The sequence below is a fragment of the Streptosporangium sp. NPDC000239 genome (assembly GCF_040300765.1).
GTDB lineage: Bacteria > Actinomycetota > Actinomycetes > Streptosporangiales > Streptosporangiaceae > Streptosporangium.
In genome coordinates this window covers 1-114,378 of the sequence record NZ_JBEPEI010000016.1, presented here as the reverse complement: position 1 = coordinate 114,378, position 114,378 = coordinate 1, and the positions used below count along the sequence as shown (strand labels likewise).

Sequence of the window (114,378 nt, the reverse complement as noted above, 5' to 3'; positions counted from 1 at the left end):
CTGCACGTCACGCTCGATGCGCTGGATCGGGACCGAGGTGTAGACGGAGGAGCCGCCACTGGCGGTGTTGAGGATGTCCACCGCCTCCTTGGCCCGCCGGCAGACCGCCCCCAGGTCGAGCCGGACACGGGCCCGCTCCTCAAGCGTCCACGGCTCGCCGGTCGGCCCCTTGGTGTCCACCAGGCGGGCCGCGCGGAAGGCGTGGAACTCGGCCTCGTCGATCTTCGTGACGGCCTCGGCGACCTGGAGGTGGGTGAGCGGGGCGTCCTTCTGGCTGTCGTAGTTCGTGTAGCTGATCTTCCGGCCGGGCAGGCGCTCGAAGAAGGCGTCCCTGGCGGCCCTGGCCAGGCCCAGCGCCGTGGCGCCGACGGTGGTGCAGGCGGTCGGCATGAACGGCGCGCGGAAGATCGGGGAGTCGGCGTTCAGCTTCGAGGAGATCCGGCCCTGGAGCACCGGCCCCATGGCCAGCACCCGCTCCTGGGGGATGAACAGGTCATGGGCGACGGTGGTGACGCTGCCCGAGCCGCGCAGCCCCGAGGTGTGCCAGTCGTCGATGATCCGCAGGTCGGGCAGCGGGATCGCGACCATGATCGGTTCGTAGCCGCCGTCGGCGGTGGCCAGGACCGCGGCGTTGGTGTTCCAGTGGCTCTGCTGCGAGCCGGTGTTGAACGACCACTTGCCGTTGAGCACCACACCGTCCTCGACGGGTACGGCGACCGCCGTCGGGCTCAGGATGCCGCTGACCCGGACGTCGGGGGTCGAGAAGACCTCGTCCTGCACCTCGTCGGGGAACAGCCCGACCATCCAGGTGCTGATCGCCCAGACCGCGACGGTCCAGGAGTGCGAGCCGTCCCCCCTGGCCAGTTCGGCGAGCACCTCGACCACGGTGCCCATGTCGGACTCGTAGCCGCCGTACCTGGTGGGGACGCGCATCTTCAGGATGCCCGCCTCGGTCAGCGCCTCGATCGACTCCTCGGGCAGACGCCTGTTCTCCTCGGCCCACAGGGCGTTCTTCTGGAGCAGGGGCACCAGTTCGGACGCCCGGCGGACGAGCTCCTCCCTCGACGGCGCCTCGGTGATTTCCATCGGTCCTCCTCGGGAAAAATGCGGCAGGTTTCGGTGCACGTTGACCCTGACAGTCGCATTCACCGTGACGCATCTCCCTGATTGCCCACCTCCCACACCGTTCGCACGAGAGAACAAACGCCGCAACCAGGAAGATGCCTTTTCGGGGAACGGCCCGCATCATTGGCTTCGAGTTTGTTTTCCCCGCGATTCCGGCCATCCCGGGAAAACCTCTGCCACGGGGTCGCGCGCGGAATCATCCGCCAAGGGACCACCCAGAGATGAGGGAGCACGCCGGATGAGGATCGTCATCGACGCGTGGCTGCACTACTACAAGACCCCGCGTTTCCTGGACAGCACCAGGGACGCGATCAGAGGCTTCAACGAGGCGCACCCCGGATACGAGGTCAGGCTGCACGAGCACGACTACGTGCGGATGCCCCTGGAGATCGCCCGCGCGGTCGAACGGGGCGTCATCCCCACTCTTGGCCAGTACTACTCGACGTCGAGCCAGGTCGCCTTCGACATGGTGCGCAACGACGGCTCACCGCTGTACACCTCGGTCGCCGACGCCATCGGAGGCCGTACGGAGATCCTCGGGGAGCCGGTCGTCGACCACGACGTGCTCTCCCACGCCCGCCACTACTTCACCGCCCCCGACGGGCGCACCGGCCTGTCCCCGCTGTCCTCGACGACCCTGCTGTACGCCAACATGACGCTCCTTGAGGCGGCGGGCATCACCGAGGTGCCGCGGACCTGGGCGGGGATCGACGCCGCCTGCCGGGCCCTGGCCAAGCTGCCCGACCCGCCCGCGCACGCGATCACCTGGTGCAACCACGGCTGGATGTTCATGCAGGCCGTCGCCGCGCAGGGCGGCCACCTCGTCAACCGGGACAACGGCAGGGCGGGCGTCGCCGACACCGCCCACCTCGACTCCGAGGAGATGATGGCCTTCGTCGACTGGTGGCGGCGCCTGCACCGGGACGGCCACTACCACTACACCGGCACCCGGATGGACTGGGTCGGCAGCTTCGGGGTGTTCGCCGAACAGCAGGTGGCCTTCATGTTCACCTCCTCGGTCGACGCGCCCCGGCTGGTGCAGGTCGGAAAGGACCGGGGGTTCGTCGTCAGGGCGAGCCGCCTGCCGTACAACGACGACGTGCCCTACGTGGGCAACGTGCTCGGCGGGGACGGGATCTTCCTGGCCGACGGCCTCGACGAGGAGGTCAGGGACGGCGCGCTGGCCTTCCTGCAGTACCTCAACAACCCGGCCAACGCGATCGACAGGCACCGGCGCACCAACTACATGCCGATCACCTACTCCGCGGTCGAACTCCTCCAGGAGCAGGGCTGGTTCGAGGAGAACCCGCACCGGAAGGTGGCCGTCGACCAGCTCGAAGGCTCGGACGACTCGCCCGCGGCACTGGGCGCCCTGGTGGGGGAGCTGCCCAGGCTCCAGGACGTGATGACCTACGCCATGCACGACGTACTGCTGTCCGGCGCCGACCCGGTCGCCCGTTTCGCCCAGGCCAACGCCGAGGGGCAGCGGCTCATCGACGACTACAACGCGCACCGGGGACCGGGCAGGGACCCCGGCAGCTACCGCGTGCACTGACTTCTGACGACCGGAGGGAACACCGTGAGGTTCGGCTTGGGACTGCCGCAGAGCAGCGGCTTCGACCTGCGCTTCGACGTCGCGAGGATCGCGAGGGGAGCGGAGAGCGCCGGTTACTCCAGCCTCTGGGTCTACGAACGGGTGCTCTTCCCGCTCGAACCGGCCGAGGGCATGAACGGCGTGCCGGGGCTGCCGTGGATCGACCACTACCGGGAGTGCGCGGACGCGCTGACCGTCCTCACCCTCGCCGCCGCGGTGACCGACACCGTACGGCTCGGCACCGGCGTCCTGGTGGCACCGCTGTACCGTTCGCTGCACCTGGCGCGGGCGCTGGCGACGCTGGACCGGGCCAGCGGGGGGCGGGTGGTCGCCGGGTTCGGCAGCGGCTGGTCCTCCGACGAGTACCGGGGGATGGAGGCCGACTTCGCGGCGCGGGGCCGTACCCTCGACGAGACCCTCGACGCCTGCCGCGCCTTCTGGGGGCGTGATCCGGTCTCGTACCGGGACTCACGGCTCAGCGTCGAGGGCGCCCTGGTCGCCCCGAAACCGGCCGGGCGGATCCCGGTGCTGCTGGGCGGCCGTTCCGTCAGGGCCGTGGAGCGGGCCGCCCGCAAGGCCGACGGGTGGCTTCCCTCGGGGCTGCCCGCGCCCGTGGTCGCCGAGCTGTGGGACAGGATCAGGCAGCGGGCCGTGGAACACGGCAGGGACGCCGCCGCGCTGGAGCTCGTCCCCAGGGCCGCCGTCGTGCTGTCCGAGACGCCCGCTCCCGCCGGGCGCAGGCCGTTCCAGGGGTCGATCGGGCAGGTGGTCGAGGACGTGGCGGCGCTGGCGGAGGCCGGGGCGACCGAGATCCTGCTCGACCTGGTGCCCTCGGCGAAGGGCGGGGAGGAACTGCTCGACCGGGCCCTTGAGGTGTTCGAGGCGGTGACGGACGCCGGCTTCTGAGCCGTTCTCCTGACCGGGTTCCGGGGCGTTCTTCCCGGGGCCCGGTTTTTTCCGCGCCGGAGGTCAAAGAACGGTCCACGGCTCCGACCCACAGGTAGAGGGGCCCACAGGGGGCCGCACTGAGGAGGAGACATGTCCGCACAGAGCTTCGCCGGCATTCTGCTGGGTACGGCTGACGCCGAACGGCTTCGCGAGTGGTACGTCCAGGCGTTCAACCCCAGGACCGAGGGCCCCGCCCTGTTCTTCGGCGACGTCGCCCTGTTCTGCGACCAGCGTGAAGACGTCGCGGAGAAGAACTCAGAACCCGGCAGGCACATTCTCAACTTCAACGTCGAGAACGCCGTGGAGACCGCCGAGCGGCTCAACGGGCTGGGGGTGACGTGGCTGTCCGAGCTGAGCGAGAACGACCACGGGTGGATCGGCACGCTGGTCGACCCCGACGGCAACTACGTCCAGATCATGCAGCAGAAGTAACGCGGTGGACGTGGACCTCGGGCAGGGCGGGCCATGCGCGCCCGGCCCGAGGTCCCGCCGGCGGAGGCCCGGCGCGATGACGGCTCCGGCTCCGTGACGGCTCGGCTTTACGACGGCTCAGCTCTGTGACGGTACGGCGCGCCTGGGTCTGCGACGGCCTCCCCACGGCAGCCCGGAGGTCCGGTCGAGCCACCACTGGGCGATGCCGAGGTGCACGATGAAGGGCAGCCAGCCGATCAGCTCGAAGCACAGGTTCATGTTGGCGCCGGGGATGCTCGACACGTAGATCGCGATGGGCCTGCTGTAGATGTTCGTCAGCGACAGCGCGAAGCTGTAGGTCATCCAGCGGCGGTGTTCGGCCCACCGGTGCTTGCGTCCCATCCGGTAGCCGACGAGCGTGATGACCAGCCACAGGGCGGCCGTGATGTACAGGCCCGAGCTGCCGGGTTGTACGCCGCCGTCGCGGTCGTTGCGGATGCGCATCAGGACGATGGCGACGATCGAGGTGGGGACGGCGCCCGCGAAGACGAACAGCCGCCCGCTGATCCGGTGCACGGCCGGGTACCGTCTGCGGACCAACGGCCACACCTGCAGGCAGGCCGTGGCCATCGCGACGCTGGCGGTCACGATGTGGGTGACGACCAGCACGTAGTGCAGGGGGATGCTCTGGACCAGGTGCACGGTCGCGGTGCGCGGGTCCAGCCTGATGTAGGGGCCCCAGATGTAGGTCAGGAACACCCCGACCAGGATGACCAGCGGGATCATCCACGGCCTTCGCCACCACCGGGGCCTGGGCGAGATCCGCCTCGCCCGTTCGGTCAGCCTCCGGTCGAGCTCGGCCATCTCGTCCGGCGCGTCGCGGACGTCGAATGCCTTCTCCGGTGATTGCGTCACAGTCGACTCCCTCTCTGGAAGATCTCGGCGGGGGACGCGGACGGCGTTTTTCGGCCGGGGCGTGAATCCCTCCGAGGCCGTTCACGAATGCGCGCCGAAAAACGCCTCATCGGCGTTCGAACACGGCGTGGGAATGTCGCGCCTCGATGGTCCCACCGGGATCGGGACGGCGTTTCTCTGAAAATGCGGAGTTGTGTTCTCAGGAAACAGGTCGATTTCCGGGTCAGGGGCGGCGCAGGGCGGCCGCCGTGAGGGCGGCCAGGCAGACGAAGACGACGACGCCGATGGCGCCGACGGTGTTGAGCCCGGCGGTGAAGGCCTCCCGTGAGACGGCCAGCAGCCGGGCCGCGGGTTCCGCGGGCAGCCCCGAGGCCACCGAGACGGCCCCGGCGAGGGTCTCCCCGGCCTGTCCCGCCTGGTCACCGAGCCCGGCGGGCAGTGCGCCCGCGATGTGCGAGCGGTAGACGGCGGCGCCGACCGTGCCCATGAGGGCCATGCCGAGCGTCCCGCCGAAGTGCAGGCTGGTCTCGGAGATCGAGGCGGCCGAACCCGCCCGCCCTGGCGGCACGGAGCCGACGACCAGGCCCGTCCCCAGCGAGACCAGCGGGCCGTCGCCGAGCGCGATGACCGCGATGCCGAGTACGGCCAGGGCCAGCCCGCCGGGGCCACCGGAGCCGCCGGTCAGGGCGACGAGCGCGAACCCGGCGGCGGACAGCGCCAGGCCGCCCGCGATGGCCGTGCCCGGCCGCATCCTGCGGACCAGGGCGGGTGAGAGCACGGCTCCCGCGGCCAGCGCCAGGCCCATGGGCGCGTACCACAGGGCCGCCGTCGCCGGGGACAGGCCGAGCACCGACTGGAGGTACTGGCTGACCAGCAGCCCCGTCCCGGCGATCATCGCGCCGCCGAGCAGCATCGTCACCAGGACGACGCCGAAGGAGCGTTCGGCGAACAGCCGCAGGTCGAGCAGGGGACGCTCAAGGCTGAGCTGGCGCCGTACGAAGACGAACCCGAGGAGCAGGCCGGTGGCGAGCGCGGCGAGGGGTACGGCGGGCGCGGTGCCGTCGCCGACGGCCAGTTCCTTGACCCCGTAGACCAGGGGCAGCACGGTCGCCAGCGACAGGGCGACGCTGACGAGGTCGAGGCGCCCGGCGTCCGGGTTGCGGTACTCGGGCAGCAGGAGCGGCGCCAGCACCAGCAGCAGCGCCATGACGGGGACGCCGAGCAGGAAGACCGAACCCCACCAGAAGTGTTCGAGCAGGACGCCGCCGATGACGGGGCCGAGCGCGGCGCCGCCGAACTGGCAGGCGGCCCACAGCGAGATGGCCAGGCCACGCTGCCCGGCGTCGGCGAACATGTTGCTGATCAGGGCCAGGGTCGAGGGCATGAGGGTCGCGCCCGCGACGCCGAGCAGGGCGCGGGCGACGATGAGCATGCCGGGGCTGCCGGAGTAGGCGGCCAGTACGGAGGCCAGGCCGAAGGCGGCACCGCCGATGAGCAGCAGTCTCCTGCGGCCGACGCGGTCGCCGAGGGTGCCCATGGTGATGAGGAACCCGGCCAGGAGGAAGCCGTACACGTCGGCGATCCACAGCTGTTCGACACTGCTGGTCCCCAGGTCGGCGCTGAGGTGGGGCACCGCGAGGAACAGGACACCGATGTCCAGCGCGACCAGCAGGGTGGGCAGGGCCAGCACCGCGAGCCCGGTCCACTCCCTGCGTCCGGCCCTGGGCGGCGCCTCCTTCGTCGTCTCGTCATGCATGGGGGCTTGTCACTCCTCGTCCGGTCGGATGGCGGTTGGTGAGGACGGTGCCGAAGGCACCCCTCATGGACAGATCGGAGCCGGTTCGAGGATCTCGACGCCCTCCTTCGAGAGATTTGCCGGGTTCCGCGGCTGGATGACAAGAACGGGACGTCCGCTCCGACATGTCTACGGAACCGGCGCGAACGCTAGGAGCGAAGACGTGAAGTACCTGCTGGCGATCTACGAGAACCCCGGCGTCTGGAACGACCTGCCGGAACGGGTCCGTGCCGACGTGCACGAGGGCCGTCACCGGTTCGTCGAGGAGATCGGCGCCAGCGGGGAACTCCTCGGCAGGATCACGCTCGGGGACCTCTCGCACGGCGCCGTCGTCCAGGTCCGTGACGGACTGACCTGGGTCACCGGCGGCCTGCACGCCGAACGCGCCGACCACCTCGTCGGCTGCTACGTCGTGGAGTGCGAGAGCAGGGAACGCGCGCACGCCATCGCCGCGATGATCCCGGACACCGGGATCGAGGGACTGGGCATAGAGGTCCGGCCGATCGCCCTCTCGGTGGGCGCGGGTGTCTGAGAAACGCCTTTCCGCACCGCGCCAGAGCATCGGGAAAGGCGTGTTTCCGCTTCGGCGGGAGGTCTTTTCACGGGGGTCGGAAATCTTGGACGCGAGGCCGGGAGAACCCGGTCCCGTGGCCGGGAAAGGAATCGCGAACATCGAGGAAGGGCCCGTTTCCCGGGTCCTCGACCGGAGGTGGAACCGTGAACGTCCCTGAACTGCTGCCGGGAAAGGTGGTCCTGGTCGCCGGAGTCGGCCCCGGCCTCGGGCGGGAGCTGGCCGTACGGTGCGCCCGCGCGGGAGCGGACCTGGTGCTGGCCGCGCGCACCGCGTCCCGCCTTGAGGTGGTGGCCGACGAGGTCAAGCAACTCGGCCGCCGGGCGCTGGTCGTACCGGCCGACCTGACCGACGAGGCGGAGACCGAGAGCCTGGTGCTGGCGGCGCTTGAGACCTACGGGCGGGTGGACACGCTCATCCACAACGCCTTCGCCGCGCCGCGGCACCTGACGATGGTCGAGGTCGGCCTCGACGAGGTCCGCGAGGGGTTCGAGATCAACGTCTACGCGGCGTTGCGGCTGGTCAGGCTGCTCGCGCCGACGCTGGTCGAGAACCGGGGCTCCGTCGTGATGGTCAACTCCTCGGTCCTGCGGCACTCCATCGAGCGCTGCGGCTCCTACAAGATGGCCAAGGCCGGGCTGCTCGCGCTCGCCCAGATGCTCTCCACCGAACTCGGCCCGCAGGGGGTGCGCGTCAACAGCGTCGCCCCGGGGCCGATCCTGATCGACACGGTGAAGGCGTTCGTCGAGGAGATCGCCACCGCCCGCGGTGTCCCCCCGACGACGGTCTACGACGAGATGACGAGCTCGATCGACCGCCGCAGGCTCCAGGAGCCCGAGGAGGTGGCCGACGCGGTGATCTTCCTGGCCTCCGACATGGCCCGTGCGATCACCGGGCACTGCCTCGACGTCAACGGTGGCGAGTACCACAGCTGACCCTCCCGAACTCGTCGGCGCCGGGATGTCAAAACCCCGCTCCCGGCTCCGACCTCTCCATGGAAGACATCGAAAGCCCAATCGGAGGAGCGATTCATATGTCGAAGTTCATGCTGATCATGCACACCAGCCCCGCGGTCATGGAGAAGCTGTCCGAGGCCGAACTCAACGAGATCATGAGCGGTCACGGCACCTTCCAGGAGACGATCAAGGAGACCGGGGAGTTCGTCTCGACGCACGCGCTCGGTGACACGTCCAACAGCGCGGTGGTCAGCGTCGCCGACGGCACCACCGTCGTCAAGGAAGGCCCGGCCGTGGTGAGTGAGCTGGGCATCGGCGGTTACTACATCGTCGAGTGCGAGAGCAAGGACCGCGCCTACGAGGTCGCCGCGCTGATCCCGGACGCGAAGATCGACGGCCTGGCCGTCGAGGTCCGCCCGATCCTGTTCTCCGCAGGCGCCAACCTCTGAGCACCTGTCCGTGACCCGTTCCCACCCGGCTCGGGGCGGGTGGGAACGGGCTCACCTTCTGTCGGTGAAGCCGGTGCGGTAGGCCCATACGACCGCCTGGGTGCGGTCGCGCACGCGTAGTTTGTGCAGGATGTGTTTGATGTGGGTCTTCACGGTCTCCAGGGAGACGTGCATCGACCGGGCGATCTCGATGTTCGACAGGCCCTCGGCGAGGGCGCGCAGTACGTCGGCCTCGCGTTCGGTCAGCTGAGCCGCGAGGGCGGCGTCCCGGCCGCCGGTGCCGCGCCGGGCGGCGAGCGTCTCAAGCAGCCTGCGGGTCACCGAGGGCGCGACGAGCGCGTCCCCGCCCGCGACCGTGCGGATGCCCTCGACCACCTGCTCCGGGGTCGCCCGTTTGAGCAGGAAGCCGTCGGCCCCCGCCGCGATGGCGTCGTCCACGATCTCGTCGAGGTCGAAGGTGGTGAGCACCAGCACCCGGGGCCTCGGCCGGGGCCAGGAGGTGATCTCCCGGGTGGCGCGGACACCGTCGTGGCCGGGCATCCGCACGTCCATCAGCACGACGTCCGGCCTGCTCGCCCTGACCCCGTGTACGGCCTGCGTCCCGTTGGCCGCCTCTCCCACGACGACGATGTCCTTCTCGGCGCCGAGCAGGGCTCGCAGACCACCCCTGACCAGCGCGTCGTCGTCGGCGAGGAACACCTTGATCATGGCCGCGCCACCGGCAGGACCACCCGGACGCCGAAGCCGCCCGCGACGGGGCCCGCCTCCAGGTCGCCGCCCTCAAGCCGGGCCCGTTCCCGCATGCCGACCAGGCCGCGTCCCGGCACCGGCTCGGGGAAGCCGTCCCCCTCGTTGGTCACCTCAAGCAGCACCCGGTCCCCGGTCTGCGTCAGGTCGATCCGGATACGCCCACGGGAGGTGTGCCGCAGCGCGTTGGTCACCGCCTCCTGGGTGATCCGGTAGACCGCCCGCGCCCCGCTGGCCGGGAGCTCGACCTCGCCGGTGTTGAGTTCGACCTCCCGCCCGGCGGCGCGCACCCGCCCGGCGAGGTCGGCGAGGTCGGCCGTCGTGGGGTCGACGTTCGTGTGCCCCGAGCCGTCGGCGGCCGGGTCGAGGACGCGTAACAGACGGTCGAGTTCGTCGAGCGCGCCCCGGCCGAGGGTCTCGATGTGCCCGAGCGCCTCGTGGCCGAAGTCCGGGTTCTCCGCGAAGACCCGCCTGCCGACCCCGGCCTGCATGACCATCACGTTGACGGCGTGGCCGAGGGCGTCGTGCAGTTCCCCGGCCAGCCGGGCGCGTTCCTGGAGCAGGACCCGTTCGGCGAGCGCCACCCGCTCCCGCGCCTCGCTCACGGCCCGCGCCTCGGCCGCCGCGGCGTACGCGCGGCGGCTCAGCGCGGCGTCACCCCCGATGGTCGAGATCAGGAAGCACATGGTGATCCCCGACAGTTCGAGCGGGCTCACCTGGCCACGGTCGAACACCACGTACCCGAGGACCGCCAGCCCGCCGGACAGGGCGGCCACCAGCCTGTGCGGCCAGTCGCGGTACAGGGAGAAGCAGGTGAACAGCGCGATCCAGGCGGGCCACTGCACGACGGTCACCGCGTATCCCGCCGCCTCGTTGACGATCAGCAGCGCCGAGACGACGGCGACCACCGGCAGCGGGAAGACCTGGCGCCACAGCAGGGCCAGCGAGGCGGCCGTGATCAGGGCGAGCCCGGGAAGGTCGGCCTCCCGGTAGGGCGGCCCCGCGGCGGCCAGCAGGCTCGCGACGGCGGACCCGGCGGCCAGTGCTCCCGCCAGCCAGCGGTCGGCCCCGGCGGGCCGGGTACGGCGGAAGCCGCCGGTCAAACGCATGGCCCCATCTTTCCCCGAACACGGGCAAACGGGTCAACCGGTCTCCCTCTGATGAGGGAGACGCACTTCCCTCGGCAGGGGGGCGACCGCCGTACCGGGGCGAACCTACGTTGTGGACGGCCGTTACGGACGGTCGATCGACGATGGGGGCGTTCATGAGAAGAACAGTCGGACTGTGGTGGGTCGTCCTCACCGCGGTGGGAATCGCGGTGTACGCGCCGCTGCCGTACCTGACGGACACGCTGCGGCACCTCGCGCGGAGCGACGTCGGGATCGCGGCCACCTACGTCGATCAGCCGGGCTGGGCGCAGGCGGCCCTGTACGTGCACATCTGCTTCGGCGGCCTGGCGCTGCTGGTCTCACCCACCCAGTTCGTCGTACGGCTGCGCACCCGCTTTCCCGGGTTCCACCGGCTCTGCGGGCGGGTCGTGATCGTCGCCATGATCGTGGCCGGGGTGGCGGGACTGGTGATGGCTCCGGCCAACATGGCCGGTCCGGTGGGAACGGCGGGCTTCGGGACGCTGGCCGTACTGTGGACGACCTTCGCCGTGGCTGCCTACCGGGCGATCAGGCGCGGTGACGTCGCCGCGCACCGCCGCTGGGCGACACGGGCGTTCGCGCTGACGTACGCCGCGGTGATGCTCAGGGCGTGGCCGCTTGTCCTTGTTCCGCTCCAGACCGCGTTCGGCGTGGACGAGGTCACCGCCTTCGACCGCTCCTATCTGGTCGACTCCTTCCTGAGCTGGGTGCCGAACCTGCTGTTCGCCGAGGCCCTGCTGCGGCGGAACCGCGGACGCCGGGCCGTTCCTCAGGGGGCCGGTTCCTCGCGGGCCAGCCTGCGGATGACGGCCTCGGCCAGTTCGGCGGCGGAGACCACGCTGTCCAGGTCGACGTTGTCGGGGACGTCGGAGTCGAGGTGGTAGTGGGTGATGAGCTTGTCGTGGTCGAGCGAGACGATCGTGGCGACGGGGTACCCGTGCCGCCGGGGGACCTCGCTGTCGGTGCTGTTGCGCGAACGCAGTCCCCGCAGGAGCGGCACCCCGATGTCGCGCGCGCACTCCGCGACGAACCGGCGGAACGGCTCGGGGTAGTCGCGCATCAGCACGGGCCCCTCACCTTCGAGCAGGGCGAGCCTTCCCGAGCCGACGCTTTCGAGGTTGACGAAGCAGGTGCCGGGGCCGAGGTCGGGGAAGTGCCTGCGGGCGAACCCGCGGATGCCCTCCTGCAGGGCCTCCTCGGCACCGGCGGACAGCAGGACGACCCGCAGCCCGGAGACCGGCTCCCGCTGGAGCGCCCGCGCGACGCAGACCAGCGCGGCCACCCCGGAGAGGTTGTCGTTGGCCCCCGGTACGGCGGGCCTGCGGCCGATGTCGGCAAGGAACGCCAGGTTGGCCGCCGTGATCGCCGTTCCCAGGCCGCCGAGCCTGCGGTCGCCGCTCGCGGCGCCAACGGCGACCAGGGCCGGTCCCAGGATGACCGGCCACCAGGTCGGCGGGTTCTCCTTGGCGGCGGCGATGACGGCGGGGAAGTGGCGGGCGACCCAGCGGAGCACCCGCTGGTCGAAGATCACTCCCGACGGGGCGGCGTCGTGGTGGGCGAGGACGACCACCGTCCGGTTCGCCGTCGGGTCGCCGCCGTACGCCACGACGTTGTGGGCGCGCCGGTGGGGGAGCGCCACCCGGCGGAACCAGCGGGCGCCTCCCGCGACGTCGTCGGCGATGGCCGCCGACGCCGCCGCCGCGACCACCGCGGCGCCCCAGCGGGCCGCAGCCCTCCGCGCGCCGCCGTACGAGCCGCCGCCGTGCGGGGAGGGCCGCGTGCCGTACCGGGAGAGGAGCCCCGCGGCGAGTCCGGCGGCGCTGAGCAGGCCGATCGGCAGCGCGTAGGAGCTCGTCGCGCGCACCGGCTCGACACCGGCCCGGTAACCGAGGCCGCGTAGCCGTTCCGCGAGCGCGGCGGCCACCCGCTTCTCCCCGGGCGAGGTGGGAAGCCGGGCGATTCCGGCGTAGGCGCGGATCACCTCGTCGCAGGTCCGCCGTCGCCATCCGTCCGGTAACCGGTCAGCCGTCATGGCCCGTCTCACCCGTCTCTAGTTGTGCCACGTCAGGAGGTACTCCTGGAACCTCACATGGCGGAACTGGTAGACGGCGCCCACCCGGCGCAGGAGGCCGCGCCGGTGGGTGTCGTCCAGGAAGTCCATGAACCGCCACGGCACCCTGCCCAGCAGGGCGAGCCACGCCTTCGCCACCGCGTAGCGGCCCCACACCGACGTCGTCAGCCCCATGAGGTGGTCGGCGAGCGCGTACCCGAGCCCGAAGACCGTCGCCGGGAGCACGGCAGCCCGGACGCCGTAGGCGAACGTGTAGGCGATGCCCGTGGTGACGCCGATCGTGGTGAACAGCGTGAGGCTGCGGGCGAGGGCCGCGAGCCGTTCGGCGCGCCGGGTCGAGCGCGGGCTCAGCGCGAGGGTGACGTCGGTCGACACGTCCAGCCAGATGTTCAGCCCGTCGATCACCCCGAACGCGAGGCCGACCAGGATGCCGACGAGCACGCCGAACCACGACGCCGAGATCGCCCAGGCCGTCACCCCGACCCCGACGCCGGTGACACACCCGATGGCGACGTGGCGGACGAACGCCACGGCTCCCCGGCGGGAGGCGAACCTGACCTCGCTCGGCTCGGACCGGGTCGAGATGGTCAGGTATCCGTCGGCGAGGCCGACCGCGAGGCCGAGGCCGACCCCCTCGGCGACCGCCCGGTACAGGCCGCCCGTCTGGTAGACCACGAACCCCTGGACCAGCCCCGTCACCATGCCCAGGACGCGGCCCGCGCCCAGCGCCAGCCTCCGTTCGAGGGGCGTCTTCTCGTTCAGGCCGATGAGGGGGGTGAGGAGGCCGCCCCGCGCCCCGGACTCCCGCAGCCCGCGCAGCCAGGCGTTCATCGGCCCCTTCAGGATCCCCTCAAGGCTCCACCGTTCGGTACGGCGGTCGCCCGCCAGGAGGAGCACGGCGACGGCGAAGACGACGGCGGCGACGGGGCCGAAGACGAAGCCCACGACACACGCCCCGACGACGGCGGCCGGGGCGTGCACGACGGCCGCGGGGGCCGCGGTCTCCAGGTGCCACCACGCGATGTCCGGCCGGTCCCTGCCGCTCAGGTTGCGGGCCAGGAAGGTCAGCCAGACCTGGACGTCGCCGGCCTGCGGGCCACGCCGTTCGTCGGGGTAGGCGGCCCGGACGAGCTCGCCGAGCAGGTGCTCCTCGACCAGGCCGGCCGTGGCGAGACGCGGCTGGAGCAGGACCGCCGCGTCCCCCGGCCGGTCACCGTAGATCGCGCGCGCCAGCGTCACCATGAGCGGCGTGCGCAGCGCCGTGGCGACCGGCCCGTCGGGGTTGTCCCGCATCTCGGCGAACACCGGGTCCCAGCGGCGCACGCGGGGCCTGGCCGTCGCCCCCCTGAGGTACTCCTCGACCCTCGCGCAGCCGAGGGGCTGCAGCACGACGGCCGCCCCACGGGTGACGGCGTCGCCGGCCAGTACGGCGGCGCGGTACTCGTTCGTCCTGCTCGTCAGGACGATCTGACGGTCCCGTCCCAGCCAGCCGTTGACGTCGGTGATCGCCTGGGGCCGGGTGGGTTCGGCGAGTTCGTCCAGGCCGTCCAGGATCGGCAGGACCAGGTTGTCGTGCAACAGGCGCCTGGCGAGCTCCCGCGCGTCCCGGTGCCGGGGTGAGCCGAGCTGGTAGTTCGTCGCCAGCTGGTCGGCCAGCCACTCCTCCAGCGGGATCTCGGCCGGGTTCCACCTGTTCAGCGGGATCAGGACCGGGACGGGCCGCCCGGGCACGCGGCGTTCCAGCAGTTCGAGCAGGAGGGTCAGGGCCAGGACCGACTTGCCGGAGCCGAGCGGCCCGAGGATCACCAGCCGCCCGCCGGGCAGGCTCTCGAAGAAGTCGGCGACCTGGGCGAGGTCGCCGTCCAGGGGCACGTCGGCACGGGCGGCACGGGCAGCCCGCGCGTCCCCGGCCCTGGCGGCGGGCAGCGCGTAGATGGGGTCGGTGAGCTCCTCCTCCTTGGTCCAGCTGACGTTCAGCGGCCAGGGGTCGTTGAGCCTGCGCAGTGCCGCCTCCGCCTCCCACTGCTCACGCACCGCCACGGCCAGCTGGTCGGCGACCTTGAGCAGCGCGTCCGCCTCGGACTTCGGCGAGGAGCCACCGGCCCGAGGCCCGAAGAAGCGTTCAAGCTGGGACAGGAGCAGGCCGGCCGCCGCCGTGAGCACTCCCAGGACGGCGCCCCACCCGGCCGCCTGGTCCTGCCTGACGAAGAAGATCAACACTGAGATGAGGACGGCGGACCCGCACACCAGGGAGAAGACCGCTATGAAGATCCTTCTGGCCCACGATCGCCTTTTGGGGACCATTCCCACTCCTTGGCCGGCCCCGTACGGAATCTGCCGCTAATGGAATCAGGTGGCCAACCCTGATTCAAGGAGTTTTTCCCGTTCTGTCCTGGCCGGTCGTGGATTTGTGGCGGCCTTCCCGGGCGTGGTGGGGATTTCGCCTGGTCGGCGGGCGGGGTGGGTGTCTTTCCGCGGTGTCGCCGGGCCTGTGCGGGTTTCCACGTCCGGGGATTCGAGGCACCCGCTCCGGCGAGTGTCATTTTTCCCGATAATCCGGAAATATCGGGTTTTGTGGGAATGGTGGGACTTCTACTTCTCGTGGACCGTCAGAACCCCGGCGAGGTCGATGTCGCTTGAGCGACCGCCGAAACCGGACTCCGAGATCAGCCGGGCCCCGAGGACGGCGCTCCAGAAGGTGCGCGCCTCGACGGCGGCGGGACGGTCGACGACCCAGCCGTGGCGGTCGAGCACCACGGTGAGATAGCGCTCCGCCAGCCGGAACAGCAGGGTGAGGTTGTGCTGCGCCACCGGCCGCAGCTCGGGCCTGAGCCGCGTCGTCGACATCGCCTGCACGGCGACCGGTACGGCGGGCAGCGCCAGCGCGGTGCGGGCCATCGCCTCACGGAACGCCCTGGGCGTGCGCTGCCGGTGCCCGACCGGCTCCAGCCGTTCGGCGTCGCGGAGCAGCATCAGGAACGCCGCGTGGACGAACAGGGCGTCCTTGGACCCGAAGTAGTAGGTGATCTGGTTCGGGTGCGCGCCGGCCGCCGCCGCGATCTCGGCCACGCTCACCGAGCCGAAGGGGTGCTCGGCGAAGAGCGCCACGGCCTGGTCGAGAAGCTGCGCGCGGGTGCGGCGGCCCCGGCTCCGGGGAGGGTCGCTCGTGGGCATGCTGTATTTGTATGCGATACAACTATGCCGGAGCAAGCCGGAACATCGAGGGGATCAGCATGAGCGTTCAGGACGTCGTCGTCACCGGTCTCGGGGCGACCACGCCTCTCGGTGGGGACGTCGACTCACTGTGGGAGGGGCTCCTCGCCGGGCGCTCCGGCATCCGGCGGATCGACGACCTCGTGGCGCCCTTCGCCCACGCCGACGACCTGCCGGTGCGGATCGCCGCCCCGATGGCCGTCTCCCCCGACGAGGTGCTGCCCCGCGTCACGGCCCGGCGGATGGACCGCTGCCAGCAGGCCGTACTCGTCGCCGCGCGGCAGGCCTGGGCCGACGCCGCCATGCCCGAGGTCGATCCCGACCGTCTCGCGGTGGTGGTCGGCACCGGCATCGCGGGCATCGGCACCCTCCTGGAGCAGGACGACCTGATAGAGGAGAAGGGGCCCCAGCGGATCGCCCCGCTCGCCGTCCCCATGCTGATGCCGAACGGCCCGGCCGCCTGGATCAGCCTGGAGTACGGCGCCAGAGCCGGCGTGTACACACCCGTCTCCGCGTGCGCGTCGGGTGCCGAGGCCCTCGCGTTCGCCGCCAGGCTCATCCGGTCCGGCGAGGCCGACGTCGTCATCGCCGGTGGTACGGAGGCCGCCATCACGCCGTTGACCATCGCCGGTTTCGCCCAGGTTCGCACGCTGTCGAAGCGCAACGACGCCCCCGAGCGCGCCTCACGGCCGTTCGACGTCGACCGTGACGGCTTCGTGCTCGGCGAGGGCGCCGGTGTCATGGTCCTGGAGCGGGCGGACTTCGCGGCCGCGCGGGGCGCCCGCCCGATCGGCCGGTTGGCGGGCTTCGGCATCACCTCGGACGCCCATCACATCACCGGCCCCGACCCGACGGGCGCGGGCCAGACCCAGGCGATCCTCAGGGCCGTCTCCTCCGCCGGGCTCCGGCCGGAGGACGTCGACCACGTCAACTGCCACGCGACGTCCACCGTCGTGGGAGACGTGGGCGAGGCGGCCGCGATCCAGCGGGCGCTCGGGAACGACGTCGTCCTCACCGCGCCCAAGTCCAGCCTCGGCCACCTCGTCGGCGCGGCCGGTGCGGTCGAGGCCATCGTCACCCTGCTGTCGGTCGCCAACAGCGTCATCCCACCCACCCTCAACCTCGACAGCAAGGACCCCGAGGTCGAGCTTGAGGTCGTCAGCGGTGAGCCCCGCAAGCAGCACCTCGGCGCGGCGGTGTGCAACTCCTTCGGGTTCGGCGGCCAGAACGTCTCCCTGCTCTTCACCGCTCCCTGACCGGTCAGCGGACCCCGGCGCGCTGGGAGGCGGCGGCGTCGGGGCGCAGGTCGGCCAGGGTCAGCGGGTGCGCCGGGGGATCGGTCAGCAGCGCCGTACGGACGAGGCCCAGATCGGGGCCGTTGTGCAGGAGTTCGCCGGGCTCCATCAGCCGCCAGCCGGGGTTGTCGTCCATCCGCTCGCTGGCCACGACGAGCGCGGGCGCCCGCGACAGGTCGCCGGAGTGCACCCGGATGCGTCCGCCGGTTCCCGTGTGGTCGAGGTGCCGGTCGCCGTGCCTGCCGCCGGGGGCGCGTTCGAGCACGTACAACTCGTGGGTGTCCGGGTAGCGCAGCGCCCACAGCCCGCCGGGGGTGGCGAGGACGAGGTTGAGCGCGTACAGCGGCAGGTGTCCGGCGATCCACCGCACGGCCCGGCCGAGCCCGGCGGCCACGTCCCCGCCGTTCGCCCTGATCTCCTTGGTGACCAGGGCGAACACCCGTTCCGAGTCGGTCTCCCCCTTGACCAGTGAGCGCGCGTCGCCGAGGTGCTCGTCGAGCAGGTCGAGGCCCTCGACGACCCCGTTGTGCGCGAACAGCCGTCCGTCCTGCTCGAAGGGGTGGGTGTTGCGGACGTCGAGACCGCCGGTCGAGGCGAACCTGATGTGGGCCACGAAGGTGGCCGAGCGCACGGTCCTGGCCTCCTCGGCGAAGCGCCGGTCGGCGTAGGCGGCGACGGGCTCCTTGCGCACCTGCGGCTCGCCGTCCTCCTCGAAGTAGCCGAGACCGGTGCCGTCGGGGTCGCGGTGCCCCTGGACGCTGAGGCTGTCGGGGGCGTCGAGCAGCCAGAACGTGGCGCGGGCCCGTTGCGGCGCGCTGGTCATCCCGAACAGACGGCACATCCCGCCCCCCTTCTCTCAGGAGACCTTCCCCGGGCGTGGCAGATCTTGCCCGGTCGGCGGTGAAAGTCCAGGTGGGGAAGTGCCCTGGGTGGCGCAATCCGACCGTTATGCCATTTTCCCTACTCATTTAATAGGCTTTTCCTGTGAGACAGTCCGACGGCCGCGTGAGAGCGGCAACGGTGGCGTCCCGGAGCAGGGCCGACCGGGCCAGACAGGTGGCCGACCTGCTGCGGCGGGAGATCGTGCACGGCGGGTACGGCGCCGGGCGGCTCCCGCTCGAAGCCGCGCTCGCCCGCGAGTTCGGGACCTCGCGCAACGCCATCCGCGAGGCCCTGGACCTGCTGCGCGGTGAGGGGCTCGTCGAACGCTGCCCCGGCGTCGGCACCACGGTCGCCGCCGAGAAGTACCCCCACGACCTGCACCGGCTCCTCGGCCTCGCCGAGACCCTCCACGAGCACGGCCGGGTCACCAACGAGGTCCGCACGATGAGCCTCATCGCCCCGCCCGCCGCCGTCGGACGCAGGCTCGGCCTCGCCGCCGGGGAGCAGGTCGTCTACCTCGAACGGCTGCGCAGCCTCAACGGCCTGCCGCTCTCCCTCGACCTGACCTACCTCGTCCGCGACGTCGGCGAACCGCTGTTCGACGCCGACCTCGAAGGCAACGACATCTTCGTGCTGCTCGAACGCGTCACCGGCCAGCCCCTCGGTACGGCGGAGCTGACCATGGAGGCCGTCAACGCCGACGCCCACACCGCCGCCGTGCTCGACGCCCCACGCGGAGCCGCCCTGCTCATGATCGAGCGGCTCACCCACCTGTCGGACGGACGCCCCGTCGACCTGGAGTACGTCCGCTTCCGCGGGGACCGCCTGACCATGCGCGGCCACCTGCACCGCGGCCGGGAGGAGGACACATGCCCCTGATCAACCAGCGCGTCGAGGTCCCGGTGACCATCGACGAATCCCTGTGCATCGACGGCTGCACGCTCTGCGTCGAGGCCTGCCCGCTGGACTCCCTCGCCATCAGCGACGAGACCGGCAAGGCCTACATGTACGTCGACGAGTGCTGGTACTGCGGCCCCTGCGCCGCCCGCTGTCCCGTGGACGCGGTCACCATCAACATCCCCTACCTGCTGCGCTGAAGGACCTGACCGTCAGATGAGACCTCTCCGTACGGCGGCGCTGGCCGCCCTGACGCTCCTGCTCTCCGGCTGCTCGGTCGCCGGTGCCGGTGGCTCCGACGGCTCCGGCTCCTCCGGCTTCTCCGGGGACGGGAAGATCCACCTCGTCGTCGGCTACCAGTCGAAGACGATCAACACCGTGACCGCCGGGACGCTGCTGCGCTCGCTCGGCTACCTGGAGAAGAGGCTCGGCGACCGTTACACCGTCGAGTGGCAGGACCACGACACCGGCGCCCCGATCACCGCCAAGATGGTGGCCGGGAAGATCGACATCGGCTCGATGGGCGACTACCCGTTGCTGATCAACGCCTCCCGCACCCAGCAGACCCCCTCGGCCCGCACCGAACTGGTCTCCATCACCGGCTACAACCTGCGCGGCGCGCTCAACATGGTCGTCGTCGCCAAGGACTCGCCCGCCAGGACGCTGGCCGACCTCAAGGGAAGGAAGATCTCCGCGAGCGTCGGCTCCGCCGGGCACGGCACCCTGGTCCAGGCGCTGGAGAAGGCGGGCATCGACCCGGCGACCGGCGTGGAGACCGTCAACCAGCAACCCCCGGTCGGCGCCTCGGCGCTGGAGTCAGGCGGAGTCCAGGGCTACGCCCAGTTCGTCGCCTGGCCCGGCCTGCTGGTCTTCCAGGACAAGGCGCGCCTGCTCTACGACGGCGCAGCCCTGGACGTGCCGACCTTCCACGGCGTCGTGCTGCGCCAGGCCTACGCCAAGGAGCACCCCGAGGTCGTGGACGCCTTCCTCAAGGCGCAGCTCGACGCCACCCGCTACCTGCACGAACACCCGCTCCAGGCCGCGCTGACCGTGGCCGGCCAGACGGGACTTCCCCCCGAGGTCGTCTACCTCTACAACGGCCCCAACGGCATCTCCACCTTCGACGCCACCCTGAAGCCGCGACTCAGGGCCGCCCACGAGCACGACGTGCCCTACCTCAGACGCATCGGCGACGGCTTCTCCGGGGTGGACGTCACGACGTTCGTCAACGACACCTACCTCCGCAGGGCGTACGGCCCGGCCTACGAGACCGACCTCGCCTCGACCGTCAACCCCGCCGCGATCACCGGCACCGACCCCGTCTGCGACGTCCCCGTCAAGGACCCGGCGACCGCCTCCGAGCTGTGGCTGTCCGGCCAGGACACCACCCGGCCCGCCGCGACGCCCACCTGCCTGCTGCGGCAGATCGCTGGGGCGGGCACCGCGAAGGTCCGGGCCGCCTACGTCCCCGACACGGCCACCGGGACCCGCTGGTTCGCCGACCGGGCCGTCTGGGTCAGGGACCCCGACGGCGGGAGGAACGCCGAGTTCCTGCCCTTCACCACCGAGGACGGCGCCAGGGCCTACCGCGACGCCCACCCCGGCACCGAGGCCGTCACCTACGACGACGCCCTCAAGACCGTCCTCAGGGCGTCCCGGTGACCGGCCCCGCGCGTCAGAGCGTCCAGGACCGCCCGGTGACCCGCCCCGCCGTACGGCGCGGGCGTCCCCAGGGCCACCCGGCCGTGCGGTGGGCGACCAGGATCGGCTGCCTGCTGGTGGCGGCCGGGCTCTGGCAGGCGCTCACCGCGACCGACGCCCGCCTGTGGCTGAGGTTCGACCGGCTGCCGGGACCCGGTGAGGTCGCCGCGCGCTTCGCCACCCAGCTCACGACCCGGCTGTACTACCTCGACCTGCTGCAGAGCCTCATCCGCATCCTCACCGGCTTCGCGCTGGCCGCCGTCGCCGGGATCACCGTCGGCGTGCTGATCGCCCGCTCCCGCCGCGCGGGCGACGTGCTGCTGCCGCTCCTTGAGGCCGTACGGCCCATCCCCGCCATCGCCCTGGTGCCCATCGCGATCCTGCTGTTCCCCACCGACGAGCAGGGCATCGTGTTCATCACCTTCACCGCCGCCTTCTTCCCCGTCATGGTCAGCACCCGGCACGCCGTACGGGCGCTGCCCACGCTGTGGGAGGACGCGGTCAGGACGCTCGGCGGGAGCCGTCGCCACGTGCTGTGGAACGTCGTGCTGCCCGGCACCCTGCCCGGCGTCTTCGGCGGCCTCTCGGTCGGCATGGGGGTGGCGTGGATCTGCGTGATCTCCGCGGAGATGATCTCCGGTGAGTTCGGGGTCGGCTACCGGACCTGGCACGCCTACACGATCGTCGACTACCCCGGGGTGATCGTCGGGATGGTCACCATCGGCGCCCTGGGCTGGCTGACCTCATCCGTCGTCGAACTGGTCGGCAGACGCGTCACCCGCTGGCTGCCGCGTGGGGAAGGGAGCGGGACGTGACACTCACCAGCGGGATCACCGTGGGCGCGGGCCGTACCGGGCTTTCGTTCCGGCTCGACGGGGCCGGGTTCGGCTACGGCGGGACGGCCGTGCTGCGCGACGTCGCCCTCGACGTCGCGCCCGGCGAGGTCATGGTGGTCGTCGGGGCCTCGGGTTCGGGCAAGTCCACGCTGCTGCGGGCCCTTGCGGGGCTGCTGCCCGCCTGGGAGGGACGTGTCCTGGCCGGGGACGAACCGGTCACCGGCCCCGGCGCCGAGCGTGCCATGGTCTTCCAGGACGACGGCCTGCTGCCGTGGCGCACCGTACGGCGCAACGTCGAACTGCCGCTGGCCATCAGGGGAGTCCCCCGGCGGGAGCGGGCGCGGGCCGCCACCGAGTGGATCGAACGGGTCGGCCTGGCCGAGGCCGCGCAGCGGCTGCCCAGGGAGCTGTCCGGCGGCATGCGTCAGCGGGTGCAGCTGGCCCGCGCCCTGGTCGGCGCGCCGCGCGCGGTGCTGATGGACGAACCCTTCGGCGCCCTGGACGCCCAGACCAGGGCCGACATGCAACGCCTGCTGCTGGACGTGCTGCGCGACACCTCGGCGACGGTCGTCTTCGTCACCCACGACGTGGACGAGGCGCTGCTGCTGGCCGACCGCGTCGCGGTGCTCGGCCGTACCGGGGTCAAGACCGTCCTGGAGACGCGGGGCGGGCCCAGGGCGGCCCTGCGCGAACGCATCCTGAAGGAGCTGTAGTGGAGATTCCCCCGGTCACGGACCGTCTCGAACTGGTGTGCGAGGTGCTCGTCGTCGGCGGCGGCACCGCGGGCACGATGGCCGCGATCACCGCGGCCGAGCGCGGCGCCCGGGTGCTGCTGCTGGAGAAGGCCCACGTACGGCACAGCGGCGCCCTGGCCATGGGCATGGACGGGGTCAACAACGCCGTCATCCCCGGCAAGGCCACCCCCGAGGACTACGTCGCCGAGATCACCAGGGCCAACGACGGCATCGTCAACCAGCGGACCGTCCACCAGACCGCGACCCGTGGCCACGACATGGTCCGCAGGCTCGAAGGCTACGGCGTGAAGTTCGAGAAGGACGAGTACGGCGACTACGCCGTCCGCCGGGTGCACCGCTCGGGCAGCTACGTGCTGCCCATGCCCGAGGGCAAGGACGTCAAGAAGGTCCTCTACCGGGTGCTGCGCCGCCGCGACATCAGGGAGAGGGTCAGGATCGAGAACCGGGTCATGCCGGTGCGCGTCCTGACCGAGGGTGGCAGGGCGGTCGGCGTCGCCGGGTTCGACACCCGCAGCGGGAGGTTCGTCGTCGTACGGGCCGGGGCGGTCATCCTGGCCACCGGCGCCTGCGGGCGGCTCGGCCTGCCCGCCAGCGGCTACCTCTACGGCACCTACGAGAACCCGGCCAACGCCGGGGACGGCTACGCCATGGCCTACCACGCCGGGGCCGAGCTGAGCGGCATCGAGTGCTTCCAGATCAACCCGTTGATCAAGGACTACAACGGCCCCGCCTGCGCGTATGTGGCCAACCCGTTCGGCGGGTACCAGGTGAACGGGAAGGGCGACCGGTTCGTCGACTCCGACTACTGGTCGGGGCAGATGATGGCCGAGGTCGCCTCCGAGATCGACTCCGCCCGCGGCCCCATCTACCTCAAACTCACCCACCTGCCCGAAGAGAGCGTCTCGGCCCTGGAGACCATCCTGCACTCGACGGAACGACCGACCCGGGGCACCTTCCACGCCGGGCGGGGCCACGACTACCGCACCCACGACGTGGAGATGCACATCTCCGAGATCGGCCTGTGCGGCGGCCACTCCGCCTCCGGCGTCTGGGTGGACGAGAACGGCGCCACCACCGTCCCCGGCCTGTACGCCGCCGGAGACCTGGCGTGCGTCCCGCACAACTACATGATCGGCGCCTTCGTCTTCGGCGACCTCGCCGGGGCGCACGCCGCCGCCGGCCACCGGGTCCCCGCGACGCTCCCCGAGGACCAGGTCGCCGCCGCGCACGAACTCGTCTACCGGCCGCTGCGCAACCCCGAGGGGCCGCCGCAGCCGCAGGTGGAGTACAAGCTGCGCCGCTTCGTCAACGACTACGTCGCCCCGCCCAAGACCGGCGCCAAGCTGGAGATCGCGCTTGAGTCCTTCGAGCGGATGCGCCAGGAGATCGCCGCGATGGGCGCGCACACCCCGCACGAACTGATGCGCTGCGTCGAGGTGGACTTCATCCGCGACTGCGCCGAGATGGCCGCCCGTTCCTCCCTGGTGCGCACCGAGAGCCGCTGGGGCCTCTACCACGACCGCGCCGACCTGCCGGAACGCGACGACGAGGGCTGGCTGTTCCACCTGAACCTGCGCCGCCGGTCCGACGGCGCCATGGAGTTCGTCAAGCGTCCCGTCGAGCCGTACATCGTGCCCGTCGAGGAGTTCCAGCCGGTCCAGGCCGAGCCCGTGCTCATCGGCGCCCACACCAGCGCCCCGGTGCGCACGGCCGTGGAGACCCGCTCGGCCGGGACCGCCGTCGGCCGCTCGCCCCGCATCCTGGAACTGCACCGGCTCGCCGAGGAACAGCCACCGGTCGAACGGCTCACCCCCTACCTCGCCGACCCCGACCCCAAGGTGCGCCGGGCGGCCATCGCGGTGCTCACCGAGACCGTGCCCGACGGCGCCGGTCAGGCGCTGGTCGCCGCCCTGGCCGACGACCACGGCATGGTACGGCGGGCCGCCGCCAACGGCCTGCGGGAACTCGTCGAGGTGCTGCCCGCCGACGCCGCGCTCGGCGCGGGCCTGACCGCCCGGACGGACAGCCAGGACGCCGTGGTCAGGGCGAGCGCGCTGGACGTGCTGCGCGCCCTGCGGCTGGGGGACGCCGAGGTCTTCGCGGCCGGCATCCGGGACGCCGACCACCGGGTGCGCATCGAGGCGATCCGCGGCCTGGTCTCCCTCGACGCGTCCGGCCTGGTGGCCGAGGCGGCCGGAGACGCCTCCCGGGAGGTCCGTGTCCGGGTGGCCGTCGGCCTGGGCACCGTCGGCGAACCGTCCGCCGCCCTGGAGACGCTCGCCGACGACCCCGACCCGCTCGTCAGGGCCGCCGCCCTCGAATCGTCCGGCGCCACCGGCTCCCCCCTGACGGCGGCGGCCGTACGGGGGCTGGGGGACGCGGCCTGGCAGGTGCGGGTGGGGGCGGTCCGCTGCCTGGGCGCGTCCGACCCCGAGGTCGCGGTGCCCCTCCTCACCGAGGCCGCGACCGACCCCAATCTCGACGTGCGCAAGGCCGTCGTCCTCGCGCTGACCCCCTGGAGCGCGCGGCCGGAGGTGACCGAGGCGCTGCGGGCCGTACTGTCCGACCCGGACGCCGACGTCCGCGCCTACGCCCGCCGGGCCCTGCCCGCCTGACCGCCTGACCGCTCTCCGGGCCCTCGGCGAAGGGCCCGGACGGGGTGCTCCGGCTGTCTCACGGACGGAGCGGGGATCTGGGACCCGGGGTCCACGCGGGGAATTCACCGGGTTTCGACGACGGTCGGACCGGTGAAATGTGAGGCGTTCTCAGCGCATAGAACTTCTCGGCATTTCCGGAGGTGGTGGGTGCCGTACGACCGTGGTCTCTTCGGGTCGTGCGGCATTGTTCGGGTGTCAACAGGGCGGGGAGTGGGCGGTATTTTCCCGGCCGGGCGTCGTGTCGATTCGCGAACGGGACAGAAGTCCCTTTCACGGAGGGGGCGGGAGCATCGTCGCCACCGTCCGTGTGAATAAGCGGTTGACGGGAGGATCGAAGCGGCAGAGGTCGCGATTACCTGTCTGACAATAGTTGACAGTCACTCTTGAGGGTGACATATTGTTTTGCGATATCAACAGGGTGAATGTTTTACCAGGTCAATCTGTTCCGGTCGGCCCGTGTGGTCTTCATGTCTCGGGGAGTGGGGGGTCGTCTTTCGCAGCCCTGGGGCGCTGAAAGAGGGAACGGTCCGTGTCGGGCCGAAACGGGCTCCGGGCGGGGCGTTAACGGTCGTGTCGATATTCGTTCAGAACGTGTTCTTCCTCCGCCCGTCGTGCCGGAGGTTTCCGGGGTGTGCCGCTGACGGGGCCGGGTCGCCGTCTCCGTCGACCGGTCGGCGCCTCTGTGGCGGTATTCCATGAGAAGAGTGCGGCCGTCGGCGATTTATCGGCCGTGACGCCCGCGGAAACGAGATATCGGTAAAGCGGTGGTGGGGCATTCCTTCTTTCGGAGCGCGCGACACCGGAACGCGTGATCGGCGTGTCGGACGACCTGGTCCAGGAACGGAGAAAGGGCACCCTTCGCCGAGGGAGAAGAGAATTGGCTGTTCAGGCCGGAGAGACGTCGTCGTCAGACGGCGCCCACACGAGAGAGGGCTATCAGCCCGAGCTTTCCGCGGTTGAGACGGTCCCCGTCGGTTCGCTGCTTCCCGCTGACTCCCCACGGCGCCTCGGGGAGAACGCCCAGCACATACGCATGCTCTCCGGTACGGAGGACACGTTGCCTCCGGTGATCGTGCACCGGGAGACCATGCGGGTCATCGACGGGATGCACCGGCTACAGGCGGCGGTCGTACGCGGTGAGGAGACCATTCGTGTGCGGTTCTTCGAAGGCGACGAACACGACGCCTTCGTGGTGGCCGTCAAGGAGAACACGGCCCACGGCCTCCCGCTCTCCACGGGGGACCGCGTCGCGGCGGCGGCCCGTATCCTCCGCTCGCACCCGCACTGGTCGGACAGGGCGATAGCCAGGATCTCAGGCCTGTCCGCGCGGAAGGTGGCGGACATCCGCCGCACCGTACTCCCGCAGGACGCGCAGCCGAAGGCCCGGCTGGGGCGTGACGGCCGGACACGCCCGCTGGACGGCTCCGCCGGCCGGATGCGCGCCGCCGAACTGATCGTCAAGGAGCCGCAGGCCTCCCTGCGGAGGATCGCGCAGCAGGTGGGGATCTCACCGGGCACGGTGCGGGACGTCCGCGACCGGCTGCGACGCGGGGAGGATCCCCTGCCGAGGGCGCTGCGCCCGCGGGCGCCGGAGAGGACGCCGCCCGGGTCGCGCCGGCCTTCGGCGTCCGAACCCGGGCGCGACCAGCGCCGGAGGTCGCCCCTGAACATCCTGATGAAGGACCCCTCCCTCCGGTCCGCGGAACGCGGCCGGCACCTCCTCCGCCTGCTCAGCGCCAACGCCGCGCTCGCCCAGTCCTCGGAGTGGCTGGTCGGCGTCGTCCCGGAGTACTGCGTCGGCCTGGTCTGCCAGGTGGCCATGGAGAACGCCGCCGTGTGGGAGAGGTTCGCCGAGAACCTTCAGCGGCGGACGGTGCGGCCCAGACCCCGGGAAAGCTGACCGGACTCCCGCCGGTCCTGGGCGTGCCGGTCGAGGGGGACGCGTACGGGCTCCCGTAGGACGGCGCCCTCGGTTGTGCCCCCAACGGTGCCTTCGGTGGTGCTCTCGGCGGCGCGGCCCGCGCGGTGCCGGCGAACCGCGTCACGGTTGGCGCACCGCTGGGAGCAGTAACGCTGCCGCCCGGTACGGGAGGTGTCGGCGAAGACCGTGGCGCACTCGGCCACGGCGCACCGCCGGAGCCGGTGCATTCCCCGCCCGACCAGATGCAGCGCGGTGCCCACGGAGATGAGCGCGAACAGCACGGCGCCGAGCGACCGCTGGTCGTCGCGGTAGTGCAGGTGCCAGCCGCTGCCCGCGTGGTCGGTCAGCCGTGGGTAGGCGGCGGACCCGGCCAGCATGCGGTTGACCAGTTCGGCGCGTTCGTGCTCGTCGTCGGCGTCGACGACCTTCTCCCACGCGTCGAGTACGGCGTGGACGCGGTCCACGTCCTGCGGTGTGACCGGATGTTCCAGTACGAGTCCGGCGGCCTCGCAGCGGTCCGCGAGCTCCTCGGCGGTCGCCGGGCGCCGGTTGGCCAGATCCGCGGCGAGGTTCACGGCGTCTCCGCCGTAAGGGTTGAGGTGCATAAGACCATTACATCACCCTTGTCCGTATGACACATCACACCGGCGTGCGCCAGGCGTCCCAGGACGACATCGCCGAACTCGTCCGCCTGCGGGCGCTGCTGTTCGGGGACCTCGGCGGAGACTTCTTCAACCCCTCGTCGGCGGGCGACGAATGGCGGACGGCCCTCGCCGCGGTCCTGAAGGAGAAACTGACGCGGGACGACGCGCGCGTCCTCGTCGTGGACGGCCACGAAGGCCTCGCCGCCTGCGGCATCGGCACCGTCGAGCAGTGGTTTCCCGGCCCGCACTCGCGCAACGGCCGCATCGGACACGTGATCGGCGTCGTCACCGATCCGGCGTATCGCCGACGTGGCCACAGCCGCGCGATCATGCGGGGCCTGCTCGACTGGTTCAGGGAGAGCGACGCCGTCCGGGTCGACCTGTACGGCTCCCGCGAGGGCGAGCCGCTCTACCGGGAACTCGGCTTCTTCGACCATCCCGACCCCGCGCTGTGCTGGCGCCCGTGAGGGAGCGGTACCGGTGGGTCGTCCTCGGCGTCGCCACCTTCACCCAGGCCGCCTCAGGATTCTTCGTGCAGGGCATCGGGGCGATGGGCGTCCACCTGCAACGCGACCTCGGCCTGAGCACGGCCCAGCTCGGCCTGCTGCTCTCGGCGGCGCAACTGGCCCCCCTGGTCGGGCTGCTGGTCGCCGGGGAGCTGCTGGACCGCCACGACGAGCGCTGGGTCGTCGGGGTGGGCGCCTGCGTCGTCGCCGTGAGCCTGGGGGTGGGTGGCACGACGCGGACGTATGAGTCCCTGCTCCTCGTCCTGCTGGTCGTCGGCGCCGGATACAGCACCGTCCAGCCCGGTGGCAGCAAGTCGGTGGCGTCCTGGTTCGACACGTCCCAGCGGGGGCTGGCGATGGGAATCCGCCAGGCGGGCCTGCCGCTGGGCGGTGTGCTCGCCGCGGCCACGCTGCCCGCCCTCGCCGCCGAACTCGGTCTGCGGGCGGCTCTCACGGCCGGTGCGCTCGTCGCGCTGCTGGGCGCCGTCGCCTTCGTGGCCCTCTACCGCAGGCCGCCCGCGCGGCCCCTCCCCGGTCCTCCGGGCGGCTCGCTCGGATCGCGGTCACGGGCGCTCCGCGAACCGGCCATGGTGAGGACCGTTGTTTCCGGGATGAGCCTGGTCTCGGTGCACAGCGGGATCGGCGTCCTGACCGCGCTGTACCTCCACGAGGTGACGGCCCTCGAAGCGGGCCCGGCGGCCCTGGTCCTGGTGGCGGTCCAGGGTGCGGGGGTCGCCGGTCGCGTCTGCCTGGCGGCCTGGAGCGACCGAGGCCGATCCGGACGTCACACCTGCGTCCTGACCTGCGTGGCCGCCGTGACCGTGGGGATGTCGGCGCTGGCCACCCCGGTGGGGCGTTCGCCCGTGGCGGCCTGCCTGGTGTTCGTCTGGCTCGGCTTCTTCGGAATCGGCTGGTACGGCCCATGGGTCGCCCACGTGGCCGAAGCGGCTCCCCCGGGCAGGACGGGCTTCGTCCTCGGCGCGGCCATGGCCGCCAACCAGGTCGCCGTCGTCCTGGCGCCGCCCGCCCTCGGCCTGGTCAAGGACCTGACCGGCGGCTTCACGGCGCCCTGGCTGCTGCTGTCCGCGCTGACCGCCGTCACCCTGCCGGCCACGGCCTCCGGACGCCACCGGCCCCGACGGTACGGCCCGGCGGAAGCCGTACGAGAGCAGGACACGAACGAGGTCTCGGGTCACTGACGGTCTTTCTGGCGGCCGGAACCGGCGGATCCGGCCGGTGGTGAGCGCATGCCGGAGCGAGGAGGCCCGACGCGTCGCCGCACGCGTTCCAGGCGCATGGCCGGGACCGACTCGGCGACGGCGACGCCGGGCGCGACCTCCGTACATCAGCCGGCCCCTTGCCCGGCCTTCTCGGTCTTCCCGGCCTTCTCGGGGGCCAGCAGGTCGCGCAGCCGGGTGCACTCACGGACGAAACGGCTCCTGCCGCCCCGCGCCGCGTGGGACGAGACCTCCGGGATCTCACCCTTGGCCCCGGTCCAGGACGCCACGTCGGCGGTGAGGGCCACCAGCTCGGAGTGGACGACGGTCGGCCGTTCCCCCTTGCCCGGCAACAGCATCGGCGTCATGGTCCTGAGGATCTCCCAGACCTGCCTGTGCGCGCCCTGGTGGACGGCCTCGGTGAGGGCGGCCAGCACCGGACGGATCTCGAACCAGGCGCGGCGGATCAGATACGCCAGCTGACGGCCGACCGCCGCACCGGGCAGATCCCCCCTGGCCGCCATCCGCAGCAACGCCTGTACGGCCTCCGGGCGTTCGGCGGCCAGGAAGTAGGCCAGGACGAGCGCGGTCGCCTCCCCGGCGGGGCCGTCCGCCTGGGTCAGGGCCACGAGATGCGGCGGGTACACCCCCGGACGGTCCCACTGGTAGAGCAGGTGGGGCAGGTAGTTGACGGCGACGACCTCCCGGTGCGACGGCAGGATCGCGGGCCACCACTCCATGGCCTGGCCGTGCCCCTCCCGGTACCACCGCGACGGCTCGCCGAGCAGTTCGTCGACGAGGTCGTGCCCGGTCGGCTCGGCGCGCAGCACCGGTATCAGCCGGATGTTCGGGGAGCGCGTCAGCTCGTCGTCGTCGAAGACGCGCTCACGCGCGTTCCTGACGTATCCCCACTTCACGCCCGTCTCGGGGTCGGGCAGGCCGCCCCCGGCCAACCAGGCGGCGACGGCCTCCGCCGCCCGCGACCCGACCCGCGCGGCACGCTCCGCCGCCTCGGCGTGGCGCCCCCTCGGCAGCCGCAGCAACGCCTGCCACAGGTCGGCGGGCAGCGGTTCGACCCCCGCCGCCGCGCAGACCTCCAGCCGTTCGACCAGCACGTCGGGTGCGAGATGCCCGGTCATCGACGTGGGCGTCGCCAGCAGAACGGGCGGCAGCGCGCCCTTCCGCAGCGCGTCGTACAGCTCAGCGAACCGGCGCAGCAGGAACATGTGCGGCCCCGAGACGTTCCGGGGGTCGGGCAACCGGTTCCGCGTACGGTACTTCGCTGGGAGAAGGCTCAGGCCGAAGCGCGGTTCGGCCCGGTCCGGCGAAGGCATGAGCAGCCTCTGCGCGAAGATCCCGAGCTCCGCGACCCGGCGGAAGATCTCATCCCGCCAGTCCCTGGGCAGGAACTCGTCCTCGTCGGCGGCGGCGTGCGTCACCGAGAAGCCCGTACCGGCCAGGGGATCGACCGGTGCGGCCTCCGGCACCCCGGGGTCGCTCCCGGAGGCGACGACCTCCCTGGCGAGGGCGGTGATCCAGGAGGAGGCGTCGAGCCACGGTCCCGTCCCGTCGTCCAGGCGGGAGAAGGCCGCCAGCCGCTCGCGCAGGGCCGTACGGTCACCCCCGGCCTGCCTGACGAAGGCGGCCAGCCACCGCTCGCACTCCACCCAGCCGCCGTGGGGGTCGTCCAGCGAGGGGGCGGGGAAGGGGCCGGGCTCCTCGACGACGGGCAACGCCGCGGGGGCGAACGCCTCGGGCGTCTCCGCCCCCGCGATCTCGCCACCGAAAACCGCCGCCACCTGCGCGCCGAGGTCGGTGGGCAGCGACGGAACGGCGTCGGTGATCGTCGCGGCCCCGGCCCCGAACGCGGCGGCGCGCTTGACGGCGATCCGGGCCGCGCGCCGCTGCACCTGGTAGGAGGTGTGCGCGAACGCCGTGGCCAGCGCCGACGCCGTCTCCCCGGCCAGCGCGGGCGCCCGCCGTACCTCCTCGTCGAGCCAGCGCAGGCCCGCGTCGGCCAGCTTCACCTCGGGCCGGAAGACCAGCGCGTCGATCGCCTCGGCGACGTCGACCGCGTCGTGCGGGCCGGTACGGCGGACCTGAGCGAGCGCCAGCGTGGCGACCGCGCTGGGAGCGGTGGGCAACAGCCGCAGGTAGTCACGCGCCCGGGCGGCGGCCTCGTGCGGCTCCGGCGCGAGGAGTTCGTGCAACCGTACGAAGAACCGCAGGTCAACGGCGTCGCCACCCCGCAGGAAACGGCTCAGACAGCCGTCGAGGAACTCCTCACGTGAGACCTTCCCGGCCTTGAGGAACCACTGGATCCGGGCGAGCCACAGGGTGGGGGCGGGGGTCAGCCGCTCCTCTCGCAGGGCGCGGCCCACTCCCTCCGCCTCGAAGATCCGGGGAAGCAGCGTGTCCGTCAGCGGGTCGTCCTCAACCGTCCCGGCGGAGAGCCAGGCGAGCACGAGCGGGTCGTGCCTGGGCGGCTCGACGCCACACGTCCGCAGCAGCGCCAGCGCCAGCGGGATGACGTGGTCGTCCGCCGTACGAATCTTCCTGGCGAGCCGGACCGCCACGTCGGCCTGCCAGGCAGCGGGACGGGTGGCCAGCGTGCGGACCAGCTCTGCCGGGGGCGGCGCCGCCGCCCATCGAGGGGCGAACTCGCGGCGGGCCAGCCAGGCGACCGCCGCGGCGGGGCCCGAGATCGTGCCCGCGCCGACGATCCGCAGCGGCGTCCCGAACTCGGCGAGCCCGTCGCGCCCCGCCGAACGGGCGGCCGTCTGCGCGGAGGACCGCAACCAGGAGGGCCAGTCGTCCTCCGCGCCGTAGTCGGCCAGGAGGCGGGCCCGCCAGTCCTCACGGGTCTTCCGCTCGGCGTTCTCCCGCAGCTCCGCCAGGAGCTCCGGCAGCCGACGAGCCACTTCGACCCGCTCGGCCTCGGTCAGTACGGCCACGCGGTCCGTCAGCGCCTTGACCCTGCGCGCGACGACGAGGTCGCGTACCTCCTGCCAGGCGGTCACCGGGCCCCCTCCACGACGATCCTGGTGGTCCGCGCACACCCGGAGAAACCATGTCGGCGAGTCGGCGTGCGGCGCGTTCCCGGCGGTTCGGTCTCCCACGCGCTCGACACGACGCAGCCGGAGGCCGGCCGTTCCGGACGACCCTCAACCGGCTTGGGAGGCGCGGCGTAGCCGTACGCCCACGTCGCACTTGTCATGCGCGGGACATTAGGGATCGTCACCGACAAAACGTATGCACACGTGGAAGCCGTCCCCCCAAGGGCCCTTCTGCGCGCACGCGGGTGAGGCGTCGTGCGGCCCGGCCTCCTGGGACACCCGCGGGGTCCTCCCGCGCACGCGGGTTACGACGCCGAACGGGACGCCTGGGCCCCACCCGCGCGGACGCGGGCGGGGCCGTTGTCAGGTCCTATCGGGACGGTTCCCCGGCGGAGGCCACGCCCGGCACCGGGGCGTAGCCCGCGGTCCGGGTGGTGAAGGTCCCCCGGCCCCGGGTCCGGCCGCGCAGCCGGGTCGCGTATCCGAACACCTCGGCCAGCGGAACGGTCGCGGTGATCACCACCGTGTCCGTCCTCGCGCTCGTGTCCAGGATCCGGCCACGCCGTGCCGCCAGGTCGCCGAGCACCCCGCCCGCGGTTTCACCGGGCACGACGACCGTGACCTCGACCACCGGTTCCAGCAGCACCATCCGGCAGGCGCGCAGGGCCTCCCGCAGCGCGAGCCGCCCGGCCGCCCGGAACGCGAGCTCGGAGGAGTCCTTGGGGTGGGTGGCCCCGTCGGTCAGCGTGACCCGCAGACCCGTCACCGGATGACCGCCGAGAGGGCCGTCTGCCAGGGCGTCCCGGCAACCGGCCTCCACCGCCCGGACGTACTCCCGGGGAACCCGTCCACCGGTGACGGTCGAGTGGAACTCGAAACCGGCCTCCAGGGGACCCACGTCGAGGACGACGTGGGCGAACTGACCGGCGCCCCCGTCCTGCTTGACGTGCCGGTACAGCAGCCCGGACACCCCCGAGGCGACCGTCTCCCGGTGGGCGACCTGCGGCCGGCCCACACCGACCTCCAGCCCGTTGGCGCGACGGATCTTCTCGACCGCGACCTCCAGGTGCAGCTCGCCCATCCCGGAGAGCACCGTCTGACCGGTCTCGGCGTCGGTCCTGACGGTCAGCGAGGGATCCTCCTCGACCAGCCGCGCCAGAGCCGTCGCCAACCGGTCGGCGTCGCCGCCCCCGCGCGCCTCGACCGCGACGGAGACCACCGGGTCGGTCGCGGCCGGCGGTTCGAGGAGCAACGGAGCCGAGGGCGCGCACAGGGTGGTCCCGGTGCGGGACGTCTTCAACCCGACCACCGCGACGATGTCCCCGGCCACCGCCCGGTCCACCTCGGTGTGCCGGTCGGCCCGCACCCGCAGGATCCGGCCGATCCGCTCGGTGCGTCCCGTTCCCGCGTCCAGCACCGTGTCCCCCTTCCGTACCGTTCCCGAGTACACACGCACATACGTCAGCCGCCCGGTGGCGGTCGCGTTCACCTTGAACACCAGAGCGGAGAACGGCGCCGCCGGGTCGGCGGCGCGCTCCTGCGGCGAGCCGTCCTGGACGCCGCGTACCGCGGGCACGTCCAGCGGGGAGGGCAGGTAGGCCACGGCGGCGTCCAGCAGCGGCTCGATCCCCCGGTCGCGGTAGGCCGATCCGCACACCACCACGACGCCCTCACCGGTACGGGTCAGGTCGCGCAGCACGGTGGTGAGGGTCCGCGCGGAGACCGCCGACTCCGCGCAGAACTCCTCCAGCGCCACGGGATGCAGTTCGGCCACCGTCTCCTCCAGCAGCCGGCGACGCCGGAGCGCCTCCTCCAGCAGGGGTTCCGGCACCGGACCCTCCGTGAACGCGCCGTCGTCGTCCCAGAGCAACGCCCGCATCCGCGGCAGGTCCACCACCCCGGTGAAGGTGTCCTCCCGCCCGATCGGCAGCTGGACCACCAGCGGGGTCCCGTGCAGCCGGGCGCGGATCGACTCGACGGCCGTGTCGAGGTCGGCCCCGGCGCGGTCCAGCTTGTTGACGAAGGCGATCCGCGGCACCCCGTGCCGGTCGGCCCGCCGCCACACCGCCTCGCTCTGCGGTTCGACTCCCGCGACGCCGTCGAAGACCGCGATCGCGCCGTCGAGCACCCGCAGCGAGCGCTCCACCTCGTCGGAGAAGTCGACGTGGCCCGGGGTGTCGAGCAGGTTGATCCGGTGACCGTCCCAGACGCAGCTCACCGCCGCGGCGAAGATGGTGATCCCGCGATCGCGCTCCTGGGGGTCGAAGTCGGTGACGGTCGTCCCGTCGTGCACCTCGCCACGTTTGTGGGTGGTGCCGGTGACGTACAGGATCCGTTCGGTGACGGTGGTCTTCCCGGCGTCGACGTGGGCGAGGATGCCCAGGTTGCGGACGTTGTTCAACTGGTCGGTACGCACGGCCTACGGCCCTTCTCGGGGTCCGGACAGGACAGCGCGATCGCCTGACGAAACGGCCCGGGACCGGGCCATGGAGAGTCCTCGTGCGGGGTGACCGCATCGGGAGAGACCCGGCCGGCGACTTCGGCGCCGGACAGGGATCAGATGGTCGTCAGGAGGTCATCCGGTGTCAGCCGCGCAGCGGACACCGGGACGACGAAGACACCAGGATCACCTCGTGTCGTGACGGGGGGACGATCGCAGCGGTGCTGTGTCGCACGACTGGCCCCTCTCTCGTCACAACGCCCGGTGCGCCGTTCGTGGCGAGTGTATTGAAGCCGGTTCAGACGGAAAACCGGTTTTTCCTAGTAGGGCGTAGAGCATCCCGGTCCCGCGTCCGGCGATGCGCTCGGGGAGTGTCCCCGACGGATGCCGTCAAACCCTCCAGCCGGGCCGTACCAGCCCAGCTTCGTAGGCGGTGATGACGAGCTGGATGGACCGTCGATCGCCGACGGAACGTCGGGAACGTCGCGTTGAAGACCCTCGGAGGCCCGTTGCAACCGATGTTCCTGCGACTCGAACAACGACCCTCTTCTGGGAAAAGGCATCAGACGTCAGACATTGGGATTTGATTTTCGGATATATGAATATGGGCGCACCGAAAACCGTATTCTTCTATTGTTGATGATCGTTATACATTTCTGGGGTATGCATTGATGTTCTTCCCCCGGAGGTTGTTTCATGTTCTTTCGCCCATCCAGTACGGCTGGTGCGGGCGCCTCGGCGCATGCGCAGTACCGGGCGAAGTTCGCTGAGGGGCGGACCCGGCGGCTGGCGCTGCGGGCGGGGCTCGTGCTGGTGAGCGCGATCGCGGTGTGGTGGCTGTGGAACTGGCCGACGGCCCTGCTGGTCGCCGTTGTGGTCGGGACCGCCGACACGGCGTACCGCTGGCGTCGGCACGAGGCCGTACGAACCTGGCGCAAAGGGGCGATCGGCGAACGGCGTACCGCCAGGATGCTGCGTCCTCTGGGGCGGCACGGATACACCGTGCTCCACGACCGGGCCCTGCCCAGCGGCCGGGCCAACGTTGACCATCTGGTGATCGGGAAGACGGGCGTCTTCGTGGTGGACACCAAGAACTGGCACCGAGGAAAGCGGCTGGTCCGGCGCGGACGGTCGGTCAGGGTCGGCGGCGCCTCCGGCGGGCAGATCGTCAGGCCCGTGCTCTACGAGGCGGGGCGGGTGGCCGACACCCTTACCCGGGAACTTGGGCGTCGCGTCATCGTCGTCCCCGTAGTGGCCGTCCACGGAGCCGACATGCCGTTGCTGCGGGTGGCGAAGGCGTCCGGCGTGCCGCTGCTGCGCGCCTCTCAGGTGCGTGGCTGGATCACCAGGCAACCGGCGACACTGAGCGCGGCGGAAATCGCCGAAGTGAGCGCGACCGCCGAACGCCTGCTCCCGCCGTACATCACCTGACCTCCGCCCACAGAGACCTCAATCGGGCAGGTCGCACAGCCGGGTGTGGTCACGCCGTGAGTTCGAGGAAATCCCGGACGACGGGTGTGGAACGGTGTGGCTTCAGGCGTTTGCGGAGGTCGGTGATCGCTCCGGAGGGACGGGTCGAGTCCACGCCGCTGCTCTGCTCGAAGGCCTGCCGCGCAGCTGTACAAGCCTCTTCGATCTCGCCGAGGGCGAGGTGGGCTTCGGCGGCGCGGGTGAGGTAGAGGGCGTTGTCCCGGACGTAGCCGTCGGCGGAGTACTCCGCGGCGCGGGCGGCCTCGAAGAACCGCAACGCCTGCCGGGGGTCGCCCAGGTCGAGGGCGCACGATCCGGCGAGCATCTCGATCTCGCCCTCGGTCATCCAGTAGATCCACGGCGGATCGTCGTCGTGCGCCCCGCGTGCGAAGGTCTCGCGGGCCAGGGACAACTCGTGGGTGCAGGCGTTGCGGCCATGAGGGGTCTTGGACAGGGCACGGGCCGCCCGGGCGTGGAGCATCGAGCGGACCCGGGCAGTGGTACGGCGCTGCCCGGTCTGGTTCTGGGCGGCCTGGACGAGGCCGACGGCGTCCTGCGGGTTGCCGACGGAGTAGGTCTGAATCGCCATGAAGGACAGGACGTGCGCACCGGCCTCCGGGTCTCCGGCGGTGGCCGAAGCCCGCAACGCGGTGATGAAGTACTTCTGCGCCGCGGCCTGCCGGCCTGCGTCGAAATATTGCCAGCCGCAGATACGGGCGGCCTCCGAGACGGTCGTGAACAGACGGCGCCCCGTCTGGGAGGTGTAGGCCGCCCTGTCGGCCAAGGAACTGATCAGCTGGAACTCCGCGGTGGCGATCTGGCGGAGTTCGCCGCCACCAAGAACGTCGTCGAGGTGACGTAGGTCGTCGAGGCGTTGTTCCAGGCGGGTGACCATGTCGCCGGTGAGGGTTCGCCGCCCGGTTGGGGCGGTGGGCAGCTGGTCGAACGACTCGCTCCACTGCGTGACGATGCCACCCAGCGTCGCTCCGGTGGCTATCAGGAATCCTCGACGGTCCACGGATCCTCCCCGCCTGGAAGCGGCCATTGAAGCCACGGTACCTTCCCGGGTCCAGGGGGCGCCAAGGGCTGTTCGATCGTCGGGAAAGGTGAGCAGAAGCCAGTCAGGCCAACCGAGTTCGTGTACAGCCTGTTCGGCGATGCCGTGCAGGCTGGCGATGGCCAGTTGGGCGGTCGGTTCGGGCGCGCACACTCCTGATTCCCAGCGGGCGACCTTCTCTCTGCGAGTGGCCATGGCCCCGTAGCCGAGTTCGCGATGTCGCCGATCGAGCAGAGTCAGGTACTCGCTGGCGGACAGGCTCAGCTGGGCACGAAGTGCGGCCAGCGGGTGCCGGTAGGACTCACTTCCCATTGCGCGGCTCCTCACCACGACCCACCACGGCTGGTCCCTGCTCGTTCACCGTACTCGCTGAACGTCTTCCTCCGGGGCCATCGGCAACAGCCGGGCAACACCTTGTTCATAGCCAGGTACCGAGCGTGCTTGCTCTCATGGCGTTCACCGGGTTCGAACAGATGGTGAAGGGCGGGACGACGATGCGTGAGCGGCAGCCCCTGGTGTCGCTGGTGACCTCAGTTCGGGGGAACGCGCTCCGAGTGCGGGGTTTCCTGGCCGCGCTCGCCGAGCAGAGATTTCCCCTCGAACGGCTGGAGGTCGTGCTGGTCGACAACGACCCGCTCTGGCGGCAAGGCTCGGTGGACCTCGCCGCCTCCGGCAGCTGGCCCTTCCCCGTGCGAGTGGTCAGGGAGCCACGGGCCGGACTCAGCCGGGGACGCAACCGGGGCATCCTCACCGCGCGGGGACGCTTCGTCGCGTTCACCGATCCCGACGTCATCCCAGACCTTTACTGGCTCACCATCCTGGTCGACGCGGCCGAGGAGGAAGGAGCCTCGATCGTGGGCGGCCGTACGGAAACCGTCTATCCCGAAGGGAGCGTCGTGCCGCTGCGGGACGCCGCCGCTCTGCCGTTGCGTGAGTGCCACGGTCCGCCGGAGTGGCCACAGCAGCGCACCGGACACGGCTGGCCGTACTGGATCACCACGGCCAACATGCTCGTCGAACGCGCGGCCGCGTTGCAGGTCGGGCCCTTCCGGACCGACCTGGGACGACGCGGCCGACTGCCGCTGGACTGCGAGGACCTGGAATGGGTCGACCGCGCCGCCCAGCAAGGCCTGAAGGTGGTGATCGAGCCGGCTGCCGTCGTCACTCATCCCGTCGGCCGTGAACAGACCACCGCCCGCTGGTTCCTCATCCAGGGGATCTGCCACGGCGTCTGCGTGGCGCGGATGCACTCCAGCGTGCGCGTGCACCTCGCAGCGATCCAAGCGGACAGGCAGGCCCTGGCCCTGGCTTTCGAAGCCCTCGTCATGGGGTGGGGGTTCCTCGACCGCGCGAGCGCGGTGCGCGGTATGCGGGACCTGGTCCGCATCGGCGCCTACCACGCCGAACGTATTCGTCTTCTCCACCGATCCAAGGAGTGCTGACGTCATGAATCTCGTCACCGCGACCGGTCTGACCGGTGCCGACCAGCTCAACATGGAGCTCGTCGAACGTAAGGGGGCCGGACACCCTGACACACTCGCCGACGGTGTCGCCGAGGCGGTCTCCCGGCACTACAGCGCCTACTGTCTGGAGCACTTCGGTGCGATCCTGCACCACAACACCGACAAGACCGCCTTGCTCGGCGGAGCGGCCGAGGTCGGCTTCGGGCACGGGCGCCTCACCGAGCCGATCGTCGCCCTGGTCAACGGACGGCTCACCCCCGCCCTCGGCGACCACATCATCCCGGTCGAAGAGATCATCACCACCGCCACGACGGAATTCCTCGGTCGCGCCCTGCCGCTGTTGAACGCGGAGACCGATCTGGTCATCCGCTCCCGCATGTCACAGGCGTCCAGCCCCGGGGCCGTCACCGGGCCGACCGACGACCAGCAGGCGGGACGCCGGTTCTGGTTCGCGCCGCGCGGCCTGGAGGACCTTCCCGAGCTGAAGCGGATGTTCGCCAACGACACCTCCGCAGGTGTCGGGTACGCCCCGCTCGGTCTGGCCGAACAACTCGCGTTGACCATCGAGCCCCTGCTGACGTCCGCGGAGTTCACCACCGGGCACCCGCAGTTCGGGACGGACGTCAAGCTCATGATCGTACGCACCGGAGTACGGCTGAACATCACCGCGTGCGTCCCGCAGATTGCCGCGCACACCCCTGACCTGGACACCTACGTCGCCCACCGGAACCAGGCCAGAGAGCTGATCACCGACCTCGCCGCAGAACTGGCCCCCGACCACCAGGTGCACGTGGCCGTCAACACCCGGGACGACGACACTCGCCGCGAGCTGTACCTCACCGCGATCGGCTCCTCGATCGAGTCGGGAGACGAGGGCGTGGTCGGCCGTGGCAACCGCGCCAATGGACTGATCTCGATGTTGCGCCCGATGTCCATGGAGGGCGTCTCGGGCAAGAACTCCGTCTACCACGTCGGCAAGCTCTACAACCTGGCCGCACAGCGGGTCGCGGCGAAACTGCACGAGGAGACCGGCAGAACGTACGCGGTTGCCCTGGTCTCCCAGTCGGGGCGTGACCTTGAGGACCCCTGGCAGGTCCTGGTGCAGGCCTCCGGTGACGAACGCATCGATCCGGACCTGACCCGCAAGACGGTGACGGCCGTGATGGGCGACCTGGACGACATCCGTACCGCGCTGCTGGACGGCGCGCTCCCCACCGCGTGAAAGAGCGAACCCATGACTTCTCGTCCCACCCGACCTCCACTGGAGCCCTGCCTGAACCCGGCCACCGTCACCGGACTGGACCTGGAGGACTTCCTGTGCCTGGCCGCGGTGACCTCCTTCCACACCGTGGAACTGTCGATCCAGCGGGTCGTCGCCTACGGGCCGGAGAAGGTCGCCACGCTTCTGAGCGAACTCGGCCTGAGCGTGGCGGCAGCCAGCGGCATCATCCCCGCCGGACCGGTACTGCCCGCCCCACTGCTGCTCACCGATGACGCCTACGTCGCGACACTGGCCGACCTGCCCGAACGGCTCGCCGCGTTCCAGACGATCGGCTGCCGGGTCGCCACCGTACTGCTCAACCCGCGCACCGGCGACGATCCGCAGTCAGCTGGCGCGATCGCGGTGAAGCGGCTGCGAGGTCTGGCCGAGGTGGCCGCCCACTACGGAGTACGGCTGGCCGTCGAGGCCGTCGGAGTTCGCGCCGGTCTGGACCCCTGCCTGGAAGGGCCGCACGAGGTCGCCGCCACCCTGCCCCACCTGGCCGAACTCCTGGAGCGCGTCGGCCGCGACGACGTGGGTGTGTGCGTGGACTCCTTCCACTGGGCCGCCACCGGCGCCGACCCCGGACACCTGACCGGACTGGCGCCGTTGCGCATCGAGCATGTACAGATCGCCGACGTTCCGGCCGGTCTGTCGCCGGACCGGTGGACCGACGAGATGCGGCTGTTCCCCGGTGAGGGAGCCCTGGACTGGACGACGTTCACCGAGGCGCTCGCAGCCACGGAGTACGGCGGGCCGCTGTCGGTCGAGCTGTTCAACCCCGAGTTGCGGCTGCTGCCAGAAAGCGAGATCGCCACCCGCGCCTACGTGACGGCCCGAGCGATCGTGGACACCGCGTGAGTACGAGAACCGGTGAGAGCCGGAGATGGAAGCTGGCGATCGTGGGATGTGGTGGAGCGGCGTTCGGGATACACCTGCCGCTCCTCACCGCCCATCCGGCGTTCGAGGTGGTGGCCGTCGCCGACCGTGAGGTGAGCCGGGCCTGGGAGGCGGCACGTCGCTTCGCCGTACCGCACTTCGCCGCCGACGCGACCGAAGTGCTGGACGAGGCCGACATGCTTCTGGTTCTGACCGGCGTGCACGAACCGTTGGTCGAGCTGGCCCTGAAGCAGGGGAAACACGTCTTCACCGAGAAGCCCCTCAGCTTGGACGTCACACGTACCGAAGAGCTGCGTCGCCGAGCACTTCAGGCGGGACTGCTGCTGGAGGTAGGCGCGATGCGGGCCTACGACCCGTCTCTGCACACGCTGCTGGAGACGATTTCGGCAGGGAAGATCAACGGTGGCGTGCTCATCAAGGCCGACGGAGCCGATCAGACCACCAGAGCAGACTTCCTCCCGGCCGGCTTCACGCCGTACACCTTCGACGCCGATCCGGCGCCGCTCCTGCCGTCCGGACTGGACGGGCACCGGGCCCGAGTCCTGCAGGTACTGCTGTGGCAGGGGTATCACCAGCTCACCGCTCTGACGGTGATCTGTCCCAAGCTCACGGCACTCGCCTGCGTCACCACCCCCGGGGTGGGGACGCTCCACGCCCTCATCCATGGGGGTGGCGCCGTGTTCACCATGATCATCACCGGTGCATCGGCCGGGATCTACCGCGACGAGATCTACCTCGACGTCGGAGACCGGACGGAGACCCTCACGTTCGCCCCGCCGTACCTGGCGGGGCTGTCAGGGAGTGGAGAACGGCAGGCGCACCGGGTGTTCGCCTCGATGTGGGGTGGCATCGACGTCCGCCTGCGCCGCGCTCACGGTCTTCCCGTCCTCGGAGCCGAGCCTTCTTGGCAGCGGACGGACAGCGCCGAGCTGGCGGAGCGGGTCGAGCGGCTCGCCCTGGAGCTGGCCGTGCTCGCCTCCGTTTCGAATTGTGTAGAGAGGCGGCTCATCGTATGACACGACAGAGGCTCGGGACACAGCCGCGGGTGGGTCTGATCGGTGCGGGCCGGATCGCCCGCACCGGTCACCTGCCCGCCTACGCCGCCGGTGACGTCCCCCTGGTCGCCATATGCAGCAGCACCGGAACATCAGCCCGTGCTCTGGCCGCCACCTGGCCGGGTACTCCGCCGCGCGTCCACGCGAGCGCGACCGAGCTGGCCGCCGACCCGGACGTCGATCTCATCGACATCACGACTCCGCCGACCGGCCGCACAGAACTGATCGCCTCGCTGCTGCCGTACGGCAAGCCGCTCCTGGTCCAGAAACCTCTGGCCTACACCCTGGAGGAAGCCACCACGATCGTTGAGCAGGCGGCGATCGCAGGGGTGCCGATCGCGGTCAATCACAATCTGCGCTGGGCACCGCCCCAACGGGTGCTCACCGAGTGGATCACGGACGGTCGCCTTGGGGAGATCGTGCACCTGGCCCACGTGCACCACTTCGGCGAGGACGAACGCAGCTGGTACACCGATCACCCCGACTACCTGTTCGTCGATCACGGCCTTCACTACCTGGATCTGGTCCGGTGGCACACAGGGCGCGACCCGGTCGCCGTCACCGCTCGCACCGCCCGTGTCCCAGGGCAGAGCGCGCTCTGCCCACTGGCCTACACGGTCATGCTGCGGTTCGACGAGCCACCGCTGGTCGCTTCTCTGGCTTTGTACGACGCGACCCGTTCGGCGGCGGCGTGGGCGAGCAACTGGTTCGTCAACGGCACCAGAGCCGACGCCCATCTCACCTACACCACCGCGACCCTGCACACCGCCTCGGGGAAGACCATCTCGCGCACGCCTCCCGGCGAATGGGTGCCCGACGGGATCCTGACCGCCTACACCGCGTTCGCGGAGGCTCTCGCCGAGGACCGGCTCCCACCCCACCACGCCGGTGATCACCTTCGCACCCTGGCCCTGGCTCAAGCTGCGGCGATCTCAGCTCAGGCCGACGGAGCGTGGATCGACATCCCCGCCACCGAAGGAGACCAAACCCGATGCCTCTGACATTGGCCTTCGAAGGACCACCCGGTGCGGGCAAAACCAGCCTGCTCGCCGCTCTCGTCCCGAGGCTCGGCGACCGGTGCGTGTTCTTCTCCGAACCCAACGTCAAACTCGTCAGCGGTACGAAGGCTCCCGTCCACCCGGGCACCGCGGCTCACACCCTGTGGTATCTGCGATCGGAACGACTACGCTCCGCCGCCCTGTCGGCCTGTGCTGAGGAACACGACGTCGAAGCCGTACTGCTGGATCGCAACCACCTCGGCGTGTTGGCCTACTGCTTCGCCACCCGTCATCCCGACGCGTTCCCCTACGCCAAGGCCCTGGACTACCACCGACAGCACATCGCACCGGTGCTGCCCGCCGACATGCGCACGGTGATTCTCCAGGTCGGGGTGACCGACAGCCTGAACCGTCGCGGTGGACGCGTCTCCCATCCACGCTGGCAACAGTGGTACGAACCGGAGCTGCTGGAGCGGATGGACCTGTTCTACCGCGAACACGCGCCCGAACTCTGCCCTCGACCGCCACTGATCATCGACACCAGTTCACTCACCCCAGGGGCCATCCAGGAGATGGTGGCCGTCGAGCTGGCCTTGTCCGGGGTTTCGTCGGAGGGGTGGTCGGTAAGTTCCCGCCCGCTCATCGCCGACGCCTTCGCCATCGCCTACAACGCCGCAGGTGGAGCCGCTGTTCTCGGTAGCCCTGTCACCACGGCCTTCGCCTACAGGGGCGGGCTGATGCAGATGTTCCAGCTCGCCGCCCTGCACCAGGTCGGCGACCACACCTTCGTCTGGAATCCCCTCGGGTCCAGCCAGTTCACGGAGACAGGCTCATGAGCAGGAAGACACCGTGCGCGGTGGGCATCAACCTCGGGCACGATGGCGGCACCGCTCTGGTCACCCCCGATGTGATGATCGCGATCGGCGAGGAGCGCCTCAACCGCACCCGCTACAGTCCCGGCTGGCAGGCAACTTTGTTGTACTGTCTGCGCGCCGCCGGACTACGTCTCGACGACATCGATCTGGTCGTGATCAGCAACGTCGGCCGTACTCCGGCCGTCCCGTCCGATACCGGGCTGGCACACCTCGGCGTCGAGGAGGAGCGAATCCGCGTTCTCGACCACCACCTCTCCCACGCCTACACCGCCTACTGCCTGGGTCCGTACGACGTGGCCACCGTGCTGATCGCTGACGGCGCCGGCAACCACGCCGATACCGAGACCTTCTACCTGGCAGGCCCGGACGGCATCGAGCGACTCGGCGGCAACGACTCCAACCGGGGCCGCCACGGTGGGATCGGCGCTGCCTACGAGGCCTTCACCGAGCATCTCGGCTGGCACCCTCAGGAGGCAGGAAAGACCATGGCTCTGGCCGCCTACGGCGACCCGACCGCCTACCTCGCGCCGCTGTTCGACCTCCACGACACCCGCGTCTACGGACGGCTGGAGAGCACGCATGCCCGAGGCGTGGCCGCACTCGCCGCGACGACCGGTTTCGACTTCGGTCCGCCCGGCAGCCGGGGTGACCACCCGCGTGGCATCGACGCCGCGGCCTACCTCCAGGACCAGGTGGAGCAGGTACTGTGCGCGCTCATCCAGGCTGTCATCTCGGTCACCGGGGTGAGTGAGGTGTGCATGGCCGGTGGAGTCGCGCTCAACTGCGTCGCCAACGACAGGATTCGCCGCCTGCCCGAGGTGAGCGGCCTGTTCGTCCCGCCCCCGGCCTCTGACCGTGGCCAAGCTCTTGGCAACGCCCTGTACGGCCTGCACCAGCTCACCGGCGAACTACCTCGCCGCTCATTGACTGTGGATTCCTTCGGCCGTTTCTACTCCGGCGAGGAGATCGAGCTCGCGCTGAACCGTGATCCTCGCTCAGGGCTTGTCGAGCGCCGCTTCGTCCCCTTCACCTGGCGCCGGGAGAGCGACATCGCCACCTGCGCCGCGCAGATGCTCGCCGACGGACGTCTGGTCGGCTGGTTCCAGGGCGGTAGCGAACTCGGTCCTCGGGCGCTGGGCAACCGCTCGATTCTGGCCGACCCACGCGGCATCGCGGGCAGGGACGCGCTGAACGATCGGATCAAGCATCGCGAACCCTTCCGGCCGTTCGCCCCCGCCGTTCTCACCGCCGACGCCTCCCGTTGGTTCGACCTGGACGGTCCGTCCCCGTTCATGCTGCTCGCACCCGCCGTCCGCTACGGCGCCAGGAGCCGGATCCCCGGTGTGGTTCATGTTGACGGAACCGCCCGCGTTCAGACCGTCGACCCTGCGGCCTCTCCACGTTTCGCCGCGCTCATCGAACGCTTCGGGGCACTCACCGGCGTGCCCGTCGTGCTGAACACCAGCTTCAACGACCGTGAACCGATCGTGGAGACCCCGGCCGACGCGCTCGCGACATTCCAGGCGAGCGACCTGGACGCCTTGTGCCTGGGCGAATACCTGGTGGAGAAGCTCTGAAGGAGGATGGAGAGATGAGCACTCCGAGAATCCGAGAGGCCGCCCGCGCCGTCGTCCTGGACGAGAACGACCGTGTCCTGCTGCTCCGCTACGACGAGGGCGGCAAGGTTTTCTGGGCGACCCCCGGAGGAGCGCTCGACCCGGGAGAGGACTATCAGGCTGCCGTTCGCAGGGAACTCGGCGAGGAACTCGGCGTCGCAGATGTGGAGCTTGGCTCACAGATCGCCACCCGCAGCAAGGAGCACCTGGTTCAGGGAGAGACCGTTCGGCAGGTCGAGCGCTACTTCGTCGTCCGCCTCTCAGCCGACCATGTCGACCCTGCCCGCGCCACGCAGACCGACGGCATCCTGGCTTGGAAATGGTGGACGCTGGAGGATCTGAATGCCACCGACCAGACGGTCTACCCGGTAGAACTTACAAGGTTGATCGGCCATTTCCTTGCTGACGGTCCCTCGACCGGTTCTTCCAGGATGAGGCTCTGACGCTTGCACAGGCCTGTGCGCGTCCGTGGCCGCGCCCATTGCTCTATCTGCGGATCGCGCTTTCCGCTGTTTAAGAAAGGCTCTGTATAATGAGAGCGGCAAGATCGAAATTATTCATGATGTAGGTCATGAAGACGTCTTTGACGGCCATCAACAAAGTGACAGAAAAGGGCATGGTGAACCCGGTGTCCTTTACATCGAGGGATAGCTGTCGGCTTCTGTTGCCGCGTTCCTATCGTACTCGATGCTTTCTGTGGAGAGTGTTATCTGCACAAGGCGAAGGGTTCATGTCCAACTGACCGATTTTGGGTCTGCTATGGCTCGACTGGAACGATACAGGGGAGGTCCGCTTGCTTCAAGGCTGATCTGGTCTGCCCGGTGGGTCTGAGTGCCGGTTACGGCTGGTGCGGCCGAGTGGGTCTCTATGATTGCCGAATGGGGTTCCGGGTGGCCCTGCTTCGATGAATCTAGATGCCTTTGTAGACGTGGGGATATGTTACTGGCTTCACTCTGCCTGTTTCGTCTCTCTCGCGCGGGTGAGTGCGGATCCCATCTCATCGAGGATTCTTGCTTCCTGATGAATGTCGCCGATGCTACGAGTCAGATCGAGAGCTTTCTTGAAGAATCTTAGGGCGATTTCATGCTTTTTTGTGCTCCGGTATATTGTGCCGATGCTCCGAAGGGAAACAATTTCCTGATAGTGATCTGATATCTCGATCGATATGTTCGCGGCCTTCTGGTGATGGATGAGTGCCTCCCGGCTTCTTCCCATCCGCATATAACAACTTCCGATGTCGTTTAGGACGCCGGCTTCGTGCCCTCGGTCGCCGATTCTCTGGTACCCCTTGAAGGATTTTCGGTAGAATTCAAGGGCGTCTGTGTAACGCCCCATACCCTGGTAGGCGTTGGCAACGTTGTTGAGCCAGATTGCCTCGCTCTGCGGGCCCATGTGCGGGTCGAAGGAAGCCGCCTGCTGGTAGTGGCGTAGCGCTTTATCATAGTGACCGAGACTTATCTCGACGTCGCCAATGTTGTTCATCGTGACCTGCTGGCCACGCAGGTCAGCATCCTCCTGACACATGCCGAACGCTTCCCACAGACATTCGGCGGCCCAGAGATGGTTTCCTCGGTGACTGTGGATGAAAGCGATGTGGTTGAGGCTGTCTGCCTGGCCATGACGGTCCCCAATCGTTCTGCGCAGTGATAAAGCCTGATTGAAGTAGCCGAAGGCGACGTCGAACTCGGAGCGACGCCAGTGCACTAGGCCAATGTGGTCGAGTAAGTAGCTGACCGCCTTCTGGTCTGCTGCAGCTCGTTGGATCTCTAACGCCTCGGTTGCCAGATGAAGCGCCTCGTCGTATTGGCCGGTCTGCCACCTGGCCACGCTGAGGTCGGTCATGGCACAAGCCAGGCCTGGACGGTCATCCAGCTCGTGCCAGGTCACCATCGCCCGCTCATGGAGGGTGGCCCCCTCGGTCCAGTGTCCCCACAGGTCCAGGTGACGGCTGAGTACGTGTGCGAGTAGGGCGGCGTGTTTGGCCCATCCGTGGCTGGTGGCATGGTGGGCGACAAGGACCAGGTTGTTCAGTTCGGCTTCCAGCCAGGAGTGAGCCTGGTCGGTGTCGCTGAATTCGACCACCCTGGGCGACGAGCCAGGAACCTCGATCGGGTCGCGGGCGCGGTAGGGGTAGAGGAGTCGGTCCGCCGCGTCCGCTGTGAGGAGGTAGTGGTCGAAGGCTCGGCCGAGGACTTCGGTGCGGGACGCCTCCGGTTCGCGGTCCGACAGCAGAAGGGCGTACTCACGGATGAGATCGTGGAATCGGTAACGGCCCTTGCGGGGTTCGTCGATCAGATGGTGATCGACGAATTCGTCGAGGATCTCCTCGGCCTCGGCGAGGCTCGTGTCCAACAGTGCCGACGCGCTCTCGGGGGTGAGGTCTGCGCCGGGGTGCAGGCCGAGCCGCCAGAACGCCTGCTTCAGGCGTTCGTCAAGAGCGTGAAAGGACAGTTCGAAGGCAGCGGTGATCTCGCGGTTCCCAGCCTTGATGGCTGGAAGTCTTCGTCGAGTCCTGCTGAGCAGTTCCGCGATGTCGGCCGCGTCCCAGGCGGCCCTGTTCTTGAGCCGACTGCCGACCAGTTGAATCGCCAGGGGAAGGTGACCGCAGAGCCGTACGACCGAGGCGACTCCTTCTTCCTGGAAGGCACGCCCTGGACCGGCGACGCGACGCAGGAGTACGGCGCCGTCCTCGGGCGGCAGGACGTTCAGCGAGAGGGAGTGGACGTCGTCGAGTCCGGCAAGCCGCCGTCTGCTGGTGATCACGACGAGGCTACCGGGCCTCCCAGGAAGAAGGTCGCTGATCTGGTCGTGCCGGGCGGCGTTGTCGAGGAGGATGAGCACCTTGCGGCGGGCCAACTCGGCCCGCCACATCGCGGCCCGGCCGTCCAGACCGTTCGGCACGAGCTTGCCGGGAATGCCGAGATCTCGCAGGAGCCGGTCAAGGGCGGTCGCCGGGTCCATCGCGTCGTTCTGGGCGTCGTGGCCGTGCAGGTCGAGGTAGAGCTGCCCGTCCGGATAGTCGCCGGTGAGCCGGTGCGCCAGATGTACGGCCAGCGCCGTCTTGCCGACCCCGGCCATGCCGTCGATCGCCAGCACGGTGACCGTGTCCCGCCGGGCTTGGAAACCGACGAGTTGGTCCAGTTCCACGGTGCGGCCGGTGAAGGTCTGCTTGTCCCGGAGCAGGGTGTTCGGGGGCGCGTCTTTCCTGGGGGCTGAACCGGGGACCACATCGGGGGCCGGGCCCGAGGCCGCACCGGGAACCGAGCCGAGGGCACGACGAGGCGTGGGCGACAACGCGGGATCGCCTTTGAGAATGCGCAGGTGCAGTTCCTGGAGCGCCGGGCCGGGTTCCGTGCCGAGTTCGCGAATGAGTTCCTGACGCGCCCGGTTGTAGGCGTCGAGTGCCTCCGTCGGCCGCCCTTCGTGGCAGAGTTTCCGCATGTGAAGCTCGACGAGTTTCTCGCGGAACGGGAATTTGTTGACCAGCTCAACGAGTTCCGCGCTGTTGCCGGATTTTAGGCCGTGCTGAATTTCGAGTTCGATGCGTTCGACCCTGCTGTCGAGCAGTTCTGCTTCGATTTTCTCCCGGGTCCGGGCGGCCCACGTTCCCGACAGGCCTGTCAGTGCCTCTCCCCGGTGCAGCGCGTCCGCCTCGCGATAGAGGCGCAGGGCCTGTTCGGCGGTCTCGCTTTCCCTTGCCTGTGCGCGAAGCCTCTGGAACCGGTGGTAGTCGACGTTCTCCGGGTCGGTCTCAAGGAGGTAGCTTCCGGCATGTCGTCGCAGGCGAACGGTGCCGTTGAGGAAGCCTCTCAGCCGGGCGACGTGGCTGTACAGGCTGTCCTTGGCCTTGGCGGGCGGGGCGTCGCCCCACACCCTGTGGACGAGCGACTCCACGGTTACCGGTCTTCCCGGAGTCATGAGGAGGATGGCCAGAACGAGACGTGCTTTGGCCTGTCCCAGGTCGTGGCGTCGCCCACTGGACCATAACTCGACTGGACCGAGAATGCGGAATTCCATTCGAGCCCCTTTACCTAGGGCGTCAGCATCCACGTGAGATTTTTTCATTGAAATTGGGGCGGATCCAGGGCCGTGATGTCACTTCTGTATCTCACGTCATTCACAGGCTGGAGCCGTACGAGTTGGGTGCAGGGTTCCGGCAAGGAGACCGCAAGGGGTTCCGCAAGGTCCGGGGGTGACGCTCCGGTTGGTGGGCTTCGCCCACTGCCGAAGGCCGGATGAATCCAAGAGGGTGGGGCAGGAAAATGTCCGATCGCGAATGGAACAGGGTCACCGTCGGGCTCGACTCCCGTCGATGGGTGACGCGCGGAGACTGCAAGACGGTCCTGGTGGCCGTACACACCGTGACCACGGGGCAGAGGCTGCTGGACACGACCCGGTTACTGGAGTCGGACCTGAGGATCCAGGTCGTCTTCACCAAGGCTCCGGACGTCTTCAACGCCGGGGTCGACGAGTTTGTCAGCGGCCTGAACGCCGTGATGATCCCTTGGGAGCAGGCAAAGAACGAAAGGTTCGACCTCGCCCTGGCCGCGAGCCTTGGATCGATCCACGAGATCCACGCGCCGCTGGCCGTCATGCCGCACGGTGCGGGTTTCAACAAGCTGGTGCCCGCCAGGGACGGGGCCAGGGCGGAGGACCGCGCACCGTACGGACTCGACGCCCAGCGGTTGATGCGCGACGGCGTCGTGCTGCCCGCGGCGATCGTCCTGTCGCACGAGATCGAGCTCGGGCGGCTGGCACGCACATGCTCGCAGGCGCTTCCCGTGGCGGCGGTCATCGGCGACTCCTCCCACGACCGGCTGGTGGCCAGCCTGCCGCACCGCGACCTCTACCGGCAGGCGCTGAAGGTCGGTCCGGACCAGAAGCTGGTCGTGGTCACCTCGACCTGGGGGCAGCAGTCGCTGTTCGGCAGGCACCCCGACCTGCTGCCGCGCCTGCTCGCCGAACTGCCGCGCGAGGAGTACCGCGTCGTGGCGCTCTTCCACCCCAACGTCTGGTTCGGGCACGGCATCTGGCAGGTGCGAACCTGGCTCGCCGACGAGCTGCGGGACGGGCTGAGCCTGATCCCGCCCGACGTCGACTGGCGCGCGGTCCTCGCCGCCGCCGACTGGATCATCGGCGACCACGGCTCGGTCACCCTGTACGGCGCCGTCACCGGTAAGCCCGTCATGCTGGCCGGATTCCCGAACGCGGACGTCGACCCGGCCTCCGGTCTCGCCAAGCTGGCGGCCGTCGCCCCCCGGATCTCCCGGCGCGGTTCGCTGCGCGCCCAGCTCGACCGGGCGGCCAGGGAGATGCGACCCGGTCGCCACCAGCCCGTCACCGAGCTGATCACCTCGGCGTCCGGCAACTTCGACCACAACATGTGCCGTCTCATCTACCGCTTACTGAAGCTGCGACAGCCCGAGCACGTCCACGTGACCCCGGCGGTGCCGGTTCCCCGCCTCGCCACATGAGGGGAACGGCCATGACCGACAGGTTCGTCACGGTCCAGCTGTTCAGGGTGGGACGCCTGCCCACGGTCGAGCGGCGCGGCGTCGCCGTACCACGCCAGGGGACACCGGCACTCATGGTGACGTCGGTCCGTGAGACCCACGTCATGCTTCTCACCCCCGGCAGAGGAACTCCCAGGCACGGCATTCCCCGGGGCGCCCGGATCTTCGACGGCACGCACGTCGTCGCCCGTCTCGACGAGCGGGCGGACCAGGACTGGTACGAGGTGGCCGACGTGCTCGTGACCCCGCAGCCGGGAAGAGAGGTCCTCGGCCGCTACCCGGGCTGCGAGGTCGCGGTCGGCGCGCACCCGCCCGGCTGCCTGGCCGCGCTGCGCGACGGACGGCTCGTCACGATCGCGGGAAGCGCGCGTCCCGCGCTCTGCGGCTCCTTCCTGTACGGCTGGCGCGCCGCCGGGATGCCGCTCGACGCCCTGACCACGGAATCGGTGTTCTTCGGCCGGTATGTGGGACGGACCGGAGGACTTGAGACGACCGGCCGGGTGTGTGTCCGTACGGCAGAGGAGGCGGCGTGACACGTCGGATCGTCGTCGCGGGTGTCGTCAGCCTCTACGTGTCGGTGGGGCTGGAGGAGTTCCCAGTGCGGTACTCCTCCAGTTCGTCCCCGCGCTGGATCGCCACCGGGGTCTCCGGGGCGGCCGGGCACATCGCGCGAGTTCTCAGCACCCTGGGGGACGACGTCCGCCTGTGCACCGTATTCGGCCGTGACCTGCCCGGCCTCGGCATAGCGGCCGAACTCGGCAGGTACGGCCTGCTCGGCCCCGGCGTCGTCGAGGGACCCGAGTCGTCGGTGGGAGTGGCGCTCGTCGATCCGGACGGCCACCGGATGGGGCTTCCCCATCTGACGCCGGTGAACACCGTCCCATATCCCGTGAACCTGCTTGAGGCGAACGCCCACGGCGCCGACCTGCTGGTTCTGACAAACGCCAGGTTCGTCCGTGAGCTGGTCGAACCCGCCTCCCGGCTCGGCATCCCCATCGCCGTGGACGTCCATCTCGTCTCCGACCTCGACGGGGAGTACAACCGGCCGTGGCTCGACGCGGCGACGATCGTCTTCTGCAGTGACGAACGGCTGCCCGACCCGCCGGAGGTGTGGGTGAGACGGTTGTTCGCCCGCTACCCGCGTTGCCGGTTGGCGGGGGTCGGCCTGGGCGCCCGGGGGGCGCTGCTGGCCACCAGGGAGGGAACGCTCGTCCGCGTGCGGGCGGTGGCGCCTCGCGGGGTGGTCAACACGACCGGGGCGGGCGACGCGCTGTTCGCCACCTTCCTGCACTTCTGGTGTGAGACGGGGGACCCGGTCCGGGCGTTACGGCTGGCGGTGCTGCACGCGGGCTGGAAGGTCGGTGACCTTAACTCGTTCACCACGTCACTGACCCTCGAAGAACTGTCGGCCCTGGACGTCTCCCATCCGCCCGACACCGTCGTCGGGCGATGGGACAGCTGAAACGATCACCTGGACAGCCGGGACAGGCGTTTCTGTAGCTGCCTGCTCCGACCGCCGCTACGCGACAGGACGTGCTGGGCCGCTTCGTAGAGGGCCCGCGCGTCCTGTTCACGATGCTCCCGCAGGGCGAGATCACCCAACGCCTGCAGGGCCTGAGCCTGGCCGGTCGCCGAGCCGATCTTCTTCATCTCCTCCAGCCCTTGGTTAACCAGGGCCGTCCCCGGCTCCCCGCCCCGCGCGTTGCCGAGGAGGATACGGGCACGTGCCCGGTTGTACGGATCATCCACGTCGATGAGCAGACCCTCGGCCTCCGTCAGATGGTCAACGGCCTCAACCGTCTCCCCCGATTCGATCAGCGCCTCGCTGAGGTCGCGCAGCAACAGTGCGACCTCGCGTGGTTCGTTGACCGAGCGGTACTCGTTCAGCCACATCCGGAACAGCGCGATGGCCTCCTCGACGTGACCCCGGTCCAGCTCGATCAGTCCCAGCTTGTGTGTACTGCTCGACACCTTGCGAGGGTTGCCCTCCCGACGCCAGATCTCCAACGCCGCACGAAAGTCGGAGGCCGCCTCGTCGAGTTCGTCGAGGGCACGGTGAGCCAGCCCGATCCGGTCCAGCATCTTGGCCTCGGCCACAGAGTTCGCGCAGGCCCGTGCCGCCTCAAGGCCCATCAGGTCGACCTCAAGACGTTCGTCGTGATGGCCTCGGTAGAGGAACAGCGGCCACAGCGCGTCCACCAACTGCCACGCCGCGGGAAACAGCTCCCGATCGATCGCCACCCGTATGGCCGCCCTGAAGTTGGGAAACTCGTCGTCGAGCCAGTTGAGCGCCTCCGCCCGGTCGTCGAACGTGAGGAGGTCGGCGGGCTCGTTGACCACCGCGTCGAAATCGACCTTGCGGTAGGGCATGACCACCCGGTTCACGGACGCGGCGGTGAACAGGAACCAGTCGACCGCCCGGTGCACGGTCCGCTCGACCGCATCGGGTTCGTCCCGTTCGGCCATCTCCCGGGCGTGCAGCCGGGTCAGGTCATGGAAGCGGTAGTGGCCGCCGGGTGCGTCGTCGAGCAGGTTGGCGTCGGTCAGGGTCTCAAGCAGTTCCCGCACGTGGACACGCGGCATCGCGACCGTCGCGGCGGCCGACCAGCTGTCGAAGGTGGCGCCGGGAAAGAGACCGAGCCGCCGGTAGACCCGTCCGGCGTCCTCGGACGAGATGCCGTCGTAGGAGAGGGTCAAGGCCGCTTGGACCTTCGTTTCGTCCTCGTCGCCGATCGACAACTCCGCCAGCCTCCGTCGTTCGTGGGTGAGAGCCCGCACCATTTCGGACAGGGGCCAGCGCGGTCTGGTGGCCAGCCGGGCCGCGGCGACGCACAGGGCCAGCGGCAGCCGGGCGCACAACTCGACCAGCCTCTCCGCCGACTCCTGCTCGGCACGTACCCGATCACCGCCGATGGTGCGTTCCAGCAGTTCAAGCGCGGCCTGCGCGCCGAGCTGCTCAAGCCGTACGGCTCGGGCACCGCGCATCAGCAACCCCGCCAGGCGCCACCGGCTGGTGACGATCGTGACGCTGTCCGCCGAGGCCGGCAGTAGGGGGGCCACCTGTGCGGCCGATACGGCGTTGTCCAGCACGACCACCAGACGGCGCCCGCTCACCAGCGACTGGTAGAGCGCGGAACGTTCCGCCAGCCCGGCGGGGATGCGCTCGGGGGAGACTCCGAACGCGCGGATGAACCTCCCCAACACCTCTGTCGGCTGTACGGGCTTCTCGATCGCGGCTCCCCGTAGGTCGGCGAAGAGCTGCCCGTCAGGGAAGGAGGCGCGTTCCCTGTGCGACCAGCGCAGCGCCACCGCCGTCTTGCCGATGCCCGCCGGGCCGCTGACCACCGCGACCTTGGGCGCCCCTGTCGCGGCGGAGTCGGAACGGATGTCGTCCAGCAGGGCGAGCGCGTCGTCGCGATCGACGAGAACGTGTCCCGCCGGGAGCTGGCTGGGCCTGGGCAACGGGGTTTCGGGAGAGGCCGCCTGGTGCAGATGGATGCCACCGTGAACGTCGTGTGCCTGGAGGGCAGGCCCGAAAACGGTCCCACCCAACTCGTTGGAATGTCCTTGGGGTTCCTGGTCTCTGAGGTCCTCACCCATCGCCCTACCCGCGTCGTGAGTGGTAATTCATGCTCCTTGGAGGGTCGTCCACAGTCTTTTTTAGGCACCGAGAAAATCCGGCCGGACCTTCCATGCTTATCACTACGACAAAGTGCGTCAAGGGTCTCAAGAGAATGTTCCGCTCAGGTGTTTTTGTGCGTCGTGTTATGGAGGGCGTATCGCCGGAACTGTCGGGCGGGAGGGGATCGCGAACCTTTCGGAGATATGGGATCACCATGTGGTCGACGGAGAACACGTCGTGAGTCCGGCCGGTCATGTCCCTCCCCGGATCCTCTGGGGGAGTGATCCGGCCTGCCCGGGTCCGGTCACGTGCCTGGATCCCCGGCTTCGGTGATCGGTCCGGAGGCGGAGTCGCGCGGACGGCTTCGGCGGCTCGGGGAACCCCGGATGAAGGGAAAGCAAGCAAATGCGGTCACCTTGTGTGGGAGGGGGAGCGATTGTTCGGTCGTCGTAAAAAGGACCGGCGGTTCCTCCTGTTCGCCGCGTCTGAAACGCCGGGGGCGACCACTCCCGATGTGAAACGTGGGAGACGTGCAGGGAAATTGCGAAGGCCCAAACTCGAACGTAGGTCCGAAAAATCGGTTCATGGTTCTTGGAGGTTAAGTCGTCGTTCCCTTCCGGGAATGTTCCCGTTCAGCTACGGCTGTGGTGGACGGGGGCGGCTCCCTTCCCGATGTCCCCACGGGCCGGTTCCCGATGTCTCCACAGACTGGGCCGGAGGCCTCCTCGCCTCGCAGGAGAAGACGGAACCTCCTGACCACCATGGATTTTGCGGTGGGATGCAACAGTTTCGGGGGCGTTCTCATCTGGGGGGTGATGAGGACGACGGGAGGCGAAGGTAGTTGGAAGCAGATCCACGGTTCGCGGAGTTCGTCGCCGAGCGGGGGGACGCGCTGTTGCGCTATGGCTACGTGCTGGCCGGGAACCCACACGACGCGGCGGATCTGGTGCAGGAGGCGTTGCTGAAGCTCCGCGCCGCCTGGCCGCGCCTCCTGACGAAGGAGAATCCGGAGAGTTACGTGCGCACCATCATGGCCAGGCTGCACGTCGCCGTCTGGCGGCTGCGGCGCCGTGAGGTGCTCAGCTGGGAGCCGCCCGAGCACGGGTACCACGACAGGCTGCCCGACGGTGGGGAGCAGGCGATGTGGGAGGCGCTGGCCGTACTGCCGCGCAGACAGCGGGTGGTGCTGGTGCTGCGGTACTACGAGGGGCTCGACGACGCGGAGATCGCGGCGGCCCTGGGGATCTCCCGGGGGACCGTACGGAGCCAGGCGTCACGGGCGTTGGACAAGCTTCGCTCCGCCATGCGGACGGAAAGCCACGAAATTTCGGGAAATATCGGCGCAGTGCAGGGGGAGTGGTGATGAACGATTTCGAAAGGAGTCTGCAGGAGACCCTGGGGCACGCGGCGGGAAACGCACCCCGGCTGGCCGGTACGGCGGCGGCCCGGCTGGAGACCGGATACCGGCGGCGCAGGCGGCGGCTGCAGGCGGCACTCGCGACGGCGGCCGTGGTCGCGGTCGCGGGAGGAGGCGTGGTCGGGCTGCGCGTGGGCGGTGACACGGGGGCCTCGTCGGCCAGCGCCACAGGCGGGAGGTCGTCCCAGGTGATGACCTCAACGAAGATCGAGGCCAAGCCGATCGAGCAGGTGTGGCCGCAGGCCGTGGTGAAGCTGCCGCTGAAGGCGCCGAACGGCCGGGACCTGCGACCGATCACCCTGATCGACGACCAGACGCTGCTGGTCGCGGCGGACCGCGACTTCGAGCGGCCGGAGACGATCTACGCCTACCCCCTGGCCGGCGGGGAGCCGCGGAAGATCGCGGACGTGCCCGAGCCTCAGGGGGTGGTGCGGTTCTCCGGCGGCTTCAGCGTCGGCGACGGTCAGGTGGCCTGGTGGAACACGACGAAGGGCAAGACCCACATCTGGGCCGCGTCGCTGGACGGTGCGGGGGCCCGTCCCGTGGCCGACCAGGACATGGAGGGGTTCGACGGCTTCGGCGTGGCGAACGGCAAGGTCGTGTTCTCCCCGGTGAACGGCGGGGTGTTCACCGTTCCCCTGACCGGGGGGAAGGCGACGCGGATTCCGGCCGGCGACAGGCAGCACCTGCTGTCGTGGCCGTGGGCGGGTTCGCCGGGCATCGGCGGCGGGCGCGACAAGCCCCTCTTCACCCGGCTGGTCAACCTGGAGACCGGAAAGGTCGACTCGGCCGCCGTCGACGGGAAGGACCGGGTGTACGCCTGCGGGGTGCGCTCCTGCATCGGCGTGACGGCTGACGAGGAGGGCTTCGTCCGGTTGCGTGACGGCTCACAGCAGAAGGACGTGCCCCTCGGTTACCAGATCCCCGAGCCGCTGAGGCAGGACCGTTTCCATCTGTGCAACATCAAGGAGGACGAGCAGGCGCTCGGGCTCTTCGACGTGAGCACCGGCACGATCGTCGACCTGGGCCTGCGCACGGCGGAGGTGGAGAATGGCGAGTTCCCCGTCACCGACCCGACGGGCCGGATCATGTCCTACCGGCTCAAGGGCGAACTCCACGTGGTCGTCCTGTCCAGGATTCCGTGACCGGTCACCAGGAACGTCCCCGTCGTAGCAGGTGGTCGCGGACCGCGACGGCCATGGGGTGAAGCCTTCCTGCCCTGGACACCAGGAACAGCGTGTTGATCGGCGGCAGCTCGGGCTCCAGCAGGGGGACGAGCAGGCCGCCGGTCAGCTCCGCCGTACACAGGTAACGGGGCAGGACGGTCACCCCCGCGCCCGCGACCACCGCGGCGAGGACCCCGCGCAGGTCCGGGACGACCAGGGCGGGCACGCGCGTCAGGCGGGTCCCGAAGACGACCCGCCAGTAACGGCGCAGGATCGGCAGATTCTCCGCGTAGGCGACCAGGGGAGCCGCCTCAAGCCGGTCGAGGTCCCAGCCGGGGGCGCCGACCAGCACGAACTCCTCGTCGCACAGCGCCTCGGCCGTCAGTGCGGTACCCCTTCGGGGCCGTACGGTGGAGACCACCAGGTCGAGCGTGCCCCCGGCGAGCGTGGTGAGCAGGTCGTCGGCGAGGCCGAGCGTCACCCGCAGCCGCAGCCCCCCGGCGACCATGGGGGCCAGCGCGGGCAGTGCCAGGACGGACATCAGCTCCGCGGGCCCACCGAGGTGTACGGCTCGCTCCGGCGTCTCGGTGACGTCGAGTTCCTCAAGCGCGTCGAGCGGCGCCGCGACGCGTCCGGCCAGTTCGTCGGCGGCGGGGGTCGGGGCCATGCCCCGGGGCAGCCGTTCGAACAACGGCTGTCCGAGTGCCCGTTCCAGCGCCCTGACCTGCGCGGTCACGGCGGGCTGCGACAGGCCGAGGTGCTCGGCGGCACGGGTGACCGACCCTGACCGGTGGACGGCCAGGAACGTACGCAGCAGGTCGAGTGAGATCAGATTTCTGATGGTAGTACCCGGAAGGCGTTATTGGTCGTCCACGGGGAGATGGGTGACGATCATGGCATGCGTATCGCGATTGTCCTCACCAGCCATGGCGAACTGGGTGAAACCGGCAGGAGCACCGGTTTCTACGTGTCGGAGGCGGCGGAGCCGTGGGAGATCTTCACCGAGGCCGGGCACGAGGTCGAGGTGGTCAGTGTGGCCGGGGGTGTGCCGCCGCGTGACGGCGAGAACGCCGACGACCCGGTGCAGCGTCGTTTCCTCGACGTGCTCGGGGAGACCGCGCGGGTGGCGGACCTGGAGCCGGAGAGGTACGACGCCGTGTTCTTCGCGGGTGGTCACGGGGCCATGTGGGACTTCCCCGGCGACCCCGGGATCGGCCGGTTGACCCGGGGGGTCCACGAGCGGGGTGGTGTCGTCGCGGCCGTCTGCCACGGTCCGGCCGCGCTGGTCGACCTCGAACTGTCCGACGGGAAGCCGCTGGTCGCGGGCAGGCGGGTCGCGGCCTTCACCGGCAGCGAGGAGGAGGCGGTCGGGCTGACCGCGGTGGTGCCGTTCCCGCTGGCCGAGCGGCTGCGCGAGCAGGGGGCCGAGCACGTGCCCGCCGCCGACTTCGCCGCCCAGGTCGTCACGGACGGCCGCCTGGTCACCGGCCAGAACCCGGCCTCGGCCCGTGGCGTGGCCGAGGAGGTCGTGCGGGTACTGGCCGGGGAGTGAACAGGCCCTGAGCGTCCGAACGGGGGCCGGCGCCCGAACGGGGCGGAGAGCTTGAACGGGGCCGGATAGAGGCTGACGCGGGACGAACGCCGGGAGGGGCCGGGCGGGGCGGGAGCCTGAGCGGGGTCGGGTGAAGGCTGACGCGGGACGAAAGCCGGGATCCTGAGCGGGGGTGGGGCGAGCCGTGGTTCGAACCGGGGCCGGTTCGGTGGGGATGGTGGTGCCGGCCCCACCTTCCGGCCTTCCTGTCAGCCCCAATCCAGGTCGGTGGCGGACCGGATTACCCAGGTCCTGGGGTTTTCCTAGGGTTTCGGCATGAACTATTTCCCGGTTCCCCGCAGGCGTTTTCGGGCCGCGCGTGCCCTGCTGTGGATGCTCCTCGCGGTCAGCGCGACGGTCAACGTGGTCTCCAACATGGCCAACGGCGGTGAGGGCAGCACGCTCGGGCTCACCGCGGGGGTGGTCACCGTCGTCTGCGCCGTGGCCCTGACCGTGCGCCACTTCAGGCCGCGTGCGTAGCCATACGGTCAGCCCCGCTCGCCGGCGCGGGTTCCACGCGCAGGACGGCCTTGCCACGGATTCTCCGGTCCCGCAGGTCCGCCAGCACCGTGGTGGTGTCCGCCCAGTCCGTCTCACGTCCGATCTCGGGATGGAGCCGCCCGGTCGCGGTCAGCCTGACCAGAGTGGCCAGGTCGGTTCCATCGGCCACGTCGCTGTCGGCGTAGTGGAAGTGGTGCAACCGGGCGGACTCGGGCCCGGCGAAGAAGTCGAAGAAGCTGAAGGTGGCGGGTTGGCGGCTCGCCTGGCCGAACCAGATGAAGGTCCCCCGTTTGGCCGTCTTCAACAGTGCCTTGGGAGCCGAGTCGCCGCCGACCGACTCCAGCACGACGTCGAACGGTCCCGTGGCCTCCGCCACGTCGTGCACGACGTCCGCCGCGCCGAGTTCGGTCAGCCGTAGCCCGCGTTCCGGCGAGGCACTGACAGCCGTCACCTCGGCGCCCGAGGCGGCGGCGAGTTCGACGAAGTAGTGACCGACACCGCCGGAGGCGCCGGTGATCAGAATCCTCTTCCCCAGGACGCCGCCGATCCGCCGCATCAGGCGCAGGGCGGTCAGTCCCGCCAGCGGCAGCGCCGCCGCGGTCACGGCTGTCATCGAGCCGGGCAGTACGGCGAGCGAGGAGGTGGGGACGGCCGCCTTCTCCGCCCACCCGGCGGACGCGGGATGGGCGACCACCCGTTCTCCGACACCCGGTCCGGTCCCGTTGTCGGCTGCCCGCACGACCGTGCCCGCGATGTCCTTGCCCGGCCTCCAGCCTTCACGCGGTCTCGCCAGGAGAAAGAACTCCCCCCGGTTGACAGAGAACGCCTCAACCGCGACCAACGCCTCGTCGGGTTTCGGGCACGGGGCCGCCACGTCGTCGTACCGGACCAGGGAATCCAGGTCGCCGGTGGGCACCAGAGCCTTCATGTGAAACTTCTCCTTTTCCATCCGGCGAGCATTCGAAGTTCGGGAAACCCGCCGACCGGTCTCGGAGTCTAAAAACGGTTTCCCGCTCCCGGAAGTCGGCACTTCGAGGTGGCCAGGGCACCTGGAGGAAACCGAAAAGGCCGAGGCTATGATGTCGCCATGGCAGACAGCTCCTCTTCCCGCTGGAACATGCTGAAGTCCGCCTGCCCGACCCGGGAGATCCTCGACCGCATCGCCGACAAGTGGACGATGCTGGTGATTCTCTCGCTGGGAGAGGAGACCCTCCGCTTCACCCAGCTGCGGGCCAGGATCGAGGGCGTCTCCCAGAAAATGCTGACGCAGACCCTTCGTGGCATGGAGTCCGACGGTCTGATCCTGCGCACCGTCTACCCGACCGTCCCGGTGACGGTCGAATACTCGCTGACCCCCCTGGGCCACAGCCTCGCCAGGACGGTGGACGTGGTGCGTGAGTGGGCCTACGGCCACATCGGGGAGATCCTGCTCGCCCGTCAGGAGTACAACGACCGGGAAACGCCGCGGGTGGGCATCGGCTGAGAGCCGGATGGACCATTTGAATCCTCGGCGCGATTTCCGCGTTTCCGCTGAGACCCGTGAACGGGGCTGCCGGTCTCTGCTGCCCCTCCGACCCGACAGGAAAACGTCCGGCGACAAAGCCGTTGGACGGTCACCTGTTCGGAGGTAGGTCACCCGGTGGTGCCCATGGCACCTTTCGGTGCCGTCTTCCGCCCGCGGCCGGCCGTTCGGAAACTGGTGTCGGCTCCGAAATCCGGGGCCGACATCATTGGGAGTAACCATGCCGGTCGTCACTGTGCTTCAGGGTCCGCGGGACATCGAGCCGAAGCGCGAACTGGTCAGGAGGATCACCGACGCCTTCGTCGAGTCGTACGGCCTGCCGCCGGAGACCGTCCAGGTGTGGATCACCGAGGTTCCCGCGGACAGTTGGGGCGTCGCGGGCACGTTGGTGGTGGACGACAAGTAGGCCCACGGTCCGTACGGCGAGCCGGGCGTTCCGGGACACCGTCTCGATCGCCCGGCACGGCGCCGCCCCCTTCCGGGGAAGAGCCTTCCGCGGCAGGGGAAACGCGTAAGCCCGGACCGCTCTCACCGGCGCGTCGTGACCGCTTTCCCGGCGGGGGAATGTCGGTGGCCGGTGTGAGAATCGGCGCCGTGAGCGCAGGCGTGCGGCTGAGGGCCGTTGTGGAGTCCGATCTGGAGCTGTTCCTTGAGCACGAGCACGACCCCGAGACGGTCAGGCGCTCGATGTTCACCCCCAGGGAGCGTGAGGTCTTCATGCGCCACTGGCGGACGCGGGTCCTGGGCGATCCGACCGTCCTGGTGCGGACGGTCACCGTGGACGGCGAGCCCGCGGGAAACGTCGTCTCCTGGTGGGCGGAGGACAGGCGTTTCATCGGCTACGTTCTCGGCAGGCCGTTCTGGGGCCGGGGCGTCGGCACCGAGGCGCTGAGCCTGTTCCTGGCCCTTGAGAGGGTTCGCCCGCTCTACGCCGACCCGTCGGGCGGCAACACGGCCTCGGTGCGCCTGCTGGAGAGGTGCGGTTTCCGGCGGGTCGACACGGTCCGGTACGGCGAGCACGAGCACGTGCTGCTCGCGCTGCCCGAGGGGTGAGCGAAGGGCCAGGGCGATCCCTCGCTATATAGTGTGATATCCGGATATTTCATATCAATAAGCCTTTTTCGCTCTCTCGGGGGTCGTCGCCTGGCCGGGGGCGACGCAGGGGAACGGCACCCCGTGGTTTCGCTCGCAGCCCTTGTCGTCGCAGGTCATGGGCCGAACCTCGCCCGCTCCCGTGGAAGCCGGGACGAAAAGGGCTTAATTCATACCGGTGAAAATGGCAAATATGGAGATCCGCATAGAAGCGATCTCTTTTTCCTCTGCGCGGAACCAACCTCACGGCCGGGGCGTTTCCTGAAATAATTCAGCGCGTTGTCGAGTGTCCCTCCGCCCGGCGGGCCGGAGGGCCGACAGGTCAGAGGTGCCGATGGATGCCCTGGTCCAGGTCTCAGGTGGCGACGAGATCACCGAGTTCACCGAACTACGCGGGTGGTTGTCCGCCGAACGCGCCCTGACAGGCGGGGTTCGCGTGGTGCGGCGTCCCCCGGCCGAGGGCGAACTGGGCGGGGTGCTCGACACGCTCGCCGTCGCACTCGGGTCGAGCGGTGCCGGGATGGCCCTGGTCAGGGCTCTGACCACATGGCTGCGGACCCGTCGCGCCGATGTGACCATCACGGTGACCTCTCCCTCGGGGACCGTGGAGCTCAACGCGCAGCGGGTCAGGGACACCGCTGTGCTGTCGCTGCTTGAGGAGATCCTGCGGGACGGCGAGGAGGAGATCCTTCGGGACGGCGGCGAGGAGAAGACCCAGCGGGACGTCGATGAGGGGTGACATCCACGACCGTTCGGGCTCGCGGGCCGTTCTCATCGGTACCTCCGAATACTCCGACCGGCGCTTCCCCCAGCTTCCCGCGGTGGCCAACAGCCTGCACGGCATGGCGGAGGTCCTGACCGATCCCGAACTGTGCGGCTGGTCCGAGGAACAGGTCGAGGTCTGGCGAGACCCCACCGACATGCGCAGGCTCGTGCAGAACCTACGACGTGTGGCCGAGGAGACCACCGGCGTGCTGCTGGTCTACTTCGCCGGGCACGGCACCATCACCCGGCGCGGGCAGCTGTGCATGATCCTCAAGGACACCGACTTCACCGACACCGACATCACCGGCCTGGAGTTCGAGCGGCTCAGGGAGGTCCTGATGGACAGCCCCGCCCGGACGAAGATCGTGATCCTGGACTGCTGTTACTCGGGCCGCGCCATCGAGGCCCTCTCCAGCACCGTCGTGGACAGCACCGACATCCACGGCGCCTACACCCTCACCGCCAGCGACCACACCGCCCACGTCGTCTCCCTCGACCAGCAGGCGGACACCCCGACCTCCTTCACCGCCGAGCTTCTCGACCTGGTCCGCACCGGAGTCTCCGGCGGTCCCGAGTGGCTGACGATGAACGACATCTACTCCCACCTGAGGCAACGGCTGCGTGGACGTGGGCTGCCCGCCCCCAACCAGCGGGGCACCGACACCGCGATCCACCACCCCTTCGTGCGCAACCAGGCCGCTGACAGGGCACCGTCCGTTCGGCCGGTCCCTCCCTCCAGGAAGGCCCCGCCTCTCAGGGTCGGGCGCCGTGCCGTCCTGGCCACGGGTGTCGGCGCGGCCGCGGTCGCCACGGTCTTCGGCGTCGCCGAGGTCGTCAGACGCTTCTACGGCGGTACGGCGGCCACACCGCGTCCCACGAACACACCGAGCCTGAGCGTGACCCCGACGGTCGACAGGAGCGTCCTGACGGGTCACACGGGTGCGGTGAACTCCGTGGCGTTCAGCCCGGACGGGAGAACACTGGCCAGTGGAGGCGCCGACGGCGGCATCCGGCTGTGGAACCCGGAGAGCGGAGGGGCCGTCGCCGTACTGACAGGGCACGCGGGCGCGGTGAACGCGGTGGCGTTCAGCCCCGACTGGAGGACCCTGGCCAGCGGGGGAGCCGACGGCACCGTCCGGTTGTGGGACGTGGCGAACGAGACCACGACCGCCGTCCTGACCGGCCACACCGGCGCGGTGAACTCGGTGGCGTTCAACGTCAGGGGGAACATCCTGGCCAGCGGGGGAGCCGACCGTTCCGCCCGGCTGTGGACCGTGGCGAGCAGGCGCACCGCCGCGACCCTCACCGACCGTCCTGCGGTCGTGAACGCCGTGCGCTTCGGCACCGACGGAACCGTGCTGCTCACCGCCTACGGTGACAACCACGTGCGGTTCTGGAACGTGGGGACCCACGAGAAGATGGGCCTGCTGACGGTGAACGGGATCAGCTCGGTCAACACCCTGTCCGTGAACAGCAAGGGGGTCATCGCCCTCGGCAACAGTCCCGGCGACGTCACGCTGTGGAACGGGAACGGCGGGGGCCACGCGGAGGACCCTCCTCTGCGCACCGGTAACCCCGTCAACGCGGTGGCCTACCACCCCAGGGCGAGGACACTGGCCGTCGGCACCGGCGACGGCAGGATCCAGCTGTGGGACACCAAGACCCACAAGCACAAGGGGCCGCCGCTCACCGGCCACACCGGTGGCGTCACCTCACTGGCGTTCAGCCCCGACGGCCACACCCTCGCCAGCGGCGGCCTCGACAGAACCATCCGGCTCTGGCGAACCGGCTGAGAAGCCGCCCCGAACCCCACCACCCCACCCGGATCGGCGACCAAGGCCGCCGGACCGCTCTGAGCCGTGACCAAAGCCGTCGAGCCGTCCCGGACCATGGCCGGAGCCATCGTGGGAACCGGTGGGAACCCGTGGGGCCACGGCCGGACGACGACCCCACGGGTTCCCGGCGGGCCTACCTCTCCGGGGAGGCCACGGCGATGTGCGGGCGGCCGGTCAGCGGGTGGGGGCCGACGTGCGCCCGCACGCCGAACACCTCCTCGATGAAGGCCGGGGTCAGCACGTCGAGCGGCCGGCCGTGTCCCACGACGCGGCCCCGCCTGAGCACCACGACCCGGTCGGCGTAGGCCGCCGCCTGGTCGAGGTCGTGCAGGGCGGCGAGCAGCGTCAGGCCGAGGGAACGGACCAGGTCCAGCAGGAGAAGCTGGGAGCCGACGTCCAGGTGGTTGGTCGGTTCGTCGAGGACCAGCAGCGGCGCCTCCTGGGCCAGCGCGCGGGCCAGGAAGACCCGCTGACGCTCACCCCCGGACAGCGTGGTCATCAGCCGGTCGGCGGCCCAGTCCATGCCGACCCGCCGCAGCGCGGTCGTGACCGCCTCGCGGTCGGCCGCCGTCTCCCTGCCGAGCGGTTTCCTGCGGCTGTGCCTGCCGACGGCGACGACCTCCTCGGCGGAGAACCCGTCAGCCGCCTGGCCGTGCTGGGGCAGTACCGCGCGGCGCCGGGCCGCCTGCCGGGGACGCATCCCCCACAGGTCCTCGCCGTCCAGCCGTACCACCCCGCCGGAGGGGCGCAGCGACCGGTAGACGGTGCGCAGCAGGGTCGACTTGCCGCTGCCGTTCGGGCCGACCAGCGCGACGAACTCCCCGGGTTCGGCGGTCAGGTCGACCTCGCTGACGATGGGGCGCGCGTCGATGCGCGCGCTGACCCCGGCCAGGTCAAGACGCATCGGAGCCCCCGTTCGTACGGCGGCGCAGCAACCACAGGAAGAACGGCACGCCGAACCCGGTGGTGAACACGCCGACGGGCAGTTCGTTGGGGCGGTCGACGATCCTGGCGGCCAGATCGACCAGCACCAGGAACAACGCCCCCGACAGCAGGGACGTCGGCAGCACACGCCGGTGGTCGGCCCCCACGACGAACCTGGTGCTGTGCGGGATCATCAGCCCGACGAACCCGATGCCGCCGACCACGCTGACCACGGTCGCGGTGAGCAGCGACCCGACCAGCAGCAGTCCGACGCGCTGCGCGGCAACCGGCACGCCGACGGCGACGGCCGCGTCCTGCCCGGCCAGCAGGGCGTTGAGCGCGCGGGCCTGGGTCAGCAGCCACGCCACGCAGGCCACGATGACCAGGGCGGGCACCCCGAGGTCGTCCCAGGAGGCCCCGGCGACGCTGCCCATCAGCCAGAACATCATCCCCTGCAGCTCCGTCGGGTTGAGCTGGAGCTGGACGAAGGTGGTGGCCGCCGTGCAGAGGTATCCGACGGCGACCCCGCTCAGCACCAGCCAGGAGTCGAGCAGCTGCCCGGATCGCTGGGCCAGCACGTAGACCACCAGCGCCGAGGCCATCGCGGCGACGAAGGCGGCGCCGGTGACGCCGAGTGAACCGGCCAGCCCGGCCAGCGCCGTACCACCGAGGGCGGGCACCAGCACGGCGCCGAGGGAGGCCGCCGACGAGACACCGAGCACGTAGGGGTCGGCGAGCGGGTTGCGGACCAGCGCCTGCAGCGCCACCCCGGCCACCGCCAGGCCCGCCCCGGCGAGCGCGGCCAGCAGGGCCCGTGGCGTACGGATCTCCCAGACGACCTGTCCGAGCATCGGGTCGGCCTGGTCGCCGTGGCCGGACAGGTGCGCCCAGACCACCTGCCAGACCTGGCCGAAGGGCAGCGTGACCGAGCCGACGGAGACACCGAGCACCAGGGCCGCGACCAGGGCCGCCGCCAGTACGGCCAACAGCACCCCGGTCGCGGGTCCCGAGATCAGGTGGGGGCGGCTCTTGGCGGGGGTTGCGAGGTCAGTCACCGGGATGCACCACCCGGGAGATCTTCTCCACGGCCCAGGCGTTGAGCGGGCCGAGGTAGGCGCCGTCGGAGACCACGGTGTAGCTCCTCGACCGGGACGCGGGCCACTGCGGGTAGGCGGCGAACAGCCTGGCCGCCTCCCGCTCGCCGTCCTCCCTGGGGCCGAACAGGCCGACGACCAGGACGTCGACCGGGGCGACGGCCAGCTGCTCCCTGTTGAGGGTGCGCGTCATGTCGGCGGTCTGACCGGCGAAGACGTTGACGCCCCCGGCCGCCCTGATCACGTCGTCGTAGATGCCCCCGGTCATCACGGCGGGCAGGCCGTTGGCGTTCATCATGGACATGCCGGGGTAGGCGATGAGCACCTTCCTGGCGGGGCGGCCGGAGACCCGCGCCCGTACGGCCTCGACTCGGGAGCGCAGCTGTCCGACCAGGTCCCGCGCCCGTTCCTGGACGTCGAAGATCCTGCCGAGCAGGCCGATGAACTCGAAGGTGGAGCCGATGGACTGGTCCCGGTAGGCGAGTTTCTCCTCCGGTGTCGCGTCGGGTTTGCCCATGGCGCAGTTGACCGGGTTGACGAGTGAGGTGATCCCGGCGGCGGCGAGCTGCTCGCGGGTGGCGAAGCCGTTCCTGGCCTCGAACCCGCCGGACCAGGTGGAGACGACCAGGTCCGGTTTGAGGTTGAGCACCTGTTCCGCGGGCACGTCGAAGTTCTTGTTCATGGTCAGTCCGCCGGTCGGCAGCGCCCTGACCCTGCCGACCATCGACGGGTCGTCGGAGACGCCGTAGCTCTGCGCGTTGGCCAGGACGTTCCGCTCCAGGCCGAGCAGGACGAAGCTCTCCGCCTCGCCGACGCTCGTCCCGTTGAGGATCAGCACGCGTCGTGGCGGAGCCTGGAAGGTGATCCGCATGCCGCAGTTGTCGAGGGTCAACGGGTATTCCGTGGGGCTGGGGGCCTCGGTGACCCGGGGTTTCGCGGCGGCCGGGTCTCCGCCCCGGGCGCCGCAGCCGGTGAGGGTCAGGGCCGTCGCGAGTACGGCGGCCAGTGGTCTGGTGAGACGGTCGAAGGACATGGGTGTTCGCGCTTTCTGCCGAGGGGAGAGCGCGCGCCGGGGCACCTCACGGAAGCACGGAGGCCGTACGGAGGAACACGGGAAGCCGCAGAGGAAGGTCGCGGAAGCCGTACGGAAAGGGTGCGCGCCGGCGCGCGGGACCGTGCCGGGCGGCCGTGACGGGCCGTCCGGTGCGGTCGCCGGATGTCAGAGGGCCGCGACCGACGCGGCGCGCGCTCCCGGGGGCCCTCTGCGCACGAGGGCGTGTCTCAGCAGGGTGCGGGCTCGGGGAGCCCCGATCTCCTCGGCCACCGGGACGGTGACCGGGCCGTACGGTTGCGGGGGCGTCAGGATCAGCAGGACCAGCAGGCGCCGCAGCACGTGCCCGGCCAGCTGCCTGGCCAGGGCGCACAGGTTCTCCTCGGCCCAGCGCAGCCACACCGAGGTCGCCACCACGCTCGCCAGGTGCATCAGCGGCATGCCCAGGGCCGAGGTGGCCATGTGGCCCATCTGCCCCGGGGGTGTGCCCGTCGTGTGGTGCGCCACCGCCGCCTGCGGCTCGCCGTAGGAGAGCAGGGCGTGTAGGACGACCTGCGACAGGCCGGTCGCGGGAAGGATGGCGCCGAAGGTCCGCTCACGTCCGGTGAGCGCCAGCGCGACCGGCACCAGCAGCAGGACGCCGCCGACGGCCGCCGCCGGGTCGAAGGATCCGCCGCCGAGCAGGTGACCGAGCACGGCCAGGGTGGCGCAGGTGACGGCGAACCCCGTCGCGCGTACCCACCTCACCGCCGAGAACGGCCCCATGGCGACAGATCATCTCAGACCACCACGGAGACCACCGCACCGGCCGAACGAAGGGCCCTCGACGACCCTCTCGCACTATCCAGGGCGCAGGGCCGCCAGGCGTCGCCGGCCGAAGCCGCTGGCCGCGACGCCGACACAGGCCGCGCCCAGCGCGACCAGGAAGGCCGCCAGCGGGCCGTACCGGTCGGCGAGGGTGCCGGACAGGAAGGCGCCGATCGCGTAACCGATGACGACGGAGGAGGTCAGCACGGTCATGACCCACGAGATCCGCTGCACCGGGACCGTCATCTCGGCCTGGGTGTAGGCCGTGACGAGGATCGGGGCGATGGTGACACCGGGCAGCACGATCAGCAGGCCCAGCGGCCACAGCCCGCCGATGTTCAGCCCGCCGACGATCGCCAGCGGCAGACTGAGGACGGCCAGCAGCGCGAAACCCGCCTGGAGCCTGCGGGCGAGCGGGAAGGAGGCGGGCAGCATCGGGACGAAGACCCCGGCCAGGGCGCTGCTCAGCCCGAGGATCGCGTAGATCAGCCCGGCGGCCCCCTCCGAGCCCGCGTCGACCGCGCGCCAGGTGACCCCGGCCTGCACGGAGCCGAAGTAGCAGCCCAGACCGGTCAGCCCGGCGGCGAGCAGGAACACCGGGACGCGCCGCACCGGAGCCGTGGCGGCCCCGTCCTGATCCTCGTGCCGGGTGACCATGGTCGCCGTCGGGTGCAGGGCGAAGGACACACAGGCCGTGGCGGTGAGCGCCGCCGCCATGAGCACCGCCGTGCGGGGGGAGGTGACCGTCGCGATGATGCCGACCAGGGCGGGGCCGAGGACGAAGGCGAACTCGTCGCTCGTCCCCTCGAAGCTCATCGCGGTGGGGAAGCGGTTCAGGGACAGCTTCCCGCGATGGACCAACGCGGTCCAGCGGGCCCTGGACAGCGGCCCCACCTGCGGTACGGCGGAGCCCGCGACCACCGCGGAGGCCAGCGCCGCCCAGGTGGGCGCGTCCTGTTCGACGCACACCACCAGCAGGACGAGGGCGGCGGCGTGCAGCAGCGCGGCGACCAGCCCGGTCGGCCGGTGGCCGTACCGGTCGGCGGACCTGCCGATGAGCGGCCCGCCGGTGGCCTGCCCGATCGCGAAGGCCGAGGCGGTGGCGCCGCCCAGTGCCAGCGACCCGGTCGCCCCGCTGACCAGCAGCAGCGAGCCGAGCTGGCCCATGGAGGCGGGGATGCGGCCGAGCAGGGTGATCGCCAGGTACCACGGGCCGGTGGTCGCGGGCAGGGCGGCGTAGGCGCGCAGCGCGTTCCAGCGGCTCATGGCGTGTCCGGGGTTCGTCCGTCCGAGGCGCGGAGGTCCACGCCGTACTCCATCAGGACCTCGCGGGGGATCACCTCCAGAGCCCTGACGTTGGTCGCCGCGAGGTTCACCGGGCAGGCGTGGCCCGCCAGGTAGGCCTCGTACCACTTGGCGGCGATCACGCACCAGTGGTCACCCGGTTTCAGCCCGGGGAAGGCCAGGTCGGGCCGGGGGGTCGCGATGTCGTTGTCCACCGTGGACTGGAAGGCGATGAAGCCCTCGTCGACGATCGCGCAGACGGTGTGCCCCTTGGGGTTGTCGGGGCCGGTGTGGCAGTGGCCGTCGCGGCGGTAACCGGTGATCGGGTCGAAGCCGCAGGCCTCCAGCGGCTCGCCGAAGACGTTCAGTGCCTGCTCGGTCATCGTTGGCTCCCGATGGTTTCGTGGTGCGGCGGCACGGGGCAGCGGAAGACGCGCTCGGCGAAATCGGCCGCGACCCGGGCCAGGCGGGCGTCGGCGCCGGGCCGTCCGACCAGCAGCATGCCGACCGGCAGCCCGTCGACGAATCCGCACGGGACGCTGAGCGCCGGGTGCCCGGTGAGGTTGAAGACGCAGTTGTTGTCGTGCATCTCGAAGGGGAGGTCGGTCTCGATCACGGCCTCGCGGGGGTCGGCGGGCAGCGGGTGCGGCGGCATCGGGACACTCGGCAGGACGAGGAGGTCGACCTCCCGCAGGGCCAGGTCCACCTGCTCGCGCAGCCTCCGGCGCAGCCGCTGGGCGTAGGCCATGACCTTGCCGTGGGTGGCGTCCCGCAGCAGGGTGGCGCCGACGAGCGCCAGCACCCCGCCGACCGGGATGTCCTCCGGACGGTCGGCGACGGCCCGGCCGAAGGTCTCCCCGAAGTTCGGGTGGTAGGGCCCCTGGTGGTTGTTGCCCTGCAGCCGTGACTCGAAGACGGTGGTCAGGCCGCCCTCGATCGAGATGGGCAGGTGGATGTCCCTGCCGTACCGGTGCAACGGCACCGAGACATCTGACACGGTCAGCCCCAGTTTCTCCAGCGCCCGCGCGGCCCCGCGGACCACGTCGTCCAGGCGCGGGTCGGAACGGCCCGGCCAGCCGAACCCCTCGGTGAGGACCCCGGCCCGCAGCCCGGCCACCTCTTCGGCATACCCCTCGGCGTACGGCCCCGGCACGGCCGCCGCCTCAAGGAAGGCGACCAGGTCGGCGGCATCCCTGGTCAGCACGCCGATGTGGTCGAGTGTGCGCTCGGTCGGCATGGCGCCGTCGTAGTCGACGATCCCATAGGTCGGCTTGAGTCCGAGGACGCCGCACCAGGCGGCGGGGTTGCGGACCGAGCCGCCGTGGTCGGTGCCGACGCCGTAGTCGGCCTGCCCGGTGGCGACCAGGACCGCGGCGCCGCTCGACGAGCCGCCCGCCGACCGGCTCGGGTCCCAGGGGTTGCCCACCGGGCCGTGCGCGCTGGTGAAGCTCGACCCGGAGTAACACAGGTCCTCGCAGACCGACGTGCCGACGATCACCGCCCCGGCGTCGCGCATCCGGCCGACGACCACCGAGTCCGAGCCGGGGACGAACCCGGCCATGAGGCGGCTGCCCAGGGTCATCGGCACCCCGCGCACCGCGACGGACTCCTTGACGGTCACCGTCCGCCCGGCCAGCGGCCCGGTTCCCGGCGTTTCGGGGTCGTCGATCCGGTACAGCCAGGCACCGTGCGGGTTGTCCGGACCGCGCGGCACCCGGGTGACCGCGACGGGCGGCGGTTCCGGGGCTTCGGAGGCGCGATCCTCGGCCGCCAGGTCCCGGACGCGGCCGTAGGCGTCGCGCATCCGGTCGATCGCCGGGCCGAGCCTGCCGACCAGCCCGGGGTCGAGGTTCCACCGGCCCGCGACGGCCTCCAGGTCCGCTGAGGTGAAGGAAGGGAGGCTCACCCGCGCCGCTCCGTTTCCTCCGTGAGCGCCTGGCTGGCCGCGACGAACGGTTCGATCGGGATCGAGGTGATCCCGGCGCCGACCCGGCCGCGTCCCGGCTCCCGGTGGGCGAGGCCGTTGTTGATGACGGGTTCGACGCCGAGGGCGCGCACCCGGTGCACGTCGATGCCGAGCGGGGTGCCCAGGAAGTCCTCGGCCGGGATGAGGAACCGCTCGCTCGTCCCGGCGCACAGGGTCCGCATGCGCCGGGTGATCCCCTGGGCCAGGGCCATGTCGCCGCCGACGAAGGACATGATCGCGGGGGCGGCGGTCATCGCGAGGGCGCCGAAGCCCGCGGTCTCGGCGATCATCGAGTCGCCCATGGTCGGGGTGACGTCGTCGAGGGTCGCCCCCTCGACGAGGACCGGGTCGCCGACCGGCGAGGGCACGGTGAACCAGCGGTCGCCGAGGCCGCTGACGCGGATGCCGAACTCCCGCCCGTTGCCCGCCATGGTCGTGACGATCGGGCTGCCCGCGATGCCGCTCGCGGTCAGCGTGACCGCCTTGGCCGCCGAGATCGCGAAGGGCAGCGCGAAGTGCCCGTTGCCCGCGACGAAGGCCACGACCTCCGCCAGGTCCTCCCGGTCGAGGCGGGAGCGCAGCAGGCCGGGGGTGAGCGTGACCAGCAGGGCCGCGCTGGTGGCCACCAGCCGGTTGTGGCAGTCGTCGCCCCGGCGCAGCCCCTCGGCGACCAGGGCGATCAGGTCGAGCGGCTCGGAGTTCGCCACGGCCTCGTCGAGGGCGGGGGCGAGCACGTCGCCGAGCCGGCGCAGCCGCGCCAGCGTCACCTCGTCGTACGACCCGTAGCGCATGGCCCCGCCGATGCCCTCGTTCAGGGGGGAGAACGTCCGCAGCCCGCCGGCGGTCTCGGCGACCACGACGGGGGTGCCGGGGGTGACGATCCCGGCCATGGCCCCCACGGCGCCGGCGTCGTGGCAGGGGCTGATGCTCACCTCGCCGTGGTCGATGATCGCCTCGGCCTCGGCGACGGACCCGGCCTCCTTCTCCAGGAGCAGGCCCGCGATGATCCCGCCCCGCATGGGCCCGGGGATGTCGGCCAGGGCGATCGGCGGTCCCGCGTGCAGGAAGTGTCGTGGCCCGACCTGGTCGGTGGCGTCGCGGGCCTTGCAGACGCGGCGCAGGTGGACGTCGGTGCCGTTGAGGGCGTCGAGTGTCGCCCGGGTCGGATCGGACATGGCGGTGCTCCTGATATGTGGGAAGGCGAAGGCACGGCGGGGTCGCTCGCCGTGGGGGAAACGCTGTGTGGATTTCTCGAACAGGCCTAGGCGGAGGGGGCCTGGTGCCGCTCGGCCAGGAGCTTGCGTACGATCTCCCGGTTCAGCCGGGCGTGCCTGCGCGCGTGCTCGGCGGCCAGGTCGGGGGAGCCGGAGGCGATCGCCTCGAACCAGGCGGAGTGCTCCTCGAACAGGTCGTGCGGGTCGCCGGTCTGGCGCAGCAGCCAGTGCAGACGTCCCTGGAGGGGTTCGAGCACGGTCTGCAGGAGGACGTTGTGGGACAGCTTCAGGATCTCGTCGTGGAAGGCCTCGTTGGCCTCGCCGAGGGCCACCCGGTCTCCGGCGTCGAGGGCCTTGCGGCCCCTGGCCAGGGCGTTGCGGACCCGCCGCAGCTCGGCCTTGGTCGCCCGGGTCGCCGCCTGCTGGCTGGCCAGGACCTCAAGGGCCTCCCTGACGTCGAACAGCTCCTCGACGTCCTGCTCGGACAGCTCGACGACGACCGCGCCCCTGCGGGGGACCGTCCTGACGAACCCCTCGGTCTCCAGCGCCCGGATGGCCTCGCGCACCGGAAGCCTGGAGACGCCGAGCTGGGCCGCGATCTCGGTCTCGACGAGCCGGGTGCCCGCGGGGTAGACGTCGTCGATGATCCGCTGGCGCAGCTCGTCGCGGACGCGGTCCCTGAGCGGCTTGTAGTCGGCGTCGATGTCGAAAGAACCCGGCGCGTCCGGCTGCCTGCTCACAGGGTCGTCTCCCCGGTGTTCGGTCTCGGCCCGGGACCGTCGCCGACGGGCGCCGGACGCTCGGTCTCCTCGAAAGGATAACGCCGCCGGAAGTCGTCGGCCGCCGCGTCGAAGGTGGTGAACTCGACCCCGGGAAGGCCGAGCCAGTCGTCGAAGAGCCGTTCCAGCATCATCAGCACCTGGGGCCGTCCGGAGACGTCGGGGTGGAGCGTCATGGGGAACACCGCGTAGTCCAGCTCACGGTAGACCCAGTCGAACTGGTCGCGCCACAGCTGCTCGACGTCGCGGGGGCTGACGAAGCCGTGGCTGTTGGCGGACTTCTTGACGAACATCATCGGCGGCAGGTCGTCGACGTACCAGTTGCCGCAGAACTCGACGAGGTCCACCTCGGTGCCGTGTTTGAGGGGTTTCATCCAGTCGGCGGCCCGTCCGGTGTAGTCGATCTTCGTCCACTCGTCGCCGACCCGGGCGTAGAAGGGGTGGAAGTCGTTGTAGTTCTGCGAGTGGTCGTAGGAGAAGCCGAACTCCTTGAGCAGGCCCGCGGTGTTGGGGCTCATCTCCCACCAGGGGGCCACGTAGCCGCGCGGGGGCCGTCCCCACAGGCGTTCGACCAGCTCGACGCAGCGGCCGAGCACGTCCCGCTCCTGGTCGGGGGTCATGTCGATGGGGTTCTCGTGGGAGTAGCCGTGCGCCCCGATCTCGTGCCCCGCCTCGGCGACGGCCGCCATCTCGGTGGGGAAGGTCTCGATGGAGTGGCCCGGGATGAACCAGGTCGTCCGCAGGCCGTACCGCTCGAAGAGCTGGAGCAGGCGTGGGGTGCCGACCTCACCGGCGAACACGCCGCGCTGGATGTCGTTGGGGGAGTCCTCGCCGCCGTAGGAGCCGAGCCAGCCGGCGACCGCGTCGACGTCGACCCCCACGAGGATCTTTATGTCCTTGGCCATGCTTTTCCTCATCTCTGGGCGGCGAGCAGCTCGCCGTACCCGGTGATCGGAGTGGTGTCCCCGGCCAGGACGAGGGCCCGCCACAGGGTCGCCGCGACGCTGTCCACCACCGGGACGCCGTACCCGGCCTCCCAGCGGGCGGCCAGGTGCGCGGCGCGCACGTTGGTGCACACCACCGCGACCGCGTCGCAGCCCGCGGCGGCGAGCCTGTCGAAGGCCGCGTCGAGCTCGGCGTCGCCGATCAGCGCGAAGTCGTAGTTGGTGGTGCGGCCGAGGTGGCGGGCCGCCCGCACGGGAAGGCCCTGCTCGGCGTAGTTCACGGCGATGGCCTCCCCGACGTCCGGTGTGTACGGCGTGAGCAGGCCGGGACGTTCGGACCCGAAGGCCCGCAGCGCCGTGAGCATGGCCAGGGTCGAGGTGGTCGCGGGGACGCCGGCGACCTCCTCCATGGCGCGGCACAGGCGTTCGTCACGGCCGGGGCCGAGCCACGAGCCCGAGGTGCCGTTCCAGGCGACGACGTCCACGCGGGCGTCACCGAGGAGTCTGGCGGCGTCGGTGAAGGTGTCCTGGTCGAACTGGCGGGTGTCGGCCGGATCGAGGCTGATGCTCGTCACCCTGATCCGGGTGAAGTGGACCGAGACGTCATTCCTCGCGGCCAGCAGGGCGCCGGTGACGGGTTCGACGACGGTGTTGGAAGACGGGGCGATCATGCCTATCCGCCGGGCGGTCGGCTGCACTGTGCCTCCGCTCAGAGGGGTCGATTAGGGATACGGTATACAGAATCCTAAGAAGTGGTCCGTAGGAAAACAAGTCGTTGACACTGGTATAGGTCGCGCTTAATCTCCATATACCGCTAACCGGATACCCACTGTAACGGCGCTCTGACGGGCCACCCCGGCCGTCGGACCAGCGAGGATTCCCGCTCCGGCGGGCATCGAACACGTCTGCCCATAGCTCCGGATCATGGCCACGTCGACGCCGCCGGAGGGACCAGGGCGCGTTCCACTCAGTGCCCAGGAGACCGTCGTGTCACCTACCGTCCGCGCACCCCAGTCAACGGCTTCGGACCGCCATCCGGTAGACGAAGTCCTGCCCATCCCCCAGTTGTTCTTCTTCGGCCTGCAGCACATGTTGATCATGTACGCGGGCTGCGTGGCCGTCCCGCTCGTGCTCGGAGCGGTGCTCAAACTCGACACCCACACCATCGCGCTGATCGTCAACGCCGACCTTCTGGTGGCCGGAATCGCGACCATCATCCAGAGCGTCGGCCTGACCCGCTTCTTCGGCATCCGGATGCCGGTGGTCGCGGGGGCCTCGTTCACCTTCCTCACCCCGATGATCCTGATCGGCTCCGAGTACGGCCTGCCGACCATGTACGGCTCGATGATCGCCGCCGGCGTCTTCGGCATCCTGGTCGCCAGACCGTTCTCCAAGGTGCTGCGGTACTTCCCTTCCCTGGTCACCGGTTGTGTGATCACGATCATCGGGTTGTCGCTGATCAAGGTGAGCGCGGACCTCATCATCGGCTCCGACCCGGCCGCGGCGGACTACGCGAGCGTGCGGTACATCCTGCTGGCCTTCGGCGTCGTGGCGATCATCGTCCTGGTGAACCGGATCTTCGGCGGGTTCGTCCGCAACGTCTCCGTGCTCTTCGGACTCGCCATCGGCGCGGTGATCTCCTGGTTCATGGGCCTGGCGGACTTCTCCTCCGTCGCCGGGGCCAAGTGGTTCGGCTTCTCCACCCCGCTGCAGTTCGGCGCGCCGGAGTTCCGGATCGTTCCAATCATCGCGATGTGCGTGGCCATGCTGGTCGTCTTCAGCGAGATGACCGCCTGCGTCCTGGCCATCGGGGACGCCGTCGGCAAGAAGGTCACCGACAGGGACATGGCCAGGGGCCTGGCCACCGACGGCCTGTCCTCCCTGCTGGCCGGGTTCATGAACTCCGTACCCGACTCCACCTTCGGCCAGAACGTGGGCCTGATCAGCCTCACCAAGGTCAAGAGCCGCTACGTCATCACGGTCACCGGAATCCTGCTGGTGATCATGGGAGCCATTCCCAAGCTCGGCGAACTCGTCGCCAGCCTGCCCGGACCCGTGATCGGCGGCGCCGGCCTGGTGATGTTCGCGATGACGGCGGCCGTGGGCATCCAGATGCTCCAGAAGGTCGAGTACGAGGGCAACCAGAACCTGCTCATCGTCGCCGTGGCACTCGGCGTCGGCATGCTGCCGGTCGTGGTGCCCACGATCTACCAGAAGTTCAGCCAGGACACCCAGTTCATCCTCGGCAGCGCGATCACGGCCACCGTGTTGGTGGCGCTGCTGCTCAACCTGCTCTTCAACCACCTGTTCGTCCGCGGGGAGACCCGCAGGGAAGAACCACCCGCCGAGGCACCCGAACTCGCCGAAGCCCAGGAGGGCACGGCCTGAGTCCCACGCCCCGGCGTCAGCACACACGTACCTAAGGAGCACCACGTCATGGGTCAGGCGCCCGTCTCAGCGAACCTCCGGCGAATCCTCAAGGTCATCGAGGACGGCTCCCACGACATGGCCACCGGGTGGAACCTCCCCCGGGAGTGCTACGTCGATCCGGAGTTCTACGCCTTCGAGCAGGAGGCCATCTTCATGCGGCAGTGGCTGTGCCTCGGCCGCGTCGACGAGATCCCGAAGCCCGGCGACTTCGTCCGCGTCGACATGGGCGACGAGCCCCTGATGATGGTCCGTGGCAAGGACATGGAGATCCGGGTCCTCAGCCCCATCTGCGCGCACCGGGCCCACCTGGTGTGCGAGGGGTCGGGGAACACCGGCAGGCTCTTCCGCTGTCCCTTCCACGCCTGGACCTACGGGCTGGACGGCAACCTCATCGCGGCGCCCTCCATGAACGACACCGTCGGCCTCAAGAACCTCAAGGGAGAGGCCTACCTCCCCTCGCACCGGGTCGAGATCTGGAACGGCTTCGTCTTCACCAATCTCGACCCGAACGCGAAACCCCTCGCGCCCACTCTCACCAAACTGACCGCCGAGCTGGAGAACTACCACATCGGCGACATGGTGAGCATGCCGGTGGCCGAACTGCGCGACAACCCCTGGAACTGGAAGTCCCAGCTGGAGAACGGCATCGAGCCGTACCACAGCGCCTATCTCCACGGCATGCTGCACGACTTCGCGCACGTCAGGCTGACCAGCTTCGTGGAGATCAGCCCCGACGAGGGCGCGATCTACCATCCGACCGGCTTCTACCACGCCGACGCCGGATTCAACCCGACCACCAAGGCGCTGCTGCCGATCATCCCGACCCTCGGCGAGAAGGAGCGCAACCAGGTCATCTTCGCCTCGATCCCGCCGAACCTCGGCTTCGGGGCGGTGCCGGAGGGCCTGTTCTACTACCTCGTCCTGCCCGCGGGGCCCGAGCACATGAACCTGCGCATCGGCCACCTCTACCCGGAGGAGTCCACCAAGCACCCGCGGTTCGAACAGCTCTACAAGATCGCCCAGGACGGCCTCGTCCTCTTCCACCAGCAGGACGCCAGCTCGGACGCCTCCCTGCAGAAGGGCATGCGCTCCCGCTTCCGCCGTCCCGGCCGCTACTCCTTCCAGGAGGAGTCGCTCCTGCAGTTCAACCAGTGGCTGCTGAAGCGCTACCAGGACTACGTGGACCTGGTCGAAGGCGCCCCCGAACCCTCGGCCACCCGCTGAACTCCCGAGTGAGGAAACACCGTGAAAATCTCTGTCGACCGCACCCTGTGCGACGGTAACGGCGTGTGCATGGGCATCGCCCCCGAGGTCTTCGACATCGACGACGACCTGAACCTGCACATCGTGGACGAGATCCCCGACGACCCGGCCGTCCAGGCCCAGGTCCGGCAGTCGGTCACCTCCTGCCCGGTCCTCGCCCTGTCCCTGGAGGAGTGATCGACCGTGGTGGGCGACACCTCACAGACCATCGTGGTGGCCGGCGGCTCCCTCGCCGGTCACACCGTGGTCACCGAACTCGAACGGCGCGGCTTCGCCGGGCGGATCGTCTGGGTACGGGGCCAGGAGGGCACGGCCCCCTACTCCCGGCCCGCGCTGTCCAAGGAACTCATCCAGGGCAAGGTCACCGCGGAGACGATCCGGCTGCCCGTGCAACGGCCGTACGGCCCGCGAACGCGGATCATGGACGGTGCGGTCTGCGCGCGGCTCGACCCGCACGCCGACCGGGTCCTCGTCACCCGGGCCTCCAAGGAGGAGTGGATCTCCTTCGACGCCCTGTTCGTCTGCACCGGGACCAACGCCAGGGTGCCCAGGACGTTCGCCGGACTGCCCGGCGTGCACAGCCTGCGCACCCTCGCCGACGCCGAACGGATCAAGGAACGGCTGGCCGTACGGCCCCGCACCGTGGTCGTCGGCGCGGGCCTGGTCGGCAGCGAGATGGCCGCCTCCCTGCGCTCCTGCGAACTGCCGGTCGAACTGATCGTGCAGGGACAACTGCCCATGGAGGCCGTCTTCGGCGCCGAACTCGGCCGGTTCTGCCTGGAACAGCACCACGCCAACGGCGTCACCACCCGCCTCGGCACGACCGTCACCGCCCTGTCGTCGGCCGGATCGCGGGGGCCGGTCACGCTGACCTATGACGACGGGCGGGAGAGCACGGCCGACATGGTCGTCCTCGGGCTCGGCGCGGTGACCTCCTGCGACTGGCTGGACGGCTGCGGCCTCGACCTGTCCGACGGCCTCGGCTGTGACGAGACGTTGCGCACCGCGCGGCCCAACATCCTCGCCGCGGGGGACGTCGCCAACTGGCGCCACCCCCTGTTCGGGCACCGGATGCGGGTCGAGCACTGGAGCAACGCCTCGGCGCAGGCACGGCACGCCGTGGAGAGCTGGCTGGCTGGCCAGGAGGACAGGCGGCCGCCCGCCTTCGCGGACGTGCCCTACTTCTGGTCCGACCAGTACGGCCTCAAGTACCAGATGGTCGGCCACGCCCGTGGTCACGACGAGGTCCACGTCGAGGAGGCAGGGGCGGGCGGGTACCCGTTCGTGACCTACCTCCGCGAGGGCCGGATCGTCGCCGCGGCGGGCGTCAACGCGCCCCGCGCGGTGATGCGGATGAAGGCCCGCATCCAGGCCGAACTGACCGAAGCCCCTTCAGCCGGGAGTTCTCCGACTGGGGGCTCACCGGCCGGGGGTTCTACGGCCGGGGGCGGCCTGCCCGGGGGTGGCCCGGCCGGAGCACCTCCGGCCGGGGAAACGACGAGTGAGGAGGTGTACGCACGGTGAACGGCGAATCCACCGGTGACCGGGCGTTGCCCGAGGTGATCAGGGACAACATGTGGTCGCTGCTGAGCGACCGCTACCGCACCAACCGCCGCGCCCCCCACACGCCGACCGAGGACGAGTACCTCCACGACCGTCCCTTCTGGCCCGCCTTCACCTTCGAGGAGGTACGGCACACGGTCGAGGACGGCAAGGACCGGATCCTGGTGATCTTCCACGACACCGACGTCCCCGAGGACACCCTCGGCTTCCGGATCGACCTGGACACGGCCATGGCCGAGTGGTCCCGGCGGGTCGGCGGACGCGATCCACAGCGACACCCGGAGATGTTCGCCGCCGAACTGATCTGGTTCATGGTCTGCTTCATCGGCGTCGCCGACCTCGACGGAGAGGCCGGAACGCCCGAGGCGCCGCACTGGATCAACACCGGCTCCGAGATCTTCGGAAAGCTCAGGAACAACCCCAACATGGACACCTTCGAGTCCCATCACTGACGCCCTCGCCGGGCGTAGGAAAGGCCAGGAGTCACCCATGGCAGTTGTCGAGATCGAAAGGCCTCGCGACGGCGTCGCGATCATCCGGCTCAACCGGCCGGAGGTGCGCAACGCGCTCAACACCGAGGTACGTGAACTGCTCGCCGCGGCCGTCGAGGAGCTCAACAAGGACGACGACGTCGGCGCCATCGTCCTGACCGGCGGCGACACCGTCTTCGCCGTCGGCGCCGACCTGGGCGAACAGGCAGGACGCGACGTGGTCGGCGCGATCCGCGCCTACACCCACCAGGCGTTCTGGTACAGCGGCAAGCCGGTGATCGCCGCCGTGAACGGCGACGCCTTCGGCGGCGGCAACGAGTTCATCCTCCAGTGCGACTTCGTCATCGCCGCGGAGAACGCGCGCTTCGCCCAGACCGAGGTCACCATCGGCCTGGTCCCCGGCGGCGGCGCCACCCAGCGCCTGCCCAGGGCCATCGGACGGCAGAACGCGATGTACGCCCTGCTCACCGGCGCCCCGATGAGCGCCGACGACGCCCACCGGCTCGGCTACGTCTCCGAGGTGGTCGCCGGAAACGCCATCGACCGGGCCGTCGAACTGGCCGCCCTGATCGCCTCCCGCCCCAGGCTGGCCGTACGGCAGATCAAGGAGGTCGTCCGCCTCGGCCTGGACACCTCCTTCGAGGCGGGAATAGCCCTGGAACGCCGCGGCTACCAACTGATGTTCGGCACCCAGGACCTGAGGGAGGGCTTCGCCTCCATCCAGGAGGGCAGAACCCCAAAATTCACCGGCGACTGACCCCAGCCGGTCGCTTCGGTACGGCCTTCCAGATCCGAGCCGGCCTGGATCACCTACGCCGTGGTCTCAGGAGGGGATGGAACGCGCAGGAGCCAGGCTGAGCAGGCCACAGCCGTACGCCTTGGCACGCCCGACACCGTTGACCAGCGCGGCGGTGAAGGCATCGAGATCGGTGACCACCAGATGACCGTCGTAACGGACGGGATCGATGATGATGCGCTGCGCCTTCTGCTTCTTCCCGACCAGCCTGGGAGCGGGGGTGGGAACCACGTCGGGCGTGCCCTGGCGGCTGACGGGAACGACGAACCCGTGCCGCTCGCCCTTGCCGACCAGCCATTCGACCTGCTCGGCGGGCTGCCGGAGGGGGATGCGTCTGCGCTGGACACAGCGGGTCGGATTGGCCATCAGCCGGAACGTGAGTCTCCTGCCCGGCCGGATCGAGTCCAGCAGAGGCTGGAGGGGGCGCACCTCCGCCGGCCTCAGCAACACTCCCTCGGAGAGGTGACTCCAGTCCGGGGCGGTCTGGCTCTGCACGTACTGGACGATCCGCCCCCCGGGGAGTTCGTCGACACGCCAGAGAACACCGTGTGTGCTGCGGTAGACGGTGGTCGGTGGCAGCTCGGGATAGGCCGACATCACCGTCCTGTGCATGTCGTGGACATCCGAGGTGTCACGCCGGAAGGCCGAAGACTGGGGGTTGATGGTGAGTTTGGTCAGGAACACAGCGTTTCTCCCGCAGGGATCATGCCGTCGGTCAGCGGGACCTCGCCGATCAGGACAGCACGGGACGCGAACCGCCTGTTGCCCTCGGCGAAGCTGAGTGGCTGGTCGTGACGGACCTCCGTACCGGCCAGCCCTGGCGGGCACTCCACGATGGTGCGCAGCCCTGGGCGCTCCGTCTGCCTCTTCATCCACGCACGGGTTCGTGGGGAGGGCTCAAGCCAGCCGTACTTCTTGAGCACTTCTTCCGCGCCCAGGGCGACAGGTCCCTCCCCGGGAGCAAGGAGCGGGCGGGCGGGGACATACGCCTTGCGACCGAAGGACAGCCGCCAGTGCGGCCGTTCCACCGCCTCGGCCACCCTGGTCAGTATCCGTTCCCCACCTTCGAGCACCACCAGGAAGAGCGCGTCCGCCAGGTAGTAACGCTCACTCACGACGGTACGGTGCCCGGTGCCCTGCGTGGTCGGCACGTTCTGGGTGACGTGATAATCCCGCTCCATGACCCCCTCCCGGTCCACCCGTACGGCCAGGCGGAGTCCGGCGACCACGGCCAGGGCCATGTCGTCGTTCCGGTCGATGCCCAGCGCGGCGGCCAGCAGGCCCACGACCCCCGACTTCGTCGGTTCGGGCATGGTGTCGCGGATGATGCCGTGCGACCTGATTCCCCACGACTGCATCGGCGCGTCGAAGCACAGCGCCAGGGACATCACGTCGTCGCGCGTCACCGACCGTACTCCCCGGCGGTGAGCACGGCGGAGGCGAAGGCGTCGAGGCTGTCCACGGTCAGCACTCCTTCGACCTCGGGAATCTCCCCGGACACCGATGCCGCGACCGCCGTACGGATTCCGCCGGAGCCGAAGAAACCACGGAGCCTGGCGAAGTGCCCGACGAGCCGCCTGGTCGAGCCGTCCATGAGGTCGTTGTCGGTGACCGGCTTGAGGAAGGCGTTGGCGAGGTTCCAGGCTCCCCGCTCCCGCACCACACCGAGCAGGGTGTCGGGCATGGTCCGCGCCGACATCGAGTTCTGCTTGCCGCCGGGCACGGCGTTGACGAACGCCAGCAGCCAGGCACGCGCGGTGCGCTCGGCGAGGTCGACGTCGCCCTGGAGGTTCTCCGCCAGCTGCGCCAGGTCGACGTTGGCGTACCGGTAGTAGCAGGCGGTGTTGAAGTCGATCGTGCCGAGCATGTCGGCCCCTGACTCGTCGTCGGGCTTCAGGTCGTCGACCGCCGTGTAGAAGTCGAACTCGGTGGCGACGACATGCGTCGAGATCGCGTGGGCGACCTGGGCGGCGGCGTTGACGTTGAGATCCTTGTTGTCGGCGATCATCCGCCCGAACAGCGCGACGTCGGCGGCCCGGCTCGCGTCAAGGATCCGGCGTACCTCGGCCTGCGCCGCCTTGTCCGGCTTGACCTTCGCCTGCTGGGCCTTGGTCCTGGCGGCGGCGAACTTCTCCAGGGCGTCCCACTCGCTGAGGCAGTAGCTCGTCAGCTGGTCGATCGACTCCCGGCCGACATAGAGCAGGTACTGGGTGAGCCCCCTGACCGGGTCCAGCCCGAAGCCGAGCTGCTGGATGGCGGCCATGGCGACCACCCGTGCCTCTTCCTGGTCGCGGTCAGCCTGGACCAGACGCTCGACCACACTGTCGAGCAGCCGCTTGGTACGGACACCGACCTCGGAGCTGTCCAGGCCGTACTCTTCGAACAGCAGCCGAGCCGCGCGCTTGATGCTCTGGCTGGAGACGCGCGCGCGGGTGTACCCACCGAAGGTGGCTGTCTTGGGCTGGCCGATGTCGTCCCGGTTGAGGTTGCTGACGGGGAACGACTGGAGCAGGTGCAGTTCGATGATCATTCGATTGTCTCCGGGAGATCGGGGGAGTCCTGGGGCGTTTCGGCCGAGACCGGCATGTGGTACTCGCGGGCCCAGCGCAGGCGCACGTCACTGGCCAGGTCGCCACGGTGGTTCCTGCCGAGGAGCACGACGAGGTCGTCGAGAAGCTGCTCGTAGTGCACGGGGATGTCGTGGCTGGACAGCAGCTGGATCGTCTGGCGCAGATGGTGGGGCAGGGAGTCACGGTCCATGGCGAGAAGCGCGGAGAGTCGCCGCTCGACCCTGGGGCTGTCCAGCTTCTTCTGCAGCCGTCCCAGGCAGGCGCCCAGCGAGCGGGGGCGAGGAGGGTTCGCCCAATCCAGCGGGTGCAGCGCGAACAGCCCTCCGAGCAGCAGCCAGATCTTCTCCTCCTCCGGGTTCTGGGGCTGGCCGCGCCGGAACGCGACCACGGATGCCTGGTGCTGTTTACCCTCGACGAGGCCGTACCGCAGATGGGCCAGTGACCGGCGCGCCTCGGCGGCTGCGCTCCGGTTCTCGGAGCGCAGCGCCTTCTCCAGACCGCGGAGATGTTTGACGTAGACGCGACGCCGATCGCGGGGCGAGTCAGACATCCGTGCCCTCCTTTCCCGTGGTGTAGGCGAAGATCTTGGCGTGGAACGTGCGCTCCGACACCGCCAGCCGTGAGTGGAACACGCCGTGGTGTTTACCGAGGGCGACCATCGCGCGTCCCCGCGCCGGTGAACCGGCGACCCAGCGGTCCGCGACCGTGGCGGCGAGACGCTTCACCTGCCGGGCCCACGCCTGGATGGCGGGCAGCTCGGAACGGTCGTTGTCTCGGGCGTCGCCGAGAGCGACCAGGAAGGCGCCGAAGGGACGGGAGAGGCGTGGCCAGTACTGGTGGTCGATATCGGGCGTCGTGGTGTCACGGAAGTCCTTGCGATACTCGGCCTGGAACGAGCGCAGCGCGGAGCCCGCGTCGTCGGCCAGCGCGATCGCGTGACCGATGATCGCGCCGAGGTTCTCGTCCTTCGCGCGCAACAGCGGAACGGGCGCGGGGACCTGCTCCTCCATCCAGGCCTCGATCACCGACGCCTTGGAGTCGAGCCGCTGGCCGAAGACACGCAGGGTGTAGACGGCGTTCAGGGGGATGAGCCGACGTTCGGCCAGCTCGGCGATCTGGTCGAGCGCGGCCGGGCGGCGCCGGTTCCTTCCCTCCTCCCATACGTCGGTGAGCAGGAGTTCCACGCTGTGGCGCCAGATACCGCGCAGCGGATGGAGTCTGACCGGAAGTATGGGGGAGCTCTTCTTGAACTTTCCCTTGGCGTCCCGGGGCCGGCGGAAGGCCGCCATCCACTCCTCGTCGATCAGGCTCGCGTCGAGGCGTGTCCCGGGGGTGATGACCACCCCCTCGACCAGGGTGTTCTCCCCGGAGCCGGTGGCTGACAGCAGAACACGGCGTGACGGCCAGGTCAGCAGGTCGGTCCAGCCGCGCGCCGTACGTTTGTCCGGTCGCGGTGACGGCCCGGTCTCCTCCTCCCACACCGGCCGGTCGTCGGGCGCGGTCATCATGGGTTTCTGGTGGTCCGGCAGGTAGACGAGGGCGTTGAGCAGCAACGTCTCCTTGAGATTCTCGCCCTCGACCACCACGACACCGAAGTCGTTGCAGGGCGCGCGTTCCGATGACTTGTCCTTCTCGTACGGCGTCTTCATACCGCCCGGATCGAAGGCCTGGACGGTCACCAACCAGCGCGCCGCCTCCTGTGGGGAGAGCGTCACCCGGTCGGCGGCCGTGGTGTGGTCGAAGAGCGTCACGTTGTTGCCGACCGCTCGGTAGGGAACGAGCTTGGCGGCGGTGGCGGGAGTCAGGGACGCCAGCTTCGCGCACTGCATGAACGGCACTTCCGGGTGAAACAGGTCAAATCTATGACGATGCCGGTGCAGGTAGGTGTCCAACGCCTCGGTGGGAAGCTGCTCCGTCGTCCACAGCTCCTGCCAGGCCTCCTCGCTCTCCGGGCCGTACACGCGGTGGAAGAACGCGAGGAGGAACCGGTGAAGTGCCGCGGTCATCGTCGGCGTCTCGGCGGTGATCTGCCGGATCGTGTGCGCGTTCAGGACGACGTCCCTGAGGCCCAGCTGTCTCGTCTCCCCGTCGTCTCCGACGACCGGAATCCAGGGCCGGGTGAGGAGATCGAAGGACGCCGTCGCGATGGCGGGGCACTTCGTACCGGTGTCCTTCGCCGTCACGACGGCGGCGGATTCCGGCTCGACCTCTGTCACGTACAGACCGAACAGGTCGGTGTAGTGAAGGACATGACCGCCGACGGCACACTTGTTGTCGGTGAGGATCACGGCTCTGTGTCGGTACAACCAGGAAGAGCTCTGGAAGAGCCTCGGCACGGGTGTCGCGGCGACAGCTCGTACGACCTCGGCGGGAAGGCCAGGTCCAGCGGCCAGCGAGACGGATGCGCCGTCCAGCGCGCGCAGGAGGTCCTCCGTCGGTTCGGCGGGGTCGGTCAGGTCGAGCGGAAGGTCGGCCCCGACGGGGACGAACCGGCCGTTCCGCGTCGCTCTGAACAGCACGACGTCGACCGTGAGAAGGGGGTCCACCGTGGTCTCACCTCTTCCGCGTCTGACGTGTGCTCTTGCCGTGAGTGGTCAGTTCACCGAGATGGGTGACCGTGGTGGGGTGCGGGAGATACATCAGCCGGGCGTCGTGCTCGCTCTTTCTCCACTGGACGGCCAGCTTCTCGGCCTCGACCTGCCAGGAGTCCTCCCATCCGGTGGGACAGACGATCGCCTCCGCCGGGCCGTACACGGCGTCGACCAGCGAGGACACCTCGGCGGACATGTCCAGCGTGGTCCGCTCCCGCAGCAGTGCCCAGGTGCGCATCAGCGTCATCGGCGCGTAGACCGTGTGGAGGTAGCGCGGAAAACGCGGCCCCTTGTCGGTGTCGTCCACACCGGTGATCGCCAGTACGGCCTCGCCGCGTGAGGGATCCGTGCTGAAACGGTGCACCCGTCCGGCCCGCTGGATGAGGTTGTCCACCGGCGCCAGGTCGGTCAGCATGGCGTCGAAGTCGAGGTCCAACCCCTGCTCCAGAACGCTGGTACTGACCACGATCATTCTCGGAGGCCGTTTCCCGTCCTTCCCCACCGCGGCCTTGAGCTCGGTCTCAACCGCGTGGCGCACGCCCGCCGGTAACTGGCCGTTGATCGCGATAAGACGAGGACGTTCCTCCAGAGGAAGCTTGGCGATCCTCTCTTCAAGAGCGGCGTGGGTGGCGACGGCTCTGCGGACCAGGTTGTGCATGACGGCCACACAGCCGCCGTCCGTCACCTGGTCGAGCGCCCAGTCGACCACGTCGTCGTCTCCGACGTGCGTCAACCGGAGCCTGCGTCGGGCGTTCAGTTCGGACAGGCCCGCCGCTTCGACCACGGGCTTGCCCGTCCCCGCCAGCGTCACCCGGGGATACTCGGTGAACGGTTCCAACCCGGGTGTCTCCCTGGGCAGGCAGCGCAGCAGACCTGACTGCCAAGCCGCGACCAGTTCACTCCTCCGCTCTGAAGGCAGGGTGGCCGACAGCATCACCACTGACGTCCCCAGCCGTCCGAGCCACGCGAGCAGCCGGTCCAGCAGCGTGGACATGTAGACGTCGTAGGCGTGAACCTCGTCGATCACCACGACTTTCCCGGCCAGGGCGGTCAGCCGTACGAAGAAATGCCCTGATCGGATGGCGGCCTTCAACGCCTGGTCAACCGTGCCGACCCCGAGCGGGGTCAGCAGGCTCTTCTTACGGGTGAACCACTCCTTGGCCTGGACATCGGAATCCTCCGGGTCATCTCGGCCGACGTCGGTGGGGGTGAGGTTCAGCTCGGCCAGATACTCACCCGCGTTGGAATGGATCAGCCGTGCCCTGGTCCGGTCATCCCCCAGGTTCTCCAGGAGCTCTTCCAGTTCCCTGTGCATCTGGTTGCTCGTCGCCTGGGTCGGCATCGCGACGTAGGCACCCGTCAGGTCCAGATTGTCGATGAGGGCCGCGGCGGCTTGCAGGGCGGCCTTGGACTTTCCCTCACCGGTGGGAGCCTCCACGATGACCAGGCTGGGCTCATGGCGGTCGGCGGTGAGTCGTTCGACGACGGCCTGCACCGGTCGTGGCGACTTCTTCGGGAACAACGCGGTGAACGAGGCGGGAGGAGACCAGGGGCGGAGTTCGAGCGCCTCGACGGCGGCGGCCGCCTGCCGGTCGGCCTCCTCGGCGTAGGTCATCGGGTCGGAAGGGTCGGCGTAGGCGAAGCCGCGGGTGTCGGAGGCGATCCAGTCGCTGACCGTGGTCAGGGCGGCGAGCCCGACCGCCGCCGCCGTGCTCAGGTGCACGTCCCACCACGACAGTCCGGCGGGGTCCGGCAGGTCACGGGCCGCGGCGACCTCACGGACGAAGGCGTCACGCCATCCCTCCCAGGTCTGGCCTCCGTGGTTGTTGATCTCCCGCCGCGCCTGCCGCAGGGCGGCGCCGTTGGGGAAGTGGCCGTGGTGTCCACCGAGGGCGACGGCGATCGTCTCGGCCGTGTCCATGGAGGCGTCCCAGCGGAGCAGGAGGTCCTTCATGTGCATGGCCGTCACGAGACCGTGCGGGGTGTCGACGCGCCCGCCCAGTCCGGACCGCTTCCGCACCGCTTTCAGGACCGCCGCGGTGGACTCGTCGAACCTCTCCAGGGCGAGTTCGACGTTGAGCCCCTGGAAGGTGGGACTGAACTTCCCAAGATCATGAAGGCCGCACAACAGGGCGATCCACGCGTCCGGCTCTCCGAGCGGTTCGAAGGCCGCCCGCAGTTCACTGCGGCACCGCGGCCCGATGAGGGGCTCGATCAGCCGTTCGGCGACGGCGGCGGTGTCGAGGGCGTGACAGATAAGAGGGTGGTGACCTCCCTTGGCCGCCTTCGCCCAAGGGGCCAGGGAGGTCGGGATGACTCTCACCGGAAATTGCGGCGGAGCCAGTCGATCGACTTCATGAAGGCTGTTCCTCCTGCTACGAGCGCGGTGGAGAGCGGGGCGAGTGGTCCGTCGGTTTCGCCGAGGGCGTGGTCGACCATGGACCACGAGGAAATGGCGGTGCAGGCGGCCATGACGGTCGCAGCGGCCAAGGTGAGCGCCGTCCGCGCGTGCAACGGGTCATTCGGGCCCGTCGAGTTGTCTAGACTCAAGATGCTTCTTTTCTGTGTCTGCGGGATGTCGCGTCCTTTGGCCAACACAAGCGGGAGCGGAGTGGCCCTCGTTGCAGCGAGGGCCACTTGCTTTTTCGGCCTTTGTTGGTTGTGGGCGGTCGTCCGGGCCGAGCCCGAACGGCCGTTCCTTCCCCGCGTGTGTGGGGAGTCGAGCCAGTGGTTCCGCGCAGAAGAGCTCATCCCTGGCACCGGGGAACAGGGCTGTCTTCAGAGGATCAAGAGTTGCCCTTGGGCGTCACTTTATCGGACGCTCATCGAGAGCGTGAGCTATCTGCATTGTTTCCGGATAGAGGTGGGATCCGCTCAGAACTTGCTTTCCGAAGAGCCTCGGAAACCCGCCAAGGAGAGCCCCTACGGAAATCGCAGAGTTTGAATAGTTAAATTAGGTTTTGGGAAGGTTTGTCAAACTTTGCGCCAGGCACCTGCGCAGGGGTCATCCGCTCCGGTCGGACACGGACGGCGGCGGCCGGGCCCTTGCCGGTGTCGCGTTTCTCCGAACTGGAGAAACGCCGAAGCGCCATGCGGGGGTGGCGACGGGCCGCCGGGAGGGACGACCTCGTGCCGCCGTGTCGATCGGCCGCCTCGCGGGTTCGGCGGTCGGCGAGGCCGTTGTTTCAGCGGGCGCGGCGGGAGTGGGAGCGGTAGACGAACGTGTCGTCCTGGTCCGTGGTGAGGTCGCTGACGATGTGGTGATCGGGCGAGAGGGAGCAGGCCGGGTCGGTACGGCCCGCGTCGCCGGTCAGGGCGAACGCCTGGCAGCGGCAGCCTCCGAAATCCCGGTGCCTGAGGGGGCAGCCGGAGCACGGTTCGGACATCCAGGAGGTGCCGCGGTAGGCGTTGAACGCCTCCGACTCCCACCAGATCCACTCCAGGCTGTGCTCGCGCACGTTGGGCGGCCGTAGGGGGAGGGAGTAGGCGGCTGGACACGGCAGCGCGCGCCCATCCGGTGCGACGGTCAGGGAGAGCGTCCCCCAGCCGCCCATGCAGGGTTTGGCGGTGCCGTCGAAGTAGTCGGGAACCACCCAGATCAGCTCAAGGTCACTGCGGCGGCGCCATCGCTCCACCTTCTCCCTCGCCGTGGCGAGCTGGGCTCGCGTGGGCATCAGGGCGCGCCGGTTGACCAGGCCCCAGCCGTAGAACTGGACGTTGGCCAGCTCGACGCGCTGCGCCCCCCAGGCGATGCCCAGCTCCACGATCTGGTCGATGGCGTCCAGATTGTGCCGGTGCAGCACGACGTTGAGGCCCAGCGGCAGACCGGCCTCCACGATCAGCGCCGCCGCCCGACGCTTTTCCGCGAAGGACGGGCGGCCGGCGACGCGGTCGGAGGCCGCCGCGTCGGCGGCCTGCGTGGACAGCTGGACACCGCGCACCCCGGCCCGCACGAGTTCGGCCAGCCGCTCCCGGGTGAGGCCGACACCGCTGGTGACGAGCTGGGTGTAGACACCCGCCGAGGCCGCCGCCGTGGCGATCTCGGCCAGGTCGCCACGGAGCAGTGGTTCCCCTCCGGACAGGTGGGCGTGGACCACGCCCAGCGCGGCGGCCTCGTCGAAGACCCGGACCCAGGTGGCGGTGTCCAGCTCCGCCGACCTCGTCACCAGGGAGGTGGGGTTGGAGCAGTACGGGCAGCGCAGCGGGCAGCCGTGGGTCACCTCGGCCAGCATGGCCCATGGCCCGTTCACCGGATCCATCCCTGGGCGCGTACGTCCCGGAGGAACTCCGTGACGTCGGCGAAGACCTCGCGGGGGAATCGCGCGGCGATCTCCTCGACGGTGTTGCGCCCGTCGCACAGTCCTACGATGGCGGCCGCCTCGGCGTTGAGCACCACGATCCGTTCGGGCACGATCAGCAGGTCCGCCTGCCGTACCGGGCAGTGTCGTAGCAGCGCACCCGGGCTCAGCGACGGACGCCAGGTCATCGGTAGGCCCGCTCGACCGCGTTCAGAAGCGTCCACAGCACCTCGCACTTGTATTCCAGCGCTCTGATCGCCGCCTGCCGTTCGGTGGGGCCGCGGGCCCAGGACAACACCAGCGGCAGCGCCTGTTCGCCGTCCTCGCGCCCCTGGTCGACGCGGACCTGGAAGTACCGCAACCCGTCGGAGCCGATCCACGGGTAGTGCTTCTCGAACGCGGCGATCCGGGTCCTCATCAGGTCCGGGGCGAGGAGCTCTGTGAGGGAGGCCGCCACGGCCTCCAGTGCGCTGCCGTGCCGGCAGAGGTTCACGTATCCGTCCACGGCCAGCCGGACCCCCGGCAGGACCGCCCGGCCGGACCACATCTCCTCCCGGCCGCACCCGGCCGCCTCGCCCAGGCGGAGCCAGCGCTCAAGGCCGCCCTCCCCGTCGGAGGCGCCGTCCTGGTCGACGATGCGGCGGATCCACAGGCGGCGCAGGTCGGGGTGGTCCAGCTTGGCCAGGATGAGCGCGTCCTTGATCGGCAGGTGCCGTTGGTAGTGGAAACGGTTGAGTATCCACCCGCGTAACTCCCGCCGGGACAGCAGCCCCGTGTGCATGCGCTGGTTGAAGGGGTGCAGGTCGTGGTAGCGGCTCCTGACCACGGCCCGCAACTCGGCCTCGAAGTCCCGCACAGCTCGATCACCGTTCCCTCGGCGGTCACCTCGACGCCCGGCCGGTCTGCGGGCGACGGCTTATCGGTCGGCCAGGAAGTAGGCCGACACCTCCATGGACGCCTCGATGACGCGGTAGGAGGGTCTGTGCCAGGTGGCTTGCCCGTCGTGGTCGTGTGCCGGTTCCCGGCGAACCTCCGCGGGCTCGTTCCGCTCGTTCATGATCTCCTCCTTGTCGTGTTCCGGCCGACGTCCGTGAGGTCACGGCCCGGCGCCGGTCAGGGCTGGTACGGCACCGCCAGGATCGCGCCGGGGTCGGCCAGGTGAGTGGTGGGCGCTCCGCGCGGGTCCCTGGTCACTCCGGCGGAGTCGACGGCGATGTAGAGGGTTCCGCCATCGGGGCTGATGGCCGTGTCGCGGTAGCGATTGATGGTCCGATACCGTTTGTCCTTGGTCGTGCCCTTGTCCGAGACCCGGTGGACGATGCCTTCCTTGAGCATGGTGACCACCAGGTCGTCGCCCGCGACCTCCGCGCTTGAGGGCGCCAGGGTGGGCCAGCACATGTAGGCGAGTTTCTCCTCGGTGCACGGCGGTGTGAGGCCGAAGTCGTGGCCGTTCCTGACGGTTGTGCCGTACGTCGTCAGCGGGCTCTGGGCGGCCTGGGTGAAGGCGCTCTCCTTGGTCTGCGGCACCTGCGGAGGAATCTTGTTGGGGTCGTAGGGCAGCTTGGCGCAGTCGGGCGCCTTGGCCCAGTCACCGTAGACGTAAGCCTGGTCGTCCTTGTATCCGGCGATGTAGGGCCAGCCGTAGTTCTTTCCCGCCTTGATCTCGTTGAGTTCGTCGTCGGTGCTCGGCCCCTGGTCGGCCACGAACAGCCGTCCGCCCTTGAAGACCATCCCGTCGGGATTACGGAAGCCGTAGGCGTAGACGTGACTGCGCACCCCGTCGATCACGGGGTTGTCGCCGGGGATCGAGCCGTCGGGCGTCATCCGCAGCACTTTGCCCTGGTAGGCCGTCCAGTTCCGGCCGGCGACCTGATCACTGGTGGGCAGGGTCTGCGCGTGGTTGGGCAGGCAGTGACGCGTGTCGTAGTTGTTGCCCTGGTCGCCGATCGTGTAGTAGAGCATGCCGTCCGGCCCGTACCGCAGGCGGGCGGACTGGTGATCGACGCTGGAAGGAAGCCCGGTGAGGATGTCACGGGCGCCGGTCAGTCTGCCGTCGGCCCAGGTGTAGCGGGTGAGCTTGGTGTTGTTCCCGTCCTTGCCCCTGTAGGTGTAGGACAGGTACACGTAGTCGGTGCCCTTTCCCCCGCCGAAGTCGGGATGTAGGGCCAGTCCGAGCAGTCCGTCCTTGCTCGTCGGGGTGTGGACCGCCTGGCCGGACAGGTCCAGTACGGTGCTCACCGCGCCGGTGTTCGGTTTGACCCGTTTGACCTTCAGCCCGCTCTTCTCCGTGAGCCACAGGTAACCGTCGGGGCCCATGACCAGCTCGTACGGATCCTTCAGGCCCGTGGCGACGATCTTCGCCTCGGGCGTGGGGGCGGTCCCGGAGCCGGGTGCCGCCGGGCCGGTCAGCACGGACGCCGCGGTCGCCGCCACGGCGAAAACCTGCAGCTTTCTTTCCATGCGGGCCATGGTGCCCACGGTAGGCATAAACCAACGCATAAGTGGATATTGCGGACAATTTTTGAGCCGTGTTTACCGCACGCATGGGGGCGCCGGTGAGGGGATTTCCCCGAAGCATCACCCGGGCGCGTCGCCGGAGAAACGCCGAAGCGCCACGCGGAGGTGGCGCTTCGGGGGGAAGGAGGGTCAGTCGGAGGTGACGACGGACCGCCAGGACGGGGGCATGTTCTTGGACACCTCTATGCCGGAGAAGATCGAGGGCTCCTGGGGGCCGTGTTTCTTGGCCCAGGCGGCCATCTGGGTGAGGCCTTCCGACAGGGGGACGGAGCCGGCGCCGACGCCGAGGATCTCGCGGGCCCTGTCGTGCGAGGAGAAGGCGTGCACGACCTCGTGCCTGGCCTCGACGTGCCGCACGCGCGCCTCGACGCCCATCGCCGCGGCGACCGCCTCGGCCAGCTCGTTGACGGTGTACGGCGTGTCGCCCCCGATGTTGAAGGTCTGCCCGTAGGCCCGGGGGTTCTCGATCGAGCGGGCGATGGGCGGCGCCACGTCGTCGATGTGGCTGAAGGCCCTGGTCTGCTCGCCGTCGCCGAAGATGACGCACTCCTCGCCGCGCAGGATCTGGTTCATGAAGATGCCGATGACGTTGCGGTAGCGGTCGCCGATGTTCTGCCGCTCGCCGTACACGTTGTGCGGGCGGAAGATGATGTACGGCAGGCCGAACATCTCGTGGCTGACCTTCAGTTCCTGCTCGACGGCGTACTTGGCGATGCCGTACGGGTCGACCGGGGAGGGGATCAGGTCCTCGGTCATCGGCGGTTCGGCGTGGCCGTACACGGCGATGGAGGAGGTGAAGACGAAGCAGCGGACGTTGCCGGAGTTGACGGCCGCGTTGATGAGGTTGACGCTGCCGACCACGTTGTTGGTGTAGTTGTAGCGCTTGATGAAGTGGCTGAGTCCCTCGGCGGCGTAGGCCGCCAGGTGGAACACGTGGTCGAACCTCCACTCGGCGAACAGGGCGTCGACCACGCCCGGGTCGCAGATGTCGCCCTGGTGGAAGTGGGCACCGGCCGGGACGTTCCCGGCGGTCCCGCCGGACAGGTCGTCGAGCACCACGACCCGGTGACCGGCGCGGAGCAGGTCGGCCGCTACGTGGGAGCCGATGAACCCGGCACCCCCGGTGACGAGCGAGGTGTAGGTCATGGGACTACTTCCTTTCACCGATGAGGATGTGAGACGCGGGCTTGTCCAGGGTGCGCAGCCAGCGCAGGATGACCAGGGCGTGGACGAGTTCGCCGAAGGCCAGCACGGTCACCGCGCCGAGCGCGCCCGCCCACGGCACGATCGAGAAGGCCAGCGCCCCGACCGCGGCCAGCGAGACGGCCGCCCCCGCCGAGGTCGCGGCCAGGGCCCCGGCGCTGGCGTTCTCCATCACGTAGTTGGCGCTGCCGACCGCGAAGATGACCGGCACGCACGCCGCGTAGACGATGACGACCCCGGCCCCGCCGTACGGCCGCAGCACCGCCAGCGCCAGCGCCAGTACGGCCGGCACGTACACCACCCCGGCCAGCACCAGCAGCCGCAGCCAGCGCGACAGCCGGTCGTAGGTCGCGGTCAGGTCGCGCTGGTTCAGGGAGCGTGAGACGTCGGGCTGCAGGACGCGCAGCAGGTAGGAGAAGGCGTTCAGCAACAGGGCCGAGGCGACGGAGGCCATGTAGAGGCCGGTGCTCTCGGCCCGCGCGCCGGTCACCGAGAGCGCCACGAACAGCAGGCTCATCGACAGGCCGCCGACCAGGTCGGGGATCGCCATCAGCAGTGACGTCCGCATCGCGGCCCGCACGAGCGTACGGCGCCGCAGCCCGTCGAACCGGGGCCGCAGCATGACCAGCAGCACCACGTTGACCGTGGCCATCGTGGCCACGGTCAACGTCAGGAACGTCACCGGGGAGACCTTGAGGACGACCACCACGACCGTCCAGCAGGCCAGCGCCACGCAGAGCGTCAGATGGGCGGCCACGTCCCGTTTCGGCTTGCCGAGGGCCCTGGACAGGCCGACCATCACCTGGGTGAGGCCGACGCAGATCGCGTACAGCCCGGCCAGCCCGGCGGTCGCCCAGTGGCCGGAGTGGCCGAGGGCGACCGTGGTCGCCAGCACGGTGAGCGCCACGGTCAGCAGCAGCGCGCAGAGTGTGACGAAGACGCCGACCAGCAGTGAGGCGACGGTCGGCCGCAGCCTCGGGATGAGCTTCAGCGCGCACTTCTCGATGCCGATCGAGGCCAGCGGGGCCAGGAACATCATGCTGCCCATGGCCTGGGCGTAGTCCGCGTACCCGTTCGCCCCCCAGGCGGCCAGCAACGCCAGGTTGGACAGCAGCACGGTGCCCCGGAACGCCGCCCGTCCGCCGAGCAGCATCACCAGGGCCCGTGTCTTCGGAGTTCCCGGCAGCCTCATGTGAGGGGGGCGGCGTAGTCGGAGGTGACGAACCTTCCCTTTCCCCCGACGGTGATCCGCACGGTCTCCGCGGGCACGACCTCAAGCGGGAACTCCCCTCCGGCCAGGGCGAACAGCTTCTGCCGTACGGTCGTGTACACCTCCTCGCCCGCCTCGTCCGCCGGGACCACGTGCACCCGCACCAGGCCTGTCGCGTCCTGGTGCACGAAGCACTCGCTGACCCCGGGATGGGTGGCGGCCAGGTGCAGGAACGCGTCCGGGTAGAGCTTCTCCCCCGAGGGGAGCGTGACGTAGTCGTTGCTCCGCCCCGTGGTCAGCCGCAGGGTGCGGAAACGACGCCCGCAGGGGCAGCGCTCCGGGGAGATGAACCCGATGTCGCCCAGCCTGTAGCGGACCAGCGGCATGGCCCGTTCGAGGAAGGCCGTCACGACGACGTTGCCCGGCTCCCCGTCGGGCAGCACGGCGCCGTCGTCGTCCACGATCTCGCAGTACACCCGGTCCTCACCCAGGTGGGCGCGGCCGTGACGGCAGTCGTAGGTGACGTTGAGCACCTCGAACGCCGAGTACTCGTCGAAGACCGGGGCGCCGAACCGCTCCTGGAACAGCTTCCGGTGTTCGGGCAGCAGCAGTTCGGACTCGGTCATGACGATCCGCAGCGTACGGCGCAGCTGTGCCATCTCCTCCGGGGTGAGTGCCCGCAGCAGCGCCCGCAGGTGGACCGGGTAGCCGATCAGCACCTTGGGCCGGTTGGCCAGCAGTTCCGCCTTGATCTCCCGCATCGGCCGGTTGGAGAGGATCACGTGCCTGCGGAACAGGTTGAACCTCTCGAACATGCGGGCCGGCGGCGCGAACGGGCGGATGTGGCTGAGCCGGTCGGTCGGCAGGTAGCGGCCGGTCGCCAGGAACCGGCGCACGCAGGCGGCCATGTGGTAGTCGTGGCTGTCCTGGTCGTGCACGATCCTGACCCGGCGCCCGGTGCTCCCGCTGGTCTGGAAGGACAGGCAGTCGTCCAGGTCGACGCCGTCGGCGAGCATGCGTTCGAGCGGCTCGTCGCGGAGCACCTGCTTGTCCAGCACCGGAAGGCGCGCCAGGTCGGCCAGGCTCCGCAGCGGCCCTCCGGCGTAGCGGGGGTCGTCGCGGTAGTAGGGCACCCGGGTACGGGCCACGTCGAGCATCCGGTTGAGCCCGTTGAGCTGACGGCGGCGCAGCCCGGCCGCGCCGCCGTACTGCCGGGCGATGGTGAGCGGTATGTATGCCGCCTCCCGGACCAGCATCGTTACGCGCTCTCCGACCGCGTCCCGCGCGGCCTGACCCGGTTGGCCAGCGCGTCCCACCAGCGCTGGGGGCTGAAGAACACCAGCAGCGCCAGGATGACGTGCACGATGATGAAGGCGTAGGCCTCGTTCCTGGTCGGCGGGTGGCCGATGAACACGGTCATGTGCGAGGCCCAGTCCCACACGGCGGGGATGGTGGCGTAGGCCGGGTCGGTGTGGTCGTTGACCGTGAGGAAGGCGAAGTCCTCAAGGCCGGACAGCATCAGCAGCAGCATGCCGTAGGCGAGCCTGCGGGTGAGGGCCGCGGTGCCGCCGCCGAGCCGGTTGGCCAGCGTGATCGTCAGGATGATCAGCGGGGTCAGCGTGAGCACGTGGTAGTACAGCGCGTAGAAGGACTCCCTGGTCCCGGTCTCCACACCGCCGTAGAAGAAGATCTTCGGCACGAAGTAGAGGAAGAACACCAGGAACGCCACCGGCAGCGTGATCAGCGGGAGCTTGAGCCGCTTGGCCCACTCCACGTCGAGCCTGGCCAGGGCCTCGGTGGCGAAGACGAACGGCAGCAGCTTCACCAGGAACAGCCCGAGTGACTTCACCTCCCGGTCGTGCGGCAGGCCGAACCAGACGAAGGCGGCGGCGGCGACGGCCAGCGCGACGAATATCAGGAAGCCGAGGGGCTTGCGGGGGAGCATCGTTGACCTCTCGTGTCAGGCTCGATCTCGAATCGGAGGGTGCGCAGAGCCCGGTCGACGGCCTCGTCGAGCGCCTCGCGCGTGTCGGCCACCATCACCAGGTAGCCAAGTTTGTGTCCCGCCTGCGTGTAGGCGTTCACGTGGTCGCCGGGTGCCTTGAACACCTGCACCTCGACGACCTCGGGCATCCGCCGCAGGGCGTCGAGTCCCTCGACGGCGGTGAGCGTCCCGTCGGTCTCGGCCGCCAGGATCCGCAGCGTCGCCGTACGGTGCTCGGTGACGTCGATCGTCAGCGGCTCGCCGAGGGCCAGCCGGATGGCGGCCTCGACGGTGTTCAGCCCGAAGGCGTGCCTGACCATCAGCGGCATGCCGTTGCCGCCGAGTCTGGCGCCCATCTCGATGAGGTGGATGTCGCCGGTCGGGGTGAGCACGAAGTCGAGGTTGACCGGCCCCTGCCGGTGCCCGACCTCGGCGCAGATCGCGACGACCGCCTCGCGCAGCCGCGTGTGGACGTCCTCGTCGAGGTCGGCCGGGACGGTGTGCGCCACGCTGATCATCGCGGGCGGCCCGGTGATGACCCGGTCGGTCACCGCCATGAACGCCAGCTCGCCCCCGGCGAGGAAGCACTCGACGGCGCCGTGCCTGCCCTCGATCAGCTCCTCCAGGATCACCTGCCGGGAGAAGGAGTACTTGCGGGCGTGCTCGATCGCCCCCGGCAGGTCGGCGGGGTCGTCGAGGACGGTGATCCCCTTGCTGCCGGAGGAGTCGGCGGGCTTGACGATCAGCGGGTAGCCCAGTTCGGCCGCCGCCGCCATGAGGCTGTCCACGTCGTCGTGCTGGACGTGCCGGTAGGTGGGCAGCCCGACCCGGGCGACCACCTCACGGAAGAAGCCCTTGTCGACCGAGCAGCGCAGCGCGTCCGGCGCGACCTGGTGCGCGGTCCGGTAGATGCGGCTCAGCTCGGCGACCGACTCCTGGGCGGCGTCGCTGGCGGGGGAGATGACGGCCGCGACCTCGATCGGACCCAGGGCGCGGGCGATGCCCTCGGGGTCCCTGCTGGTCATGCAGAGGAAGTGGTCGGCCTCGGCGGCGCCGAGCGCGTCGGGGCGCTGGTCGACGCCGATCACCCGGTAGCCGAGCCTGCGGCCCTCCCGGTACGCGGGGATCTGGTCCTCGCCCCCGCCGAGCACGATGAGGTTTCTCAACTGGCGTCCTCCCAGACCTCTGGTTCCCTGAAGTGACCGCTGACGTCGGGTGTCTCGTAGCCGTAGAGGGCTTCCTGCGCGCGGATCGGGATGTTGGCCTCCCGGATCTGGTAGCGGGGCACGCCGATGGCCTGCACCCGCATCACCCGCACGAGGTAACGCGCGATCACCATCAGCAGGGCGAGGGTGACCAGTACGGCCGTCAGCCCGGCCAGTTCGACCGCGACGGCCCCGAGCCCCCCGGAGAGTGCCAGCGCGAGCACCGCCGTACCGATGGCCATCACCGCCGCGGACAGGCCGATCAGCCAGGTCAGCGGCCGGAACGAGAACCCGAAGAACAGTTCGACGGCGTGCGAGAACAGCTTGCGCAGATTCCACTTGCCCTGGCCGTCGAGGCGGGGCTGGTGCGCGGTGGGCAACGTGGTGTAGCGGGCGCCGAGCAACGGCGCGGTGGCGATGAAGTACGGCGTGGACAGCCTGCTGTCCACCACCTTGTGCGCCACGCTCGTGCGGACGATCCGGAACACCGACGCCCCCTGGGGCAACTCGATGCCCAGCCACTTCCTGGCGATCGTCTGGTGAGCCCAGGTGCCGAGCCGCCGGTGCCACGGGTCCTGCCGGTTCTCGCGTACGGCGAAGACCACGTCGTACCCTTCGAGCGCCTTGTCCACCAGACGGTGCATCTCGTGCGGCGGCGACTGCAGGTCGGCGTCGAACTGGACCGTCCACGGTTTCGAGGCGTACTTGAACCCCGCGGAGAAGGCCGCCTCAAGACCGAAGTTCCTGGCGAAGGAGATGTACTTCACCTGGGGGTCCTCGGCGGCGAACCCCTTGATCGCCTCAAGCGTGCCGTCGGTGCTGCCGTCGTCGACGAACAGCAGCTCGACGTCGTCGTACCTCGACAGTTCGGCCCGGATCTCCCGGTAGGCACGATCGACGCAGGCGATCTCGTTGTAGCAGGGGACCATCGCGGTGATGCCGGGGGGCGGGACACGGCCCGCCCCCCGCTTCACCCGTGTGTCCATCGAACGCACGGAGTCGGCCATCGGTCAGTCGAACATCGCGTGCATGGTCTCGTGGGTGGCTTCCTTCTTGCTGTCGGACTCACTGCCCCAGCAGGTGTTGAGGATGATGCGGGTCTTGTCCGCGTTCAGCGGGATGGTGCGGTGCAACGTGGTGTCGGACCGCAGGAAGTACAGGTCACCGGTGACGTGTCCCCAAGTCCTGATCGGGTGGGCCTGGAGGTACTCCTCGACGCGCGGGTCCTGCTTGTTCCAGTCGGTGTGCGGGACGCACTGGAGCTGGCCGCCGTACTTGGCCTCCGGGGCCTCGATGATCCAGATCACGGTGAAGCTGAAGTCACCCCAGTGCCAGCCGTGTGTGTCACCCTGCTTGTGCTGGCGGATGGCGATGTACTTCTCCTCCTCCCACGGGCACTGCAGAACCGGCTGGGCCGCGATCCTGGACAGGAAACCCATCAGCGCCTGCGACTCGTAGACGGCGGGGATGAGCTCGCTGTCCTTGGCGATGGCCTGCTGGCTGATCGTGCTCATGTAACGGGGGGAGTTACCCGTCTCGGCGAGCTGGATGTCGATCCGCTTCTCGTGCAGGTCGAGCAGCCGGTGGACCTCCGTGCTGACCTCCTGGAACAGGTCCTTGGAGACCAGCTCGGGCAGCTTCACGTAGCCCTCACGGCGGAAGTGCTGCGAGAGTTTACGCACGGCGTGCTCGTCGGTGTAGGTGGTCTCCAGGTGCTCGGCGAGACGCTGGTCAATCGTTTCCTTCAGCGACATCTGACATCCGACCTTTCTGTGGTAACGGTCCGCCCTCCGCTGAGGCAGGACCCCCGGAAGGCGCACGTTCTCCGGTGGGAGTGAGCACCTTCACAAGCTTGATCTTTCCGTTGGCTTCTGGAGTGATCCGATGTGTGCGCCGTACGGTGACGTCCAGGCCGGGCGCTCTGCGCCGGACCTCCCGCTCGATGTCGGCTGTCACGTCGTCGGGCGCGTCCCCGGACAGGATCACCAGCACCTCGACCGCCCCCGGTCGCGGCTGGAGTATCTGCAGCCGGACGACCTGGGAGAAGTCCTGGATGACGGTGGAGATGAAGTCGCCGTAGTAACGCCTGCCGTCGGCGGCGACGATGCGGTCCTGACTGCGGCCGACGACCTCCCGCACGATCGGGGTGGTCGCGACCCCGCAGGGGCAGTCGTTGGGGGAGATCCGCACCCGGTCACCGAGCCGGTAGCGGATCAGCGGCATCGCCTCGCTGCGCAGCCTGGTCACCAGGATCTCCCCGACGCCGTCCTCGACGGAGACGGTCCCGTCGTCGTGCTCGACCTCGACGACCAGGTCGGAGGTGCGCAGGTGCATGCTGCCCGCCGGGCAGGTACGGGCGATCGTGAAGACCTCGACCGAGGCGTACACCTCCCGGTGGGAGGCGCCGAAGTAGTCGAGAACGTGGGCGCGGGCGGTCGGGGTGAGCCGCTCCCCGCCGAACAGCACGGTCCTGACGCCCTCGTGGGTGACACCGCGCCGCTTCAGCTCGTCCACGATGCTGGCGATGACGTTGGGGAAGCCGATCAGGAACGTCGGCCTGGCCGCGAGGAACGCCTCGACCTGTTCGTCCAGCGGCCGGTCGGTGCGAATGTGGTGGTTGCGCAGGATGCCGAACCGCTCCAGCGGGTGCCGCAGGAACGACATGACCCGGAAGTAGGCGATGCGGTCGGTCGGGCGCAGCCCGTTGGCCAGCATGTCCTGCAGGTAGGTCGCCCGCAGGTACCCCAGGTCGCGTTCCGAGTTGCGGACCGTGATCGGGATGCCGGAGGAACCGCTGGTCGTGGCGGCCCGGGTGTTCTCCGTGGTGAAACCGGCCGCGAGCATGTCCCGCGCGGGGGCGTCGTGCAGGGTGATCCGGTCGAGCGTCGGCAGGCCGGCCAGGTCGTGGGCGGTGCGCACCCCCTCGACCTGGGCGGCGGTGAGCGTCCTGCGGTAGTGCGGGACGTCGGCGTGGGCGTGCCGTACCAGCTCGCGCAGCAGCCGGGACTGGATCCGCAGCTGCTCGGCGTGGGGCAGGCGCTCCTGCCTGCGGATCATGGCCAGGTTGTAGGCGACGGGCGCGAGACTGATCGTCGAGCGCAGCCTGCTCATCGCGACCCCCCGTCCAGGGTCGGCGTGCCGTGCTCGGCGCAGCGGCCGACGGTGAGGTGGGTGGTGCCGGGCAGGGTGATGTTCGCCAGCGTCGGCCTGCGCCGCCGCGTCATCGTGAACAGCGGCCCCGACCCACCGGTCCGCGCGTGGACCCGCCGCCAGTTCAGGTGCGTACGGCCACAGCCCCGGTGCCGTGCGCCCAGGTAGCCGAGCCGTTCGTCGTGCACGACCTCGGTGACCTCTGCGGCCGCACCGTCCTCGACGACCTCGCCGGGGGAGCGGCGCAGGAAGACCCGGGCCCCGGCCGTCCCGCCGTCCAGTTCGGTGAGTTGCGCGGCGTCGGCGAGCAGCCCGGGATCACGGGCCTCCCGCAGCGCCCGCAACTGCCCCTGCCGGAGCTCCGGGTCGGCGACCTCGGCGGACGCGCTGAGCACGACGTGGTAGTGCCCCCCGCCGGGACCGATCCGCTCCCAGTCCAGCAGGGACGTCCGTACCTCGAACAGCGGCAGGTCACGCCGGTGGGCGCCGGTCAGTTCGAGCGCCTCGAACAGCTCCGCGGGCTCCCCGACCCACAGCGGCTCCTCCCGCCGCCGCACGTACGGCGCGTCCAGCGGATACAGCCGGTCGAGCACCGTGTCGAGCCGCGTCACCGGCGTCGCCTCGGGCTCGTCGAGCCGCGCGCCCGCCACGGCCCACATCTCCCGGTAGTACGGCACGGCCGCGAACGCCCGCGCCACCGTCTCCCGGTACCCCCGCTCCCAGGCCCTTTCCGAGAACCCCCGAGTCCACATGTCAGCAGAAGGTGTTCTGGTCGTGCAGGAGCAGCCACCGGCCCTCGACCAGCGTGAAGTACAGCGTCAGGTAGTACTCCTTCTGGTACGGCTTGCCCTCGGGGTCCAGGTCGTCGTAGACCACGGAGAGCAGCGCGAACGCCGACTCACCCGCCGTCGAGATGCGGACGGTCTCGGTCCGCAGCGACCAGTCGGGGTCGCCGAACCACGAGGTGTGGAACTCGGCGACGGCGTCCTTACCCCGCAGGAACGTCCCGTTCGGCAGGATCACCGTCGCGTCCGGGTGCACGGTCTCCAGGTATCCGTCCAGGTCACGGGAGCGGATCGCCGTCAGGTGCGCGTCAAGCGCCTGGGGGAACTCCATGGTTCTTCCTCTCTGAAACGCTCTGGGTCACCAGGCGGCGATCACCAGGGACTGGGGGACGAGCTCGCTGCCGAACCGCTGTTTCAGCTCGGCCATGCCCTTGCCGAACTCGCAGCCCTCACGGCCGTGCGAGATCATGTAGTCGATCTCCCGCAGGTACAGGTCGAAGTAGAGATCGCGCCGTCCGCCGTCCCGCACGTCGAGCGAGCCGTTCACCGTGGTGACCAGCCGCCTGCCGTCGTCGAAGGTCAGGTCGAAGGACAGCAGCCGGTCCCCGTCGAGGTGCCCGAAGTAACGCACCCCCTCCTCGCCGCCGAGCGCCTCGAAGTAGCGCACGGGCAGGGGCGGGGCGTACGGGCTGTGCTTGCGCACGGTGGCGCAGGCCAGCGCGCTGGCCCGTGCGGCGTCGATGCCGCAGGTCCCTCGCAGCACCCGGGTCCGTTCGGACGCCTCGGTGTGGATCCGCAGCAGCCTGCGCCGCCGGTCACGCGGCAGGTCGGCGAAGTAGTCGTCGAGGCTCGCCCAGCGGTTGCGCAGCAACGTGTTGGGCGCCGTGGTGATCCTGGGCCGGAACCGGCGGCCGAACACGGGCATCGTCTCGGCGGTGACCTGCCGGTACAGCACGCCCAGGCAGCGCCTGCCCAGCCTGCGGCGCACCGCCTTCTCGAACGCGGCCGTCGCCTCGGCCCGCTCCGCGACGGACAGGTCGGCGGCGAAGGCGAACCCGCCGGTGAACCCGACCGGCAGGTGGCAGTCGAACCACCCGACCGGCGGCATGGAGCCGGGCTCGGCGTACCCGCGTCGCCGTGACGGCCCACCGGCCGAGCCGGTGAACAGGCAGACCACCTGGCCGCCCTGCCGTACGACGCCCAGGTAGACCGGGCTGGTCGAGCACCAGGCGATCGCGGTGAGCGCCCGTGCCTGCCAGGCCGCGATCAGACCCTCCTGCTTGCGGAAGATCTCCCAGTCGGCGGGCACCGGCTCGGTCGTGGGGTCGATGATCTCAGCGCGCACCGGGATCACCTGGCCTGAGCCTGCCCAGCACCCGCTCACGCAGCGGGCGCTCGGCACGGTCACGGTAGGCGTGGACGGCGGCGACGACCGCGTCCCGGCCGAACGTCCTGTCGAGCCGCCGCAGCGGCGGACCGGACTCGGTGCCGAACAACGTCAGGTAGAGGTCCCGGTAGGAGGCGCGGTCCCAGCGTTCCGGCAGCGCGTCCCCGGCCAGGAGCGGGCCGGGTTCGGCGTCGGAGACCTCGTCGATCCAGCACCGCCCGTACCCGGCCAGCCAGGCCAGGGCGTGCCCGACCCGCTCGGCGACCTCCGGGGTCCCCCCGGTCAGGGCGACGACCCGCTCGGCGTCGTAGCTGTGCGAGTGCAGCAGCCCGAGTACGGCCCGCATCCGGGGCAGCGGGGCGGTGTCGCCGTCTCCGTCGATGAGCTCGTGGAGCGCCACGGCCTTCGGGTCGCCCTCGCGCACCTCGGCCAGGAACCGGTCGTAGGCGTCGTAGGCGCCCAGGAAGGAGGCCCGGTCGAGACCGAGCCGCATGTCGGACAGGCAGTTCGGCCTGCCGTACAGGAACAGGACGAGCCGGGGCGGCATCACCCGCAGCAGGTCGCCGACCGTCATGCCGCCGCCCCGGGAACCGGAGACCTTGCCCCGGTCGCCGAGCTGGCGGACGAGGCCGTACGGCACGATCACCGGCTGGTGCGCGCGCAGGTAACCGCGGTAGATCGGCTGGGTGCGGTCCATCGTGCTGCCCGCGCTGCAGTGGTCCTGACCTGCGGGTTCGCAGTCGATGCGCTCGTGGGTCACCCGCAGCGTCCAGTCCAGCGCCCAGGAGGGCTTGACCAGTTCGACGCGCCTGGTGGTGGCGAGCGCGCCGCAGGACTCGCAGGCGTACCGCACCCGGTCGTGGCCGAGCCGCAGGTTACGGGTGCTGCCCCGGCCGCACTGCTCGCAGTAGACCGTGAACAGGTGCTCGGGGGCCTGGTCCAGCAGCTTGGCGAGCTTCCTGGCACCGCGCAGGTAGCGGCGCTGCAGGGGCACGTAGGTGCCGGACAGGTAACGTTCGTACTGGTAGTGGGTCTGCCAGGGAGAACCGGCCGGGGTACGGCCGTCGGCGTCGGCCTCGGCGGGACAGATGCCCATCCGCTTCAGCTCGTCGATGTAGCGACGGCAGATCCGCCTGCTGCGCTCGGTCACCGCGCCCAGCGGACGCGTCCCGTACCCGGCCAGGTCGGCCTGGGCCGCGGCCTGGGTCGGCCGCACCGGGTCGTAGTCGTCGAAGCTGAGCAGGATCGACGACCTGCGCCCGAGCCGTTCCAGCGCGCGGTGCACCAGGTAGGCGCAGGCGGTGTCGCGGAAGTTGCCGACGTGGAACCAGCCCGTCGGCGACATGCTGGTCTGGATCACCACCCGCCGCTCGGGGCCGTGCCGGTCGATCAGGCGTCGCGCGTAGTGGTAGGCCCAGTGCGGCTGGGTGTGATCCTGCTGGAACAGGTCGGCGTAGCCGGTCCTCGTGGTGCTCATGCCTTCGTCCTAGGAGACCGCTCCGGCCAGGTTCTCGACGCTCCACAGCCGCGGATGCTCCTGGAACCAGGCGATGGTCTGCCGCAGCCCCTGCTCGACCGGCGTCCTCGGCGCCCAGCCGAGACGGGTCGTGGCGAGCGTGATGTCGGGACGGCGGATCTCGGGGTCGTCCTGCGGCCGGGGCACGAACGTGACCTGCGAGGCGGTGCCGGTGAGCTCCCTGATCCACTCGGCGAGGTCGAGCATGGAGATCTCGTGCGGGTTGCCGATGTTGACCGGGCCGGGCATGTCCGAGTTGAGCACCCGGAAGACTCCCTCGACCAGATCGTCCACGTAGCAGATCGACCTGGTCTGGCTGCCGTCCCCGGCGACCGTGATCGGCTCGCCGAGCAGCGCCTGCCTGACGAACGTCGGGATCGCGCGGCCGTCGAAGGGCCGCATCCTCGGACCGAACGTGTTGAAGATCCGCAGGATCGCGGTGTCCACACCGTGCGCCCTGTGGAAGGCCATGGTCATGGCCTCGGCGAAGCGCTTGGCCTCGTCGTAGACACCACGCGGGCCGACCGGGTTCACGTTGCCCCAGTAGGTCTCCGGCTGCGGGTGGACCTGCGGGTCGCCGTACGCCTCGGAGGTCGAGGCGAGGACGAACCGCGCGCCCTTCTCCCTGGCCAGTTCGAGGGCGTTGTACGTGCCGTTCGAGCCGACCCGCAGCGTGTCGATGGGGAGCCGGAGATAGTCGATGGGCGAGGCGGGGGAGGCGAAGTGGAGGACGGCGTCCACCCTTCCCACGACGGCCAGATGCTCGGAGACGTCCGCGCGTACCAGGCGGAAGTGTCCGTCGGTCATGAGGTGTTCGACGTTGGCGACGGCCCCGGTGAGGAAGTTGTCAATGCAGATGACCTGGTACCCCTCGGCCAGAAATCGCTCGCAAAGATGCGAGCCGAGAAATCCGGCACCTCCGGTAATGGCCACGACGGGCCTTATCATGAGATCTTCTGACTTTCCTCTGTGGCCCCGAAGACGGTTATGGGAAACACCTTGACATTCCTTATTCGCATGTTTTCTGGGTGCGGAAAACTAATTCTGCGCAACCGAAGACGCCGCTGGGTGATGAACGCTTCGTTGAGGGACGGTTAAGAGCGCTCTTGACGTTCCGGAGAGTATTCCGACGGCGGCGTCACCGTCAACACCTTCGTCGCCGAAAGCTGTAAACAAGGTGATATATGCATATATGTCGGACATCTCGGGTGCTGTGGACGGGCTTTCGCCCGCTGAACGGGGCGTTGAAAAATGACCTCTGACCTGCGGTTATGCGGTCCGTTGAGCACGCCTTGAGCATTAACGATCACTGTACGTGTGTTTAACGGCGCCCCTGTCAATCATTTGGGTCCGTTGTCATCCGACCCTGACTGTGCATGTGGCGACAACTTTTATCCTCGGACGCCGATTGGCATGTGGAGGACGCTCCGCCCCTCCCCTGACCTCCCCAAACGTCGGTAATCTGCTGCAACGCCCTCGGGTGATGACCTGTCCGCTTTCCGGACAGGAACGTTCCATGAGGAGGTGACCCCACTTCTCCCGGACACGCGGAGCGGAGCGTGCGGAAGTCAGGCCGAGGAGCCCTTTTCCCCGGCGCCGCCTCCCCCTTCCCCGCGCCCCAGGAAAATCACCCGGCCGGCCATTTCATTTAGCCTTCACGTTTTCTTCGGGGAAGAGCGCTCTCCCGCCCCCGGCGTGTCCGCCAGAATGAGGAGATGTCCCGAGAACACCTGCGAACCACCTTCGACACCGTGGCCGCCGACTATCAGAGGGCGCGTCCCGACTATCCGGCCGATCTGTACACCGACCTGCTCACGATGACGGGGATCGAACCGCCCGCGAACCTGCTCGAAGTCGGCTGCGGCCCGGGAAAGGCCACCATCCCCCTGGCGAGGCTGGGCTTCCGGATCACGGCGGTCGAGCTCGGCGCGGCCCTCGCCGGGGAGGCGCGGCGCGAACTACGCGACTTCCCCGCCGTCTCGGTGGTCACCGCCCCGTTCGAGACCTGGCGGCCAGGGGACGACTCCCCCTTCGACCTTCTCTACGCGGCCACCGCGTGGAAGTGGATCGACCCCCGGCTGAAGTACGACAGGGCCGCCGCCCTGCTGCCCTCCGGCGGCCACCTGGCCGTGTGGGACGCCCAGCACGCCTTCCCCGAGGACTTCGACCCCTTCTTCACCGAGATCCAGCGGGTCTACGACGAGATGGGGGAGGGCGACGGCGCGGCCTGGCCACCACCGACGCCCGAGGAACAGCCCGACCCGACCGCGGCCGAGTTCGAGGGCTCCGGACAGTTCGCGGTCGTCGGGACGCGACGCCACGTGTGGGCGCGGAAGTACACCGCCGAGGAGTACATCGCGCTGCTGGACACCTTCTCCGGCCACATCGCCATGCAGGCGTCCAAGCGCGAACACCTCTACGGGGAGGTGCGCCGCCTGCTGGCCGTACGCCCGGACGGCCGGCTGACCCGCCACTGGCTGGCCGTTCTCACCGTCGGCCGCCGCCTGTGACGGTGATGAGCGACCCACCGTCTACGGCCTCGGACCGCGTACGCGGTCGTCGCGAACCCTTCAGGGCGATGAGCAACTCGAGAGTAAAGACCCAGCTCAGGAGAGTGCGCAAAGGGAAGTCGGAAAAAGGGGCAGAGGTACGACCGCCGATCACTGATCTTTAGTTCGTGGGGTTACGACGACTTGAGAGCCAGGCCGGTCTAGGCCAGGCAGCCGTCGATCAGATGCGGCCGGTACTGGATCTCCTTCAGCCCCCGCTTGATCACGCGCACCAGGTGATCCAGGCTTGCCGCGGCGAGGTCGGCCGGCCCGCCGCGGTTCAGCAGCGACCAGATGCCCTCCACCGGATTGAGGTCGGGAGCATAGGACGGCAGCTGGAAGACCCGCAGCCAGTCATCGTTGTCGGCGATGAAGCGCCGCGTCTCCGGGCAGATGTGCCGGTTCAGATCGCCCCAGCCGTGCGCGGCCGGACCCCGTAGCAGCGCGACCTCCAGCCGGGCGAACTGCGCCTGGCTCAGCCGCGGCAGCTACGCCGGGCCTTTGAAGGCCAGGACCGCGTCGCCACCACAGGTCCAGGCCCGGCACCACCGGTTGGCCGACATCCGACTGACCCGTAGTTCTTTGGCCACCTGCTCATCGATGTATCCGCGGGCGAACAACTCGGCCGCGCGCAGCCGTACCTGCTCACGCTTGGCTCGTTGGACGGCGGTCAGTCCACCGCCTTGCGCATACCGCGTGACCTGGACATACCGCAGAACCCGACGCGCTCACACGATTTTCGATCATCACGAATTAAAGATCAGGAAGGTAATTTTTTCGGATCGGCGATCAGTCAATGCGGTTGCGGTTCACTGCTCGGGCGGCAACAAGGTTGCCGTGCCGCTCAATGAGTACGATATCTATCGTCTACATGGCTCGGTTCATGGCTTTTTTGGGTACGACGGGTGGCTTTTTTCGTCAGTGGTCGCTCTGCAAAGCTCTCGCATTATTTATGCGGTGTCGATACTTAGGCCGGACTGCTGTCGTTAATTCTTCGGGATAAGCTGATCGCGAGGCACCTGATTTGCGATGGCCTTCTTCCACCGCTCATGCACCGCCACCCGACTGTTTGTCTCGCCGACACTGTTCGCCTCGCCTGAAAGCGGAACGTCCCCATATTTGGGGGTTGAAACGTTCAGGCCGGCGCTGTTGACTCGAGTTGCAAAAAGATACTCTTGACCAACGCTGAGGAGGGTGTCCTCTTCGAACACTTTCAGAGTGTTGGTCAACGAGTTATATCCGCCACGCTGAGCTACAGTGACCGTACCGGTGAAGGTGCCCTTCAGGCTTTCGGAGACATCTACGCTCCAAAGCGTGACTGGAATGTCTGTAGTGCCATACGTAGTCTGTCCGGTCTTGGCGGTTACGCGTCCGATAAAAACGTTGTCAGCCCATCCCGCGAGCTTTCTTTCATCGGAGTAATCGAAGGCGCGCTGGCTGTGAACGTGGCTTACCGAGAAGTCGGGGCGAGCGATCACCCCGATCGCCCCAACGGTCAGCGCCCCCGCAACGCAGCCAGCGAGCACCTGATATAAGGCAGGGCGTGCTATTTTCACCTTCAGCACCATTGGGCTCTGTATCCGTTTCTGTCGTCGGTTTGTGGTGACGTAATTGTTGTATTGTCGTAGTACATTAGGGCTGATCCATTCGACACGTGGCCGAGCCCAAGGGCATGCCCTAGCTCGTGGGCGGCGACGTTACGCCTTCTTGCGGTGCTGAATCCGGACATGTAGTACGAGTTTAAATAAATTTCATCCGTTCCGATCGAGTCATTATCGTAGATGCCGTACGTGTCGTCATCTTCTGAATAGTCGAGCCATTCTATATCGCTATACGTTGCACTGGTGTCGGCGGCTATTGTAATGCACCCGAGTGCATTCCAGACGCTATGGGCATTTTTGCGCGCGTCATCCCACCGGGTGCTGTCGACCCATCGAATCTCGCCCTCGTCTACTGCGTACTCGCCTGTAAGGACATATGCGTGTGCCGCAGACTGATAACCGAGGCCGAGGCCTAGGGCGAGAATGAACGATGCGCCAACTCGCAACGCTCCGGCCCTGAATGATTTTTTTACCATGGTTAAGATGTTAGGTACGAGGTCGCGTGGAAGCAAGAGTTGTTTTGAAGTAGTCATAATCGTTCTTGATGTCTTGGTGCCGACCAGGCAATGGTTACCCTTGGTGTTCCGTTACGGGATGTCTGAAACTATTAGAGGGTGCTTAAATTGTCGAGTGGGAATCCGGGTGAGATGAAACAGGGCGAAGGTCGTAGCCAGATAGGCGATGTTTACGAAAGTAGCCGGAAGATACATGCACTCATCGAGACGGGCAGGTGCAGCGATTCAGGTGCGCAAGTGTCTGCTTCACCATTCAATCGCGGGGCCATGCCCAACGAGGCACGATCCGGGGGAGTCCCCGCCGATACCTAGGTGTGTCGCGTACCGCCATCACATCGGGTGGCCACCTGCAAGGTGATCCCGGTGACCTGATTGGCCCAATGCAGGAATGGATAAAAGTGACCCTGGTTATTCGGCCGACCGTATCCTTGCTTGACTTGTATGGAGCCGTACCGGGCAGGCACGGGTCAGATCCGGTAACCGCAAATAAAGGTCACCGTAACAGCTTATTGTTTTCGCCCTGGTACTCCAGCCGTACATCGTGAGGCTGAGTGAGAGCGTGCGTGTGTGAACCTGTGGGGCTAGGGCCACAACTACGACAGACGGCCACCGCTGTGATCATTCAGGTGTGATGGAACTGAAGATCATGCGGTGGCCGTGTCGGCCAGACTAGAACACCTCAGCGCTACCCGTCTGCAGGCCGGACTGGACAACGCCTTCGCTCACGTGGCAGGGCGTTTCGGGAGGCGGGAGGTACGGCTGCGCGCCCGTTCCTGCCTGCAAGGACTACTGTCCGGCCTGCAACGCACGACCGGCTGGTCGTTGGCCGAGCACGCCGGGGAAGCCACCCCGGACGGCATACAACGGCTGTTTTCGACCGCCAAGTGGGACGTCGACGCAGTCCGCGACGACATCCGCACCTACGTGATCGACCACCTGGGCGACGCCGACGGAGTGCTGGTCGGCGACGACACCGGCTTTGAGAAGAAGGGCACCTGCTCGGGAGGGAGACCTCCCCCTGAGAGGAGCGACCGCCTACATCTCCGCCACGGGTCGCATACGGCTGGAGCGAGGCGACTGGGTTGGGAGAATCGGCTGAACGGGCGACCGCAAAAATCCAGCACACGCGAGCACTGTGTGAGCAGCCCGAACACACAAGACCTCGGCGTCGTGTTGCGAACCCTTCAGGGCGATGAGGGACCCATGCTCCAGAACCACAAGACGCCCGCGAAGACCTTGTTGCGAACCCTTCAGGGTGATGAGGGACCCGAGGGTAAAGTCCCAGGTCAGGTATGTCCGCATGGGGGGACTGTTTCTGCGGCAGTCCGGCGGTAGTGCAGCGGCGCAGGTCAGAGCGTTGATCATTATTGGGTACGGCCTCGGGCTGTGGGGCTCTGTCCATGATGGCGGGTTCGTGGGTTAGGAGTCGAACGTTCCGAGCTTCACATCGTCTATGAAGGCGTTCCACCTGGAGGCGCTGAAGGTCAGTGTGGGGCCGGGGGCTTTGCTGTCGCGGATGGCGATCAGGTCGGGGATCAGGGAGTGGGTTTCATGTCGACGACGATCACGGTGACGTTGTCGGGGCCGCCGTGGTCGAGGGCCACTGGGCAGGGGTGAAGGTCAGGGCCGGAGGGGTTCGACGCCTCCGGGCCGTTCTTGGAGGGGTGGCTTACCCTGCCAGGTGTGATCAGGGTTGTGGTGTTCGACATCGGTGAGACGCTTGTTCGGGATGATCGTTATTGGGCGTCCTGGGCTGATTGGCTGGGGGTTTCCCGGCACACTCTGTCGGCTCTGGTCGGTGCGGTGACGGCGATGGGGCTGGACAACGCGGAGGCGATCCGGCTGTTGCGTCCCGGGGTGGATTTGCATGCCGAGCGGCGGGCCCGGGAGGAGGCCGGACGCGGGGAGTTCCTTGACGAGAGCGATCTGTATCCCGATGTGCGGCCGGGGTTTCGGGCGTTGCGGGAGGCAGGGGTGCGGGTGTGTGTGGCCGGTAACCAGACGGTCAGGGCCGGAAATCTCGTGCGTGGCCTTGGCCTGCCCGCCGATGAGATCGCCGTCTCGGAGGAGTGGGGGGTGGCGAAGCCGGACCCGGAGTTCTTCCGACGTGTCGTCGAGCTGGGCCGGGCGGCACCGGAGGAGACGGTTTACGTGGGGGACCATCCGGCCAACGACATCGTTCCGGCCAGGGCGGCGGGTTTGCGGACGTGCCTGATCAGGCGAGGCCCATGGGGGCACCTGTGGGCGAAGGATCGGCCGGCTGATTGGCATATCGACGGCATCTCGGAGCTGGTGCCTTTCCTCTGTGGAAGTTCCGAATGAACGCGGTTCACAGTGGGCTGCCATTCGTGTGATGAGGGCATGGTGAAGGCGTGAAACTGGATCCCGTAGAGGCTCGTTCCCGGTTTGAGACGGCGCGGGTGGCCCGTTTGGCCACGGTGAGTGATGATGGTCGACCTCATCTGGTGCCGGTCACGTTCGCGGTCGTTGACGATGTGATCGCGATTGCCGTTGATCACAAGCCGAAGTCCACGGTACGGCTGCGGCGGCTGGCGAACATCGCGGCGAATCCGCAGGTCTCGCTGTTGGTGGATGAGTACGACGATGACTGGGATCGGTTGTGGTGGGTGCGGGCGGACGGACGTGCCCAGGTCCGGGAAGAGGGGCCGGAGCGGGCCCGGGCGTTGGAGCGGCTCATCGCCCGTTACGGACAGTATCGGGAGGTGCCGCCGACCGGCGCGGTGATCCTGGTCCACATCACCGGCTGGACGGGCTGGTCGTTCGGCTAGGGTTTCGCGGTTGTCGCCCCTTGCGCGTGATGGTCAGTCGGGGATGTCGAAGGTGTATGACCAGGTGAATCTGCTTGCCGAGTGGATGCCTCGGGCGTATTCGATGACGTGGCCTTCGGCGGTGCGGGTGGTGCGGCGCACTTCGACGACGGGTTCGCCTGCGGGGAGGTCGAGGAGCAGGGTTTCCTCGGTGGTGGGCATTCGGGCGGAGATGTCCTCGGTGATCTGGTGTGGGGGAAGGCCCTGGTCGGTCAGGACTTGGAATCCGCCGGACTGTCCGGCGATGCCGGGTGTGGGGTCGGTCAGGGGTGTGCCTTCGATGTCGGCGGGGCGGTAGTAGGAGGTCATGGTGTGCGTGGGGGCGCCGTCGCGGGTCATGACGCGGGCTCGTTCGTAGACCGGTGAACCGGGTTCGATGCCGAGGGCGGTGGCTGTGTCTTCGTCGGCTTCGACCAGAGAGACGTTCTGCGTCTGGTGTCCCTGCTGCTGGGCGGAGACGCTTTCCGGCTTTCTGGTGACGAATACTTCGACGGTGGTTCTTTGCCAGCGGTGGCGTGCGTAGCGGTCTGGTCCCAGGCGTCGAATGGGGTCCGATTCACGGACGTAGGAACCCGATCCGTGACGGGTGACGACCAGGCCTTCTGCCTGGAGCATGACCAGGGCCTTGGCTGCCGTACTGCGGGCAACGTCGTACCGGTCGGAGAGGTAGCGGACGGAGGGCAGTTTTGCGCCCTCGGACAAGCGCCCTTCCATAATGTCGGCCCGGATATCCGCAACTATGCGACGCGCGGGCGAATTCGGGTCTATTTGCACGCGAACCACCATATCTAAGTGTCGTAGGCCATTCTGCTTGACGGGCCTCCTGACCTGCTCTAGCGTCCAGTGTCACACGACACTTTTAGGGCAGCTCTCGCCCAGCTTTATCTAGGCGGCTCCTTAGATCAGGAAGTGGAGTCCCAAGCCGTGACCAAGCCTAGTGTTTCGACCTTTGAGTCGATCACTTTCCGCAACGGATGCGACTGCTTCGGTGACGCCGTCCCCTTGCCCATGGGATGTGCCCGCTGTGGCCATTCCCCCTACGCCCATGGCTGTTCGCAGCAGGACGGGCACGAGTACGCGCAGCCGTCCGGGCTGTTGATGAACGCCCGTCTCCAGGCCCGCCGCGAGTACGGTCCACAGCTTCTTCCCGCGCCCCGGCCTCCGGTGGAAGTGGCGCCCGCTGAGGTGATCCCGTTGGTGCCCGCCCAGCGGCGTCCCGAGCATGACCCCGATCCTGAGGCGCCCGCGATGGCCCCGGCCGCGAAGGCCGTACCGGATGGTCCTGTGGATGAGACCGAGCCGGATTGTGGGCTGGTGCCTGGTCGGCGTCGTCCTGCTCCTGAGCCGGGAGTGGCCGCGACCGCCGTACGGGAAGGCCCTGCGGATTCCGGGCC

At 69.4% G+C, this 114,378-nt stretch carries 104 protein-coding genes and 2 pseudogenes (1 of these 106 only partly in view); 48 read left to right on the top strand and 58 right to left on the bottom strand.

What is annotated here, in order from left to right; all coding sequences use genetic code 11:
- A protein-coding gene (locus ABT340_RS31235) for an acyl-CoA dehydrogenase family protein (protein ID WP_352014449.1) crosses the window boundary here: on the bottom strand, window positions 1–1,086 show its 5' portion. 96 nt of this gene lie to the left of the window's left edge; only the first 1,086 of its 1,182 coding nucleotides appear in the window; the start codon lies at window positions 1,084–1,086; the stop codon falls past the left edge of the window.
- Window positions 1,087–1,363: 277 nt separating this feature from the next.
- On the opposite strand from ABT340_RS31235, the gene ABT340_RS31230 reads away from it, so the two are divergent.
- The 3 genes from ABT340_RS31230 to ABT340_RS31220 all read left to right on the top strand — a co-directional run bounded on the left by ABT340_RS31230 (window position 1,364) and on the right by ABT340_RS31220 (window position 4,099).
- Window positions 1,364–2,680 carry an extracellular solute-binding protein gene (locus ABT340_RS31230; RefSeq protein WP_352014448.1) on the top strand — a complete coding sequence of 439 codons (1,317 nt, stop codon included), beginning with the start codon at window positions 1,364–1,366 and terminating at the stop codon, window positions 2,678–2,680.
- 24 nt (window positions 2,681–2,704) lie between these two features.
- The gene (locus ABT340_RS31225) at window positions 2,705–3,625 is read left to right on the top strand and encodes a TIGR03619 family F420-dependent LLM class oxidoreductase (protein ID WP_352014447.1); all 921 of its coding nucleotides are present in this window, start codon (window positions 2,705–2,707) and stop codon (window positions 3,623–3,625) included.
- Between the two features lie 132 nt (window positions 3,626–3,757).
- Window positions 3,758–4,099, top strand: coding sequence for a VOC family protein (locus ABT340_RS31220; RefSeq protein ID WP_352014446.1), 342 nt, complete (start codon window positions 3,758–3,760; stop codon window positions 4,097–4,099).
- Between the two features lie 117 nt (window positions 4,100–4,216).
- Here the strand turns inward: ABT340_RS31220 and ABT340_RS31215 are convergent, their stop codons facing one another.
- Window positions 4,217–4,993 (bottom strand): DUF2306 domain-containing protein, encoded by a 777-nt coding sequence (locus ABT340_RS31215; RefSeq protein WP_352014445.1) that lies wholly within the window; start codon window positions 4,991–4,993, stop codon window positions 4,217–4,219.
- Between the two features lie 223 nt (window positions 4,994–5,216).
- On the bottom strand, window positions 5,217–6,749 hold the full coding sequence (locus ABT340_RS31210; RefSeq protein WP_352014444.1) for an MFS transporter: 1,533 nt from the start codon (window positions 6,747–6,749) through the stop codon (window positions 5,217–5,219).
- 202 nt (window positions 6,750–6,951) lie between these two features.
- Between ABT340_RS31210 and ABT340_RS31205 the strand changes: the two genes are divergently transcribed.
- The 3 genes from ABT340_RS31205 (at window position 6,952) to ABT340_RS31195 (ending at window position 8,764) form a co-directional block, all read left to right on the top strand.
- A complete protein-coding gene (locus ABT340_RS31205) occupies window positions 6,952–7,320 on the top strand; it encodes a YciI family protein (RefSeq protein ID WP_352014443.1) in 369 nt (122 codons plus the stop codon).
- Between the two features lie 185 nt (window positions 7,321–7,505).
- A complete protein-coding gene (locus tag ABT340_RS31200) occupies window positions 7,506–8,294 on the top strand; it encodes an SDR family oxidoreductase (protein ID WP_352014442.1) in 789 nt (262 codons plus the stop codon).
- A gap of 98 nt (window positions 8,295–8,392) precedes the next feature.
- The gene (locus ABT340_RS31195; RefSeq protein ID WP_352014441.1) at window positions 8,393–8,764 is read left to right on the top strand and encodes a YciI family protein; all 372 of its coding nucleotides are present in this window, start codon (window positions 8,393–8,395) and stop codon (window positions 8,762–8,764) included.
- A gap of 51 nt (window positions 8,765–8,815) precedes the next feature.
- Here ABT340_RS31195 and ABT340_RS31190 read toward each other — a convergent pair whose 3' ends face one another.
- Both ABT340_RS31190 and ABT340_RS31185 read right to left on the bottom strand, forming a co-directional pair.
- Window positions 8,816–9,472, bottom strand: a complete 657-nt coding sequence (locus tag ABT340_RS31190) for a response regulator (protein WP_352014440.1) — start codon at window positions 9,470–9,472, stop codon at window positions 8,816–8,818.
- A complete protein-coding gene (locus tag ABT340_RS31185; RefSeq protein WP_352014439.1) occupies window positions 9,469–10,620 on the bottom strand; it encodes a sensor histidine kinase in 1,152 nt (383 codons plus the stop codon). The genes ABT340_RS31190 and ABT340_RS31185 overlap by 4 nt, the downstream gene beginning before the upstream one ends.
- 155 nt (window positions 10,621–10,775) lie before the next feature.
- Here ABT340_RS31185 and ABT340_RS31180 point away from each other — a divergent pair, with 155 nt between their 5' ends.
- Window positions 10,776–11,543, top strand: coding sequence for a DUF2306 domain-containing protein (locus ABT340_RS31180; RefSeq protein ID WP_352014438.1), 768 nt, complete (start codon window positions 10,776–10,778; stop codon window positions 11,541–11,543).
- Here ABT340_RS31180 and ABT340_RS31175 read toward each other — a convergent pair.
- The 3 genes from ABT340_RS31175 to ABT340_RS31165 all read right to left on the bottom strand — a co-directional run bounded on the left by ABT340_RS31175 (window position 11,429) and on the right by ABT340_RS31165 (window position 15,904).
- Window positions 11,429–12,691, bottom strand: a complete 1,263-nt coding sequence (locus ABT340_RS31175; protein ID WP_352014437.1) for a M28 family peptidase — start codon at window positions 12,689–12,691, stop codon at window positions 11,429–11,431. The two genes, ABT340_RS31180 and ABT340_RS31175, sit on opposite strands and share 115 nt — an antisense overlap.
- Window positions 12,692–12,709: 18 nt before the next feature.
- Window positions 12,710–14,950: an NACHT domain-containing protein gene (locus ABT340_RS31170; RefSeq protein WP_352014436.1), complete on the bottom strand. Its 2,241-nt coding sequence runs from the start codon at window positions 14,948–14,950 to the stop codon at window positions 12,710–12,712.
- A gap of 372 nt (window positions 14,951–15,322) precedes the next feature.
- On the bottom strand, window positions 15,323–15,904 hold the full coding sequence (locus tag ABT340_RS31165; protein ID WP_352014435.1) for a TetR/AcrR family transcriptional regulator C-terminal domain-containing protein: 582 nt from the start codon (window positions 15,902–15,904) through the stop codon (window positions 15,323–15,325).
- Window positions 15,905–15,963: 59 nt separating this feature from the next.
- On the opposite strand from ABT340_RS31165, the gene ABT340_RS31160 reads away from it, so the two are divergent.
- Complete coding sequence (locus ABT340_RS31160; RefSeq protein WP_352014434.1) at window positions 15,964–17,199, top strand: beta-ketoacyl-[acyl-carrier-protein] synthase family protein; 1,236 nt, start codon at window positions 15,964–15,966, stop codon at window positions 17,197–17,199.
- Between the two features lie 4 nt (window positions 17,200–17,203).
- Here the strand turns inward: ABT340_RS31160 and ABT340_RS31155 are convergent, their stop codons facing one another.
- Window positions 17,204–18,079 carry a class II glutamine amidotransferase gene (locus ABT340_RS31155; RefSeq protein WP_352014433.1) on the bottom strand — a complete coding sequence of 292 codons (876 nt, stop codon included), beginning with the start codon at window positions 18,077–18,079 and terminating at the stop codon, window positions 17,204–17,206.
- A 164-nt stretch (window positions 18,080–18,243) separates the two neighbouring features.
- Here ABT340_RS31155 and ABT340_RS31150 point away from each other — a divergent pair, with 164 nt between their 5' ends.
- The 7 genes from ABT340_RS31150 to ABT340_RS31120 all read left to right on the top strand — a co-directional run bounded on the left by ABT340_RS31150 (window position 18,244) and on the right by ABT340_RS31120 (window position 26,866).
- Window positions 18,244–18,999 (top strand): GntR family transcriptional regulator, encoded by a 756-nt coding sequence (locus tag ABT340_RS31150; RefSeq protein ID WP_352014432.1) that lies wholly within the window; start codon window positions 18,244–18,246, stop codon window positions 18,997–18,999.
- Window positions 18,990–19,217: a 4Fe-4S dicluster domain-containing protein gene (locus ABT340_RS31145; RefSeq protein ID WP_352014431.1), complete on the top strand. Its 228-nt coding sequence runs from the start codon at window positions 18,990–18,992 to the stop codon at window positions 19,215–19,217. Before ABT340_RS31150 ends, ABT340_RS31145 begins: the two co-directional genes overlap by 10 nt.
- A 16-nt stretch (window positions 19,218–19,233) precedes the next feature.
- Entirely contained in the window at window positions 19,234–20,679 is a 1,446-nt protein-coding gene (locus ABT340_RS31140) for an ABC transporter substrate-binding protein (protein WP_352014430.1), read from the top strand.
- Window positions 20,676–21,533, top strand: a complete 858-nt coding sequence (locus tag ABT340_RS31135; RefSeq protein WP_352014429.1) for an ABC transporter permease — start codon at window positions 20,676–20,678, stop codon at window positions 21,531–21,533. Before ABT340_RS31140 ends, ABT340_RS31135 begins: the two co-directional genes overlap by 4 nt.
- On the top strand, window positions 21,530–22,267 hold the full coding sequence (locus tag ABT340_RS31130) for an ABC transporter ATP-binding protein (protein ID WP_352014428.1): 738 nt from the start codon (window positions 21,530–21,532) through the stop codon (window positions 22,265–22,267). Before ABT340_RS31135 ends, ABT340_RS31130 begins: the two co-directional genes overlap by 4 nt.
- Window positions 22,267–24,924, top strand: a complete 2,658-nt coding sequence (locus ABT340_RS31125; RefSeq protein WP_352014427.1) for a fumarate reductase/succinate dehydrogenase flavoprotein subunit — start codon at window positions 22,267–22,269, stop codon at window positions 24,922–24,924. Before ABT340_RS31130 ends, ABT340_RS31125 begins: the two co-directional genes overlap by 1 nt.
- A 1,075-nt stretch (window positions 24,925–25,999) precedes the next feature.
- Entirely contained in the window at window positions 26,000–26,866 is an 867-nt protein-coding gene (locus tag ABT340_RS31120; RefSeq protein WP_352014426.1) for a ParB/RepB/Spo0J family partition protein, read from the top strand.
- On the opposite strand, the gene ABT340_RS31115 is transcribed toward ABT340_RS31120, so the two are convergent.
- The gene (locus ABT340_RS31115) at window positions 26,827–27,492 is read right to left on the bottom strand and encodes a CGNR zinc finger domain-containing protein (RefSeq protein WP_352014425.1); all 666 of its coding nucleotides are present in this window, start codon (window positions 27,490–27,492) and stop codon (window positions 26,827–26,829) included. The genes ABT340_RS31120 and ABT340_RS31115 overlap by 40 nt on opposite strands.
- A gap of 26 nt (window positions 27,493–27,518) precedes the next feature.
- Between ABT340_RS31115 and ABT340_RS31110 the strand changes: the two genes are divergently transcribed.
- Entirely contained in the window at window positions 27,519–27,998 is a 480-nt protein-coding gene (locus ABT340_RS31110; protein WP_352014424.1) for a GNAT family N-acetyltransferase, read from the top strand.
- Window positions 27,995–29,236, top strand: a complete 1,242-nt coding sequence (locus tag ABT340_RS31105; RefSeq protein ID WP_352014423.1) for an MFS transporter — start codon at window positions 27,995–27,997, stop codon at window positions 29,234–29,236. Before ABT340_RS31110 ends, ABT340_RS31105 begins: the two co-directional genes overlap by 4 nt.
- Window positions 29,237–29,382: 146 nt before the next feature.
- Here the strand turns inward: ABT340_RS31105 and ABT340_RS31100 are convergent, their stop codons facing one another.
- Window positions 29,383–32,274, bottom strand: a complete 2,892-nt coding sequence (locus ABT340_RS31100) for a DUF6493 family protein (protein ID WP_352014422.1) — start codon at window positions 32,272–32,274, stop codon at window positions 29,383–29,385.
- Between the two features lie 406 nt (window positions 32,275–32,680).
- On the bottom strand, window positions 32,681–34,726 hold the full coding sequence (fusA, locus tag ABT340_RS31095) for an elongation factor G (protein WP_352014421.1): 2,046 nt from the start codon (window positions 34,724–34,726) through the stop codon (window positions 32,681–32,683).
- A 720-nt stretch (window positions 34,727–35,446) separates the two neighbouring features.
- Between fusA and ABT340_RS31090 the strand changes: the two genes are divergently transcribed.
- Window positions 35,447–36,181 (top strand): nuclease-related domain-containing protein, encoded by a 735-nt coding sequence (locus tag ABT340_RS31090; RefSeq protein WP_352014420.1) that lies wholly within the window; start codon window positions 35,447–35,449, stop codon window positions 36,179–36,181.
- 49 nt (window positions 36,182–36,230) lie between these two features.
- Here the strand turns inward: ABT340_RS31090 and ABT340_RS31085 are convergent, their stop codons facing one another.
- Window positions 36,231–37,589 carry an NsdA family TPR-like regulatory protein gene (locus ABT340_RS31085; RefSeq protein ID WP_352014419.1) on the bottom strand — a complete coding sequence of 453 codons (1,359 nt, stop codon included), beginning with the start codon at window positions 37,587–37,589 and terminating at the stop codon, window positions 36,231–36,233.
- Window positions 37,590–37,714: 125 nt separating this feature from the next.
- Between ABT340_RS31085 and ABT340_RS31080 the strand changes: the two genes are divergently transcribed.
- The 8 genes from ABT340_RS31080 to ABT340_RS31045 are packed head-to-tail and all read left to right on the top strand — an operon-like array spanning window position 37,715 to window position 45,888.
- Window positions 37,715–38,719 (top strand): glycosyltransferase family 2 protein, encoded by a 1,005-nt coding sequence (locus ABT340_RS31080; protein ID WP_352014418.1) that lies wholly within the window; start codon window positions 37,715–37,717, stop codon window positions 38,717–38,719.
- Between the two features lie 4 nt (window positions 38,720–38,723).
- Entirely contained in the window at window positions 38,724–39,962 is a 1,239-nt protein-coding gene (locus ABT340_RS31075; RefSeq protein ID WP_352014417.1) for a methionine adenosyltransferase, read from the top strand.
- Between the two features lie 12 nt (window positions 39,963–39,974).
- The gene (locus tag ABT340_RS31070; protein WP_352014416.1) at window positions 39,975–40,862 is read left to right on the top strand and encodes a sugar phosphate isomerase/epimerase family protein; all 888 of its coding nucleotides are present in this window, start codon (window positions 39,975–39,977) and stop codon (window positions 40,860–40,862) included.
- Window positions 40,859–41,917, top strand: coding sequence for a Gfo/Idh/MocA family protein (locus ABT340_RS31065; protein WP_352014415.1), 1,059 nt, complete (start codon window positions 40,859–40,861; stop codon window positions 41,915–41,917). The genes ABT340_RS31070 and ABT340_RS31065 overlap by 4 nt, the downstream gene beginning before the upstream one ends.
- A gap of 29 nt (window positions 41,918–41,946) precedes the next feature.
- Complete coding sequence (locus ABT340_RS31060) at window positions 41,947–42,957, top strand: Gfo/Idh/MocA family protein (RefSeq protein WP_352014414.1); 1,011 nt, start codon at window positions 41,947–41,949, stop codon at window positions 42,955–42,957.
- Window positions 42,948–43,790 (top strand): nucleoside/nucleotide kinase family protein, encoded by an 843-nt coding sequence (locus ABT340_RS31055; protein ID WP_352014413.1) that lies wholly within the window; start codon window positions 42,948–42,950, stop codon window positions 43,788–43,790. The genes ABT340_RS31060 and ABT340_RS31055 overlap by 10 nt, the downstream gene beginning before the upstream one ends.
- Window positions 43,787–45,406 (top strand): carbamoyltransferase family protein, encoded by a 1,620-nt coding sequence (locus ABT340_RS31050; protein ID WP_352014412.1) that lies wholly within the window; start codon window positions 43,787–43,789, stop codon window positions 45,404–45,406. Before ABT340_RS31055 ends, ABT340_RS31050 begins: the two co-directional genes overlap by 4 nt.
- Window positions 45,407–45,420: 14 nt before the next feature.
- On the top strand, window positions 45,421–45,888 hold the full coding sequence (locus tag ABT340_RS31045; RefSeq protein WP_352014411.1) for an NUDIX hydrolase: 468 nt from the start codon (window positions 45,421–45,423) through the stop codon (window positions 45,886–45,888).
- Window positions 45,889–46,393: 505 nt separating this feature from the next.
- Here ABT340_RS31045 and ABT340_RS31040 read toward each other — a convergent pair.
- Entirely contained in the window at window positions 46,394–49,339 is a 2,946-nt protein-coding gene (locus tag ABT340_RS31040) for an AfsR/SARP family transcriptional regulator (protein WP_352014410.1), read from the bottom strand.
- Between the two features lie 368 nt (window positions 49,340–49,707).
- On the opposite strand from ABT340_RS31040, the gene ABT340_RS31035 reads away from it, so the two are divergent.
- Genes ABT340_RS31035 through ABT340_RS31025 form a run of 3 tightly spaced genes read left to right on the top strand, consistent with a single transcriptional unit; the run spans window position 49,708 to window position 52,420 of the window.
- The gene (locus ABT340_RS31035) at window positions 49,708–50,919 is read left to right on the top strand and encodes a CDP-glycerol glycerophosphotransferase family protein (RefSeq protein WP_352014409.1); all 1,212 of its coding nucleotides are present in this window, start codon (window positions 49,708–49,710) and stop codon (window positions 50,917–50,919) included.
- A gap of 11 nt (window positions 50,920–50,930) precedes the next feature.
- Window positions 50,931–51,491: a hypothetical protein gene (locus ABT340_RS31030; protein ID WP_352014408.1), complete on the top strand. Its 561-nt coding sequence runs from the start codon at window positions 50,931–50,933 to the stop codon at window positions 51,489–51,491.
- On the top strand, window positions 51,488–52,420 hold the full coding sequence (locus tag ABT340_RS31025; protein ID WP_352014407.1) for a carbohydrate kinase family protein: 933 nt from the start codon (window positions 51,488–51,490) through the stop codon (window positions 52,418–52,420). The genes ABT340_RS31030 and ABT340_RS31025 overlap by 4 nt, the downstream gene beginning before the upstream one ends.
- A 5-nt stretch (window positions 52,421–52,425) precedes the next feature.
- Here ABT340_RS31025 and ABT340_RS31020 read toward each other — a convergent pair whose 3' ends face one another.
- A complete protein-coding gene (locus ABT340_RS31020) occupies window positions 52,426–54,510 on the bottom strand; it encodes a tetratricopeptide repeat protein (RefSeq protein ID WP_352014406.1) in 2,085 nt (694 codons plus the stop codon).
- Between the two features lie 911 nt (window positions 54,511–55,421).
- Between ABT340_RS31020 and ABT340_RS31015 the strand changes: the two genes are divergently transcribed.
- Complete coding sequence (locus ABT340_RS31015) at window positions 55,422–55,943, top strand: SigE family RNA polymerase sigma factor (protein ID WP_352014405.1); 522 nt, start codon at window positions 55,422–55,424, stop codon at window positions 55,941–55,943.
- Window positions 55,943–57,142, top strand: a complete 1,200-nt coding sequence (locus ABT340_RS31010; protein WP_352014404.1) for a TolB family protein — start codon at window positions 55,943–55,945, stop codon at window positions 57,140–57,142. Before ABT340_RS31015 ends, ABT340_RS31010 begins: the two co-directional genes overlap by 1 nt.
- 4 nt (window positions 57,143–57,146) lie before the next feature.
- Here the strand turns inward: ABT340_RS31010 and ABT340_RS31005 are convergent, their stop codons facing one another.
- Window positions 57,147–57,992: a LysR family transcriptional regulator gene (locus ABT340_RS31005; protein WP_352014542.1), complete on the bottom strand. Its 846-nt coding sequence runs from the start codon at window positions 57,990–57,992 to the stop codon at window positions 57,147–57,149.
- A gap of 69 nt (window positions 57,993–58,061) precedes the next feature.
- Here ABT340_RS31005 and ABT340_RS31000 point away from each other — a divergent pair, with 69 nt between their 5' ends.
- Both ABT340_RS31000 and ABT340_RS30995 read left to right on the top strand, forming a co-directional pair.
- A complete protein-coding gene (locus ABT340_RS31000) occupies window positions 58,062–58,715 on the top strand; it encodes a type 1 glutamine amidotransferase domain-containing protein (RefSeq protein WP_352014403.1) in 654 nt (217 codons plus the stop codon).
- 315 nt (window positions 58,716–59,030) lie between these two features.
- Window positions 59,031–59,234 carry a hypothetical protein gene (locus ABT340_RS30995; RefSeq protein ID WP_352014402.1) on the top strand — a complete coding sequence of 68 codons (204 nt, stop codon included), beginning with the start codon at window positions 59,031–59,033 and terminating at the stop codon, window positions 59,232–59,234.
- Here the strand turns inward: ABT340_RS30995 and ABT340_RS30990 are convergent.
- Complete coding sequence (locus ABT340_RS30990; RefSeq protein ID WP_352014401.1) at window positions 59,218–60,183, bottom strand: zinc-binding dehydrogenase; 966 nt, start codon at window positions 60,181–60,183, stop codon at window positions 59,218–59,220. The genes ABT340_RS30995 and ABT340_RS30990 overlap by 17 nt on opposite strands.
- Before the next feature lie 159 nt (window positions 60,184–60,342).
- Here ABT340_RS30990 and ABT340_RS30985 point away from each other — a divergent pair, with 159 nt between their 5' ends.
- The 5 genes from ABT340_RS30985 (at window position 60,343) to ABT340_RS30965 (ending at window position 64,427) form a co-directional block, all read left to right on the top strand.
- The gene (locus tag ABT340_RS30985; RefSeq protein WP_352014400.1) at window positions 60,343–60,738 is read left to right on the top strand and encodes a winged helix-turn-helix transcriptional regulator; all 396 of its coding nucleotides are present in this window, start codon (window positions 60,343–60,345) and stop codon (window positions 60,736–60,738) included.
- Between the two features lie 259 nt (window positions 60,739–60,997).
- Window positions 60,998–61,183 carry a 4-oxalocrotonate tautomerase DmpI gene (gene dmpI, locus ABT340_RS30980; protein WP_352014399.1) on the top strand — a complete coding sequence of 62 codons (186 nt, stop codon included), beginning with the start codon at window positions 60,998–61,000 and terminating at the stop codon, window positions 61,181–61,183.
- A 188-nt stretch (window positions 61,184–61,371) separates the two neighbouring features.
- On the top strand, window positions 61,372–61,830 hold the full coding sequence (locus ABT340_RS30975) for a GNAT family N-acetyltransferase (RefSeq protein ID WP_352014398.1): 459 nt from the start codon (window positions 61,372–61,374) through the stop codon (window positions 61,828–61,830).
- Window positions 61,831–62,203: 373 nt separating this feature from the next.
- Window positions 62,204–62,608 carry an effector-associated constant component EACC1 gene (locus tag ABT340_RS30970; RefSeq protein WP_352014397.1) on the top strand — a complete coding sequence of 135 codons (405 nt, stop codon included), beginning with the start codon at window positions 62,204–62,206 and terminating at the stop codon, window positions 62,606–62,608.
- Window positions 62,598–64,427 carry a caspase, EACC1-associated type gene (locus ABT340_RS30965; RefSeq protein WP_352014396.1) on the top strand — a complete coding sequence of 610 codons (1,830 nt, stop codon included), beginning with the start codon at window positions 62,598–62,600 and terminating at the stop codon, window positions 64,425–64,427. The genes ABT340_RS30970 and ABT340_RS30965 overlap by 11 nt, the downstream gene beginning before the upstream one ends.
- A 175-nt stretch (window positions 64,428–64,602) precedes the next feature.
- On the opposite strand, the gene ABT340_RS30960 is transcribed toward ABT340_RS30965, so the two are convergent.
- The 11 genes from ABT340_RS30960 to ABT340_RS30910 all read right to left on the bottom strand — a co-directional run bounded on the left by ABT340_RS30960 (window position 64,603) and on the right by ABT340_RS30910 (window position 75,203).
- Window positions 64,603–65,373: an ABC transporter ATP-binding protein gene (locus ABT340_RS30960; RefSeq protein ID WP_352014395.1), complete on the bottom strand. Its 771-nt coding sequence runs from the start codon at window positions 65,371–65,373 to the stop codon at window positions 64,603–64,605.
- The gene (locus ABT340_RS30955) at window positions 65,363–66,448 is read right to left on the bottom strand and encodes a FecCD family ABC transporter permease (RefSeq protein ID WP_352014394.1); all 1,086 of its coding nucleotides are present in this window, start codon (window positions 66,446–66,448) and stop codon (window positions 65,363–65,365) included. Before ABT340_RS30955 ends, ABT340_RS30960 begins: the two co-directional genes overlap by 11 nt.
- Complete coding sequence (locus ABT340_RS30950) at window positions 66,441–67,520, bottom strand: ABC transporter substrate-binding protein (protein WP_352014393.1); 1,080 nt, start codon at window positions 67,518–67,520, stop codon at window positions 66,441–66,443. The genes ABT340_RS30955 and ABT340_RS30950 overlap by 8 nt, the downstream gene beginning before the upstream one ends.
- A 186-nt stretch (window positions 67,521–67,706) precedes the next feature.
- Entirely contained in the window at window positions 67,707–68,303 is a 597-nt protein-coding gene (locus tag ABT340_RS30945; RefSeq protein WP_352014392.1) for a hypothetical protein, read from the bottom strand.
- A gap of 75 nt (window positions 68,304–68,378) precedes the next feature.
- Window positions 68,379–69,611 carry an MFS transporter gene (locus ABT340_RS30940; RefSeq protein ID WP_352014391.1) on the bottom strand — a complete coding sequence of 411 codons (1,233 nt, stop codon included), beginning with the start codon at window positions 69,609–69,611 and terminating at the stop codon, window positions 68,379–68,381.
- Entirely contained in the window at window positions 69,608–70,012 is a 405-nt protein-coding gene (locus tag ABT340_RS30935) for a DUF2237 family protein (RefSeq protein ID WP_352014390.1), read from the bottom strand. Before ABT340_RS30935 ends, ABT340_RS30940 begins: the two co-directional genes overlap by 4 nt.
- Complete coding sequence (locus ABT340_RS30930) at window positions 70,009–71,535, bottom strand: amidase family protein (RefSeq protein WP_352014389.1); 1,527 nt, start codon at window positions 71,533–71,535, stop codon at window positions 70,009–70,011. The genes ABT340_RS30935 and ABT340_RS30930 overlap by 4 nt, the downstream gene beginning before the upstream one ends.
- Window positions 71,532–72,770 carry a YlbE family protein gene (locus ABT340_RS30925; protein ID WP_352014388.1) on the bottom strand — a complete coding sequence of 413 codons (1,239 nt, stop codon included), beginning with the start codon at window positions 72,768–72,770 and terminating at the stop codon, window positions 71,532–71,534. Before ABT340_RS30925 ends, ABT340_RS30930 begins: the two co-directional genes overlap by 4 nt.
- Window positions 72,771–72,856: 86 nt before the next feature.
- Window positions 72,857–73,549: a GntR family transcriptional regulator gene (locus ABT340_RS30920; RefSeq protein WP_352014387.1), complete on the bottom strand. Its 693-nt coding sequence runs from the start codon at window positions 73,547–73,549 to the stop codon at window positions 72,857–72,859.
- Window positions 73,546–74,493: a polysaccharide deacetylase family protein gene (locus ABT340_RS30915; RefSeq protein WP_352014386.1), complete on the bottom strand. Its 948-nt coding sequence runs from the start codon at window positions 74,491–74,493 to the stop codon at window positions 73,546–73,548. The genes ABT340_RS30920 and ABT340_RS30915 overlap by 4 nt, the downstream gene beginning before the upstream one ends.
- Before the next feature lie 8 nt (window positions 74,494–74,501).
- Window positions 74,502–75,203 carry a maleate cis-trans isomerase family protein gene (locus tag ABT340_RS30910; RefSeq protein ID WP_352014385.1) on the bottom strand — a complete coding sequence of 234 codons (702 nt, stop codon included), beginning with the start codon at window positions 75,201–75,203 and terminating at the stop codon, window positions 74,502–74,504.
- A gap of 316 nt (window positions 75,204–75,519) precedes the next feature.
- On the opposite strand from ABT340_RS30910, the gene ABT340_RS30905 reads away from it, so the two are divergent.
- From ABT340_RS30905 to ABT340_RS30880, 6 genes are read left to right on the top strand one after another with little or no spacing between them, the layout of a single operon-like run.
- On the top strand, window positions 75,520–76,920 hold the full coding sequence (locus ABT340_RS30905; RefSeq protein ID WP_352014384.1) for a nucleobase:cation symporter-2 family protein: 1,401 nt from the start codon (window positions 75,520–75,522) through the stop codon (window positions 76,918–76,920).
- A gap of 48 nt (window positions 76,921–76,968) precedes the next feature.
- Window positions 76,969–78,186 carry an aromatic ring-hydroxylating oxygenase subunit alpha gene (locus tag ABT340_RS30900; RefSeq protein ID WP_352014383.1) on the top strand — a complete coding sequence of 406 codons (1,218 nt, stop codon included), beginning with the start codon at window positions 76,969–76,971 and terminating at the stop codon, window positions 78,184–78,186.
- 21 nt (window positions 78,187–78,207) lie between these two features.
- Window positions 78,208–78,402: a ferredoxin gene (locus ABT340_RS30895; RefSeq protein WP_352014382.1), complete on the top strand. Its 195-nt coding sequence runs from the start codon at window positions 78,208–78,210 to the stop codon at window positions 78,400–78,402.
- A 9-nt stretch (window positions 78,403–78,411) separates the two neighbouring features.
- Window positions 78,412–79,749 (top strand): NAD(P)/FAD-dependent oxidoreductase, encoded by a 1,338-nt coding sequence (locus ABT340_RS30890; RefSeq protein WP_352014381.1) that lies wholly within the window; start codon window positions 78,412–78,414, stop codon window positions 79,747–79,749.
- Window positions 79,746–80,240, top strand: a complete 495-nt coding sequence (locus tag ABT340_RS30885; protein WP_352014380.1) for a hypothetical protein — start codon at window positions 79,746–79,748, stop codon at window positions 80,238–80,240. Before ABT340_RS30890 ends, ABT340_RS30885 begins: the two co-directional genes overlap by 4 nt.
- Before the next feature lie 37 nt (window positions 80,241–80,277).
- Window positions 80,278–81,036, top strand: coding sequence for an enoyl-CoA hydratase-related protein (locus ABT340_RS30880; RefSeq protein ID WP_352014379.1), 759 nt, complete (start codon window positions 80,278–80,280; stop codon window positions 81,034–81,036).
- A 66-nt stretch (window positions 81,037–81,102) separates the two neighbouring features.
- Here ABT340_RS30880 and cas6e read toward each other — a convergent pair whose 3' ends face one another.
- From cas6e to ABT340_RS30755, 25 genes are all read right to left on the bottom strand, one after another.
- Complete coding sequence (gene cas6e, locus ABT340_RS30875; RefSeq protein ID WP_352014378.1) at window positions 81,103–81,759, bottom strand: type I-E CRISPR-associated protein Cas6/Cse3/CasE; 657 nt, start codon at window positions 81,757–81,759, stop codon at window positions 81,103–81,105.
- Window positions 81,750–82,481 carry a type I-E CRISPR-associated protein Cas5/CasD gene (gene cas5e, locus ABT340_RS30870; protein ID WP_352014377.1) on the bottom strand — a complete coding sequence of 244 codons (732 nt, stop codon included), beginning with the start codon at window positions 82,479–82,481 and terminating at the stop codon, window positions 81,750–81,752. Before cas5e ends, cas6e begins: the two co-directional genes overlap by 10 nt.
- A complete protein-coding gene (gene cas7e, locus ABT340_RS30865; RefSeq protein ID WP_352014376.1) occupies window positions 82,478–83,605 on the bottom strand; it encodes a type I-E CRISPR-associated protein Cas7/Cse4/CasC in 1,128 nt (375 codons plus the stop codon). Before cas7e ends, cas5e begins: the two co-directional genes overlap by 4 nt.
- Window positions 83,602–84,195, bottom strand: a complete 594-nt coding sequence (casB, locus tag ABT340_RS30860) for a type I-E CRISPR-associated protein Cse2/CasB (RefSeq protein WP_352014375.1) — start codon at window positions 84,193–84,195, stop codon at window positions 83,602–83,604. Before casB ends, cas7e begins: the two co-directional genes overlap by 4 nt.
- The gene (gene casA, locus ABT340_RS30855) at window positions 84,188–86,191 is read right to left on the bottom strand and encodes a type I-E CRISPR-associated protein Cse1/CasA (RefSeq protein ID WP_352014374.1); all 2,004 of its coding nucleotides are present in this window, start codon (window positions 86,189–86,191) and stop codon (window positions 84,188–84,190) included. Before casA ends, casB begins: the two co-directional genes overlap by 8 nt.
- Window positions 86,192–86,198: 7 nt before the next feature.
- Window positions 86,199–88,559 carry a CRISPR-associated helicase Cas3' gene (gene cas3 / locus ABT340_RS30850; protein WP_352014373.1) on the bottom strand — a complete coding sequence of 787 codons (2,361 nt, stop codon included), beginning with the start codon at window positions 88,557–88,559 and terminating at the stop codon, window positions 86,199–86,201.
- Entirely contained in the window at window positions 88,556–88,786 is a 231-nt protein-coding gene (locus ABT340_RS30845) for a hypothetical protein (protein ID WP_352014372.1), read from the bottom strand. Before ABT340_RS30845 ends, cas3 begins: the two co-directional genes overlap by 4 nt.
- Window positions 88,787–89,421: 635 nt before the next feature.
- Window positions 89,422–90,486, bottom strand: a complete 1,065-nt coding sequence (pqqE, locus tag ABT340_RS30840) for a pyrroloquinoline quinone biosynthesis protein PqqE (RefSeq protein WP_352014371.1) — start codon at window positions 90,484–90,486, stop codon at window positions 89,422–89,424.
- The gene (gene pqqD, locus ABT340_RS30835; RefSeq protein ID WP_352014370.1) at window positions 90,483–90,722 is read right to left on the bottom strand and encodes a pyrroloquinoline quinone biosynthesis peptide chaperone PqqD; all 240 of its coding nucleotides are present in this window, start codon (window positions 90,720–90,722) and stop codon (window positions 90,483–90,485) included. The genes pqqE and pqqD overlap by 4 nt, the downstream gene beginning before the upstream one ends.
- Complete coding sequence (gene pqqC, locus ABT340_RS30830) at window positions 90,719–91,390, bottom strand: pyrroloquinoline-quinone synthase PqqC (protein ID WP_352014369.1); 672 nt, start codon at window positions 91,388–91,390, stop codon at window positions 90,719–90,721. Before pqqC ends, pqqD begins: the two co-directional genes overlap by 4 nt.
- A 60-nt stretch (window positions 91,391–91,450) precedes the next feature.
- Window positions 91,451–91,591 carry a pyrroloquinoline quinone precursor peptide PqqA gene (pqqA, locus tag ABT340_RS30825; protein WP_352014368.1) on the bottom strand — a complete coding sequence of 47 codons (141 nt, stop codon included), beginning with the start codon at window positions 91,589–91,591 and terminating at the stop codon, window positions 91,451–91,453.
- A gap of 56 nt (window positions 91,592–91,647) precedes the next feature.
- Window positions 91,648–92,994 carry a glucose/sorbosone family PQQ-dependent dehydrogenase gene (locus ABT340_RS30820; RefSeq protein ID WP_352014367.1) on the bottom strand — a complete coding sequence of 449 codons (1,347 nt, stop codon included), beginning with the start codon at window positions 92,992–92,994 and terminating at the stop codon, window positions 91,648–91,650.
- Between the two features lie 186 nt (window positions 92,995–93,180).
- Window positions 93,181–94,197 carry an NAD-dependent epimerase/dehydratase family protein gene (locus tag ABT340_RS30815; protein WP_352014366.1) on the bottom strand — a complete coding sequence of 339 codons (1,017 nt, stop codon included), beginning with the start codon at window positions 94,195–94,197 and terminating at the stop codon, window positions 93,181–93,183.
- Between the two features lie 4 nt (window positions 94,198–94,201).
- Window positions 94,202–95,446 (bottom strand): hypothetical protein, encoded by a 1,245-nt coding sequence (locus ABT340_RS30810; protein ID WP_352014365.1) that lies wholly within the window; start codon window positions 95,444–95,446, stop codon window positions 94,202–94,204.
- Window positions 95,443–96,720, bottom strand: a complete 1,278-nt coding sequence (locus tag ABT340_RS30805) for a phenylacetate--CoA ligase family protein (protein ID WP_352014364.1) — start codon at window positions 96,718–96,720, stop codon at window positions 95,443–95,445. The genes ABT340_RS30810 and ABT340_RS30805 overlap by 4 nt, the downstream gene beginning before the upstream one ends.
- Before the next feature lie 2 nt (window positions 96,721–96,722).
- Window positions 96,723–97,409, bottom strand: a complete 687-nt coding sequence (locus ABT340_RS30800) for a hypothetical protein (RefSeq protein WP_352014363.1) — start codon at window positions 97,407–97,409, stop codon at window positions 96,723–96,725.
- A complete protein-coding gene (locus ABT340_RS30795) occupies window positions 97,379–98,614 on the bottom strand; it encodes an ATP-grasp domain-containing protein (RefSeq protein ID WP_352014362.1) in 1,236 nt (411 codons plus the stop codon). Before ABT340_RS30795 ends, ABT340_RS30800 begins: the two co-directional genes overlap by 31 nt.
- Complete coding sequence (locus ABT340_RS30790) at window positions 98,611–99,639, bottom strand: glycosyltransferase family 2 protein (RefSeq protein ID WP_352014361.1); 1,029 nt, start codon at window positions 99,637–99,639, stop codon at window positions 98,611–98,613. Before ABT340_RS30790 ends, ABT340_RS30795 begins: the two co-directional genes overlap by 4 nt.
- Window positions 99,640–99,663: 24 nt before the next feature.
- Window positions 99,664–100,407 (bottom strand): HalD/BesD family halogenase, encoded by a 744-nt coding sequence (locus tag ABT340_RS30785; RefSeq protein WP_352014360.1) that lies wholly within the window; start codon window positions 100,405–100,407, stop codon window positions 99,664–99,666.
- On the bottom strand, window positions 100,385–101,764 hold the full coding sequence (locus tag ABT340_RS30780; RefSeq protein ID WP_352014359.1) for a phenylacetate--CoA ligase family protein: 1,380 nt from the start codon (window positions 101,762–101,764) through the stop codon (window positions 100,385–100,387). Before ABT340_RS30780 ends, ABT340_RS30785 begins: the two co-directional genes overlap by 23 nt.
- On the bottom strand, window positions 101,761–102,555 hold the full coding sequence (locus ABT340_RS30775; protein ID WP_352014358.1) for a hypothetical protein: 795 nt from the start codon (window positions 102,553–102,555) through the stop codon (window positions 101,761–101,763). The genes ABT340_RS30780 and ABT340_RS30775 overlap by 4 nt, the downstream gene beginning before the upstream one ends.
- Window position 102,556: 1 nt before the next feature.
- Window positions 102,557–102,919, bottom strand: a complete 363-nt coding sequence (locus ABT340_RS30770) for a YybH family protein (RefSeq protein ID WP_352014357.1) — start codon at window positions 102,917–102,919, stop codon at window positions 102,557–102,559.
- A 27-nt stretch (window positions 102,920–102,946) separates the two neighbouring features.
- Entirely contained in the window at window positions 102,947–103,933 is a 987-nt protein-coding gene (locus tag ABT340_RS30765) for a hypothetical protein (protein WP_352014356.1), read from the bottom strand.
- Window positions 103,923–105,452, bottom strand: coding sequence for a nucleotidyl transferase family protein (locus ABT340_RS30760; protein ID WP_352014355.1), 1,530 nt, complete (start codon window positions 105,450–105,452; stop codon window positions 103,923–103,925). The genes ABT340_RS30765 and ABT340_RS30760 overlap by 11 nt, the downstream gene beginning before the upstream one ends.
- A gap of 9 nt (window positions 105,453–105,461) precedes the next feature.
- Complete coding sequence (locus tag ABT340_RS30755; RefSeq protein ID WP_352014354.1) at window positions 105,462–106,439, bottom strand: UDP-glucuronic acid decarboxylase family protein; 978 nt, start codon at window positions 106,437–106,439, stop codon at window positions 105,462–105,464.
- Between the two features lie 767 nt (window positions 106,440–107,206).
- Between ABT340_RS30755 and ABT340_RS30750 the strand changes: the two genes are divergently transcribed.
- On the top strand, window positions 107,207–108,001 hold the full coding sequence (locus ABT340_RS30750) for a class I SAM-dependent methyltransferase (RefSeq protein WP_352014353.1): 795 nt from the start codon (window positions 107,207–107,209) through the stop codon (window positions 107,999–108,001).
- 200 nt (window positions 108,002–108,201) lie between these two features.
- Here ABT340_RS30750 and ABT340_RS42520 read toward each other — a convergent pair.
- The 3 genes and pseudogenes from ABT340_RS42520 to ABT340_RS30730 form a co-directional block, all read right to left on the bottom strand.
- Window positions 108,202–108,756, bottom strand: a pseudogene (locus tag ABT340_RS42520) (helix-turn-helix domain-containing protein).
- A 270-nt stretch (window positions 108,757–109,026) separates the two neighbouring features.
- Entirely contained in the window at window positions 109,027–109,608 is a 582-nt protein-coding gene (locus ABT340_RS30735) for a hypothetical protein (RefSeq protein WP_352014352.1), read from the bottom strand.
- Entirely contained in the window at window positions 109,599–110,117 is a 519-nt protein-coding gene (locus ABT340_RS30730) for a matrixin family metalloprotease (protein WP_352014351.1), read from the bottom strand. The genes ABT340_RS30735 and ABT340_RS30730 overlap by 10 nt, the downstream gene beginning before the upstream one ends.
- Before the next feature lie 696 nt (window positions 110,118–110,813).
- Here ABT340_RS30730 and ABT340_RS42515 point away from each other — a divergent pair.
- Window positions 110,814–111,164 (top strand): annotated as a pseudogene (locus ABT340_RS42515) (transposase); the annotation flags it as partial.
- Between the two features lie 411 nt (window positions 111,165–111,575).
- On the opposite strand, the gene ABT340_RS30720 reads toward ABT340_RS42515, so the two are convergent.
- Window positions 111,576–111,680, bottom strand: coding sequence for a DUF397 domain-containing protein (locus ABT340_RS30720; RefSeq protein WP_502992552.1), 105 nt, complete (start codon window positions 111,678–111,680; stop codon window positions 111,576–111,578).
- 159 nt (window positions 111,681–111,839) lie between these two features.
- Here ABT340_RS30720 and ABT340_RS30715 point away from each other — a divergent pair, with 159 nt between their 5' ends.
- Both ABT340_RS30715 and ABT340_RS30710 read left to right on the top strand, forming a co-directional pair.
- Window positions 111,840–112,478, top strand: a complete 639-nt coding sequence (locus ABT340_RS30715; RefSeq protein WP_352014349.1) for an HAD family hydrolase — start codon at window positions 111,840–111,842, stop codon at window positions 112,476–112,478.
- 50 nt (window positions 112,479–112,528) lie between these two features.
- On the top strand, window positions 112,529–112,945 hold the full coding sequence (locus ABT340_RS30710) for a TIGR03668 family PPOX class F420-dependent oxidoreductase (protein WP_502992544.1): 417 nt from the start codon (window positions 112,529–112,531) through the stop codon (window positions 112,943–112,945).
- A gap of 33 nt (window positions 112,946–112,978) precedes the next feature.
- Here ABT340_RS30710 and ABT340_RS30705 read toward each other — a convergent pair whose 3' ends face one another.
- Window positions 112,979–113,758, bottom strand: a complete 780-nt coding sequence (locus ABT340_RS30705; RefSeq protein ID WP_352014348.1) for a GntR family transcriptional regulator — start codon at window positions 113,756–113,758, stop codon at window positions 112,979–112,981.
- Window positions 113,759–114,378 lie beyond the last annotated feature (620 nt).

Coding starts and splice junctions, on each gene's coding strand:
- ABT340_RS31140 (WP_352014430.1), top strand. CDS start 19,234: ATGAGACCTCTCCGTACGGCGGCGCTGGCCGCCCTGACGCTCCTGCTC.
- ABT340_RS31115 (WP_352014425.1), bottom strand. CDS start 27,492: ATGCACCTCAACCCTTACGGCGGAGACGCCGTGAACCTCGCCGCGGAT.
- ABT340_RS31030 (WP_352014408.1), top strand. CDS start 50,931: ATGACCGACAGGTTCGTCACGGTCCAGCTGTTCAGGGTGGGACGCCTG.
- ABT340_RS30815 (WP_352014366.1), bottom strand. CDS start 94,197: ATGACCTACACCTCGCTCGTCACCGGGGGTGCCGGGTTCATCGGCTCC.
- ABT340_RS31055 (WP_352014413.1), top strand. CDS start 42,948: ATGCCTCTGACATTGGCCTTCGAAGGACCACCCGGTGCGGGCAAAACC.
- pqqD (WP_352014370.1), bottom strand. CDS start 90,722: ATGACCTGGCGTCCGTCGCTGAGCCCGGGTGCGCTGCTACGACACTGC.
- ABT340_RS31155 (WP_352014433.1), bottom strand. CDS start 18,079: ATGTGCCGTCTGTTCGGGATGACCAGCGCGCCGCAACGGGCCCGCGCC.
- ABT340_RS31175 (WP_352014437.1), bottom strand. CDS start 12,691: ATGACGGCTGACCGGTTACCGGACGGATGGCGACGGCGGACCTGCGAC.
- ABT340_RS30780 (WP_352014359.1), bottom strand. CDS start 101,764: ATGAGCAGGCTGCGCTCGACGATCAGTCTCGCGCCCGTCGCCTACAAC.
- ABT340_RS30755 (WP_352014354.1), bottom strand. CDS start 106,439: ATGATAAGGCCCGTCGTGGCCATTACCGGAGGTGCCGGATTTCTCGGC.
- ABT340_RS31000 (WP_352014403.1), top strand. CDS start 58,062: ATGCGTATCGCGATTGTCCTCACCAGCCATGGCGAACTGGGTGAAACC.
- ABT340_RS30810 (WP_352014365.1), bottom strand. CDS start 95,446: ATGAGGCTGCCGGGAACTCCGAAGACACGGGCCCTGGTGATGCTGCTC.
- cas7e (WP_352014376.1), bottom strand. CDS start 83,605: ATGATCATCGAACTGCACCTGCTCCAGTCGTTCCCCGTCAGCAACCTC.
- ABT340_RS30925 (WP_352014388.1), bottom strand. CDS start 72,770: ATGTCCGATCCGACCCGGGCGACACTCGACGCCCTCAACGGCACCGAC.
- ABT340_RS30760 (WP_352014355.1), bottom strand. CDS start 105,452: ATGAGCACCACGAGGACCGGCTACGCCGACCTGTTCCAGCAGGATCAC.
- ABT340_RS30900 (WP_352014383.1), top strand. CDS start 76,969: ATGGGTCAGGCGCCCGTCTCAGCGAACCTCCGGCGAATCCTCAAGGTC.
- ABT340_RS30945 (WP_352014392.1), bottom strand. CDS start 68,303: ATGGGGCCGTTCTCGGCGGTGAGGTGGGTACGCGCGACGGGGTTCGCC.
- ABT340_RS31160 (WP_352014434.1), top strand. CDS start 15,964: ATGAGCGTTCAGGACGTCGTCGTCACCGGTCTCGGGGCGACCACGCCT.
- ABT340_RS31190 (WP_352014440.1), bottom strand. CDS start 9,472: ATGATCAAGGTGTTCCTCGCCGACGACGACGCGCTGGTCAGGGGTGGT.
- ABT340_RS30775 (WP_352014358.1), bottom strand. CDS start 102,555: ATGTGGACTCGGGGGTTCTCGGAAAGGGCCTGGGAGCGGGGGTACCGG.
- ABT340_RS31195 (WP_352014441.1), top strand. CDS start 8,393: ATGTCGAAGTTCATGCTGATCATGCACACCAGCCCCGCGGTCATGGAG.
- ABT340_RS30820 (WP_352014367.1), bottom strand. CDS start 92,994: ATGGAAAGAAAGCTGCAGGTTTTCGCCGTGGCGGCGACCGCGGCGTCC.
- ABT340_RS31120 (WP_352014426.1), top strand. CDS start 26,000: ATGCTCTCCGGTACGGAGGACACGTTGCCTCCGGTGATCGTGCACCGG.
- ABT340_RS31230 (WP_352014448.1), top strand. CDS start 1,364: ATGAGGATCGTCATCGACGCGTGGCTGCACTACTACAAGACCCCGCGT.
- ABT340_RS31145 (WP_352014431.1), top strand. CDS start 18,990: ATGCCCCTGATCAACCAGCGCGTCGAGGTCCCGGTGACCATCGACGAA.
- ABT340_RS31070 (WP_352014416.1), top strand. CDS start 39,975: ATGACTTCTCGTCCCACCCGACCTCCACTGGAGCCCTGCCTGAACCCG.
- ABT340_RS30940 (WP_352014391.1), bottom strand. CDS start 69,611: ATGAGCCGCTGGAACGCGCTGCGCGCCTACGCCGCCCTGCCCGCGACC.
- ABT340_RS31085 (WP_352014419.1), bottom strand. CDS start 37,589: ATGGGAAGTGAGTCCTACCGGCACCCGCTGGCCGCACTTCGTGCCCAG.
- ABT340_RS30750 (WP_352014353.1), top strand. CDS start 107,207: ATGTCCCGAGAACACCTGCGAACCACCTTCGACACCGTGGCCGCCGAC.
- ABT340_RS30735 (WP_352014352.1), bottom strand. CDS start 109,608: ATGGTGCTGAAGGTGAAAATAGCACGCCCTGCCTTATATCAGGTGCTC.
- ABT340_RS30910 (WP_352014385.1), bottom strand. CDS start 75,203: ATGATCGCCCCGTCTTCCAACACCGTCGTCGAACCCGTCACCGGCGCC.
- ABT340_RS31110 (WP_352014424.1), top strand. CDS start 27,519: ATGACACATCACACCGGCGTGCGCCAGGCGTCCCAGGACGACATCGCC.
- ABT340_RS30790 (WP_352014361.1), bottom strand. CDS start 99,639: ATGGACACACGGGTGAAGCGGGGGGCGGGCCGTGTCCCGCCCCCCGGC.
- ABT340_RS31165 (WP_352014435.1), bottom strand. CDS start 15,904: ATGCCCACGAGCGACCCTCCCCGGAGCCGGGGCCGCCGCACCCGCGCG.
- ABT340_RS31045 (WP_352014411.1), top strand. CDS start 45,421: ATGAGCACTCCGAGAATCCGAGAGGCCGCCCGCGCCGTCGTCCTGGAC.
- ABT340_RS31010 (WP_352014404.1), top strand. CDS start 55,943: ATGAACGATTTCGAAAGGAGTCTGCAGGAGACCCTGGGGCACGCGGCG.
- ABT340_RS30935 (WP_352014390.1), bottom strand. CDS start 70,012: ATGACCGAGCAGGCACTGAACGTCTTCGGCGAGCCGCTGGAGGCCTGC.
- ABT340_RS30805 (WP_352014364.1), bottom strand. CDS start 96,720: ATGCTGGTCCGGGAGGCGGCATACATACCGCTCACCATCGCCCGGCAG.
- ABT340_RS30730 (WP_352014351.1), bottom strand. CDS start 110,117: ATGGTAAAAAAATCATTCAGGGCCGGAGCGTTGCGAGTTGGCGCATCG.
- ABT340_RS30965 (WP_352014396.1), top strand. CDS start 62,598: ATGAGGGGTGACATCCACGACCGTTCGGGCTCGCGGGCCGTTCTCATC.
- ABT340_RS31035 (WP_352014409.1), top strand. CDS start 49,708: ATGTCCGATCGCGAATGGAACAGGGTCACCGTCGGGCTCGACTCCCGT.
- ABT340_RS31220 (WP_352014446.1), top strand. CDS start 3,758: ATGTCCGCACAGAGCTTCGCCGGCATTCTGCTGGGTACGGCTGACGCC.
- ABT340_RS31075 (WP_352014417.1), top strand. CDS start 38,724: ATGAATCTCGTCACCGCGACCGGTCTGACCGGTGCCGACCAGCTCAAC.
- ABT340_RS30950 (WP_352014393.1), bottom strand. CDS start 67,520: ATGTCCTTCGACCGTCTCACCAGACCACTGGCCGCCGTACTCGCGACG.
- ABT340_RS31180 (WP_352014438.1), top strand. CDS start 10,776: ATGAGAAGAACAGTCGGACTGTGGTGGGTCGTCCTCACCGCGGTGGGA.
- ABT340_RS30995 (WP_352014402.1), top strand. CDS start 59,031: ATGAACTATTTCCCGGTTCCCCGCAGGCGTTTTCGGGCCGCGCGTGCC.
- ABT340_RS30960 (WP_352014395.1), bottom strand. CDS start 65,373: ATGCGTCTTGACCTGGCCGGGGTCAGCGCGCGCATCGACGCGCGCCCC.
- pqqA (WP_352014368.1), bottom strand. CDS start 91,591: ATGAACGAGCGGAACGAGCCCGCGGAGGTTCGCCGGGAACCGGCACAC.
- ABT340_RS30785 (WP_352014360.1), bottom strand. CDS start 100,407: ATGTCGCTGAAGGAAACGATTGACCAGCGTCTCGCCGAGCACCTGGAG.
- ABT340_RS30880 (WP_352014379.1), top strand. CDS start 80,278: ATGGCAGTTGTCGAGATCGAAAGGCCTCGCGACGGCGTCGCGATCATC.
- ABT340_RS31210 (WP_352014444.1), bottom strand. CDS start 6,749: ATGCATGACGAGACGACGAAGGAGGCGCCGCCCAGGGCCGGACGCAGG.
- ABT340_RS31090 (WP_352014420.1), top strand. CDS start 35,447: ATGTTCTTTCGCCCATCCAGTACGGCTGGTGCGGGCGCCTCGGCGCAT.
- ABT340_RS30970 (WP_352014397.1), top strand. CDS start 62,204: ATGGATGCCCTGGTCCAGGTCTCAGGTGGCGACGAGATCACCGAGTTC.
- ABT340_RS30985 (WP_352014400.1), top strand. CDS start 60,343: ATGGCAGACAGCTCCTCTTCCCGCTGGAACATGCTGAAGTCCGCCTGC.
- ABT340_RS30990 (WP_352014401.1), bottom strand. CDS start 60,183: ATGAAGGCTCTGGTGCCCACCGGCGACCTGGATTCCCTGGTCCGGTAC.
- dmpI (WP_352014399.1), top strand. CDS start 60,998: ATGCCGGTCGTCACTGTGCTTCAGGGTCCGCGGGACATCGAGCCGAAG.
- casB (WP_352014375.1), bottom strand. CDS start 84,195: ATGTCTGACTCGCCCCGCGATCGGCGTCGCGTCTACGTCAAACATCTC.
- ABT340_RS30800 (WP_352014363.1), bottom strand. CDS start 97,409: ATGCTCCCCCGCAAGCCCCTCGGCTTCCTGATATTCGTCGCGCTGGCC.
- ABT340_RS31050 (WP_352014412.1), top strand. CDS start 43,787: ATGAGCAGGAAGACACCGTGCGCGGTGGGCATCAACCTCGGGCACGAT.
- ABT340_RS31185 (WP_352014439.1), bottom strand. CDS start 10,620: ATGCGTTTGACCGGCGGCTTCCGCCGTACCCGGCCCGCCGGGGCCGAC.
- ABT340_RS30770 (WP_352014357.1), bottom strand. CDS start 102,919: ATGGAGTTCCCCCAGGCGCTTGACGCGCACCTGACGGCGATCCGCTCC.
- ABT340_RS30915 (WP_352014386.1), bottom strand. CDS start 74,493: ATGGCCAAGGACATAAAGATCCTCGTGGGGGTCGACGTCGACGCGGTC.